Below are 110,795 nucleotides of genomic sequence, written 5' to 3'. Positions count from 1 at the left end.
CCGGATGTACGACTGTGATGTCCTTGCAGCCGGCGGCCTTCTCGCCGGCCGACGGCCCGGTGCCCGTGCCGTACACCGTCAGGCCGAGCCGGCTGTTCGCGGGCACCGTGTTCACCACGGAACGCACCGCCCGCTTGGCGGCGTCCATCTTGGTGCCGCCGGGAGCGGGCGCCGTCATCGAGCCGGAGGCGTCGAGGACCAGCATGATCGGGGCAAGTTCCCCGGGCCCCGCCGCCGACCCCGCTTGCGGCGTGGCGGCGAGCGTTTGCACCGGTGCCACGGTGACCCCGACGAGCACCGCGCCGATCAGCGCGGTGAGCCTGCGTGCGCTCCTCACCTTGCGCGGCAGCCGCTCACCCGTCGCATCTGTGAACGGACTAGGTCCGGTAGTAATATGCAAATTTTACCTCCTGGGACGCCGTCCGCCGTATGCGTGTGCAAAGCTATCGTTTGCAAATGTTAACAGTCAAGGGAGGGGCCGGTGGGCACCGTAGAGGACAACGTCGACCGCAACCGCAAGCTGCAGGCCGAGTGGTACGGCGAACCGCTCGGCGACCGGTTCCGGTGGCTACTCGAACGGCTCGGGATCTCACAGGCGGGCCTTGCCCAGGCGCTGGGTCTTTCGCCCCCGATGCTCTCCCAGCTCATGTCGGGCCGCCGCGCCAAAATCAGCAACCCGGCGGTGCTCAACCGGCTGCAGGCGGTCGAGGAACTCGCCCGCGATCCCGGCTTGAGCACGCTGACCCGCGACGCGATCAGCGAACGGCTGGGCCGGATCCGCGCGGAGTCGACGACGACCTCTTCCGGCATGCACGTGACCACACGGCCGCTCCGGACTGCCGCGGAGGAGCCGGCACGCGCGCTGCAGTCACTGCTGCGGGCCGTCGCCTCCGCCGCCGAGATCGAGGCCGCGGCGTCGCTCCTCGACGCAGGCTTCCCCGACCTCGCCGCAGTGCTCCGCGTGTACGGAAACGGCCGTACGGCGGACGCCCAGGCGCATTTCGCGCGCACGCTCAGCAGACCCTGACCGCCGCGCGGCCGTTTTATAGATTAAGCGTTGACTTATATAAGTAACGCCCAGTAGCTTTGCGTTCTCGACCAGACGCAGAGGAGAATTCCATGATCGACGTCGTCCAGCAGATCAACGCCGTACGGCGGCAGGTCGGCAGCCGCGTGCTCGAGGCGGGCGAGGCGCGCGTCGTCACCATCGGCCAGACCTACGACGCCGCCCTGGACGACGTCTGGGACGCCTGCACCAGCGCCGAGCGCATCCCCCGGTGGTTCCTGCCCATCTCGGGCGACCTGCGCCTGCACGGCCACTACCAGCTCGAGGGCAACGCGGGCGGGACGATCGAGCGTTGCGACCCGCCGAAGAGTTTCGCCGCGACCTGGGAGTACGGCGGCGACGTCAGCTGGATCGAGGTCAGCCTGTCCACCGAGCCCGGCGGCGGAACGCGGTTCCAGCTGGAGCACACCGCCCTGGTCGGGGACGCCGCGAGGTGGTCCGAGTTCGGTCCCGGCGCGGTCGGCATCGGATGGGACATGGGTCTCGCGGGCCTGGCGCTGCACCTGGCGTCCGGAGCCGCCGTGGACCCGGCGGAGAGCGCGGCGTGGAGCACGTCCGACGAGGGCAGGCGGTTCATGTCGCTCAGCAGCCAGGGCTGGTGCGAAGCAGACATCGCGGCCGGCGCGGACCGGGCCGCCGCCCAGGCCGCGGCGGACCGGACCATCGCCGCCTACACCGGCGCCGCCCCGGAGGAGCCGGCCGGGTCCTGACACCCGGCGGGGCGGGCCGGTGGCGGCGTCCGTCGCCCGCTCCCGCCACCGGTCGGGCTCCGGCTATCCCGCGGTGGTCAGCGCGGGTGCCGCCAGTTCGGCCAGGCTCACCTGCGGCCGGGAGCCGAAGTGAGAGATGATCTCCGCGGCCGCGATCGAGCCGAGGTGCGCGCACGTCGGCAGGTCCAGGCCCCGGGTGAGGCCGTACAGGAAGCCCGCCGCGTACGCGTCGCCGGCACCCGTGGTGTCCACCACCGTCTCGACCGTCTCGGCCGGGACGTCGTGGAAGGCGCCGCCGGAGGACACGAGCGAGCCCCGCTCCGACCGGGTGACCGCGACGATCCCGCACCGGCCCCGCACCTGGGCGAGCGCCTCCTCGAGGGTCTCCACCTGGTAGAGGGCCCGGATCTCGTTCTCGTTGGCGAACAGGATGTCGACGTCGTCGTCGACCAGCGCCCGGAACTCGTCGCGGTGCCGCTCGACGCAGAACGTGTCCGACAGGGTGAGCGCCACCTCGCGGCCGGCTCCATGGGCGGCGGCCATGGCGGCCCGGAAGGCGTCCTTGGCGCGCGGCCGGTCCCACAGGTAGCCCTCGAGATAGGTCACCTTGGCCCGCCCGACGAGACGCTCGTCGATGTCCCCGGGCCCCAGCTCGACGCAGGCACCGAGATAGGTGCTCATCGTGCGCTGTCCGTCCGGTGACACCATGACCAGGCAGCGAGCCGTCGCCGGCCCCGCGCTGGTGGGCCGGGTCTCGAACAGCACCCCTGCCGCCCGGATGTCGTGGGCGAAGATCTCACCGAGCACGTCGTCGCGCACCTTGCCGATGTAGGCGACGTCCGCGCCGAACGAGGCCGCGGCGGCCATCGTGTTCGCGCACGAGCCACCCGACATCTCGACGGCCGCGCCGGTGTCGGCGTACAGCGCCGCCGCGCGGTCGGCGTCGATCAGCGTCATGCCGCCCTTGGGCAGGCCGTGGCCGAGGATGAAGTCGTCGTCCGCGTGCGAGAGCACATCGACGATGGCGTTGCCGATTCCCAGGATGTCGAGGTCGGCGATCGTGTCGCCCATGTCGCCCCCAAGGGTGTCGTCCGGCGTGGATCATATCGGCTCCGCCCAAGGGGATTCTGAAGCTCTGAATGGTTGCGGCCGGGTGTTCTATTCCGTATATTCGGCGACGAGTATAGGAATGAGAGGCGACATGGCGAAACGACGGCCGGTGAACAATCCGCTGGCGCTCGCCGTGCTGACTTTCCTGACCCGCAAGCCGATGTACCCCTACGAGATGGCGTCGGTGCTGCGCAGCACCGGCAAGGACCTGACGATCAAGATCAACTGGGGCTCGCTCTACACGGTCATGCAGAACCTCGAGAAGCACGGCTTCATCGAGGAGGCCAGCACCACCCGGCAGGGCGGGCGCCCCGAGCGCACCGCCTACGCGATCACCGACAGCGGCCGTGCGGAGATGCGCGACTGGCTGAGCGAGCTGCTCGGCGAGCCGCGGCAGGAGTACCCGCTGTTCGCCGCCGCGCTGTCGCTGGTGGGCGCGCTTCCGCCCGACGAGGCGATCGAGAGCCTGCGGCGGCGGCTCGCCGCGCTCGACGCCGAGATCGCGGCGCACCGGGCGGACCTGCGCACCTGGCGCCGTCAGGTGCCGCGACTGTTCCTGATCGAGAGCGAGTACCTCGTCGCGATGCGCGGCGCCGAGGCCAGATGGCTGCGCGCACTGCTGAAGGACATCGCGGACGGCTCGATGCCGGAGATCGAGCAGTGGCGCGAGTACCACGAGACCGGCCGGTTTCCCGATGACCTGGTCGCCCTGCTGGAGGAGGGATCGCCCCCGACCGAACACCTGGACTGAACACATGAACGACCCCGGCTCGGTGCGGCAACACCGGCCGGGGCCTGCACCCTCGAATCGATCCCGCGTGAACGGCAATCGGCAAGGTGTGACGCCGCCGAGTGTATCCGCCGTTGGTCGCGGGCCGGTTCGGACACCTCCGAACCCAAGGAGACCGCATGACCAGCGAAACGTCGTACGCCGTGGCGGCGTACGACCTCGTGAAGACCTATCCTCCGGGCACCCGGGCGCTCGACGGCCTCACCGTCGAGGTCCGGCCCGGCGAGGTATTCGGGCTGCTCGGCCCCAACGGCGCCGGCAAGTCCACCGCCATCAAGATCCTGACCACCCTGGCCAAGCCGGACTCCGGCCGTGCCCTGGTCACCGGCCATGACGTGCTGCGGCGGCCGGACCGCGTCCGCCGGGCCATCGGCGTCATCGCGCAGCGTTCCGGCGCCGATCCGCTGGCCACCGGACGGGACAACCTCGTGCTGCAGGGCCGGCTGTACGGGCTCGGCGGTGGCGGGCTCCGGCAGCGGGTCACCGAGCTGCTGGAGCGGTTCGACCTGACCGGCGCGGCGGACCGCGCGGTCCGCACCTACTCCGGCGGGATGCAGCGGCGGCTGGACGTCGCGCTCGGCCTGGTGCACCGGCCGGAGGTGCTGTTCCTGGACGAGCCGACCACCGGGCTCGACCCGGAGGCGCGCGCCGCGCTGTGGCAGGAGATCGGCCGGCTGGTCGGCGAAGGGATGACCATCCTGCTGACCACCCACTATCTGGAGGAGGCGGATCGGCTCGCCGACCGGCTCGCCCTGGTGGACAAGGGGAAGGTCGTCGCCGCCGGCACCCCGGACGAGATGAAGGACCAGTTGCACGGCGACGCCGTGCACGTGGAACTGCACACCGCACCGCCGCCGGACGACCAGCCCGCGGTGCGCGACACGATCAGGAACGTGCCCGGCGTGCAGGAGATCTCCCTGGACGGACGGCGGCTGAGCGCCCGCGCCGACGACGGTGCGGCCGCCGTGCCCGCCGTCCTCGCCGCGCTGGACAAGGCGGGGGTACGGGTCGCGGCGGTCACCGTCGCCCGGCCCTCGCTGGACGACGTGTACCTGCGGCACGTCGGACGCCGATTCGCCGAGGCGGAGGCCGCGGCCGAAGCCACCACCGGAGGTGCTCGATGAAGGCCGCCCTGTCGCAGACCTGGTGGATGACCCACCGCCAGCTCAAAGCGCTCGCCCGCCAGCCCGCGGTCATCGTGATCACTCTGGTGCAGCCGGTGGTCTGGCTGTTCCTGTTCGGCAACCTGTTCCGGCGGGTCATCGAGCTGCCGGGCTTCGGCAGCGGCTCCTACCTGGACTATCTGGTGCCCGGCGTGGTGGTCATGAACGCGGTCTCCGCCAACATGTGGTCCGGCATGGGCGCCATCGAGGAGATCGAGCGCGGCATCACCAACCGCTTCCTCATCACTCCGGTCAGTCGCGGCGCCATCATGAACGCCTCGGTCATCACCGCCGGCGTCAGCACCGCGCTGCAGTCCACGATCATCGTGCTGCTGGGCTGGGCCGGTGGGGCCCACTATCCGGGTGGCTTCGGCGGTGTGGCCGTTCTCGTCGTCACGTCGGTGCTGCTCGGCACGGTCTTCAGCGCGCTGTCCAACGCGATCGGGATGACCCTGCGGCAGCGCGAGACCATCATCGCGCTGAGCATCTTCCTGCTGCTGCCACTGACCTTCCTGTCCTCGGCGTTCATGGCCAAGGGCCTGATGCCCCGGTGGATGCAGCACGTCTCGGCGTTCAACCCGGTCAACTGGTCGCTGGACGCCACCCGCGGCGCGCTGGCGGCCGACCCGGACTGGCGGATCGCGCTGGAGCACGGCGGCTGGCTGCTGGCGCTGGCGGTCATCATGGTGTGGCTGTCCACGCTCACCTTCCGCGGCTACCAGAAATCCGTCTGATCTCCGATCCCGGCGGTGAGCGCGCCCCTCGCCCCCTGCGGGCCGGCCGCGCTCACCGCCGGGCCCTCCGGCCCCCGGTGAACGGCATGGGCCCCTCGGCCCGGCCCGGCCCCGGCCGTGTCCGGCATGGCCGCCAGGGACCGTATCTCGTCGAGGCCGAGGGCTGCGCCGCGTTCGGACTCGGCGGCGAAGCGGTCCTCGCCCAGCGCCTCTCGCACCCGCCCGGTGATCCGGTCGATGTCGCCGCGTTCGGCCGGGCTCGGGGGCACGGAGCTGGACCCGCGCGCCGCGGCCGCCGCGCCGAGGAGCCGGGCGGCGTGGTCGTGACGCCCCGCGACGGCGAGTGCCCCGGCCAGGCCGTCCAGGGCGATGGCCATGGGCCGGGAGGTGTCGAACCTCGCGGTGACCTCGAGGGCCTCGAGATGCAGGGCGGTGGCCGCCGGGGCGTCGCCGCGCAGCTCGGCGATGAAGCCGAGCTCGACGAGGACCATCGGTAGGTACGGTGGCGCGTCCTGGCCGGGCGTACGGTCCAGCACCCGGCGCAGGTGGCCTTCGGCGAGATCGAGGTGGCCGTCCCTGCGGCCGGCGAAGGCGAGGCCGATCGCCGCGAAGATCTGCCCGCCCTGGTGGCCCTGCTCGACGGCCAGCCGCAGCGCCCGGGCGCACCACTCGCCGGCCTCGGCGTGGTCGCCGCGCTGCAACGCGAGCCAGCCGAGCCAGCTCAGCCGCCCGGCGACCTCCGTCCACAGCCCGAGCTCCTCGGCCAGGCGCAGCCCGTCCCGGTGCAGCCGGTCGGCCCGTTCGAGGTCCCCGGTCAGTTCGGCGAGCGCGCCGAGCCAGCCGGTGGCCTCCAGCCGGCCCCAGCGGTCGCCGAGCTCGCCGAACAGCTCCGCGCTCCGCCCCGCGTCGCTTTCGAGGGCGGCCAGGTCGGTCCGGACGTGCGCGAGTTTGGCCCGGCCGGCGAGGGCCGCGGCCGTGCCCCACCGGTCGCCGAGGGTCTCGAAGACCGGGAGCGCGCTGCCGAGCAGCTCCTCCGCGACCGAGAGATCACCCAGGTCGATGCCGGCGTAGGCCAGGAACCACTCGGTCCGGGCCCGCCCGCCCGGGTCGTCCGCGTCCTCGTACAGTTTCAGGACCTCCCGGCGGCGCTCCTCCCGCCCGGCGACCTCACCGAGGAGGAGGCCGGTGCCGGTCGCCCAGCCCAGTGCCCTGGCCCGCAGCGCGCGGACCGGGCCGGTGCCGGGCACGAGGCCCTGGTCCGCACCGGATGTCTCCTCGGTGACGGCCAGCGCCGCCGCCAGGGACCGCCGGGCCTCCTCCAGCCGGCCGCGCAGCACCCAGTACCAGGCCATCCCGTTGACCAGGCGCAATGCCTCCTCCGCGGCTCCGTCCCGGGCCGCCGAGCCGAGCGCGGCGCGCAGGTTGGCGGCCTCGGCGTCGAGCCGCCGCAGCCGGTGCCGCTGGCCGGACCCGTACAGGTGCGGCTCGGCCCGCTCGGCGAGGTCGACGTAGTAGCGCCGATGGCGCCGCCGTACCCGGTCGAGCTCGCCCGCCTCCTGGAGCCGCTCGACGCAGTAGGCCGCCACCGACTCCAGCAGCCGGTACCGAGGCGCGCCGGCGCCTTCCACCATGACCACCAGAGACCGGTCCACCAGCCGAGCCAGCACATCGAGCACGTCCAGCCCGTCCTCCGCGCAGACCGCCTCGGCGGCCTCCAGGGTGCACCCGTCGGCGTGCACGGCCAGCCTGCGCAGCACCAGGCGCTCGGCGCCGCTCAACAGCTCCCAGCTCCAGTCGATCATCGCCATCAGCGTCTGCTGACGCGGCGGGGCGCCCCGGTGGCCGGTGGCCAGCAGCCGGAACCTGTCGTCGAGGCGGTCGACCAGGCCCTGTACGCCCAGGGCGCGAACCCTGGTCGCGGCGAGCTCCAGGGCCAGCGGGATGCCGTCCAGCCGGCGGCACAGCACGGCCACCGCCGGCGCGGTGTCCGCGCCGAGGCGGAACTCCCGGGCGGCGGCGGACGCACGCGCCACGAAGAGCCGCACCGAACCGGTCCGCTCCAGCGACGCGAGGTCGGCCGCCCGGTCCGGTACCTCCAGCGGCGGGACGCTCCACACCACCTCACCCGCCAGGCCGAGCGGTTCCTGGCTGGTCGCCAGCAACCGCAGCCCGGGTACGGCTCGCAGCAGCAGCTCCGCCAGCTCGGCGACCGGCTCGACGACGTGTTCGCAGTTGTCCAGCACCAGCAGCAGGCGCCGGGGACGCAGCGCCTCGATGAGCCCCTGCACGGCGGTCACCGGCTCACCCCGCTCCGCCGGGCCCTGGACGTCCCGGATGTCCAGCACCGCCTTGACCGTCTCGACCAGCCGGGAGACCGCGTCCCGGTCCGCGGGCCGGTCCAGCGCGGCCAGCTCCACCAGCCAGACGCCGTCGGGAAGCGCGGCGGAGCCGTCGGGGCGGGGAGCCGCCAGGGGCCGCACCGTCTCGACCGCCAGCCGGGTCTTGCCGACGCCGCCGGGGCCGGTGAGCGTCACCAGCCGGTCCGTCTCCAGCCGGGCGCGGATCGCGGCGACCGCGTCCTCCCTGCCGATCAGCTCGGTGAGCGGCGCCGGCAGGTTGGTGGCGGGCCGGGGCACCGGTGGGTCCGGCACGGCGGGCGGGTCCAGCGCCGGATCCTGGGTGAGGATCGCCCGCTGGAGCGCGACCAGGTCCGCGCCCGGGTCCAGCCCCAGCTCGTCGGCGAGCAGCGCGCGCAGCTCCTCGTAGCTGTCCAGCGCCTCGCTCTGCCGTCCGGAGCGGTACAGGGCGCGCATGTGCGCGGCGCGCAGCCGCTCCCGCAGCGGATGATCGGCCAGCAGGGCACCGAGCTCACCGGCCAGCAGGGCGTGCTCGCCCAGCTCCAGCCGTAGCTCCGCCCGGTCCTCCTGCACGGTCAGCCGCTGCTCCGCCAGGCGGGCGACGGCGGCCTGGGCGAACGGCTCGTCGGCGAAGTCGGCGAACGCCGGTCCGCGCCACGCCGCCAGCGCGTCGGACAGCAGCGCCGCTCTGGCCCGGGGGTCACGGGTCCGGCTCGCCTCGGCGATCAGGGACCGGAACCCGTCGGCGTCGGTCTCGGCCTTCAGCAGGTATCCCGCCGGCTGATGGACGACCAGTTCGCGGCCGCCCGGCTCCGCGTCCTCCAGGGCCCGGCGCAACTGCGAGACCTTGGCCGACAGCGAGCCGGCGGGGTTGCCGGGCAGGTCGTCGCCCCACAGGTCCTCGATCAGCCGGTCGGGGTGCACCGGCCGCCCCTCGTGCACCAGCAGGTCGGCCAGCAGGGCGCGGACCTTCAGGCCCGGGACCGCGACCGTCTCGCCACCGGTCGTCCACACGGCCAGCGGCCCCAGCACCCCGAAACGCATGCAGGCCACGCTAACGGCACATGCCGCCATTTCCGCCCTCTTACGTCCTCTTACGTCCTCGCCCGCCGGAGCCGTAAGCCGACCGGAAACAAGCCGTAAGGCACCCACGGCACAGTCGGCTCATCGCACGGAGACGAGCGCGAAGGAGGCGACGGGATGCCGGAGAACCGGCTGCGGCTGGCGGTCATCATCGGGAGCACCCGGACCGGCCGGTTCGGGCCCACCGTGGCCAGCTGGTTCGCCGCCAGGGCCCGCAGGCGCGGCGATCTGGACGTCGACCTGATCGACCTGGCCGAGGCGGGGCTGCCGGAGACCCTCACCGACCAGGACGAGCCCGTACCCCCGCAGGTGGCGGCCCTGTCACCGCGGCTGACCGCCGCCGACGCCTTCGCCGTGGTCACCCCCGAGTACAACCGGAGCTTTCCCGCGCCGCTGAAGACCGCCATCGACTGGTACTACGAGGAGTGGCAGGCCAAACCCGTCACCTTCGTCGCGTACGGCCGGGAATCCGGCGGCCTGCACGCGATCGGCCAGCTACGCCAGATCTTCGCCGAAGTGCACGCGGTGGCCATCCGCGATGCCATCAGCCTCCCCCGCTACTGGGAGCTGTTCGCCGCCGACGGCACCTGGCCCAAGGCCACCGCGAGCTGCAACGCCGCCGCCACGACCACGCTGGACCAGCTGTCCTGGTGGGCCGAGGCGCTGCGAGACGCCCGCGCCAAGCGCCCCTACACCACCTGAGCCCGCACACCACGACGCACAGCCCGACACACACCTGGAGGACACCATGAGGAAGATCATCGCTTCGACCTACGCGACGCTCGACGGCTTCATCGACAACCCCCACCTCTGGTCGATGCAGTACTCGAACGAGGAGGCGCAGGCGTACGCCCTGGACCTGCTGCTCGGCACCGACGCCCTCCTGCTGGGGCGGGTCACCTACGAGGGCATGGCGCAGGCCTGGCCCTCCATGGGCGGCAATCCCTACGCCGACCGGGTCAACAGCATCCCCAAGTACGTCGTCTCCTCGACCCTGGAGAAGGCCGAGTGGGACAACTCCACCATCATCCCCGGGGACGACCTGATCACCGAGGTGGCCGCGCTGAAGGAGCAGCCCGGCGGGAACATCATGATCTGGGGCTGCGGGCGGCTGACCGACTCCCTCATGGAGCACGGGCTGCTCGACGAATACCGGATCTGGCTCTGCCCCGTCATCCTCGGCACCGGCGAGCGGCTGTTCCGGGAGGGCACCGAGGCCACCCTCGAGCTCATCGACAACACGACGTTCGACACGGGCGCGGTCGTGCTCACCTACCGGCCGTCGAACGCCGGCGTCAAGGCGGACACCGCCGGCTGAGCGGCGCCGCCGGCCGCGCCGACCGTCCCGGAAGCAAGCACCCGCTCCCGGGACGGTCGGCGCGGTCTTCGCGCACGTCGCGGGGCTGTGAGACGGGCAGTCCAATGCCCGATCCTTGCCCGCTGTTGAACGGCGCTTGTCCCATTTCCGGGTTGGCTGATGTGAGGAAGGTCATTTCCTCGCCTTCGGGAGGGTCATGCTGCAGCGCAAGCGATCGTCGCTCCGGATGCGCATGACGCTTGCGGCGGCCGCCGTCGCGGCATTGGTCTGTGTCGTCATCGGCGTGCTCGTCGTCATCGGCGTGCGCGGCATGGACGCGGAGACGAACAGGCAGAATCTCCTCCAGGCCGCGGACCGTGTGGTGGTCATGGCGCGAGAGGATCGCCTGCCCCGCGTGCTGTCGAGCACGGACGGCACGGTGATCCAGGTCCTGGACACGCACGGAAGGGTGGTCGCCGCGACCCCGCAACTCGCCGGCAAACCGCCGATCGCCTCCTTCCGGCCCGAGGGTGACAATCTGGTCGCGATACGGAAGCTCTGCCCTCCGGCCGGGCTGACGGGCTGCATGACCGTCGTCGCGCACTGGGCCATCCAGCAGGACGGGAAATGGGTGGTCTACGCGTCGAACCCGATGCCGCCCAGATACGGCGGGACCGGTCTGATCCTCACGCTGCTCGGCGTCATCGTACTGATCATCGCGATGACGGGCGCCGGGGCCTACCGGCTGGTCGGCAAGACCCTGGCTCCGGTGGACGCCATCCGGTCCGAGCTGGCCGAGATCACCGCCACCGGCCTGGGCCGGCGGGTTCCGGTGCCCAAGAACCACGACGAGATCAGGCTGCTGGCCGAGACGGCGAACTCCACGCTGGACCGGCTGGAGGCCGCGTACGACCAGTTGCGGCAGTTCACCTCCGACGCCTCCCACGACCTGCGCAGCCCGATCACCGCCATGCGCACCCAGCTGGAAGAGGCGCTCTTGTACCCCGACGACACCGCCTGGCCGCACACCGCCACCACGGTGCTGGACGAGGTGGACCGGCTGCAGGCCCTCGTCACCGACCTGCTGGGCCTGGCCCGGCTGGACGCCGGAGTGCCGCTGACCCGTGCGCCGACCGACGTCGGCGAGCTGATCCGCGCCGAGCTGAACCGTCGGCCCCGCTCGGTTCGGGTGGTCAGGAGGCTGGGCGAGGGCCTGATCGCCGACTGCGACCGGCTGCGGCTGGCCCGGCTGTTCATCAACCTGATGGACAACGCCGAACGCCATGCCCGCACGCAGATCACCGTCATCGTCCGGGCCGGGGACGGCCGGGTGGTGCTGGAGGTGCTCGACGACGGCGAGGGGATCCCGGCCGACCTGCGGGAGGTGGTCTTCCAGCGTTTCACCCGGTTGAAGGCCGCCCGTGAGCGTGACACCGGGGGGACGGGGCTGGGACTGGCGATCGCCCGCCAGATCGCCGAAGCCCACGGCGGCACCCTGACCGTCCAGGACAGCCCGCGCGGGGCGCGGTTCGTGCTGTGCCTGCCGCGGTCCGGGGCTGCCGCGACCGGCTGAGCGGGTACGGCACCGCCCCGGTGCCGCGGGGCGTCAGTGCGGGCCCGGCCCGGCCGGCCGGTCGCCGAGCAGCGCCGCGAGCTGGGCGGCGTTGCGCTGGGCGAAATTCGAATAGCAGTTGTTGTACAGGACGTGGGTCGTCTCGGCGTTCCGGGCGAGGTCCTTGATCCGGCCCGCCCAGTCGCGTACCTCGTCCTCGCCGTAGTAGTAGCCGAACCGCTGGTAGATGTCCTTGCTGGTCCACTTGTCGCTGTGCCCGTGGAGCCGCACGACGGCCAGGTCGGAGGTGGCGGCCAGCACCGGCGGGATCGACGTCGGGTGGCCCTGGGGCATGTCCACGCTGACGTACGGAATGCCGTATCCGGTCAGAAAGTCCAGCGTCTCGGCCCGGTTCTCCTCGGTCATCCAGGTCCGGTTGCGGAACTCCACGCAGATCCGCATCGGCGCGCAGCGCTCCTTGACCTGCAGGAGGTACTCCCGGTTGCGGCCGCCGATCGGGAACCATTGCGGGAACTGGAACAGCAGTGCCCCCAGCTTGCCCGCCTCGTGCAGCGGCGACAGCGACAGCAGGAAGCGCTGCCACACCTGCTCGGTGACCTCCTCGGGCACGTCCTTGAGGTAGAGGTTCTTCTTGTCCGGCACGTGGTCGCGCAGGTCCTGGTAGAGCGCCCCGGGCCGGGTGGGGTGCTGGGTGAGCAGCGAGAAGGCCTTGACGTTGAAGGTGAAGTGCTCGGGCGTACGGTCCCGCCAGTGGCCGACGGTCTGCTCGGCCGGCGGCGCGTAGTACGTCGCGTCCACCTCCACCAGCGGGAACCGTGAAGCGTAGAAGCGCAGGCGTTCCTCCGCCGTCTTCACGTCCGGCGGATACCAGCCCGACGCCAGCAGCGTCTTGTCGGTCCAGGACGCCGTGCCGACCAGGATGTCGCCCATGTCACCGCCCGGAGAGGCTCAGAGTGCGCGGAGGAAGGTGGCGGCCAGCGGGGCGGCCGCGCTTCCGCCAGTGCCGCCGGCCTCGATGATCACGGCGAAGGCGAGGTCACCGCGGTAACCGATGAACCAGGCGTGCGTCGGCGGCTTGGCGCCGCCGCCGAACTCGGCGGTGCCGGTCTTGCCCGCCGTGCCGGCCGGCAGCCCGGCGTCCTTGGCGGTCCCCTTGCTGACCACGGCGGCCATCATGGGCCGCAGCCCCGCGGTCACCGTGGCGTCCAGCGGCCGGCCGGCCGGGCGCGGTCCGCCGGTGACCAGCATCGGCGGCCGCCAGGTGCCGTCCTTGACGGCGGCGGCGACCGCCGCCATGTTCAGCGGGCTGGCCAGCACCCGGCCCTGGCCGAAGGAGGCGGCGGCGAACTCGGCCTCGTCCTTCGGCTGGGGAAAGGCGCCCCGGGCCGCCGGGACGCCCGGCGTGAGCGGCAGGCCGAAGCCGAAGTCGCGGGCGGTCTTGACCAGTTGCGCGGCCTTGAGCCGCCGGGTCGTCTCGGTGGCGAAGACCGTGTTGCACGAGTGCGCGAACGCGGTCAGGAAGTCGAGCGCGCCGAACTCCTCGCCCTCGAAGTTGCGGAACGAACGGCCGCCGATCGTCGCCGTCTTGGTGCAGGTCACACGGTCGGAGGGGCGCAGCCCGGCCGACAGCAGCGCCGCCGAGGTCACCACCTTGAACGTCGATCCCGGCGGGTACCGGCCCAGCAGCGCCCGGCTGAACCCGCCCGGCTGGTTGGCTGCCGCCAGGATCTCACCGGTCGAGGGCCGCAACGCCACCAGCGCGGCGGGCTTCTTCTGCGACGTGATCGCCTTGGCCGCGGCGGACTGCACCTTCGGATCGAGGCTCGTCCGGACCTCGGTGCCGCTCCTGCCCGCGATGCGCCCGATGTCCTGGGCCGGGCCGCCACCGCCCACCAGCCGGATCGCGACACCCGGCACCCCGGCCAGCTGGCGCTCGCGCTCCTGCTGGAGCCCGCCGTGGCCGACCTGGTCGCCCTTCTTGTAGGGCGGGCCGAGCCGCCGCGCGTCGGCGTCGGTGGCCGGGCCGAGCAGACCCGCGAGCTGCTGGACCGAACCCGACACACCGGGGCCGTCGATGCGCGAGCCGTCGGCGGCCAGGATGTGCCCGCGGGCCGGCCATGAGGCGCTGAGCGCCAGCTGCCGGCCGGGGGTGAGACGGGGGTGCACGGCCGCCGGCGTCCACGCCACCCGCCAGCGCCGTCCCTTGTCGGTGAGGGTGAGTTCGCCCTGGTAGGTCCAGGTGCCGCCGCTGCGCAGCGTCAGCCCCGCGGTGAACGGCACCTTGCGCGGGGACCCGGACCGCACCGCCCCCGGCCGGGCCTGGACGGCGGTCACGCCGAGCGCGGTGTTCATCTGGGTGTACGGGGTGGCCAGATCCGCCGGGGCGCCGGCAGACAGCCGCCGCATCGCCGGGAAGTCGTTCTTCTGCCAGGCCGCCAGGAAGTCCGCCGCCGCCTGCCGGGGGCTGCCTTCGGTCCGCAGCACCCAGTACGTACCCGCCCCGGCCAGCACCAGCACGACGGCGGTGGTGACCGCCGCGAGCGTCACGAGCCTGCCTCGTCCCATCGCTCCCCCAACACCCCGCCATTGCGTTCGTTCCGGCCCCACCCTAGGACGCGGAACCGGCGGCGCGTCGAGCCGGTCCGCGGTACGGCCGGGTCCGGGCGGCCCGGAGGTCAGCCGGACAGGGCGAAGTGGGAACGGATCGCCGTGCCGGCGGGGGTGGTGTGAATGCGCAGGAGATCGCAGATGTGGTGGACCAGCAGCAGCCCTCGCCCGCCCCGGGAGCTGAGCCCGGCGGGGCGGCGACCGGCGAGCGGGTCGGTGAGATGGCCGGTGTCGCTGATCTCGCAGATGAGGTGGTCGCTGTCGGCCCAGACGCGCAGGACGCCCGACCCGCCGCCGTGCACGAGGGAGTTGGCCGCCAGTTCGTTGATGGCCACCTCCAGTTCGCCGATCCGGTTCGCGGCCAGGCCGACGCGGGCGGCCTCCTCGGCGGCGAACCGCCTGACCTGTGTCAGGTTCCGGGCGTCGAAGGCCAGCACGGCCACCGCGCCGAAGGCGGGCCGGGCCTGCGGAAGCGGCTGGTTGTAGGCCTGCACGATCTCTTCGGGAGCGTAGGCGTCGCTGACCCGCTCACCGCCGCCGCCGACCAGTACCGGATGGGTGGCGGCCGCGTCGGTGAGCACCACCGGATCGAGCGCCTCGGCGTCGTACGGGCACAGGATGCTGACCGTGCGGCCGACGAAGGCCAGGTTGATCAGGGCCTCGTGCTGCACGCACGCCGGGTACTCCAGCGACGAGCGGCCCGCCCAGATCGGCTCCCCGATGATCCACACTCGCCCGGCGCCGGGGTGCGCGTCGGCGAAGGCGCGCAGCACCCCGGGAATGATGTGTCCCGGGTTGCGGCCGGCGATCTGCATGTCGAGCATGTGCACCCGGTCGGCCTCGGCTCCCAGCGCGCCGCGCAGGAGTTCCAGCCGCCGACCCGGGACGGCCACCGCGACCGGGTCCCCCGCCGCCAGAGCGGCCCGGACGAACGTGAGGGTCCCGGCCAGATACTCCTGCTCACCCCGGTAGAACAGCGCGGGGTGCACAAAGGGGTCGGTGACCTTCAGCTTCACGTTCGTGCCGGTACTCATCCAGATGGCACCTTGGTGAACGACATATCCGGAATATAGCAACCACTGACTCCGAAGACGCCGCCGGAGGTGCTTGACAACTCGGCGGGAGAATAGCTACAACTCTGCTTGGAGGTTTCCTCTTCGGGAGGACAGGTATCAGGAGGCCGTCCCGGCCCCTGGGTCTTCGGAGGTGATACACGATGTTGCTGACGTCGATCGACCCGTTCGTGCAGGAGTTCGAGCGTCAATTCGACCGGCTGACCAGGCAGGCCGCGCAGGGCAACGGAGCGGTCATGCCGATGGACGGGCTGCGCCGCGCCGATGACGTGGTGCTCCGGTTCGACCTGCCCGGCATCGACCCCGACTCGATCGAGGTCACCGTCGACCGCGGCGTGCTCACGGTGACGGCCCGCAGGGAGGACGAGTACGACGACGGCGACCGGGTGTTCGTCCGGGAGCGTGTGATGGGCGCCTTCACCCGCCGGGTCTATCTGTCCGAGCACCTGGACGCCGGGGCGATCGAGGCCGCCTACGACAACGGTGTCCTGGCGGTACGGATCCCGGTCCTGGAGAAGGCCAAGCCCCGCAAGGTCGAGATCCAGCGCAGCACCGGAACCCCCAGAGCGATCAAGAACTGACGTGGCCGACGGCGAGCAGTGGGCCGAGCCGGGGGCGGGCGACGAGGACCGCCCGCCCACCGGCCGGCCGCCGTCGCCGCCGCCGCCGCCCGCGACGGAATCACACGAGGATGGGGGGACGGGCATGGCGCTCTCACCGCTCGACGACGAATTCGCGCCGTTCTACACCGTCGGGCAGGTCGCGTCGATGCTGAAGGTCCAGCAGGCCTTCCTGCGCCGCATCGACGACCAGCAGGTGGTCTCGCCGCACCGGTCCGCCGGAGGGCAGCGCCGCTACTCCCGGCAGGAGATCGGCCGGGTCCGGCAAGTGGTGACCATGATGGGCGAGGGCATGACCCTGCCCGCGATCCGCCGGATCATCGAGCTCGAACACGAGCTCACCCAGATCACCCGGGAACGCGACGAGCTCGCCAGGCGCCTGACCGAACACCGCCGGCAACAGGACGGCGGCTGACGCGACCCGGGCCACCCGGCGTCCGCGCACGATGTGGCACCGCCACCCTCGCCGCCCGCAGTACCCGGTCCGCGCCGGCCTCCCACCGGCCGCGGTCCGGTCACGCATGCCAATACCGACCGACACCCGACCTGCGCTCGGCCGCGCCCCGGCGCTGATCGTCCGCCATATCGAACAACGGCTGCACTCGGCCGACCCGCCCGGCCAGCCGACCATGACACGGAGGTACCAGTGCAGGCTCTGGAGCTCTCGACCGCGGACCGCGACGGCCATGTCATCGTCACCGTCAAAGGCGAGATCAACGTCCTCACCCAGCGGCACCTCGACGTCTACCTCAGCGACGTGTGCCAGACCGGTTCACAGGTCGTCGTCGACCTCTCCGGGCTGACCTTCCTCGACGCCTCCGGGCTGAGCGTGCTGCTGAGGTTCTGGAAGGAGCTCAACCGTGACGGCGGGTCGCTGACCCTGGCCGGGGCGCGGTACGGTTCGGCCCGCATCCTGTGGACCACCGGCCTGGACAAACGGCTTTCGCTGACCACCGACATCGACCAGGCGATCGCCCTGACCGTGCGCCGCTCCGCCGAGTAGCACCGGCCGGCCCGGGCGGATCGATCACGGGGCCGACCCGGAGAGGCCTCAGCCAGAATCCCCATCCGCCGGGGACGCGTGCCCGGCGGCCACGCCGTGCTCCGCGAGTTGCCCGGCAGATAGCCTGCGGAGATGGAACATCGCAGACTGGGTGACTCGGGCGTGGTGGTGTCGGCCTACGCGCTGGGCACGATGACCTTCGGCGGAGTGACCGACGAGGCCGAGTCCCACCGGCAGCTGGACCGGTTCGTCGAGGCCGGCGGGACCCTGGTGGACACCGCCGACGTCTACGTGGGCGGGGAGTCGGAGTCGATCATCGGCCGCTGGCTGGCGGCGCGTCCGGCCGAGGTCACCGACCGGGTGATCCTCGCCTCCAAGGGGCGGTTCCCCACCTCCGACGACGCCAACGGGGTGGGGCTGTCGCGGCGACATCTGGCCCGGGCGCTGGAGGCCTCGCTGCGCCGGCTGGGCGTGGAGACGATCGACCTCTACCAGGTGCACGCCTGGGATCCGCTGACTCCCCTCGAGGAGACGCTGTCGTTCCTGGACGACGCGGTGCACGCCGGCAAGATCGGTTACATCGGGCTGTCCAACTTCACCGGCTGGCAGCTCCAGCGCGCCGTGGACCTGGCGGCCTTCACCGGGCGGACCCGGCCGGTCAGCCTGCAGCCGCAGTACAACCTGCTGAGCCGCGAGCTGGAGTGGGAGATCGTGCCCGCCGCGCAGGCCAACGGGCTGGGTCTGCTCCCCTGGTCACCGCTGGCCGGCGGCCTGCTCACCGGCAAGTACGCGCGTGACGAGCGGCCCGCCTCGCAGACCAGGTTCGGCGACGGGACCATGCCCAGCCAGGCGATGTACGAGGCGCGCAGTGCGCGGCAGCGGACCTGGGACGTCATCGAGGCGGTGACCGAGGTCGCCGACGGCCGTGGCGTGTCACCGGCGCAGGTCGCACTGGCCTGGGTGGCGGCCCGGCCCGGGGTGGCGTCGGTCATCCTCGGCGCCCGCACCCTGGACCAGCTCGAGGGCAACCTGGCCGCCGCCGGTCTCACCCTGAGCACCGAGGAGACCAAGCGGCTGGACACCGCCAGCGATCCCGATCCCGCCGACTACCCGTACGGCACGTTCGGCACCTTCCAGCGCACCCGCCCGGTCGGCGGCGGCCGTCCCAGCCCGCCCGCCCGCTGACGCCGCACCCTTCCGGTACGCCCTCGGCCCAGGTCCCGGGCGCGGGGAGGACGTCGCCATGACGCCCTCCCCGCCGGTGGTCCTCCTGGCGCCCTCTCAGGGCCCGTCTAGGGCTTGAGGACGACCTTGTTGCACTCCTGCTCCTTGTTCTTGAACATCTCGTACGCCCGCGGGGCGTCCTTGAGGGCCATGCGGTGGCTCACCACGAAGCTGGGGTCGATCTCGCCGTCCGTGATCCGCTTCAGCAGCGGCTTCAGGTACCTCTGCACATGGCACTGACCGGTGCGCATGGTCAGCGACCGGTTCATCAGCGACCCCATGGGGAACTTGTCGATCAGGCCGGCGTAGACGCCGATCACCGAGATGGTGCCGCCGTTCTTGCAGGCCATGATGGCCTCCCGGAGGGCGAAGGGCCGGTCGGTCTCCATGCGGGTCGCCTGCTTGGCGCGGTCGTAGGCGTACATGGCCGAGTTGCCGTGATGGGCCTCCATGCCGACCGCGTCGATGCAGCTGTCCGGCCCGCGGCCGGCGGTCATCTCGCGCAGCGCCTCCAGGACGTCGGTCTCCTCGTAGTTGATGGTCTCCGCGCCGGCCTTCTCCGCCGCGCGGCGCAGCCGGTACGGGAAGCGGTCGATCGCGATGACGCGCTCGGCGCCGAGCAGGTAGGCGCTGGCGATGGCGAACTGGCCGACCGGCCCGGCACCCCACACCGCGACGATGTCGCCGCGCTTGATGTCGCACATCTCGGCGCCCATGTAGCCGGTCGGGAAGATGTCGGACAGGAACAGCACCTGCTCGTCCGGCATCCCGTTCTCGATCTTGATGGGCCCGACGTCCGCGAACGGCACCCGGGCGTACTCCGCCTGCCCGCCGGGGAACCCCCCGAGCATGTGCGAGTAGCCGAAGATGCCCGCCGGAGAGTGCCCCATCAGCTTCTCGGCGACCCCGGCGTTCGGGTTGGAGTTCTCGCACACCGAGTACATTTCCTGGACGCACGCGTTGCACTTGCCGCAGGCGATCGGGAACGGCACGACCACCCGGTCGCCGACCTTGAGCTTGGTCACGAGGCCGCCCACCTCCACGACCTCGCCCATGAACTCGTGCCCGAGGATGTCGCCCTTCTTCATCGTCGGGACGTACCCGTCGTACAGGTGCAGGTCCGAGCCGCAGATCGCGGTGGAGGTGACCTTCACGATCGCGTCCTGGCCGTTGAGGATCTCCGGGTCGGGGACGTTCTCGACCTTGACGGTGTTGCGCCCCATCCAGCATGTGGCCTTCATCGCTACCTCCTGCCGGCCGGCTGCGCCGGCCGCTGCCGCACCTGACGCCACGCGCGGGTGCCTTCGGGACTGCCTTCGGAACGGATCACCTCGCCGGTCTCCAGCACCTGCTTGAACCGCCGCAGGTCGTCGCGCACCTGCTGCTCGGGGTGCTCGCCGAAGAGCCTGGCGACCGCCGCGCCCAGCCTGCCGCCGGGCAGCTCGAACTCCATCTGCACGCGTACCTCGGTGCCCCGCCCGCCCGGCGCGTCGCTGAAGCGGACCGAGCCCGAGTTGGCCACGTCCGCCCCTTCCAGCGAGCGCCAGGTGATCAGCTCGTCGGGGATCTCCGCGATGATCTCGGCGTCCCACTCGACGGACCTGCCGATCGGCGACCTCGCGGTCCAGTGCGAGCGCCCGTCCCCCGTCTCCCGCACGGATTCCAGATGGCTCATGAAGCTCGGCAGGTTGTCGAAAAGATGCCAGAACAGGTAGACCTCGGGGCGCGGGCTGCGCACCGTGATCGCCGCCCGCAGGCGCATGGTGCCCTTGGTGATGAGCCTGGTGCCGCGGCGGCGCTCGGCCGCCGTCATCCGGTACGCGGCGTAGAGGTCCAGCGCGGTGATGGCACCGACCGCGGCGGTGACCGCGGCGACGCGCATCCGCCGCCGGCCGCGCCGGGTGCCCATCGCCTGCCCCAGCATGGTCAGGTCCGTGGCATCGCCGGCGACACGCGTCCACACCCACGGTGCGGGGTTGCGGCCGCGCAGCAGCCCGGCGCCCTGGACGATCTCCCGTATCCCCATCATCGGGACCATCGCGCGGCCGGTCGCGGAGTCGTCGATGCCGCTGAGCCGGCTGACGGCACGCGGCGCGGCCAGCTGTGCCAGCCCGAGGCCGAGGCTGCCCCACCCTAAGGCGCGGGCGATCTGTTTCACATTCGGGTCGTACTTGTCGGTCATGATATCCCCAACCGCTCTGATTGCCGTCTTGACCTGCTGTTTCATGCCATCGGGTAACACCTACCCCGTAGTCGGCGGGCCATACGGCAGAGCAGCCGTGCAATCACGGACAGTGACGAATGGGAACGGCGGCTCACGCCGGTCGCGGCCGGACCGTCAGACGAGCGAGGCCCCCAGGCCGGCGACGACGAGGCTCAGCGGAACCAGCGCGGTGACGCCCATGGCGACCATCTGCCCCTGGGTGAGCTGCCTGTCCGGGCGGCCCATGTGATAGATCACCCACGCCCACCCGCTCCCCCTTGCCCGCGCCCTCACCACCGTGATCATGCAGTCAATCGTCCAACGATTGCATGATCACGGTGGTGAGGGGGGGTCGGTCAGGGGCAGGGAGCGGCGTGGTACGGGTGCGGACTGGATGATCGAGGTGGTCGTGCGGCCGAACGGCGTGAAGCGGTCGAGGATCGGCTCCAGTTCCTCGACGGCCCGCAGGTGCATGGTGAAGTAGAAGCAGTCGTCACCGGTCATCCGGTAGCACTCGACGATCTGCGGGATCTCCTCCGCGATCTTGGGGATGCGGGCCAGCTCCCGGATGGCCGGGCGGATCCGGACCATCACGGCGATCGGGAAGCCCAGTGTCCGGGGATCGACCTCGGCGCGGTAGCCGGTGATCACGCCGGTCTCCTCCAGCCGCTGCATCCGCTCGGCCACCGCGGGCGCCGACAGCCCGACCCGCCGGCCCAGCTCGGCGAAGCTCATCCGGGCGTCGAGCTGGAGCTCGATGAGGATCCGACGGTCGATCGCGTCGAGTGCCTTGGGTTCGTAGGCACGCTCCGGACTGAGCTTTCGGTTGGCCATTCCCTCAAACTAGGGGCTGATCGACCATGCTGCCATGCCGTCCGTCAACACCCGGATCATGCTCCCCCCGTGGTCGTACTTCATCGGGAGCGCCGTGTTCCACTACCTCGGTCCCGCGTTCGCCGTACTGCTGTTCGCCCGGGTCCAGCCCCTCGGAGTGGCGGGCCTGCGGATCTGGAGCGCCGCCGTCGTGTTCGCGCTCTGGCGCCGTCCGTGGCGCCGCCTCGCCCGGCTCGACGCGGCCGGGCGCCGCACGATCGTCGTCTGGGGCGCGGTGCTCGCCCTCATGAACGCCTGCTTCTACCTGGCGATCGCACGGCTGCCGCTCGGCACGGTGGCGGCGATCGAGTTCCTGCCCGTCATCGCGCTCGCCGCGTTCGGCGCCCGTACCGGCCGCAACGTCGCGGCGCTCGCGGCGGCGGCCGGCGGCGTGTACGTCCTGGCCGACGTACGGCTCGCCGGAGCGCCGCTGGGCTTCGTCTTCGCGTTCGCCAACGCGGTGCTCTTCGCCGCCTACATCGTGGTCGCCCATCGTGCCGCCCGGAAGCTCGGCGGCGCCGCCATCGACGGCCTGGCCGCCGCGATGCTCGTCGCCTGCTGCTTCGTCATCCCCCTGGGCCTCTGGCAGGCCGCGCCCGCCCTGACCGATCCGGTTGCGCTGGCCGCGGGCATCGGGGTCGGGATCAGCTCCTCGGTGATCCCCTACGTCTGCGACCAGCTCGCCATGGCACGCATGAGCCGATCGACCTACGCCCTGCTGGTGGCCCTGCTGCCGGCGACGGCCACGGTCATCGGCGTCGTCGTGCTCGGGCAGCTTCCCACCGTGACCGAACTCGCGGGCGTCGGCCTGGTCGTGCTCGCGGTCGCCCTCCACCAGGAGACCTCCCGTGGAGCCGAACAACTGGAGACGGCATGAAGTACGTCCGGCTGGGCTCGTCCGGCCTGCGGGTCTCGCGGATCTGCCTGGGCATGATGAGCTACGGCGATCCCGCCTCGCGGGCATGGCATCTGGACCAGGACGCGGCCGAGCCGATCGTGCGGCGGGCCGCGGAGTCCGGGGTGACGTTCTTCGACACCGCCGACATGTACTCCGGCGGGGCGAGCGAGGAGATCACCGGTCGGCTGCTGGCCGGGCTCTTCCCGCGCCGTGACGACTACGTGCTAGCCACCAAGGTCTACTTTCCGGTCGGCCCCGCGCCCACCGACCGCGGCCTGTCGCGCAAGCACATCCTGGCCGGCATCGACGCCTCGCTGCGGCGGCTGGGCACCGACCACGTCGATCTCTACCAGATCCACCGCTGGGACCACGAGACGCCGATCGAGGAGACCATGGGGGCGCTGCACGACGTGGTGCGCGCCGGCAAGGCGCGTTACCTGGGGGCGTCCAGCATGTACGCCTGGCAGTTCGCCAAGGCGCAGCACGTCGCCCGGGCGGCCGGCTGGACCCCGTTCGTGTCGATGCAGAACCACTACAACCTCGTCTACCGGGAGGAGGAGCGGGAGATGATCCCGCTCTGCCTGGATCAGGGGGTGGGGACCATTCCGTGGAGCCCGCTGGCGCGCGGGCTGCTCGCCGGCACCCGGGAGCGGGACGGCCGGCGGCACACGGTCCGGGCCGGCACCGATCCGCTGGCCGACGATCTGTACGGCGAGGCGGACTTCGAGGTCGTCGACGCGGTGCGGGCGGTCGCCGCCGAGCGGGGCCTGCCACCGGCCCGGATCGCGCTGGCGTGGCTGCTCGGCAAGCCCGTGGTGAGCGCGCCGATCGTCGGCGCGACCAGGACGCGCCACCTCGACGACGCCATCGCGGCGGTGGAGGTGACCCTGAGCGAGGAGGAGGTGGCCCGGCTGGAGGCCCCCTACCGGCCGCACCCGGTCCTCGGCCACTCGTGACCGGCCGCCCTCCGGGTGCGGACGCGACGGGTTCAGAGGGCGCGCAGCAGCTTCCGGCTGTTGGCCTTCTTCCAGACCGCGGGGAGGTCGTCGAGGGCGCGGACGCCCGCGCAGCGCTGCACACCGGCCAGTTCGCCGATGACGAAGGCGTCGTCCGGTGCCGTGTCCGGCCGCGAGGCGAGCCCGGCGAGGTGCTGCCGGGCGACGACCCCGTCCTGGTACGCGCCGAGCACCCCCTGGATCCGCTCGGCGCCCTTGGCGAGCCTGCGGGCGGGCCTGCCGAGCACGGCTGTGGCGGCCTCGGCGGTGTAGCGGGCCCGCTTGGCGGCCTTGCGGGTCGCGTGCAGGGCCCCGTCGCGGTTCCGCCCTGCGGGCAGCCGGTCGGCCTCGTCGTGGGCGCGGGCCATCTTGCGCCAGGACCGGGTCACCACCCGGGAGAGCTCCTCGCCCGCGCCGCGATGGGCGCGCTCGGTGACCGGCGGGTCGGCGATGAACGCGTCGAGAGCGTCGAGCAACGCGCGATACCGCGGGGTGAGCAGCGTCTTCCGGAGCCGGTCCCGCGCCGCGCTCTCCTCGCGTGCCAGGCGCGCCACCGGGGCCGGCTCGCGGGGCACCTCCAGCACGTCGGTGAGCTGCCCGGTGTACCGGGCTCGCAGCACCTCGAGGTCGCGGACCTCGCCGAGCGCGTCCGCCAGCCACTTCAGCTCCGTGTCGAGCGGCTCGACCCGGGCCCGGTCCAGCAGCCTGCGGTGGGTGCGCAGGATGCTGCGGATCCGGCGGACCGAGACGCGCATCTTGTGCACCGAGTCGTCGTCGTGGTCGGCGAGGCGCACGAGCGGGTCGTGGGCGAGCAGCTGCTCGGCCTGCCCGGCCAGGTAGGCGGTCATGGCCTCCCCGGCCGTGCCGGTCGCGGCGGGCCGCTCGACGGGGGCGAGCTCGTCGCCGAGCACGACCTCCAGTTTGGCGGCTGCCCGGCTCTTGCGGGCGCCGGAGCCGCGCAGCCGCTTGCCGACGGCCTTCACCACCTCCGGGGGGCCGTCGACCAGCTCCACCTCGATCTCCCGCCAGGTCTTCCAGCCCGAGCCGTCCGGGCGGGGGCCGAGCCGCTGCGCGGTCACGTTGTCGTCGGCCAGCTCGGCCAGGACCGTGCCGTCCGCGGCCAGCAGGGCTCGCTCGGTCCGCCGGGTCTCCAGCTGGGCGATCGGGAGGAGCTCGCGGCCCCGGGTGTAGGCCGCGACGAGGTCGGAGAGCCGCTCGGGCACGGTGTCGGGTCCGGGGAAGAGCGGGGCGTGGACCTCCTGCTTGGCTCCCCTGCCGACCGGCAGCTTGAGATGCCAGCCCGCGTCGTGGCCACCGGTACGCCGGCGCAGGGTGATGCCCCGGGCGGCGAGGCGCAGGTCCTCGGTGTCGTAGTAGCGCGCGACGAGCGTGTGCGTCGTCGGCTCGGCCACCGCGGACAGGCCCGGCACGTCGCGCAGATCGGGGAGCGCGAAACCGACGCCGGTCTCGTACTTCCGCTCGATCTCCAAATGGCTGGCCATCATGATCCTTCCTCTTGAGATTTCCGCTGCTCTCCTGGGCCCTACCCAGGAACACGCCGATCTCGCGGGCATCGAGCGAATGTCTGGGGTATTTCGGCAGTTAAGAGACTTCTAATACGGTTTGCCACGTTTTCTGGCCGGGTAGCCAGCGGAGGTCTGGGGCTTTCGGGGGGAGGCCGGCATGGCGGATGCCTGGGCGAGGCGGGAGGACCGGCGGCTGCTCACCGGCCAGAGCCGGTACGTCGCGGACCTGGTGGTGCCGGGGTGCCTGGACGCCGCGTTCGTCCGGAGCCGGTTCGCGCACGGCCGCCTGCGCGAGGTGGACTGCGCGCCCGCCCGCCAGGTGACCGGTGTCCTCGGCGCGTGGTCGGCCGCCGACCTGCCCGGCCTCCCCTCGGTCCCCATGACGGTCCGCGCGGCCCTGTCCGCGGGGGACGCGGTGTCCGGGCGCGACTGGCCGTCGCTGGCCACCGACCGGGTGCGGTACGCCGGCGAGGCGGTCGCCGTGGTGGTCGGGGAGGACCGCTACCGGGCCGAGGACGGGGCGGCCGAGGTCGGAGTGCGGATCGACCCGCTGCCACCGGTGATCTCGGCCGCCGAGGCGCTGGACGGCTCGGTCACCCTGTTCGACGGCCGGGACAACGTGGCGCTAGAGGGCTCGGCCGGCGCTCCGATCGACGAGGCCGTCTGGCGGCGGGCGGCGGCCGTGGTCGAGGCGCGGTATCGCCAGCAGTTGCTGCTGCCCTCGCCGATGGAATGCCGGGCGTTCCTGGCGATCCCCGAGGCGGACCGGCTGACCGTGTGGTGCTCGCACCAGGCGCCGCACCGGCTGCGGGACGAGCTCGCCGGGGTGCTGGGCCGCCCGGCCGAGGGCGTCCGGGCCGTGGTGCCCGACAGCGGCGGCGCGTTCGGTTCCAAGAGCGCCACCTTCCCCGAGTACATCGCGGTCGCCTTCCTGGCGCTGACGCTCGGCCGCCCGGTCCGGTGGATCGAGGACCGCGCGGAGTCGCTGCTCGCCGCCAGCCGGGGCAGGGGCCAGGACCAGCGGGCCCGGCTGGCCGCGGACGCCGAGGGCCGCCTGCTCGCCTACGAGCTGCGGATCGACGCCGACGTGGGGGCCTATCCGCAGATCGGCGCGGGGCTCCCGATGCAGACCGCCTGGATGGCCACCGGCGCCTACGCCACTCCCCTGGTGCACGCCACCGTCCGCTCGGTGCTCACCACCACCATGCCGACCTACCCCTACCGAGGGGCCGGCCGGCCGGAGGCGACGTTCGCGATCGAGCGGACGATGGACCTGCTGGCCCGCAGGCTGGGCCTGGACCCGGCGGAGCTGCGACGGCGCAACTTCATCGCGCCCGGCCGGTTCCCCTACGACACGCCGACCGGCCGCCGCTACGACAGCGGGCGGTACGAGGAGGCGTTCGACCTGGCCCTGGAGACCTTGGACTACGGCCGGTGGCGGGCCGAGCGGGCCCGGCGGCGGGCCGACCCGGCCGCCGCGCCGCTGGGCATCGGGCTGTCCTGCTACGTGGAGCGCACCGGCGGCGAGCCGGGCGGGCTGCACGAGTTCGGCGGCGTGGAGGCCTGCCCGGACGGCACGGTGGTCGCCCGCAGCGGGGCCTCCTCCAGCGGGCAGAGCCATGCGACGGTCTTCCCCGCGCTGGTGGCCGCGGCCCTCGGCATGGAGGCGTCGCGGGTCCGGCTGGTCGAGGGGGACACCGACGAGGTGCCCGACGGCGTGGGCTCGTTCGCCAGCCGGTCGGCGCAGGTGGGCGGTGCGGCCCTGCGACACGCCGCCGAGACCCTGATCGACCGGGCCCGGGAGCGGGCGGCCCGCCTGTGGGGGCTGCCGGTCGAGGAGGTGGCCTGGTCCGCCGGCGCGCTGCACTCCCGCCAGGACGTGTCGGTGCGCATGAGCCTGGGCGAACTCGTGCGGGCCACCGGCCCGCTGCGGGTGGACGACCGGCTGGAGACCGATCGGGCGTTCCCGTTCGGCAGCCACGCCGCCGTGGTCGAGGTCGACCCGGACCTGGGCACCGTCCGGGTGCTGCGGCTGGTGGCGGTGGACGACTGCGGCGTGCCCCTCGACCCGAGACTGGTCGCCGGGCAGGCCCGGGGGTCGGTCGCGCAGGGCCTCGGCCAGGCGCTCTACGAGGCGGTGCCCTATGACGAGACCGGCGTGCCGGCGCTGCCCAACGGGCTGCTGGACTACCTGCTGCCGACGTTCACCGAGATGCCGCCGCTGGACCTGAGGGAGACCGTCACCCCGACCCCGTGGACCTCGCTGGGCGCCAAGGGCGCCGGGGAATCGGGCTGCATCGGTACCCCGCCGGCCATCGTCAACGCGGTCGCCGACGCCCTGGAGATCACCGATCCCGGACTGCTGCAGATGCCGCTCACGCCGGACGTCGTGTGGCGGGCGGCGCACGGCCGGAAGCACACCCGGGAGACGGAGCACCGGTGAAGCCCGCCGCCTTCGACTACCTCGCGCCCCGTACGGTGCCGGAGGCGGTGGAGGCGCTCGCCGACACCGGCCGGCGGCCGCAGGTGCTCGCGGGCGGGCAGAGCCTGATGCTCGACCTGCACTTCCGGCGCGCACATCCCGGCCTGCTGGTGGACATCAACCGCGTCCGCGACCTCGGCCACCTGGACCTCGACGACGGAGCCCTGCGCGTCGGCGCGCTGGTCCGGCACCGCGTGTTCGAGTCGGCCCAGGTCGCGCCCGGCCCGCTCGGCCGGCTGCTGGCGCTCGCCGTCGTCAACATCGCGCACCCGCCGATTCGCGCCCTGGGGACCATGGCGGGCAGCCTGGGCTACGCGCACCCCGCCGCCGAATGGTGCACCACCGCGCTCACCCTGGACGCCGGCATCGAGCTGCACGGCCCCGGCGGGGTCCGCGTGGTCGCCGCCCGCGACTACTTCCACGGCCCGCACCTGACCGCCCGGCGGCCGGAGGAGCTGATCACCGCCGTCCGGCTCCCGCTGCTCGGCGGCGGCACCGGGGTCGGCTTCGCCGAGCACCGGCGCACCCACGCCAGCTTCGCCCAGATCGCCGTCGTCGCGACGCTGACCGCACCCGGCGGCGTGATCACCGAGGCCCGGATCGGGCTGGCCAACGCCGCCGACCGGCCCATCCGGGCGTACACCGCGGAGCGGTCGCTCATCGGCGCCGAGGCCGACGGGCCCCCGCCGCCCGGCGAGCGGCCGGACGGCGCGCACCCGTACGACCGGGCGGGCCGGATCGCCGCCGAGCGCGACGCCGATCCCCGCCCCCGGCCGTACGCCGGCGTGGACTACCAGCGGCAGGTCGTCGCCGTCCTCGTCGGCCGGGCGCTGCGTCAGGCGGCGGCGGACCGGCGCGCGCACGACGGGCGGGACGGAGCCGGAGGAGACCCACGATGAAGATCACGCTGACCGTGAACGGGCGGGAGTACCCGCTGGACGTGGAGCCCAGGCGTGTCCTCGCCGACGTGCTGCGCGACGACTGCGGCCTGACCGGCACGCACCTGGGCTGCGAGCACGGCGTCTGCGGCGCGTGCACGGTCCTGGTGGACGGTGCGGCCGTCCGGTCCTGCCTCCTGCTGGCCGTGCAGTGCGAGGGACGCCCGGTGCGCACCGTGGAAGGGCTCGCGGACGGCGACGGAGCCCACCCGCTCCAGCGGGCCTTCTCCGCCGAATACGCACTGCAGTGCGGATTCTGCACACCGGGTTTCCTGATGCTCGCCGCCGGCGCGCTGGAGTCCGACCCCGGGATCGCCGACGACCCGGAGCGGCTGCGGGAGCTGCTCACCTCCAACCTGTGCCGGTGCACCGGCTACGAGCCGATCCGCCGCGCGGTGCTGCGCGCCGCCGCGTCCGCTCCGGCGGACGGCGCGGCCGGTGGCCTCCCGCCCCCCTGACCGCCACGGACAACCGGCGGGGGCGAATGACTCACTCGGTTCAGTACTCCCCGGCGGGCCGATCTCATACGGTCTCGGCGTCAGACCACGAAAGGCGCCGATCGAGGGGATCGTGCTCCGATGCTGGAACGTCGTGCCTTCCTCAACGCCGCCGGGCTGCTCGGCGCGGTGGCGGTCGCGCCGGGTCTCCCGCCCGCCTTCGGCGCCGCCGGCCCGGACGCCGCGGCCCAGGCCGTCCGGCAGGCGCTGGCGACGCTGACCCACGACACCTTCTGCGGTCTCGCGGTGTTCGTGGCACCGGGCCCGGACGCCTACTCCCGGGCGCAGGGCACGCCGCGCCGCGAGCCGGGGGCCATCGAGGCCCGGGTACCCGACTTCCTCACCGGCGCCCTCGACCGGTACCTCCCGTTCCCCGACCGGCTCGCCGTGCCCGTCATGCGGGCGCTGTCGCGGGGTGCCGGCTCGCTGGCGCTGCCGGAGGTACGGGGCCGGTCCGCGCCCGCGGCGACCGTGCGGAGCGTGGACCGGGGGCTGCACGGCCTGCTGGCGAACGACGCCACCATCCCGCTGTCCCCGGTGGTGGCGCTGCTGCTCAATCTGGAAGCCGTACGGGTCGACCCGGCATCCGCCCGGGGCCCGTTCGTCTCACCGTTCGCCCGGCTGACCCACGCCCGCAAAGCGCGGGTGTTCCAGTTGCTGGAGGGCCCCGACGCCACGCTGGTCGAGCTGTTCGACCGGGAGCTGCCCGAGCCGCTGCGCCGATCGGTGTCGGGCCTGCTGAAATTCCTGGGAGGCGCGCTGCTGGAGCTGACCGCGCTCGGCTCCTACTCGGAGTGGGCCGTCTTCGATCCGGCGGCCAAGCGCCTGCGCGGCCGCCCGGTCGGCTGGCAGGTCTCCGGCTACCGGCCGTCCGCCGACGGCTGGGACGAACACCGTGGTTACTACCAGGGCCGCAGAGAGGCGACCGGCTGATGCGCGATGTGATCGTGGTCGGAGCGGGCGCGGGCGGCCCCGTGGTGGCCAAGGAGCTGGCCGCCCGCGGGCTGGACGTCCTCATGCTGGAGGCCGGCGCGCACTACACCGACCCGCGCGGCTCGTGGACCCACTTCGAGAACGACGCCAATGATCCGCTCACCGGTTTCCTGCGGTTCGGGCCCGCCGACCGCCGGAAGCCCGCGTGGCTGCGTGAGGAGCCGCAGAACTCCTTCATCCTCCAGGTCGCCGGGGTGGGCGGCACGACCCAGCACTACTTCGGCAACTCCCCGCGCGCCCACCGCGGGCTGTTCGCGGGGTACCAGGGCGCTGATCGGGGTGCCTACGACACCGCGCACGCGTTCCCGTTCCGGTACGAGGAGCTGGTCCCCTACTACGAGTGGGTGGAGGCGACACTGCCGGTGCAGACCGCCGCGATGGGCACCAAGGAGGCCGTGTTCTTCCGGGGCGCCGAGAAGCTCGGCATCCCCGTGCAGACCACCAAGGACACCGCGGGCGCCTCGTACCGCCCCCAGGAGAACGCCATCCTGCAACCGGGCGGCACCGCGGGGCGGACCACCGATCCGGCGCGGCTCGTCCATCCCCAGGCGACCGGCTGCACCTACTGCGGCTTCTGCCTGCAGGGTTGCATGGAGCCGATCCGGGCGCCGCGCAACCGGTTCGCCAAGCGCTCCACCGACAACAGCTACGTCCCGATGGCACTCACCGCCGCCGCCTGGGCACCGCACGGCCGCAACATCACCTTGATCCCCGACGCGTTTGCGGTGCGGGTGCACAGCGAACGCCGCGGCGGCGAGACCGTCGCCACCGGCGTCACCTGGCGGGTGGGGGCCACCGGGGAGCACCACCGGGAGGACGCCAAGGTGGTCGTGCTCGCGGGCGGTGCCGTCGAGACGCCACGGCTCTGGCTGAACAGCCGGCTGCCCGACCCCAACGGCTGGGTCGGCCGCGGCTACACCGACCACTTCCTCGACTGCGTCACCGGGCTGTTCGACGAGGACACCGGCTCGTCGCGGGGCCCGAGCTCGGCCGCACGCTGCGACTTCCCGGGACGCGGCGCGCTGGAAGGGCTCGGGATGCCCCCGGCCATCCAGGCGTTCAGCATGGTCCTGTCCGGCAGCGGGGTGCGCGGCCACTACACCAACGGGCGCGGCATGACCGGCCCGTGGGACGGCCCCGCCGGCCGGGTGCTGGGCCCCGAGCTCAAGGACGCCCTGCTGAACGGGGTCGACCGGCTGCTGAACGTCCTCATCCTCACCGGGGACGACGTGCAGCGCCGCAACCGGGTGCTGCTGTCGGTGTTCCCGCCCGACGAGCACGGCGCGGTGCCCAAGGTGGTGCTCGACGGCCGTACGCGCACCCGGCGCACGGCCGCCAACCGGGAGTTCCTCGTCCGCAAGGCCACCGAGCTGGTGCGCGGGGCCGGTGCCCGCAAGGTCTATCGCTTCGACTGGGCGCCGCTCATGCTGCACGTCCACTCCTCGATGCGGATGGGCCACTCCGCCGACGACTCGGTGCTCGACGGCGAGGGCGAGAGCCGCTGGGTACGGCGCCTGTACGTCGCCGACAACTCCGCGCTCGCCAACTCCCTCGGCGGCCCCAACCCGACCCTCACCACGCAGGCCCTGGCCACCCGTACCGCCGAAAAGATCTTCAGCAGGCACTTCCACGGGCGGCCCTGGGTGCGCGGCGAGTCACCCGTGGTCTCCACCGACCGGCGCGTCTCCCAGGCCCTCTGACCGGCGGCCTGCCGGGCCGGGGCGGGCCCCCGGCCCGGCCGCCCCGTGCCTCCAGACCGGCCTCCGTGCCGACGGCCTCCTGGAGGGGAGGTTCCGTCATCGGGAGATCCGCCGCACGGCCGGGATCGCCGCCGCCAACGACGCCACGGCCTCCTCGGTCCACGGGCCGGTGCTGAGCACGACCACGTGATCGATGCCCAGCCCGGCCAGCGCGGCGCATCGCGTCACGAAATCGTCCGGTGACTCGCCGGACGCCAGGCGGGTGCTGATCGTCTTGTCGATGTCGGCGTACGCCCGGCCGGTCTCCTCGCAGTGCCGGGCGAGCACCGCGAGCTTGCGCGTGACGGTCCGGCCGCCGTCGGGGACGTCGAACAGGTTGCACGCGTCGGCGTACCTCGCCACCAGGCGCAACGTCTTCCGCTCACCCGTGCCTCCGATCAGGATCGGCGGGTGCGGGCGCTGGAGGGACTGCGGGCTGTTGATCGGGTGGTCCAACCGGTGGTGCCTCCCCTCGAAGGGGGTGCCGTCACCCGCCCACATCCGGGTGGCGATGCGCAGGGTCTCCTCCAGCCGCTCGAACCGCTCGGCGACGGCCGGCAGCGGCAGCCCCATCGCCCGGGCCTCGCCCTGGTGATATCCGGCCCCGACGCCCAGCCAGGCGCGGCCGCCCGACAGCACGTCCAACGTGGTCACCGCCTTGACCAGCAGGGCGGGCGGCCGGTAGGTCACACCGGTCACCATGGTGCCGAGGCGGGCCCGGTCGGTGTGGGCGGCGAGGAAGCCCAGCGTGGTGTAGGCCTCCAGCATCGCCGCCTCGGGCGTGCTCGCCGGGTCGGCCTGGAGCAGATGGTCCGCCACCCACACGGTGTCCACGCCGGCCTCGTCGGCCAGGCGGGCTGTCCGGGCGAGCTCGGCGCGGAGCCCGGAGCCCGCGCCGGGCTCCGGATAGGCGGTGATGCTGAGACTGACGCGCATGGCCGGGTGTCCTCAGGAGACCGGGGGACCGGCGACCGGGCTGAGGTGCAGTCCGGCCAGCAGCCAGCGTTCACCCTCGCGTACGGCGATGTGCGTGACGCGGAACCGGCCGTCGCTCTGCTGCCCCTGGTAGGCGGCCTCCTGGGTGTGGCGCCCGACGGCGACGGCGGCGCTGCCGTAGTCGCGCACCTGGACCTCGTCCCAGACCAGGGAGCGGGTGACGAACGCGCCGGTACGGTACCGGTCGAGCCACTGCTGCTTGTCCAGCACGAACCCGACCGGGCCGACCAGGGTGAAGTCGCCGGTCGTCATCGCCTCCAGCGCCGCGACGTCCGCGCGCACCTCGGCGTCCGCCCAGCGGCGGCCGAGCTCGCGGACCTGCTCCTCGGTGGTGCTGCCCATCGTCCTGTCCTCCTGTGTCTCTCGCCGACCTTTCCCAGAACGTTAGTCTTCTAACGGTGAGATATCAAATGCTTAGACAGCAGAAGTCTGCGGTATGCTCCAGCCGTGCCCCGCCCCTCTGGTCCGCCCGGTCCACCCATCGGCGTGATCCTCGCCCGTACCGCCAAGACCGTCAGCCGGGCCTTCGACGACACGCTGGCCGCCGCCGGCGGGTCCCTGCCGATCTGGCTGATCCTGATCTCGCTCAAGACGCAGGAGCTCGGCAACCAGCGCGAGCTGGCCAGGGCGGTCGGCATCCAGGGCGCGACGCTCACCCATCACCTCAACGCGATGGAGACCGACGGCCTCATCACCCGCCGGCGCGATCCCGCCAACCGCCGGGTCCACCAGGTGGAGCTCACCGAAGCGGGCGAGACGCTGTTCGGCCGGCTGGCCACCGCGGCCATCGACCACGACCGGCGGCTACGGGCCGGCCTCGGCGACGACGAGATCGCCACGCTGGCCCGGCTGCTCGACCGCATGCGGCACAACATCACCGGCGACGAGCCGGAACCGGGCCGGCCGTTGCCACGCCCGAAGGCATAGGGAGCGGCCCGTCCGGGAGACGGGCTCGCCGTCAGCCCACCGGGACGCCGTGGCGGTCGACGGCGCAGTGCCGGCGCCAGGAGTACGGGACGCGGCCGGGGCGGAAGACCCCACTGTCCAGCAGCGCCTTGAGGACCGACCGGCAGGCCTGGTGGCGCAGCTCGACCCGCTCGGCACTGCGGCGGGCGGCGAGCCAGGTCTTCCAGGCGGGCAGCCCGATGGTCGGGTAGACCCAGGGGTGCACCATCATGTCGAACATGAAGGCGATCGCCCCCGGCACGATCCACCGGAGGGCGAACCGGTCGGTCCAGCCGGCCGCACGGTAGTGCTCGGCCACGGTGGTGCGCGCGTAGGCGAGGTGCCGGGCCTCCTCCTGCCGGTGGTAGAGGCTGATCCGCCGCAGGTAGTCATCGGCGTCCGGATGCTCGGACACCAGCTTCTGCAGCAGGTCGGGGACCTCCTCGCCGCCGAGCACCAGGGCGTCCAGGGTGGCGGGACGGCGCATGACCAGCGGCATCATCCGGCCACGGATCCGGCGGGACAGCCGGCTGTCGATCGGATTGCGCTGTCGCGGCGCCAGCTGGGCCACCACCCGCGCGAACAGCCGCGAGTGCCGGGTCTCCTCGCCGATCTCGTGCAGCGCGTAGGTGAACCGCGGATCGGTCACATCGGGCGAGACCGCGAGGCGGAAGGCGAACCCGGCCATGAGCACGGCCTCGAAGGTGATGCCGATCCGCATCATCGAGGCGAGCTCCTCGCGGGCGAGCCTGCTCTTCTGCGCGTCGGTCAGCTCGAGGCCCAGACCGGCGACCGACAGCAGGTCGTCGGGGATGATCTGCGGCGCGGTGAACTCGCCGAGGACCTCGGCGTCGGGCTCGATGACCCGGCGCACGGAGGCGGTGTTCAGCCGGTCGACGCGTTCGGTGCGCAGCTCGCGGCTCGCGCGGAGGTCTTCCCTGGTGGCCATCACGGCACCTCTTCCTCGGGGGGGACGGTCCGGCTCTCGGGGTCGGTGCGCACGGAGCCGATGAGATGGTCGATCACGGCGCCCCACTCGCCCTGGCCGGGGCGGGGCAGGTCCAGCGTGTTCATGATCAGCGAGCCGAGCACGACGGTCATGCAGAAGTGCGCGAGCTCGGCGGCCCGCAGGTCGTCCCGGGCCAGTCCCTCGTGCTGCGCCTGCCCCACCGCGGCCTCCAGCGCGGCCACGCGGTGCCGGACCCCGGCTGTGATCATTTTTGCCACCTGAGGATCGCGCCGGGCGGCGGTGAACGCCTCGAGCAGCATCACCCCGTGCTCCCCGGTCCGGGAGGGGAGCCTGCGCGCCAAGTCGCCGAACACCGAGATCGCGGTGTCGGAGGAGCCGGCCGAGAACAGGTCGTCCAGCTCACTGGGGACGTGTGCGGCGATCGCGTGGCCGAGCAGCTCGGCCTTGGTCTGGTAGCGGGAGTAGATGGCACCGGTGGACAGCCCCGCCCGCCGGGCGATCTCGCTGGTCCGGGCGCCCTCGTAGCCACGCTCGACGAACACCTCGGCCGCGGCCGCCAGCAGCCGTTCCTGTACCGCTTCGGCGGTCACACCCGCGATCCTGCCCATGGCTAAAAAAATACCAGGTCGTCTTTTAATGGTCCAGCCCCTCAGCACCCTGCCGTGGGCGGGGACGCGGACGGTGGCCGGGAGACCGCGGTCGCCGGGTCAGCCGGTACGGAAGGGCGCCCAGCCGGTGATCGCGAATCCGTCGCCGTCCCGCCGGACCGCGGTGGCACCGTGCCCGCCGAAGTGCGCGGGGACGACCAGGGCACCGGTGTCGGCGGCCTGGCCGAGCACCCGCCGCCGGGAGGCGCGGGCCGTCACGGGATCCTCGCAGAAGCGGCTGTTGTCATGCGGTTCGAGGATCTGCACCGGGCTGTGCACCAGGTCGCCGACGAAGACGGCCCGGTCGTCGCCGGACCGGAGCCACAGCACGGCCGAGCCGGGGGTGTGCCCGGGCGCCGGTTCCAGCGTCAGGTCACCGTCGATCCGGTACGAGTCCCGCCACAGTAGGGCCTGCCCCCGCTCGACGATCGGCGCGATGCTGTCGTCGAACACGAGGTGGCCGCCCTCCCTGCGCAGCCGGTCGGCGTCGGTGACGGGCGCCGGGCGCCTGCCCGCGTTGGCGGGGTGGAAGTGGTCGTAGTCCGCGTGCGGGATCAGGTAGGTGGCGTTCGGGAAGGTCGGCACCCATCGGTCCCCGGCCCGCGTGGTGTTCCACCCGACGTGGTCGTAGTGGATGTGGGTGTTCACCACCAGGTCCACGTCGGCGGGCCGGACCCCCGCTCGCGCCAGATCGTCGAGGAACGGCGTGTGGAGGTTGGTGAACCGCGGGACCTGCGGACGGTACCGGTCGTTGCCCACGCCGGTATCGATCACGATCGTCCTGCCCCCGCCGCGGAGCACCCACGACTGGACGTGGCAGAGGCAGGCGTCGTCGTCGGGGCGCCAGAAGTCCGGCACCAGCAGGGAGCGGTTGTCGCGCCAGATCTCCGGCCGGCCGGCCGGGATGATCTCGCGGGCCGTTCCGATCGGCCCGGCCCATTCCACGACGCGGGTGACGCTGACGTCGCCCAGTTCGATCGTGTCCGAGTCCGGCGGCGCAGGCATGTCGTCCCCCTGTGCCCTTACTGCACTCCGATGACAGCCAGGAATTCCAGTTGCTCGACCGCCGGGCTACCGGGAGGTGCCCTGAAGACGAGCAGCATCTGGCTCCGCTCCTCGCTGAGCAGGATCTCGCAGTCGACCTCGATGATCCCCAGGGTGGGGTGGACGATCTTCTTGCGGTCGTGGCGGCGTACCGCGACCTCGTGCTGTTCCCACACCTCGCGGAACTCCCGGCTCTCCTTCAGGAGCGCCGTGACCAGGGCGGCGGCCTCGGGATCGCCGGGGCGCCTGGCTACGGCGGCGCGCAGGTCCGCGACCTGTACCTGGGTGTGGTGGGGGTGATCGGCCTCCGGGTAGAGCGCCCGGGCGGCCTCGTCGGTGAACCACCGGTAGATGACGCTGCGGCTCAGCCCCCTGTAGCCGGTCTGGTCGCCCACCAGAGCGACGGCCATGGCGTTCTGCGCCAGCACCTCCCCGAGGTCGGTCATGACCTGGGCGGGCGTGTCGGTCAACCGGTCCAGCAGGTAGAGCAGGCCCGGGCGCACATGCCCCCCGTCCGTATGGCTCGGCGGCGGGGTGTGCCCGGCCAGGTAGAAGATGTGGTCGCGCTCGTCGCGGGTCAGCCGCAACGCCCGGGCCAGCGAGGCGAGCACCTGCTTGGAGGGCTGCGGGCCGCGGGCCTGCTCCAGCCGCCCGTAGTAGTCGGCCGACATCCCGGCGAGCTGGGCGACCTCCTCGCGGCGCAACCCCGGCGTACGGCGCCGGGTGCCCGCGGGCAGACTCATATATCCCGGAGTCAGCGACTCCCGGCGACGGCGCAGGAAGTCCCCGAGTTCAGCGCGGTTCATATCTCCAGCATGGACCCTGACCTGGCCCTTATCCAGGGAACGACGGTCCCTGGCTGAGCTCTTCAAATTGCTTCGGAGGGCTGCTGATACTGGTTTCAGGCGTCCCCGGGTGGACGCGACGGCCTGGAGGATCTCGTCCCCGGCTCAGATCCCGTACACCACATTCTGGAGCATTGATGCACTACCGCACCCTTGGCACCACCGGCCCCACCGTCTCCGCCGTCGGCCTGGGCACCATGGGCATGTCCGATCTTTACGGGCCCGCGGACGAGGCCGAGGGCATCGCCACGATCCACACCGCGCTGGACGCCGGCGTCACGCTCCTGGACACCGGCGACTTCTACGGCTCCGGGGACAACGAGATGCTCATCCGCCGGGCGCTGCGCGGACGGGATCGCGACGAGGTCGTGCTGTCAGTGAAGTTCGGGGGGATGCGCGACCCGGGAGGTGGCTGGGGTCCCATGGACGGCCGCCCGGCGGCGGTACGCAACTTCCTGGCCTACACGCTGCGGCGGCTCGGCACCGACCACGTCGACATCTACCGGCCCGCCCGGCTCGACCCGGCCGTCCCGGTGGAGGAGACGGTCGGGGCCATCGCCGAGATGGTCCAGGCCGGTCACGTCCGCCACATCGGGCTGTCGGAGGTCGGCGCCGACACCATCCGCCGCGCCGCCGCGGTGCACCCCATCTCCGACGTGCAGATCGAGTACTCACTGCTGTCCCGTGGCATCGAGGACCGGATCCTGCCGACGGTCCGCGAGCTCGGCATCGGCATCACCGCCTACGGCGTGCTGTCACGGGGACTGCTGTCGGGCCACTGGAGCAGCCGGACCGCGCTCTCCCCGGACGACTTCCGCAACCACGTCCCGCGGTTCCAGGGCGACAACCTCCAGGCCAACCTCCGGGTCGTCGACGCGCTGAGCGAGGTGGCCGAGGACAAGGGCATCGAGGTGTCCCAGGCCGCGATCGCCTGGGTCCTGTCAAGGGGCGAGGACGTCGTGCCGCTGGTCGGTTGCCGGCGCGTCCACCAGATGACCTCGGCGCTCGCGGCCGCCGACCTCGACCTGACCGCCACGGAGCTCGCGGCCATCGAGCGGGCCGTACCCGCCGGGGCCGCCGCGGGCAACCGGTACGCCGACGTCCAGATGGCCATGCTGGACAGCGAGAAGTAGGGCCGGTCATGCGGCGGCGGCATCCGCCTCCGAGCTTGATGCCGCCGCCGCGGTCCCTGAGACCGTCTGCCAGTGAGGTGACCGTCAGCACCTCTGGCCACGGTTGATGCAGCTCACAGCCCGGTTCATCAGACCGGCCGGCATGACGTTCTCGAAGTCGGCGTGATCGGTGACCGGGTTGTGCAACTGCTCCGGGAAGGAGTCGACCGCGAAGAGCTGACCCTGGTCGATCTGCGCCTGGCTCCTCTGCAGGTTGCGGTAGGTCAGGGTCATGTGCAGCTGCGGCACCGCCTTGGTACCGGTCGGGCACGCACCGCTGGCCGCTTCGGGGAACACGATGTGCGTACGGTGGTTGGCACTGTCGATGTTCGTCCCGTCCCAGCAGCTGGGGAAGTCCAGGATCCGCATCACGCTGCTGCCGGCGGGGCACAGGGGGTACTTGTTGGTGGTCACCCTGTTGGTGAAGCCCGTGCAGCTCCAGGCCGCCTTGGCGTTGAGCCCTCCGTTGGTGCCGGCCTTGGCGTCCCCGGTGATGATCCGCAGGAACCTCGGCATCGCCGTCACCTTGCTCGTCGCGTTGCCCCGGAACTGCAGGGTCGCGGTGGCCGGTCGCTGGATGGCGCCGATGTTGAGATCGGTCGCGCTCTGGTCGGCCTGCGCGGCGTCGGCCGCACTGCGCGAACGCACCACGGGCCAGTAGTAGGTCGACTTGTCACCGCTGCGGCAGGTGGTGCCGGCGGCCGCCAGACTCTCGTCGGTGGAGAACCCGTCCGTCGAGAGATTGCCCACGTAGTCGTGCGTGTGGTGGGCGCCGTTGCTGACCCCGGGCGCGACGATGAAGTTGTCGGGGTTCTGATGCTTGTTCCCGTTGGTGCCACAGCGCGACACGAACGAGCCCCTCGAACCGGCCGCTCCGGCGGGTGGCTGCGCGGCGACCGGCGGCACCTGGTTGATGTCGACGAAGTCCACGGAGGTCGGCCCCAGCAGCGCCTGCCCGCCACCGGGAGCCCCGGTCGCACCGGGACTGGCCGTGGCCGTCACGCCCGCACTGGGATCGGCGCTCGGGTCCGCGCTGGGGTCGGCGGACGGGTCCGCGCCGGCACCGGGGTCGGCCGCACCGGCGAGCGTGCACGTCGCGAGCGCGTCGAGACCGGCGGGCCGCTGCGCCGTACGCCCGATGGCCGTGGCGATGCGGTTGATGGTGGCGGTCCGCTTGTCCTTCAGCGGGCCGAGGATCGCGTTCTGGACGAAGCCGGCGCCACCCTCACCCGCCGAGCTCGCCAGCCGCCGGTTCGCCTCGGAGATCTGCTGGTCGAGCAGCGCGAGGTTCCGGTCGACCTCCGCCTGCGCGGACGCCGGAACCGCCGGGAGCTGATCCGCCACCGACGGGCAGTTGACCGTCTGGGCCGCGACACGGCCGGACGCGCCCGCCGCCGTCGGCTGTCCGTACGCCGGCAGACCGGCCAGGACCAGCCCGATTCCCGCGGCCAGGGCGATGGCGCCCGACACCTGCCTTGGTCGTGGTTTGCCCCTGGTGCGTTGCATAGCCACACTCCCTCCGGTGTTTCAGGTGAGTCGCCAGTGACAGCAGCCACGGTGACTGGCACTAGGTACGCAGCGGGCACCGGGTGGGGTTCAGCTCGCCGGCAGATCCGGCTCCGCCCGCCATCGCGGGCACGTGGCTGACGGCCTCAGATGGTGAAGCCGCCGTCGACGTTGATCGTCGCCCCGGTGACGTACCGGCCGTCGTCCGCGGAGAGGTACGAGACCGCCGCCGCGATGTCGGCCGGGGCGCCGTAGCGGCCAAGCGCGGTGAAGCCCCTGATGGTGCCGGCGTGCGGGCCGTCCGCCGGGTTGGCGTCGGTGTCGGTCGGCCCCGGATTGATCAGGTTGACGGTGATCCCGCGCGGGCCCAGCTCACGTCCGAGGCCCTTGGTCAGCCCGATGAGAGCGGTCTTGCTCATCGCGTACAGGGCGAAGCCGGGGAACACCGCGCGCTCGGCCATGTTGCTGCCGATGTTGATGATCCGGCCGCCGTCGGGCATGTGCCGGACCGCGGCCTTGGCCGCGATGAATGGCGCGCGCACGTTGACGGCGACGGTGCGGTCGAACTCCTCCTGACCGAGCTACTCCAGAGGTCCCACCAGGTAGACCGCGGCGTTGTTGACCAGGATGTCCAGCCGCCCGAACTCGGTGACGGCCCGGTCCACCGCGGCGATCACCGCGTCGGGGTCGGCGTTGTCCGCCGGTACGGCCAGCGCCCGCCGGCCGGCGGCCTTGATCTGATCGACCACGGCGGCGGCCCGGCCGGTGTTCTGCTGATAGGTCAGCACCACGTCGGCGCCGTCCTCTGCCAGTCGCAGGGCGACGGCCGCTCCGATGCCCCGGCTGCCACCCGTCACCAGCGCTACTTTTCCATCAAGGTCTCTGTTCATGATCCGAAGCTTGGCCGACCGGGCGGCCCCTGTCTGGCGGCAATCGGACGCCTGAATCTGTCCCTGGGCCTGCCTACCGTGTCGGCACAGCGGCACCACCACGGCGGCTGCCGTTGTGACACGCCGGTTCGGAGAGGACATCGCATGACCCAGGTAATCCTGCACGTCACCATGTCGCTGGACGGTTTCATGGCCGGGCCGGGCATCAGCGCCGAGCACCCCATGGGCGAGGGCGGTCTCCGGCTGCACGAGTGGGTGTTCAACGGCTCGGACAACGAGGCCGACGCCGGGGTGACGCGCGAGCTGCTCGCCACCACGGGCGCGGTCGTGCTGGGCAGGCGGACGTTCGACGTGGGCGTGGGAGTGTGGGAGGACACCCCGTTTCCGGTGCCGTGCTTCGTGCTCACCCACGAGGTCCGCGACGAGCTGGTCATGAAGAGCGGCACCTTCACCTTCGTCACCGGGGGCGTCGACGACGCGCTGAAGCGGGCCCGGGCGGCGGCGGGCGAGCAGAAGATCAACCTCATGGGCGCCGACGTCGCCCAGCAGTTCCTGCGGGCCGGGCTGCTCGACGAGATCCACCTCCAGCTCGCACCGGTGATGCTGGGCACCGGCCGCCGGCTCTTCGAGCATCTGGGCACCGAGCACATCGAGCTGGAACGCACCAGGGTGACCGAGTCGCCGTACGTCACGCACCTGCGGTTCCGCGTGGTGAAGTAGCGCGGCGCCCGCGACCGCGCGGCTCATCACGGCGGCACCGTCCCGCCACCCGCCGGGACGTTTCTAGAGCGGCCGGGGCAGTGCTGTCCGCGAATTGCTTTGCCCTGACCACCGATACGCGGCCTTGCATCGCCGACCGGCAGAGCGCATCGGCAGACCACTGACCGGCAAGCCGCTGGTCAGCAGGCCGCGCGGGGGTGGTCAGGGCAAAGCAAAAGCAGAACGGCAAGCCGCTGGTCGCCAGGCCGCGCGGGGGTGGTCAGGGCAAAGCAAAAGCAGAACGGCAAGCCGCTGGTCGCCAGGCCGCGCGGGGGTGGTCAGGGCAAAGCAAAACGAGAACGTCTCCCCCTCCCCGAGTCGGATACGAGGGCATCCCTGGCGTACTTTGCCGTGGCCTGCTCACCCTGCTCACCTGCTCACCCTGCTACGCCGCTGAAGACGGCCGGCACTTCCGCCCCGACATCGGGCACTGCACCGCCTGCGCTCACCCAGGACGAGCCGGCCGTACTCCTGGACACCATCAGGTTCGGAGCCCTGGACCGCTGATCGCAACACCCCGATTCGACCGGACCACGGCCGGGGAGAACGGCGGGTGGGGGGATCAGATGGCACGTGAGGTGAGATTCCAGCGGATCTACGAACCGTCCTCGCCGGAGGACGGGACGCGGGTGCTGGTGGACCGGGTGTGGCCGCGCGGCATGTCCAAGGAGTCCGCGCACGTGGACCGGTGGGAGAAGGACGTCGCCCCCTCGACGGAGCTGCGCCAGTGGTACGGGCACCAGGCTGAGAGGTTCGAGGAGTTCCGGCGCCGCTACGGAGCCGAGCTGGCCGAGCCCGAGCGTGGGACGGCACTGCGACGCCTGCGCGAGCTCGCCGAGCAGGGACCGGTCACACTGCTCACCGCCACGAAGGATCTCGAGCACAGCCAGGCGGCCGTGCTGGCACACCTGCTGAACGAAGACCGGTGAGCCCCATGGGCTGGCGCCTCGTCTCCGGGTCGTTCCGCCGCCGTGGCCGGGTGCCCGGCGCGGCCTCATGGACCGGACGGTCCCGGACTCAGGCCATGATGTTGTTCGGTCCCCGGCGAGGGGACGAGCCGGATCCACAGGAAGGAATGCCTGATGTCGAATCAGCGCTTCGCCCGGGCGCTGGAGTCGATGCGCAGTCGCGATCCTCAGGTCAGCGAAGACGGGTTCGACTTCCTGCGCGAACACGCCGACTCCTTCGTCGGCGAGCTGATCGCGGAGTTCGAGCGGGAGCAGGACGACCAGGGCCTGCGCTGCCTGCTTCTCGAACTCCTCGCCGAAGCCCGGTCACCGCGTGCCCTGACCGTGCTGGCGGGCCAGCTCGAAAGCGTTGACGAGTCGCTGCAGCTCTGGGCGGTCAGGGGCCTGGAGATGCTCGACACCCGTGAGGCACAGCAGGAGCTGCAGCGGGCGCGCGCCAACGGCTGGATCGCCTGACGCGCTCTCCGGTCCGGTCAGCGGCCGCTCTCGTTGATCGTCTGGGTGGCCTCGTCGATGATGTCGCGCATCGCGCGCTCCGCGGACCCCTCCACTGACGCGGTGCCCACTCGCCGGTGGCGGGCCGGAAACGCAACGCCGTTCACCCGGATGAACCGATCCGTCCCGGCGTTTCCGCGACTCGGTCCACAGTTTGTCCCTCCTTGCCTGTTCACTGCCTTGACCTCGAACGATGCGCCTCTAGGGTGATCGTCTGGTGGACGGAGGGGCACGGTGAGGCTGCGGTACGACTGGTCCGTGCGGACGCGGATGACACTGCTGTCCAGTGCGGTGATCGGGTTGTTGAGCCTTGCCTTCTGCGGGATCGTCCTGATGGGACTGCGCGAGCACAGCATGCGGGACAGGGCCGACGAGGTCCTGCTGGCGGATCTGCGCGTGGTCCGGCTCATCGCGCGCAACGAGCTTCCGCGTGTGATCAATGACCGGTCCGTCTCGGTCGTCCAGGTCGTGAACGCGCGGGGGCGGATCGTGGCGGCCAACGAGGCGGCGCTCGGCAAACCGCGGATCGCCTACTTCGTCCCACCCGCCGAAGGGACACGAGCCGACCGGGTGAGCTGCTCGGTACCCGGCTTCCCCCACCGTTGCATGATCATCGTGGCCGTCCGGATCTCCATCGCCAGAGGTGAGTGGATCGTCTACGGCGCCGACCCCGTGGTCCCCTGGTACGTCAACGGCTCACTGCTGACCACGCTCGTGGCCGGATCGGTGTTGCTGATCATCGCCACCGCGTTCGGCACCTACCGTGCCGTGCGCAACGCCCTGGCCCCCGTCGAGGACGTCGTGGGCGAACTCACCGAGATCACCGCGAGCGATCTCGGCCGCCGGGTGCCCGTGTCGGTGCACGACGACGAGATGCGCGGGCTGGCAGTGACCGTCAACCAGACCCTCGACCGGCTGGAGACCGCGGTCGAACGGCAACGGCGCTTCGCCTCCGACGCCTCGCACGACCTGCGCAGCCCGATCACGGCCATGCGCCTGCAGGTGGAGGAGGCCCAGCTCCACCCGGACGAGACCGACTGGACCAAGACCGCCGAGGCCCTCGCCGTCAGCCTCGACCGGCTCGAAGCGATCGTCACCGACCTGCTCGCCCTCGCCCGCCTCGAGTCGGGCACCAAGTGCGCCAGGGAGCCCATCGACCTCGGCGAACTGGTCGGCACCGAACTCGCGGTCCGCACCGACCGCATCCCGGTCACCGCCGGCCTCCAGCCCGGAGTGATGATCAACGGCGACCGGCTCCAGCTGATCCGGCTGCTCACCAACCTCCTCGACAACGCCGAACGCCACGCCGTCTCCGCGGTGACGGTCCGGGTCCGCGGGGACGCCGGCGAGGCCGTACTCGAAGTGTGCGACGACGGCTCCGGCATCCCACCCGACCAGTGGGAAAGAGTCTTCGAACGCTTCACCCGCCTCGACACCGCACGCAGCAAGGACGCCGGCGGCACCGGGCTCGGCCTGCCGATCGCCAGGGAGATCGCGGAACAGCACGGTGGCACCCTGACCATCGAGGACTCCGACCAGGGCGCCCGCTTCGTCCTGAGAATCCCGGTCCACGACTCATCACAGGCGCAGGCACGCTGAGATGGGCGTGGACCGGGAGTCAGTCCGGCCAGGGCGCCACGGAACCGCCGTCACTTGCTGGGCTGCGGAGTGCTGCACTTGATCTTGGGGTTGAGGCCGACGTAGTTGAGGGGACCCGCGACAATGGTCACGAGGATGGTGCTCGCCTTGGCGCAGTTGTCCACAGATCCGCTGTAGTAGTGCCGCTGGCCCGCGGCGATGGCGCCAATGACCAGCCACAGTATGAGGATTACCGATCCGATGCGCATATCAATACACCCGCACTTTCTTCATCTCGGACATACAGCTCGCCAGAGACGAGCAACTCGATAAGGCTCATTCCTCACAGTCGGCATCCGTTTTCGGAGGCCGGGGGAAACAAGCCCGTCCAAGTCATCGCGGTGTCTACCCAACATATCGGGCAATACTCGGACTAGAACGGACAAGATTTGCACGCCCAGCCCGGCGCACCCGTTGATCCGGCGGGCGGTGAGCCCGGCCCGGAAGCCGGGAAGGAGAGCCGGATGAACGTGCTGGTCGTCGATGCCGGCTCCGCGAGCCTGCACCTGAGGGTCGTGGCCGATGACGGCGCGGTGCGCGCCGGGCGGGATCTCGAGGACCCCGGCGCGCAGGACACCGTGCGGGCGCTGCGTGAGCTGGCCGCGGGCGACCTCGGGATCGACGCGGTCGGCCATCGGATCGTGCACGGCGGCCCCGGCCTGAGCGCACCGACACTGGTGGACGACGAGGTCCGCGCCCGGCTGGACCAGGTCGCCCAGCTCGCGCCGCTGCACGTGCCGCCCGCCCTGGCCGCGCTCGACGAGGCCCGCAGCGTGCTGGCGGACGTGCCGCACATCGCCTGCTTCGACACGGCCTTTCACACCGGGCTCCCGGAGGCCGCCTCCGTCTACGCCCTGCCCGCCGAGTGGCGGGAGCGGTACGGCATCCGCCGCTACGGCTTCCATGGGCTGTCGTACGCGTGGACGCTGGCCCGGACCGCGGAGCTGCTGGGCCGTCCCGCGGACCGGCTCCAGGTCGTGCTCACCCACCTCGGCGGCGGTTGCTCGGCGACCGCCGTGCGGGAGGGGCGCAGCGTGGACACGACCATGGGGTTCACCCCGCTGGAGGGGCTGGTGATGAGCCGCCGCAGCGGCACCGTCGACCCCGGGCTGCTGCTGTGGCTGGCCACCGAGCACGGCCTGAGCGCCACGGAGATGACCGAGGTGCTGAACCGGCGGTCCGGCCTCACCGGGCTCTCCGGGACCTCGGGCGACACCCGCGAGCTGGTGAGGAGCCGGGCGGCGGGCGACGCCGCCGCCGCGCTCGCGCTGGCGGTCTTCACCCACCGGGCACGGAGCGCGATCGCGGCCATGGCCGCCTCGCTCGACCGCGTCGACGCGCTCGTCTTCACCGGTGAGATCGGCGAGGACCAGCCGGAGGTCCGGGAGGAGATCTGCGCCGGCCTCGGGGTGCTCGGCATCCGTGGCGGGCTGGGATCGGCCGGCGTCCTGTCCGAGGACACCATCGTGAGCGCCCCGGGCGCCGCTGTCGCCGTGCTCGTCGTCCCGACCGGAGAGATCCAGCAGATCGTCATCGAGGTGCGCTCGGCCCTGCGGGGCTGACCAGGCCCGCAGGGTCGCGGGCCGCGGGCGAAACGCCCGGCCCGGGGCAGATCTCTGCCCTGTCATGCAGATTCTTGCCCTGCCATAAAGGCTTGCCCGAGAACAGCCGCCGTTACATGATCACATTATGCGGGCTTTTGGTGAGCACCGGAACGACGACACTCATTGAGGTAGAAATGTTGCGGCATATGATGACGTCAAAGATCCACCGGGCGACCGTCACGCAGGCCGATCTGCATTATGTCGGATCACTCACTCTGGACGAGGATCTGCTCGACGCGGCGGGCCTTTTGCCCGGGGAGCGGATCGACGTCGTGGACATCGACAATGGCGCCCGGCTGACCACCTACCTCATCGCCGGCCCGCGCGGCTCCGGCGTGCTCGGCATCAACGGCGCGGCCGCCCGCCTGATCAGCCCCGGCGACCTGGTGATCATCATCGCGTACGGCCTGGTCACCGAGGAGGAGGCGCACGCCCTCCAGCCGCGGGTCGTCTTCGTGGACGGCGCCAACCGGATCATCCACACCGGCAGCGACCCCGCCGAGAGCCTCCTGGGCACCGGTACCGAGCGCGGCGACCTGGTGGCCGTGGGCCGCTGACCAGCCGGCCGGCCGGACGCCCCCGAGCCGGACACCACAGAGCCGGACGTCACCAGAATGGATATTCACGTGACCACTCGTTCTTGGTTCGGGCCCTATGTCCGCCCGCAGGCCCGCATATCCGTTGACGCCATTCATGACCTGATGCACCGGGAACTGGCCGACTGCGGGGTACGGCTGGATTTCCCGGTGCTCCCCCAGCATCCGTTCGTCATTCCCGAGACCTCCTATCGCGAGCTGTTCCGCGCCGGGCACGGCCTGCTCCGTCTGCTGCGCAGGGCGGTGCTGCGCTCGGGCACCACACGGCGGTCGCGGATGGCGGCGCTGGGCGCCGGCGACTCGGCCTACCCGATCTTCGCCGATGACGACTTCGAGGAGCGTTTCTGCGCCCTGATGGCCCGGCCGGACGTGGTGATCGGACCGGACGGCCCCAAGTTCGTCGAGTTCAACGTCTCCGGCACGTTCGGCGGCCCCACCGAGAGCCAGGTGTTCACCAGCGTCTGGCACCAGGTGTACGGACCGCGGGAGGAGGCCGGGTTCTGGGGCTTCGACTCCTTCAGGGCCAGGGCGGACGCGCTGCTGGCGGCCCGGCGGGAGCTGGGCGCCGAGCCCACCCTCGCCGTGGTGGGGTCACGGCGCGACATTCCCGGGGCCGGCTCGGACCGGTACTTCGACCTCGAGGTGCGCTACCTGCGCCGCCGGGGGCTGACGGCGGACTTCTTCGAGCCCGAGGACCTCCTCGACGGCCTCGGGCTGCCCGGCCGGCTGCGGTACGCCCTGGGGCTGCGCTACTTCAACGTGGTCGACTGGCAGAACCACGGCATCGACCTCGCTCCCGTGCGCACGGCGGTACGGGCCGGCTGGCGGCTGCTGCCGTCCCAGACCAGCGGGATGCTCGCCAACAAGAAGGTGCTCGCGTGGGTGTCCGAGGGCCGGCCGTGGATGACGGAGACCGAGCGCGACCTGGCGGACCGGTACCTTCCCTGGACCCGTGAGGTGCGGGACACCAAGACCACCTGGCGCGGCCGGGTCCGGGCGCTGCCCGAGCTGCTGCTGGCGCATCCGGAGAACTTCGTCCTCAAGAAGTCCATCGGCATGATGGGGCTGGAGGTCCTGCTCGGGCCCGACACCGGGGAACGCCGGTGGGCGGACGCGGTGGAGGACGCGCTGGCGTCCGGAGACTGGATCGTCCAGGAGTACATCACGCCGGTCCGTGTCCCGATGGTGCTGAGCGACGGTTCCGAGGCGGGCACCCGCACCGAGATGGTCGCTCCCGTGCTCAGCCCGTGCCTGTTCGGCACCGGCTCGGGCGGTTGCCTGACCAGGTTCTTCCCCGACGGAAGCCGGGGTGTGGTCAGTGTCTACGGCTTCGGGGCGATGGAGAACGTCGCCGTGGCGGGGACCGGCCGATGAGCGGCGGATCGCTGGTGGTGATCGGCAGCGGATCGCTGGCCCGCGCGCTGTGCCACTCGATCGCCGTCCTGGTGCGCGACCCGGTGCGGGTCACGGTGGTCGCGCGCTCGGAGCCGCGGTCGCGGGAGCTGTGCTACACCGCCGAGACCCGGGCACGGCTCGGCGGCGGCCGGGCGGGGTTCCGCGCGGTGCCGAACGCGCTGACCGACGAGGACGACCTCGCCGCCGCCCTCACCGCCGCGGAGCCCTCGCTGGTGGTGTGCTGCGCGTCCCGGCAGTCGCCGTGGGAGGGGCAAGCAGCGCCGTCCGCGTGGACGGCGCTGCTCGACGCGGCGGGAATCGCCATGGCCCTGCCGCTCCACACCGACCTGGCCTGGCTCGCGGGCCGGGCCCTCGCCCGGCTGCCGTACCGGCCCACCCTGGTCAACGCCTGCTATCCGGACGCGGTGAACCCGCTGCTGCGGGCACTGGGCGTGCCGGTCGCCACCGGGGTCGGCAACGTGGGCCTGCTGGCCGCCTCGCTGCAGCGGGAGCTGGACCTGCCCGACCAGAGCGACCTGCGGGTGCTCGGCCACCACCTTCACCTGCACGCCTGCGCGGACGCGGCGGACGAGGCACAGGCGTGGCTGGGCGGACGGCCGCTGGCCGGGGTGGGCGACCTGCTCGCCGACCAGCGCGCCGCCGCCCGGCCCGAGCTCAACGCCGTCACCGGGCATGCGGCGGCCCTGCTGGTCCGGGCCCTGCTGAGCGGCGCGGACCTGCGGACCAGTCTCCCGGGCCCGCTCGGCCTCCCCGGCGGATACCCGGTACGGGTGCGGCACGGCGGCGTCGAACTGGACCTGCCGGCCGGGCTGGACCGCGAGCGGGCGATCGCCCGCAACCAGCGGTGGGCCCGGCGGGAGGGCGTCGAGGTCGACGGCGGGACGGTCGCGTTCGCGGCGCCGGTCCGCGACGTGCTCGCCCCCCATCTCGGCCGGTGGGCCGGCGGCTTCACGGCCGGGGAGACCGCCGGGGTCGTGGGCCGGCTGCTGCGGCTGCGCGACGAACTACGCCGGCACCCCGCACCGGCCGGGCATACGGCCGTACCCGTGGCCGTGCCCGTGGCGAGACCGGCGGTCCGGCCGGCGGCCGGCCCGGCAGTGAGAACGCAGTGAGAGAGGACCCCCCATGGACGCCCACCGATCAGCGACGACGCTCGTACCCGAACAGAGACGGCACCCGGTGACCCTGCTCTCGAGCCGGTCCCGTAGCGCCACCGATCCCGGCTGGCTGCACGAGCGCACCCTGCGGCTCGCCGAAGCGGTGCTGACTCACCGGAGCGCGCTGCTGGACATCCTCACCGAGACGGCCACCCGGACCGCCGCGGAGGACGAGATCAACCGCTCGGTGCGCGCCCTCGCCGGCGCCGCCTGGGAGGTCGCGCGCAACGGGCCGCCGCGGACCGGGCGGCTGGCGGTGTTCCTGCCGTCCAACAACGTGCTCTACTCCTACGTCCTGTTCGGGCTCATCCCCTCGCTCTACTGCGACGAGATCGTCATCCGGCCGTCGGCACGCACCCGCGCCACGGCCTTCGCCGTGCACGCCCTGCTCGCCACGACCTGCGGGCCGCGGGTGATGGAACGGGTGCGGCTGGTCGAGGAGTCCCAGCGGACCTTCCAGGCCACCTGCGCCGACGCCGACGCGGTGGTCTTCACCGGGCAGTACGACAACGGGCTCGAGGTGATGGGGAAGATCGGGGACCGGCCGCTGTTCCTGCTCTTCGGCTCCGGCCCCAACCCGATGATCGTCGGACCGCAGGCGGCGGCGGAGCGGACCACCCGGGCCATGCTGACCTCGCGCCTGTACAACTCCGGCCAGGACTGCCTCTGCTCCGATCTGATCTTCGTGCACCGCAGTCACCTCGACGCCGTGGTCGACGATCTGAAGATCGCGCTCAGCGCCGTGCGCACCGCCGGCCGGCGCTCGCCGGGGGCCGTCGTCGCGCCGCTGGTCTACGCCGACGCGGCCGAGCAGGCGGAGAAGTACATCTCCGACCACGCCGAGCAGGTGGTCTTCGGCGGGCACGCCGACGCGCGGACCCTCCGGGTGGACCCGACGATCGTCCTGCACGACCGGTCCCAGCAGCTGCACCCGCCGGAGTTCTTCTCCCCGATCTTCTGCCTCGCCCCGTACGAGGACCCCTCCGAGATCGAGAGCTGGGCCTTCTCCCCGTACGAGCTGTCGCGCGGGATGTACGCGTCGGTCTTCGGCGAGCAGCGCATCGACTCGCGGCGGCTGGGCACCGCGCGGGTGCTGCGGGAGCTGACCACCTTCGACCACGAGGACGGCAACAGGCCCTTCGGCGGCTACGGTCCGCAGGCCGGTGCCGTCCGCGGCCCCGACGGCAGGCTGCAGGCCCGCCCGCTCCTGCTCTCCGCCGAGCTGGCCACCCGGGGCTCGCGATGAGCGTGCTCACCGAGGAGCGCACGGCGGTGGTGCACGGCGAGCCCGCGATCTGCGCCCCCTCCAGCGCGTGCCCCACGCTGGTCACCGGCGTCCGCTGGTTCCCGGCCCGGTCCGCCAAGCCGGAGGACGTGGTCTGCGAGCTGCTGCGCGCGATCGGGGCGGACCTCCCCGAGCCGGTGCGCAACTCGGCACCCGTGCTGCTGGTCGCCTCCCGGCTGAGCGAACGGAAGGTGGGCACCTTCGTCGCCCAGTGCCGCGACACCGCGCGCCGGCCACGGCCGCTGGCGTCGGTGCGGATGGAGACCTCGCTGACCCTGCAGCGGTTCGCCGACCGCACCGGCTGGTCCGGGGCGGCGTACGCCCTGGTGACGCCGGGCGGGGACGCGAGCGGCTCGGCGCTGAAGTGGGCGACGGCGGGCATCACGGCCGGCCGGTTCCCGGCGGCGTACCTCTGCGAGGTGGTGCCCTCCCCGGGCGCCGAGGACGAGGCGCTGGCGTTCGGCTACACGGTGCGCGCCAGCGACCTGGCGGGCCGGGAGTTCTTCCATGACTGACGCCTGGGCGGCCGTCGCGGCCACGCTGGCCGACGCCGGATGCGAGCTGGTGGTCGGCGTGCCCGCCGACGAACCGGGCCTGCTCGACGCCGCCGGACCGGTGCCGGGGCTGCGGGCGGTGACCGTGCGCGACCAGCGCATCGGGGCGTGCCTGGCCACCGGTCACACCATGGTGTCGGGCCGGCCGGCCGTGCTCGCGCTGACGTCCGGCCCGCCGTTCCCCAACGCGCTGGCGGGCCTGGCCGAGGCCGCCTCGCTGTGCGTGCCCCTCGTCGTGGTCACCACCCGGATCCCGGCCGCCGGGCTGGGCCGCGGCGGTTTCCAGGAGACCGACCAGCGCTCCATGGCCGCCTCGCTGGCCAAGTGGCACCACGTCGTGGAGTCCGCGCAGCAGCTCACCTGGGCGATCCGCCGCGCGGTGCATCTGGCGGTCAACGGGCGTCCCGGCGTGACCATCGTCGAGGTGACCGACGAGGTGGCGCAGGCGGGCAGCCCCGTCCCCGCCCCCTCCCGCGACCCGGTCGTCCGGCGGCGCGCCGCGGCCGACCCCGGGGAGGTGCGGCGGGCAGCCGCCGTGCTGCGCACCGCGGAGCGGCCGCTCATGATCGTCGGTGGCGGGGTACGGATCTCCGAGGCCGGTGGCGAGGCGCTCCGGGTCGCCGAGGCGCTCGGCTCACCCGTCATGACGACCGCGGCGGGACGCGGGACCGTACCCGAGTCGCATCCGCTGGCCACCGGGCTCATCGGGCTGTACGCGACGCCACCGCTGGACCGGCTGCCGGCCGAGGCCGACGTGGTCCTGGCGATCGGCACCCGGCTGGAGGAGACGGCCAGGATGGGCTGGCCGGAGTCGGAGCACGTGCGGCTCGTCCACATCGACGCCGACCCGCACGTCTTCGGCCAGGTCCTGGAGCCGGAGGCGGCGGTGCTCGGCGACCCCGCCCTGGTGCTCGCCGAGCTGGCGGAGGCGCTGCGGAGCGGGCCGCCGCAACCGCCCCGGACGGCCTGGCGGGCGCGGATCGCCGAGCTCGACGAGCAGGTGCGCGCCGAGCAGCGCGGCGCCGACCCCGGCTCCTCCGCAGCCCGGACCGCCCTGATGATGGTGGCCGAGGTCTTCGGGGAGCGGGCCACCTACGTGCACGAGAACGGCCTGCACGACATCTGGTCCTACCACTACCCGCTGCTCCCGGTGGGGCCCGGCACCCGCGTCGTCGTGCCCGGTGAGCAGACCATGCTCGGCTTCGGCCTGCCCGCCGCGGTGGGCGCCGCCATCGCGCTGCCCGGCGACCCGGCCGTGCTGCTGTGCGGCGACGGCGCTTTCGCCATGAACCTGCCCGCCCTGGTGACCGCCGCCGAGGCCCGGGTGGGGCTGGTCATCCTCGCCTTCGACAACTCCGGCTACGGCTGGCCCCGCCACCTGCGGGCACTCGCCGACGAGCCCGACGAGGTCACCCGGTTCGCGGTGCAGTTCCCGGTGGACGACGTGGTCCGGGCCCTCGGCGGGACGGTCGGCGAGGCGGGACCGGGCTCGGACCTGCGGGCGATCCTGCGCACCGCCCGCGCGAGCGCCGCGGCGGGGACGGTCGCGCTCGTCCGGGTCCAGGTCGGCGACGACGACATCCCGCCGGGAATCGCCAGGGTCATGGCGGGTCACGATGCCTAGACAGAGCCTGCTCATGGCACGGCTGGTGGTGGACGGGACCCAGGTGCCGGGCGGCACGCTGACCCGGCACCTGGACGACGTCACCGCCGCTCTGGAGGAGTGCGGCGTCGGCCCCGGCACGGCGGTGTGCACGACCGCGCGGACCGGGGTGCCGCTGGTGGTCACCATGATGGCCGCCGACCGGCTGGGAGCGGTCGCCGTCCTGGGCGAGGGCCCGCCCGGCTCCGCCGGCGTCCCGCGCTCGGTGCGGGCGAAGGTCGGCGCGGACGCCCGGGGGGTGCCCGTCGTCGAGCCCGTCGCCGCCTTCGCCGGCCTGCCACCCGACCCCGCCCTTCCGCCCGAGGGCGGCGCCGTGTTCTGGACCTCCGGCAGCGGCGGCACGCCGAAGGCGGTCCTGCTGTCCCGGACGGCACTGGACTACCAGGCCGAGGCGAGCTGGGAGCGGTTCGAGGCCACCGCCGACGACCACTGGCTGGTGCCCCTCCCCCTCGCCCACGCCTACGGCTTCAGCATCCTGCACATGTGGCGGCGGTTCGGACCGGCCCTGCACGTGCTGTCGACGCTGCGTCCCGCCGCGGTGGCCGACCGGCTCATCGACCCCCGGATCACGCTGCTCGACGGCGTTCCCGGGCTGTACGGCCTCCTGCTGCGGCTCGCCGAGCGCGACCCCGTGCTGCGGACCCGGCTGGCGGGGCTGCGGCTGCGCGGCTGCGGCGGGGACGTCCTGCCCGGCGAGCTCGCCGGGAGGTTCGCGGCCGTCGTCGGGCAGCCCATCCACGACGGTTACGGGCTGACCGAGGCGGGCCCCAACGTGGCGGTCTCCGGGCCGGGCACCTACCGGCCGGGCACGGTCGGGACCGCCCTGCGGGGCACCGAGCTGCGCACCGATCCGGCGACCGGTGAGGTGCTGGTGCGGGGGCCGGGGCTGATGACCGGCTACCTCGGCGACCCGGAGTCCACCGCGAGCATCCTGCCCGCCGACGGCTGGCTGCGCACCGGCGACCGCGGCGAACTGCTGCCCGGCGGCTTCCTGCGGATCACCGGCCGGCTGAAGGACGTCATCATCGTCCAGGGCGAGACCTTCGCGCCCAGCACCGTCGAGGACGTGCTGTACGGCGTGGCCGGGGTCGCCGAGGCCGCCGCGGTCGGGGTGCCGCACGGCAGCCCCCGCGGCGACCTCGTGATGGCCTACGTCGTGCCCCAGGACCGGGGCACCGGCCGGCTCACCGGCGGGATCACCGATCGGGCCGCCCGAGACGGCCTGGCCGCCGCCCTGGAGGCCCGGTGCCGGGCCTGCCTGCCGCCCGTGCTGCGGCCACGGCGGATCGAACTCGTCCCCGAGCTCCCCACCCTCTCCTCCGGCAAACTCGACCGGGCCGCACTGCGGTACCGGGGACAGGAGCGACATGTCTGACGCCCTGGTCATCTCCGGGCTCGGCCTCACGAGCGCGTACGGCATCGGCAGGCGGGCCTTCTGGCACGGGCTGGTGCGCGGTGAGCGCGGGCTGGGCCCGCTGACGGACGCGGGCCGTCCCGAGGCGGTCGGCGGGCAGGTCGCCCTTCCCCCCGGTGACGGCCGGCGCCGGACCCGGCTGCTGACGGCCGCGTTGGACGAGGCGCTCGGCAACGGCCCGCCGCCCGCGCGGACGCTGCTCGTGCTCGTCGGCCAGGCCCCGCGGGTGCCGACCGCCTACGACGAGGACCAGGACGACGACGAGGACGCCCTGGAACTCACGGCGTCCTGGCCGCCCCCGGGCCGCACGGCGGTCGAGTTCGACGAGGTGGTCTTCCTCTCCCAGGCCTGCGCCTCGGTGCTGTTCGGGCTGGGCTACGCGCGGGACTGGGTGCTCGGCGGCCTGGGCGACGCCGCGGTGGTCGCGGGCGCGTTCACCCTGAACCGGTACGAGTACCTCGGCATGTCCGTCGTCGGGGCCCTCAGCCCCGGCGGCGCCCGCCCGTTCGACTCCGGCCGGGACGGCACCAGCCTCGGCGAGGGCAGCGCCGCCGTCCTGGTCGAGCGCGAACCCGAGGTACGCGCCCGGGGCGGCAGGCCGCTGGCCCGCGTCGCCGGGCTCGACTGCCGGGTCGGCGGCAACAGCCGGACCGCCTCCGACGCCGCGGTGGTCTCGCGCTGCATGTCCACGGCGCTGCACGAGGCCGGTCTCGACCGCGTCGACTACGTGCACGCCCACGCGACCGGCACCCCGCAGGGCGACCTGGCGGAGACCACCGCCATCGACGGCCTGGGGGCCTGCCTGGGCTGGCACGGCGTCCCGGTCGGCTCCCACAAGGGGGCGATCGGGCATCTGATGCAGGTCTCCGCGGGGGCGGGCATCGCCGCCGGGATCGGCACCCTCGGCACCGGAATCGCCCCCGGCACCCCCGGGCTGACCACGCCCGTCGAGACCACCGACGCGATCCGGATCATCCGGGCGGCGGAGCCCGTCCCCCGCCCGGGCGCGGTCCTGATCAACAGCTTCGGCTTCGCCGGCAACAACGCCGCCGCGGTACTGACGGCCGCGCACCAGTGATCGGAAAGAGGAACCCATGCAGAACGCACTGTCGCACTACTACGACGGCGTACTCGCGGCCGTCGGTGAGCTGCGCGAGGCCGGTCGCGCCCGTCCCCCCGCGTGGTTCCAGCCGGCCTGGGACCTGCCCGCGCGCTCCGCGGGGCTGGACGACTTCTTCTCCGCCGCACGGCTGTCCGGAGGCTCCCTCGGGGAGTACCACGGCCATCCGCTGTGGTTCCTCGACCTGACGCAGAACCCCAGGACCCGGACCACCAAGACCTTCGGCTCGCTGGTCATCGTCGCCCGGGCGCTGGCGCACATCGCGGCCACCGGGGAGCCGGTCCTGCTGCTCACCCCGTCCGCCGCCAACAAGGCGGTGGCGCTACGGGACGCCGTGCTGCGCGCCTACGAGACCGGCATGGCCTCCCCCGAGACCCTCCGGGTGGCGGTGGTGGTGCCGTCCTCGTCGCTGCCCAAGCTCTGGGACTCCCCGCTGCTCCGCGACCCGTACCTCAGCGCCGCCAACCCCATCGGGGTCTTCGGCGGGCCGCAACGCGAGGACGTGAAGAAGCTGACGACCGCCACCGTCGGCGTGGTCTCCGACGAGCTCCGCGAGTCCACCGGATTCCGGGTGTGGTACACCCTCGACCCGGACAACTACATGGTCGCGGACGTGGTGCGCGCGTTCTACGAGGACGAGCGGCTGACCCCCGGGCCCCGGGGCCGCTGGCACGCTCACGCGGTCTCCAGCGCTTACGGCTTCCTGGGACACGACTTCGGCGCCAGGATCCTCGCCCGCAACCGGCCGGCGTCCGCGGCGCACTACCTGCTGGTCCAGCATCTGGAGACCCCGGACCTGGTGGTGGACGTACGCTCCGGGGCCGCGCTCCCCCGCTACGACCTCGACCCGGCCACCGGCCTGCTCCGCCAGCCGGAGCCGGCCGACCCGCACTTCCCCGCGGTCTGCTACTCGGCGGGCGAGCGGCTGGAGCGCACCTTCTACACCCGGCGTCCGCCCACCACCGAACGGGTCCGGGAGCTGGTCGGGCGGCAGGGCGGAGACGGCATCGTGGTGTCCCTGCACGAGTGCCTCGTCCGCTACCAGGAGGTCCGCCGGCTGCTCGCCCGCGCGGGCATGGACCGGCTCCCGGAGGATCCGCGCAAGCTGCGGGAGTGGGCCATGGTGATGGCGACGGTGGGCGCGCTGACCGCGATCGACAGGGGCCTGATCCCGGCGGGCGAGGAGATCCTGCTGCACGGCTCGGGCGCCTACTCCGAGGGGGAGTTCGAAACCCCCGACCGCGGCCTGCTGCGGCCGGTGGAGACCGCCGAGGACGTCGCCGCCATGGTGCGCGACGCGGCCAAGGCCTGAGGCCGGCCGGTCCCGTCCCTCCCGCCCACGGGCCTCCCAGAAAGGACGCACCCGTGACCCCCAGTCTCGCCCGGCGGCTGCGCATGCGGGCCGGCTACACGTGGCGCAACAGCGCCCATCCGCTGATCATCCGGTTCCGCGCCCGATGGGACCTGCGGGGCGCCGCCTCCCATCCGGCGGTCGTGTCACACCTGGGCGGGGTGTCGATCGGCTACGCGGGGCTGCCCGAGGGCCTGTCGCACACCCTGGAGTTCACCGAACTGCGGCGTGAGGGCACCGGCGGCGGCCCCGCCCTCCGTACCTCCCACCCGCTGCGGGCGGGCGACCTCGGCAGGCCCGAGCGCCTGCCGGCCGCGGACGTCACCATCGTCGGCACCAGCGCCGCACGGGCCCGGCGGCTGCCGACCGCCGCCGCGCTGGTGCTGCCGATGAAGGTGCATCTGGTCGTGGACCTCGGCAGGGACCGGGCGGCGCCGCACCAGCGCGTCTCCAAGCGCGAACGCTGGCAGTTCTCCCGCAACCAGCGCACGCGCCACTGGGTCTGGCGGACCGAGACCGACCCCTCGGCCTTCGGCCTGTTCTACGACCGCATGTACCGGCCGACCATGCACCTGCGCCACGGCTCCCGGGAGCGGACCGAGGCCAGGGACATCGCCTACGAATGCCTGTTCCGGACGGGACGGCTGTTCCTGCTGTCGGAGGGGTCCCGCCGGATCGCCGGGGCGCTGTGCCACTGGAACCCCTCGTCCGCGACCCTCACCCTGCGCCTGCTCGGGGTCCTCGACGGAGCGGACGAGCACTACGACAGCGGCGCCTTCAAGGCCGTCTACCACTTCCTCATCCGCTGGGCCGCCGACAACGGCGTGCGCCGGGTCGACTTCCAGGGCACCGAACCGTTCCTCAGCAAGGGCACCTTCCAGTGGAAACGCCGATTCGGCTCCAAGGTCGTGCTGCCGCCCAACCATTTCGGCGGCAAGCGCCTGTGGCTCCAGGTGCGCCGTGACACACCCGCGGTGCGCGACTTCCTGGTCGCCAACCCGGTCCTCGCCGAGACACCGGACGGCCTGCTGGAGGCCGTCTACTTCTCCGACGCGTGCCGCCCGCCCCGGCTGGACCTCTCGGCGAAGGCGCCGGGGGTGCACCGCACCCGCCGGATCGACCTGGACGAGTTCCTCGCCCATCTCCCGCACGAGGCCCCGCTCCCGCACGAAGCCCCGCTCCCGCACGAAGCCCCGCTGCCGCACGAGAGGAGCCGCCCGGATGGGCGCGCCACGAGCCGCCTCGGATAGCCCGCGCACGGCCCCCGGCCGGGTGACGGGCGGCACCCCCGCGCGACGCCGGCCCGGTTCGCCGCTGCGCGTGCTGGCACTGTCGCTGTTCGTCCTGCGGTTCGGCTCGACCATGACCGCAGTCGGCCTGCCGCTCATGGTCGTGCACCGCTACGGGGCCGGGTTCGACGCGGGGCTCACCCTCGCCCTGGAACTCCTGCCGAACGTCCTCTTCGGCGCGGTCATCGGTGACGTCATCGACCGGACGGACCCACGCCGCCTGGCGATCCTCGGCCCGTTGCTGAGCGCGCCCGTCGTGGCGCTGATCCCGGCGACGACGGAGCTCTGGCAGATCCAGGCACTGGGGCTGCTGGCCGGCGTCGGCTATCTGGTCGGGCTGCCCGCCCGGATGGCGCTCCGCTCCCAGGTGATCCCCCCGGGCGCCGAGACGGCCGGGAACGGGCTGCTCGTCGCGTCCCAGCGGCTGCCCATGCTGCTCGGCCCCACCGCCGCCGCGGTGCTGATCCCGTTCGGGTACACCGCGCTCTTCCTCACCGACGCCGCCACGGCCGTGCTGGCCGCGGCGATCCTGTTCGCCCTGCCACCACGCCCCCGGCCGCCGCACTCCCGCCCGCCGCACTCCCACCCGGCGTGCACCGGGCCGCCGCGTGCCCCGGGGGCCCGGGCAGCCCGGTGGGCCGTTCGTGCCCGGGCGGCCGCCCGATCGGCGCTGCGCCGCCTCTTCACCGAGAGCATCCCCGGGCTCGCCCGGATGGTCGCCGCGGACCGCGCGCTGGCCGCGCTGACGGCCACCGCCTTCACGTACATGTTCGGGTACGGCATGACCCGGCTGTTCCTCGCCACCTACGCGATCTCCCGGTTCCCCCATCACGCGGGCTTCTTCGGGCTGCTCGGCGCGGCGATGGGGGCAGGCGCCGTGCTCGGCTCGCTCACCGCCGCGCGGTTCGCCCGGTTCTCCCAGGGACACCTTTACGTGGCGGTCAACCTGCTGGAGAGCGGCTGCTGGCTCTGCCTCGTCCTGCTGCACGACCCGGCCGCCGCCCTGGCCGCGGTCGCCCTGGCCGGGGTGTGCGAGTCCATCGGCACCGTCGTGTTCTACGCCGAGGCGCAGACCCGGCTGCCGGCGAACTCCGAGGGCCGCTTCTTCGCCATGCTCATCCCGCTGTCGGACTCCTTCTTCGTCCTCGGCACCGTCACCACCGGCGTGGTGGTCACGAACGGCGTCGTACCCGCGGCCTGGATCATCGCCGCCACCATGGCCGTTCCCGTCCTCGCGCTCTGCCCGCTGTTCCTGCGCCGGCGGCTGTGGCCCGGCCGGGAACCCACCACGTCCGGCCGAAGGGAGAGCGAAGAATGATCGCGGAGCCGTACGGCCTGCAGCGCGACATGCTGATGTTCGCCACTCGCGACCAGCGGGGAGATCCGCGCACCCAGCGCTACGCGAACGTCTGGGAGGTCCTGCGCGTCCGCGGGCCGCTGGACGTCGGCCGCCTGCTGGCCGCGGCCGAGGCCACCGCCCAGGACATGGACACGCTGGGGGGCAGGTTCCGGCATCGCGACGGCGCGGACGGTTTCGCCTTCGACCCGGAGCGCCGCAGGATCAGCCACGCCTTCCTGCGGCTCACCGGCACCGACGGGGATCTGGCCGGCTCAGGGGCCGCCGAGACGCTCCGCCGCGCCGCCCACCAGCTTCGCGACCTCCAGCGGGATCCGCCCGTGCACGTGCTGGTGGCCGAGCTCGGCGAGCAGGATCACCTGCTGCTGCTGGTCATGGACCATTCGGTGTCGGACGGCCGGACCCTCGTGCTGTTCCTGCGCCGGCTCGCCAGGCACTACCGGCGGAGGTCCGCCGAACGGCCGTTCCCCGGCTTCTGGGACTTCACCCGGTCGATCGCCGAGGCGCGCCCGGAGCGTACGGCGGCGCGGGAGTTCTGGTCGGGGGCGCTCTACCGGGCGGCGGACGACCGCGCACGGCCCTCCTTCCCCGGCGGGCGCTGGAAGCCGAAGGGCACCCGGGACCTGACCGCGGTCAGGCTCGACGAGTGGCCCCGGGAGGAGTCGGCCGGCCTCGACCGGCTCGCGAACGCGTACCGGGTCCGGCCGCACCTGCTGATCCTGTCCGCGCTGTCGCTGGTCGTCTCGGCGTGGGGCGATCGCTTCGTGCCCATCAACTACATGCGCAACGGCCGGGGCCGCCGCGAGTGGACCAGCGTCCCGGGTCCGCTCGCCGAACACGCGGTGACCGTCCCGGACCCCTCCGAGTCCTGTGATGATGATCGGGGGATCGCCGACCGGCTGTGCTCCTGGGCGCACGAGAACTCCTCGAGCCCCCCGCACTTCGGCCTGTCGCAGCGAGAACTGGAGACCCTGTCGAGCGAGGAGAACCGGCTGGTGCTGTTCAACTTCCTGCCGTCGATCGCGCCGATGTCCCTGGACCGCGGGCCGGAGGCGGGAGACGGCGCCGTCGCCACCCCCGACCCGCAGGTCAAGGACCTCATCGAGGCGTACGACACGACGAGCAGGTTCGGCGTGCGGGTCCAGCTCCTGCACGATCCCCGGCAACGGCTCCAGTTCGCGGTGCACAGCGACCCGGAGATCCTCCCCCGGCCGGAGGCCCTCGGCCGGTCGGTACGCCGCGTACTGCGGTGGGCGGTCACCGAACCGGCCCTGTCGCCCGCCACGGCCGTCAAGCTCGTCCGCCAGGACTGGTCGCGGCCATGAACTCCCTCACCTACGCGCACCTGGTGGCGCCGTCCGGCGGGCCGGCACGACCGCAGGGCACCGGCACGGCGTACGGGACGTGCGGGGAGCTCGTCCAGGGTGTGCTGGACGGCCGGGACTTCCTCATCACCTTCCCCATCGACCTGCGGGTGCGGGCCACCGCGTCCCCCTCGGCCCTGCAGGGCGTCGCGGTCTGGCCACCGCACAAGGTCAAGGCGCGGCGGGCCGCGGAGCGGTTGCTCCGCCGCCTCCGGTACCCGTCCCGGCTGGGCGTCCGGGTGGACATCGCCTCGCCGCTTCCCGAGGGGAAGGGCATGGCGAGCAGCTCGGCCGACATCGTGGCCACCTGCCGGGCGCTGGCCGACCTCCTCGGCACCGGCGTCTCCGACACCGAGCTGGGCGCCATCGCCTGTGCGATCGAACCCAGCGACGCCGCCATGTACGAACGGCCCGTCGTGTTCGACTTCATGACCGGGGACCTGCTGCACGACCCCGGCCGCCGGTTCCCGGTGCTGGCGGTCACCGTGGACGCCGGCGGTGCGGTGGAGACCACCACCTTCCGGCGGCTGCCGTACACGGCCGGGGAGCGCCGGATCCTGCGCGGTGCCCACGATCTCGCCGTGCAGGGCCTGGAGACCGGAGACCTCCAGGCCGTCGGCACCGCCGCCACGGCCAGCGCCCGGGTCAACCAGCGGCGGCACGCGAAGCCGCATCTGGACGAGCTCCTCGACATCTGCGCCGACCACGGCGGCAGCGGTGTCGCGGTCGCGCACAGCGGCACCCTCGCGACCATGCTGTTCGACGACCGGCTGATCGACCAGGCCCGGAACGCCGCCCTCGACGCCGCCATCCGCCTCCCCACGGCAACGGTCGCCATCCTCAACGGCCTCTGACCCCCTGGCCGCCCCTCCCCACTCGCCGTGATCATGCATCAAATCGTCGATTGATTGCATGATCACGGCGAGGGAGTGGTGATGAGGCGGCCGTCCTCCTCGCGCACGCGGGTGCCGAACTCGGCACAGGCCGCGCTGAGGCGGTCCCGGATCCAGGCCCGTTCGGGGGCCTCCGCCAGCCGGGTGTGGCAGCGGTCCAGGGCCAGCGGCACCGCCGCCACCTCCGACGGGCCGTGCTCGTCCAGGGTGACCAGGAACATCACTCCCAGGTCGTTGCGCAGGAAGAAGTCCACCACGTAGTCGTCGATCAGATCGCCGAGGTCGTACAGGACCGGCCCCGCCACCCCGTGGAACACGTGCGCGGAATGCCCGGCGACCAGCGTCGCCCCGGCGCCCACGAGCCCGCGGGCCGCCTCGCGTACGTAGGGCAGCGGCTCGGCGATCATGTTGGGGCCCCAGTGCGGGGTGACGAGCACGACGTCGGCCTCCGCGCGGTACCGGCCGATCTGGTCCAGCAGCCAGGCCGGCACCCCGGAACGCAGGTCGGCGTAGGCGACTCCGGGCCGGTCCGGAGCCGCCGCGAAGTCCCCGGGATGATCGGTGACGCCCAGCACGGCCACCCGTACCCCCCGGGCCTCCAGCACCACGGGGGTACGGGCCAGCTCCTCGTCCGGGCCCGCGCCCACCGCGAGGATCCCGGCGCGGGCGAGGTGGTCGCGGGTGTCGGCGAGCGCGTCCGGGCCGAAGTCCAGCGCGTGGTTGTTGGCCAGCGTGACGCAGTCCGTGCCGAGCGCGGCCAGGGCCTCCACCGCCACCGGAGGCGCCCGGAAATGGAACCTCTTCCCGGGCGTGGCCCACGGCTCGCCCCGGGTCGAGACACAGCACTCGAGGTTGAGCACGGTCAGGTCGGCCGTCGTGAAGAGGTCGCGCAGCCCCTCGGAGAACAGATCTGCCGGTGGCACCATGGCGAGCCGGTCACCGACGCCACGCCCGAGCATCGTGTCGCCCGCCAACGCCAGTGTGATGGACATCGCCCCTCGCCGTTTCAGCCCTTGTTCAGCCCTCGTCAGTCCGGCCCGGTCAGTTCAGGTGGCGCAGGAACCAGTCCCGGGCCTGTCCGGCCACGTTCTCCAGGGCGCCCGGCTCCCCGAACAGGTGGGTGGCTCCGGGCACCACGGTCAGCCCGTTCTCACAGCGCAGTTGCCGTTGAGCCTGGTGGTTGAGGTCGAGCACCTGCGGGTCGTCACCGCCCACGATCAGCAGTGTCGGGGCCCGTACGCCGCTCAGCCGGTGACCGGCCAGATCCGGGCGGCCGCCGCGCGAGACGACGGCTGCGACGCCGGCGCCGGGCTCGGCCGCCGCCCACAGCGCCGCCGCCGCGCCGGTGCTCGCCCCGAAGTATCCGATCCGGGCGTCGGCGGTCTCCGGCAGGTCACGCAGCCACCGGGTGGCGGCGGTGAGCCTGGTGGCCAGCAACGGGATGTCGAAGACGTTGGCCCGGTCGGCCTCCTCGACGGGGGTCAGCAGGTCGAACAGCAGCGTGCCCAGGCCGGCCTCGTTGAGCGCCTCCGCCACATAGCGGTTCCGGGGGCTGTGCCGGGAGCTGCCGCTGCCGTGCACGAACACCACGATGCCCTGGGCCTTCTCCGGCACGGTGAGGTGCCCGGCGAGCTCCACCGTCCCCCCGTCGACGGACACCTCCTCGTCGCGCGCCGGCAGACCGGCAGGCGCCGTGTCCCCTTCCCACCGGGACAACGGCTCGGGCGGCGGCCCGGGCACGCGCTCGGGATGCGGTCGCGGGGCCTGGGCCAGCAGCGCGACGACGGCCTCGTCCGGTACCTGGGCGAAGTTCTCGTACCACTCGCCCACGGCGTAGAACATGCCCGGCTCCTCCAGGCAGATCACCTCGTCGGCGTCGCCGCGCAGGCTCTCGATCACCTCGGAGTCCCCGACGGGCACGGCCAGCACGACCCGCTTCGCGCCCTGGGCGCGGGCCACCCGGCACGCGGCCCGTGCCGTCGATCCGGTGGCGACCCCGTCGTCGACGATGAGGGCCGTACGGCCGGCCAGCGGGACCCGGGGACGCCCCCTGCGGAACCGCCGGTCGCGGTCCCGGAGCTCCGCCTGCTCCCGCGCCTGCACCACGGCCAGGTCGTCGGCGCTGATACGGCCCCTGCGCACGATGTCGTCGTTGACGATGCGTACCCCGCCCTCACCGAGGGCGCCCATGGCCAGCTCCGGCTGGCGGGGCACGCCCAGCTTGCGGACGACGATCACGTCGAGCGGGGCGCCCAGGGCCCGGGCGATCTCGTAGGCCACGGGCACGCCGCCTCGCGGCAGCCCCAGCACGACGAGGTCCTCAGCCCGTAGCCCGCCCAGCCGCTCCGCCAGGCGCCTTCCGGCGTCCACCCGGTCGATGAACATCGCCGCCGCCTCCCTCCAGCGGAGAGGTCCGTGGGGACAAACCCACCTATATTCGACACTACCCAAGACGGCGGTCCTGGTCGCCCGCCGCGTCGGCCGCCCTGTCGGCCCCCGGGCCGGGGGACTAGAGGGGGCCGAACAGCCAGTTGCCCGCGGCCTCGGGATCGTCACCGGTGTAGAACTCCCGGGCCGCCTCCACGAGCTCGTCCACCGTGAGCGTCTGGGACCCGTCGCGGTCCAGCCGCTCGAAGGCGGCGTCGGCGTCCTCGGCGCTGGTGCCGAACGCCTGCTGCATCGCCCGGAAGCCGCCCGGGCCGATAGAGCCGTCCCCATCGGTGTCGCACAGGGCGGCGACCGCCTGCGCCGCGGGCCGGAAGACCTGCTCGAACCGGTCTCCGTCGATGAACGCCGCCGTCATGCCCGCGTGGAACTCCGCCGCCGAGATCTTCCCGCCGGAGCCGGTCTCCTGCACCAGGGCGTTCCAGAAGGCGTCCAGGTGATCGAGGACCCGCCGGCCCTTGGTGGTGGTGGGCGGCTCGCCGAGCCCCACCAGCAGCCGGGACCCCAGGCAGAGAACGTCGTCGCGCTCGATGCGCCCGTCACCGTCGACGTCGAGTTGTGCGAAGGCCCGTTCCAGCTTGCGATCGAGTACCCGCATCGCCATGGCAACCCCCGAGGTGACCCACTGTGATGGAATGCAGTCATTCGACTGCACAGCGTGACTTTACTAGGGTCCCGGCGGCTCCGGAGGAGCGCTTGGCGAACTGGGGCGCACCGGCCCCCCGGACGGCCGGCCGAGCCCCGGGGCACGGCCGCCCCGCGCCCGGTCAGGTGGTGGATGACGAGCGGGCCGCCCGCGCGGACCTGGCGATCATCACTTCGCCCGGACGTTTCGGGCGCTGCCTACGGGTACTGATGGATCTGGCGTTGACCGGTCGGCACCCCAGTTCGACCGCGCCGGTAGAAAGACGTGGTCGCCGTGAACATGCGGAGCGCGAATCGTACGGTTCAGGAAGCCGGGAGTGAGGCCGCCACCAGCCGCTGGATGCAGTGGCTGGCCCGCGCCGGACTGGTGGCCAGAGGCGTCAACTACGTGCTGATCGGCATTCTGGCGGTGCAGATCGGGCTGGGCGGCGGCGGCAAGGAGGCCGACCGCGTCGGCGCGCTGCACGAGGTCGCCAAGCACTCGGGCGGCACCTTCGTGCTGTGGCTGCTGGTGGTGGGCTTCGGAGGGCTGTCGCTCTGGCGGCTCGCGGAGGCGGCCTACGGCCAGGCCGACCCGGACGGGCACAAGGCGACCAAGCGGCTGGCGTCCCTGGCCCGCGGCGTCTTCTACGCCTTCGTCTGCGTCAGCATCATCGGCTTCCTGCTGAGCATCGGCGGCCAGAGCTCCAGCGACAAGCAGTCGAAGGACTTCAGCGCACGCCTCATGGACTACACCGGGGGCCGGTGGCTCGTGCTGCTGGTCGGGCTGGTCATCGCGGGTGCCGCCGTCGCCATCGTCGTGGGCGCGATCCGCAAGAAGTTCCGCAAGCACCTGAAGCTCGGGGAGATGAGCGCGCACACCCGCAAGGTGGTCGAGACCATGGGCGCCGTCGGGTACGCCGCGCGCGGCATCGTCTTCGGCGTGGTCGGGGTCTTCCTGGCCATCGCCGCCATCAACTTCGACCCCAAGGACAGCCAGGGCATCGACGGAGCGCTGCGCAAGCTCGCCGAGACGCCGCTCGGCCCCTGGCTGCTGATCGCCGTGGCCGTCGGCCTGGTGATCTTCGGGGTCTACTCCTGCTGTGAGGCGCGCTGGCGCCGGGTGCAGCCCGGGCAGAGCACCCAGAACGCCTGAGGTCCATCGGCGCATGACATGACGATGACGGACAAGACGGCCGGGGAGTGGCTGCTCACCCGGCAGGAGCGCGGAAACCCCGCGACCCGCCTGAACGACCGGCACGACGGCGAGGCGGCGTGGTCGACCGGCAACAGCGTCCGGCCGCTGGTGCACGGCGCCGCGTACTTCACCGAGCTGCTGGCCGCCGTACGCGGGCTGCGGGCGGGCGACCTGCTGATGTTCACCGACTGGCGCGGTGACCCGGACGAACTGCTGGCCGACGGGGTCGACGTCGCGGAGGCCCTGTGCCACGCGGCACGGGACGGCGTGATCGTCAAGGGCCTGGTGTGGCGGTCGCATCTGGACAAGCTGCAGTTCAGCCAGGCGGAGAACCGGCATCTGGGTGAGGATCTCGAGGCGGCGGGCGGGGAGTGCCTGCTGGACATGCGGGTACGGCCCGGCGGCTCGCATCACCAGAAGTTCGTCGTGCTGCGTCACATCGGGCGCCCGGAGCTGGACGTGGCCTACGTCGGCGGGATCGACCTGTGCCACAGCCGGCGCGACGACGCCGATCACAAGGGGGATCCGCAGGCTCAGCCGATCTCCAAGATCTACGGGAGCCGGCCCCCGTGGCACGACGCCCAGGTGGAGATCCGCGGCCCCGCGGTCGGCGACGTGGAGGCCGTCTTCCGCGAGCGCTGGGAGGACCCCGCCCCGCTGACCCGCAACCCGATGCACCGGCTGCGCGCGCTCCTGCAGCGGGAGGACACCGTCCCCGACCCGTTGCCGCCGCAGCCGCCCGACCCGCCGCCCTGCGGCCCGCACACCGTGCAGTTGCTGCGCACCTACCCGCGGCGGCGGCGCGGGTACGCCTTCGCCCCGGACGGTGAGCGCAGCATCGCCCGCAGTTATCACAAGGTGCTCCGCCGGGCCAGGAGCCTGATCTACCTCGAGGACCAGTACCTCTGGTCCCCGCAGGTGGCGGCGCCGTTCGCGGAGGCGCTGGACGCCGACCCCGGGCTGCACATGATCGCCGTCATCCCCGGCTTCCCCGACCAGGACGGACGCCTGTCGCTGCCCCCCAACCTGGTCGGGCACGGCCTGGCACTGGATCTCCTCCGGCGCGGCGGCGGCGACCGGGTCGCCGTCTACGGCCTGGAGAACCACGAGGGCACCGCCGTCTACGTGCACGCCAAGGTCTGTGTGATCGACGACACCTGGGCGTGCGTGGGCTCGGACAACTTCAACCTCCGCTCCTGGACCCACGACTCCGAGCTGAGCTGTGCCGTCCTCGACGAGACGCCCGACCCGCGGGAGCCGCGCTTTCCCGGTGAGCCGGGCCGGCCCGCCCGGGTCTACGCCCGCGACCTGCGGCTGAGTCTCAACCGCGAGCACCTGGACCGGCCCGGCGGTGACGACGCCGACCTCTGCGATCCGCGGGCGCTCTTCCGGGCCTACGCCGAGTCGGCCGCCGCCCTGGACGCCTGGCACGGCTCCGGTCGGCAGGGGCCCCGCCCGCCCGGGCGGCTGCGCGCCTTCCGGCAACCGGACCTCTCGCGGTGGACCAGGGCCTGGGCCACGCCGGTGTACCGGGGCTTCTACGACCCCGACGGGCGGCCACGCGCACTACGGCGGGCCGGCACCTTCTGATCCGGCCCGCCCTGAGCCGGCCCGCCGGTCCAGGTGTTCTCACATGCTGTGGAGGACCGAGTGCAGCATCTCGACGGTGGCGTCGGGGGTGGCCTGGACCGCCAGCCGGTTCATGACCGCCATGTAATGGTCGAGGTCCTCGCGTTTGTCGAGGTACAGGGCGCTGGTGAGCTGTTCGAGATAGACGATGTCGGGGAGGTCGGGCTGTGAGAACCGCAGGATGGTGAACGGCGCGCCGATGGCCGGATGACCGTCACCGTGGAACGGCACCATCTGCAGGGTGACGTTGCGGAGCCGGGTCAGCTCGAGCAGGTGCAGCAGTTGCTCCCGCATGACCTGCCGGCCGCCGAGCGGGCGCCGCACGGCGGCCTCGTCCATCACCACCCACAACTGCGGAGCGTCGGCGCGCATGAGCAACTGCTGCCGCGTCATTCGCAGATCGACCTTTCGGTCGATCTCATCGGCGGCCGCGGCGGGGTAGTTCACGCCGAACAGGGCGCGCGCGTAGTCCTGCGTCTGCAGAAGACCGGGGACGGAATGGGCCTCGTAGACGCGGATCAACGAGGCGGCCTGCTCCAGTCCGACATAGGCCTCGAACCACTCCGGAACGGCGTCCCCGTAATGGTGCCACCAGCCGGGTGCGTTGGCCTGGCGGATCAATGCCAGCAGGGTCGACCGTTCCCGCTCGTCATCGAGGCCGTAGAGCGTGCACAGGTCGGCGACGTCACGCTCCTTGAAGCCCACCCGGCCGAGCTCCAACCGGCTGATCTTGGACGCCGACCCGCGGATCGCGTGCCCCGCGGCCTCTCGCGTCACGCCGCTGGCCTCCCGCAGCCGCCGCAGCTGGGCACCCAGCAGGATGCGCACGACCGTCGGCCCGCCCGCAGGCTGGTCGAACAGGTCGCGGATGGGCCCTGGGGCGTCCGGCTGGGAAGTGAACATACTCATCGCCATGTCAGAGGGAACAGGACAGCGAACAGAGTGCACCTTAGGGGATGCGAACACTGCACCATGGCCGACCCCCGTTCTGTTAAGACTTGAAACAAGACTGCCGGACGAGTTGTCAGCTCGCCCACTAATTTCCCGGATTCCGTTTGACCTCTCGAAAAAACGGGCGCATCCCAGGTCACCCATCGAATCCCCCAAAATCGGGTAACGGTCGTCCCAATGGGAAATACTTCTCCCATGGCTACCATCCGTACAGCGAACGCCCACTGGGAAGGCCCCCTGATCGGCGGGCACGGCGAGGTCTCACTCGACTCTTCGAAGATCGGGACCTTCGCGGTGGACTGGCCGTCGAGGGCCGAGAAGGCCAACGGCAAGACCAGTCCCGAAGAGCTCATCGCGGCGGCGCACTCCACCTGCTACTCCATGGCCCTCTCGCACGGCCTCGCCCAGGCCGGCACGCCGCCCGAGACGGTCGACACCAGAGCCGAGGTGACCTTCCAGCCCGGTGAGGGCATCACCGGGATCCGGCTCACCGTCCGCGCCACGGTGCCGGGCCTGTCCGCGGAGGACTTCGAGCACGCGGCGCAGGAGGCCAAGGCCAACTGCCCCGTGAGCAAGGCGCTGGCGGGCACACAGATCACTCTCGACGCGGCCCTGGCCTGAGGGCGGAGAGCCCGCCGGGCGGGCTCTCCGCCGGTCGGTGGATCGGCATGGCGTCCGATCAACGAGAATTCAGGAATGACGAATCCCAGGGAGACCCGTACACCGCTGTCGGGCCGGACCTCTTGGGCGTGGAATCTGCGGACCCCCCTGCGTGACTTCCTGCGCACCGAGACCGGCGGGGCCGCGATCCTGCTGTCCGCGACCCTGGCCGCCCTGCTCTGGGCGAACATCGACGCGTCGTCGTACGAGTCCGTATGGCGGACCGAGCTGTCGATTGACATCGGCGGAGCGGGGGTCTCCCAGGACCTGCGCCAGTGGGTGAACGCCGGGCTGATGACGTTCTTCTTCTTCGTGGTCGGCCTCGAGGCGCGCCGCGAGTTCGACATGGGAGAACTGCGCGACCGGCGGCGGCTCGCGCTCCCGCTGGTGGCCGGCGTCGGCGGGATGCTCGTGCCCATCGCGCTCTACCTGGCGCTGAACGCGGGCCGTCCCTCCGCGCACGGCTGGGGTGCGGCCATGTCTACGGACACGGCGTTCGCACTGGGCATGCTGGCACTGGTCGGCTCGCGTCTGCCCGCCCGCCTGCGCACCTATCTGCTCACCGTCACCGTCGTGGACGATCTCGTCGCGCTCGTGGTCATCGCGGTCTTCTACAGCGAGCACGTGGAGCCGGCCGCGCTCATGATCGGGATCGCCATCTTCGGCGCGACCCTCGTCGTGCGCGCGTCCGGCGTCCGGCAGGGGCTGGTCTACGTCCTGCTCGGCGGCGCGGTGTGGGTGGCGCTGCTCAAGTCCGGCATCGAACCCGTCGTCGTCGGCCTGGCCATGGGCCTGCTGACCTATGCGTCCCCGGCGGCCCGCGGCGACCTCGAACGCGCCTCGGATCTCTTCCGGCTCTTCCGCGAGCAGCCGACACCGGAGCTCGCCCGGTCGGCCAGCCTCGGACTCGCCTCGGCGATCTCCCCCAACGAGCGGTTGCAGCAGCTCTACCATCCCTGGACGAGCTACGTGATCGTGCCGATCTTCGCGCTCGCGAACGCCGGGATCACCATCAGCGCCGACTTCCTGGCCCGCGCGTTCACCTCGCCGATCACCCTGGGCATCCTGGTCGCCTACCTGCTCGGCAAGCCGATCGGCATCATCGGTTCGTCCTGGCTGGTCACCATGTTGACCAGGGGGCGGGTCCGGCCTCCGGTCGGCTGGGCGGCGGTCGCCGGGGCGGGCACCATCGCCGGCATCGGCTTCACCGTCTCGCTGCTGATCGCGACCCTGGCCTTCACCGGCACCCGGCTCGAGGAGGCCAAGCTCGGCATCCTCACCTCGGCCCTCTGCGCGTCCCTGCTGACCTGGGTGGTCTTCCGGGTGACGGCCATGCTGCCGAAAAGGGCGCGGGTCCGGGCCCTGCTGGGCACCGCCGAGAGCATCGTCGACCTCGCCGCGCCGGTCGACCCGGACCGCGACCACATGCGCGGGCCCGACGACGCCCCGGTGACGATGGTCGAGTACGGGGACTTCGAGTGCCCCTTCTGCGGCCAGGCGGAGCCGGTCGTCCGCGAACTGCTCACCGACTTCGGAGGGGACGTCCGCTACGTCTGGCGGCATCTCCCGCTCAACGACGTGCACCCCAACGCGCAGCTCGCCGCCGAGGCGGCGGAGGCGGCGGCCGAGCAGGGCGCCTTCTGGGAGATGCACGACCTGCTGCTCGATCGGCAGGACGCCCTGAAGGTCTCCGATCTGGTTCGCTACGCCGCCGAACTCGGCCTCGACGCCGACCGGTTCCGCCACGACCTGCGGACCCACAGGGGGACCGACCGGATCGCGGAGGACGTCGACTCCGCCGACCTGAGCGGGGTCTCGGGCACACCGACCTTCTTCATCAACGGCCGGCGGCACCACGGCGCGTACGACATCATCAGCCTCTCCACCGCCGTGCGGGCCGCCCACGCACGCGAGGTCCTCAGGTCCTAGTCGCCCGTGCCCGGGTCAGGCCGCCGCGACGGCGCGTGCGGGCAGCCCGTGCGGCCGCGCCTGTGCCAGCACCGTCCCGGCACCGGTGCCGAGCCGTACGGTCAGCTGGAAGCGGTGCTGCTCGCCGACCCGGTTCGGCTCGAAGGCGACGTGCGCGAAGCGCGCCCGGGGCGTGGCCGACGCGGCGAGCCGGTCCAGCTCGCCCTCGACCCGCGCCCACTCCGCGGCGGGGACGTACTGGCGCATGACCGAGTGCCACACCACGGTGAGCGTGCCGGGCTCGGGCCGGAGGCCCGCGAGGAAGTCGCCGGCGCCGGCGGTGACGACCTGGGCCGGCACCTGCGCGGCCAGCCGGAGCGCGCCGTCGAGCCGCGCGACCCGGTCGGTCTGGTCCGGCCAGACATAGGCCCGCAGGGCCAGCTCACCGGCGGGCGACAGCGGATCGATGGGCGTCAGGTCGCAGCCGCGCCGTTCGGTGACCGTCAGGGCGGGATGCCGGGCCGCGGCCCGCACCAGCCATGGCGGCGGAGCGCCGCGCCAGGCGTCCGCCAGCACGACCGGTGAGTCGACCGGACCCCAGGAGATCCCCTCACTGACGCAGCGGAAGCGGTCGGCGCGCAGGTTGAGCCCGGCACTGGCACCGAGCTCGAAGAGCCGGATGGGCAGTGGCCCGGGCCCCAGGGCGGCCAGCAGCCCGGCGATCAGCAGGTTGGCCCGGCCGACCTCGTTGGTCTGCGGCGGGCGCGTCATCCAGTCCCGGATCCAGGCCGTCTCGGCGGCGACGGTGGTCCGGAACGCGGCCCAGCAGGCCTCCGGCCGGTCCGCGTCGAAGACCCCGCCCGCGCTCGGGTAGTGCGCGGCCAGGTCGGGGGCACGGCCGGTGAGGACCGCCGCGTGCACCCCGCCGAGCAGCCGCAGCGCGATGGCGTCCGGCCCGGGGGCGTCCTCGTACCCGGCCACCGCGTCCGCGCAGGGCCCGCCGTCGCGCACGTCGTGCGCCGCCCTGCCGAGCAGGAACGCGTACAGCGGTGAGCCGAGCTCAGCGCAGGCCTTCGCCTGATATTCGATCATGGCGGCGGTGCGTTCGACGGACATCGAAGCCTCCCCGTCCATCGTCCCACCACGGCGGGGCCGGGACTCACCGGGATGAGCGACAATCGACCTCATGTGGTTCGGCATCCTCGGCGCGATGGAGGTGCGGCACACCGACGGAGGCCTGGTGTCCGTCGGCGGGCCGCGGGTGCGCTCGTTGCTGGCCCTGCTGCTGCTGAACGCGGGCCGGATGGTCACCGCGGAGACGCTGATCGACGGTCTCTACGGTGAGCGCCCGCCGGAGGGCGCCGCCAACGCCCTCCAGTCCCAGGTGTCCCGGCTCCGCCGGGGGCTGCGGGACGCGGCCGGAGGCGGCGACCTGGTCGAGCTGGCGCCCGCGGGCTACCGGCTGGCGATCGACCCCCATGACGTCGACGTGCACCGCTTCGAGCGGCTCGCCGAGGAGGGGCGGCACGCGCTCGCCGCCGGCGATCACGTCCAGGCCGCCGGGCTGCTGCGCGAGGCACTGGCCCTGTGGCGAGGGCCGGCGCTGGCCGACGTGGCGGACGCCCCGTTCGCCGAGACGCAGGCGGTCCGGCTCGAGGAGCTCCGGCTGGCCGCCATCGAGGACCGCGTGGAGGCCGAGCTCGCGCTGGGCGAGCACCGGGCCCGCGCGCTGGTGGCGGAGCTCCAGGGCCTGACCGCCGCCCATCCGCTCCGCGAACGGCTCCGGGCCCAGCTCATGCTGGCGCTGTACGCGAGCGGACGGCAGGCCGAGGCGCTCGCGGTCTACCAGGACGCGAAGCGGATGCTCGCCGACGAGCTCGGCGCCGACCCGTCCCCGGAGCTGTCCGCCGCGCATCTGGCCGTGCTGCGGGCCGAACCGACGCCGCTGCCCGCCCCGCCCGCCAGGACGCCGGCTCCGCGGTGGTCCGGGCCGCCCGCCCAGCTCACCAGCTTCGTGGGCCGGGAGGATGAGCTGGCGCGGATCGGCAAACAGCTGGCCACCTCGCGCCTGGTCACGCTGCTCGGCCCGGGCGGGGCGGGCAAGACCAGGCTGGCGATCGAGGCGAGCGCCGGGGCCGACGCGGAGGTCTGCTTCGTGGACCTGGCGCCGGTGACCGACGGCGCCGAGGTGCCGCAGGCCATGCTCGCCGCCCTCGGCCTCCGCGAGGGCGGGTTGCTCCCGTCTGCGCCCGGCCCGCCGCCCGATCCCACCGACCGGCTGGTCGCCGCGCTCACCGACCGGCGGGCGCTGGTCATCCTCGACAACTGCGAGCACGTGGTCGCGGACGCCGCCCGGCTCGCCCACCGGCTGCTCGGCGCCTGCCCCGAGCTGCGCGTCCTGGCCACCAGCCGGGAGGCGCTCGGCATCACCGGCGAGTCGCTGCACCCGGTCCCGCCGCTGGCGCTGCCCGCGCCGGGCACCGCGCCGCTGGAGGCGCTCGGCTACCCGGCGGTCCGGCTGTTCGCGGACCGGGCCGCCGCCGTGCGCCCGGACTTCCAGGTGGACACCGGCAACGCCGAGACCGTCCTGCGCATCTGCGCCGCCCTCGACGGGCAGCCGCTGGCGATCGAGCTCGCCGCGGCCCGGTTGCGCTCGCTGACCGTCGCGGACGTCGCCGCCCGGCTGGACGACCGTTTCCGGCTGCTGTCGCGCGGCGACCGGACCAAGGCGCCCCGGCACCAGACGCTGCGCGCCGTGGTGGAGTGGAGCTGGGACCTGCTGGACGAACCCGAGAAGGTGCTGGCCAGACGGCTGACCGTCTTCAGCGGAGGCGCACTTCCGGAGGCGGTGCGGCGGGTGTGCGGGCTGCCCGACGACGAGGTCGATGACCTGCTCGCCGACCTCACGGACAAGTCGCTGGTCGAGTGCGCGAACGGGCGGTACCGCATGCTGGACACCATCAGGGTGTTCTGCGCCGAACGGCTGGCCGAGGCCGGCGAGGAGGAGCGGCTGCGCGAGGCGCACCTGGCCTATTTCCAGGAGCTGGCCCGGACCGCGGAACCCCACCTGCTCCGCGCGGAGCAGCTGGAATGGCTGGACCGGCTGGCCGCCGAGCACGCCGACCTCAACACCGCGCTGCGCCGGGCCGTGCGCGCCGACCCGGTCTCGGCCCTCCGGCTGCTGGCCTGGCTGTCGACGTACTGGTGGCTGCGCGGGCTGCGCAGCGAGGGAACCGCACCGGCCCTCGAGCTGCTGGAGGTGTTCGGCACCGAGCCGCCCCCCGGGCTGGCACAGGAGTACGTCTTCTGCGTGGTGAGCGCGATGACCTCCGGGCAGGACCTCCCCCTCCCGCTGGAGCGGGCCAAATCGATCATGACGGCGCTGGACGCGCCGCCCGCGCAGCCGTTCCTCCTGCTGATGTGGGCGCTGGCCGTGGGGCCCAACGGCGCCGAGGAGCCGGACGTCGCCCACTTGAAGCGGCAGTTCGCCGTGGAGCCCTGGTCCGACGCGCTGTTCAAGATCGGTCTGGGCATGGGACGGCTGTTCGACGGTGAGCTCGCCGAGGCCGAGCGCGAGTTCGACGCGGGGCTGGCGGGCTTCCGGAGGCTGGGAGACCGCTGGGGCATGATGCAGGTGCTCGACGAGCTGGCCAAACTCGCCGACTGGCGGGGAGACCGGGAGAGCTCGCTGGCCCTGCTGGCCGAGGCCGTGACCCTGGCCGAGCAGCTCGGCTCCCTGGAGGATCTGGCGGAGCTGCTGCACCGCCGCGCCGACGCCCTGGTGCGCTACGGCGACCTCGATGCCGCCCGCGCCGACTACGAACGCGCCGCGGACCTGGCCCGGCGGGCGGGCAGGCCGGGCAGCCTGTCCGGCGCGCATCGCGGTCTGGGGGAGATCGCCCGGCTCCGCGGCGACCTGGCCGAGGCACGCCGGCTGTACGAGCTCGCGCTCACCCAGTCCGCCACGGGCCTGTTCGACGGCGGGGAACGGCAGGGGCGCATCCTGATCGCACTCGGACGCATCGCCGAGACCGAGGGCGACGTCGACGAGGCGCGCTCCCGGCATCGGCAGGCGCTCGACCTGGCCCTGGACATCCAGTACATGCCGGTGATCGCGGCCGCGTCGGAGGCCATGGCGGGCGCCGCCCTGCTCGCCGGCGACGGCGAGCGGGCCGCACTGCTGCTCGGCGTGGGCAGGGCGCTGCGCGGCTCGTCCGTCCCCGGAGACCCCGACGTCGCCCGGATCACCGAACGCTCCCGCGCACAGCTCGGGGACACGGCGTACGCCTCGGCCTTCGAGCGGGGCGCGACCATGCCCAGGGACGAGGCACTGGCCTTCCTCCGCGGCTGACCGCCCCGCAAAGACCGCCCCATGCGCGGCGGACCGCCCCACAAAGGGGGAGGGCGGGCACCACTGTGGCGGGATGTGCCGGGCGATCACCGGCCCGAGCCTGGGAGGCATGGAACTCCCCCCTCGCAGGCCCCGTCCCGGCCCGCGGCGCCCGCCGGCCGCCGCGGTGCCCACCGGACTGCCCGCCCGAACACCCACCTCAATGCCCGCCCGAATGCCCGCCAGGGTACTGGCCGGGCTGCTGACCGCGGTGCTGGCCGGAACACTCGCCGGATGCGGGTCCGGCGGCGGCCACGCCCCGAGCCCGAGCCCGGCCGGTACTCCGAACACGCAGCAGGTGGCCGCGCTCTACCGCCGGCTCGCCCAGTGCATACGTCAGCACGGCGTACCGAACCTGCCGGACCCGGTGCAGAACCCGACCACCGGCGAGTGGGAGCTGCCGCCGGGCACCGCCGAGCCGGGCCGGGCAGCGATGGAGGCCTGCCGGTCCCTCGCGGAGCAGATCCCCCAGGGCAACGGCAAACGGGCCAGGTCCGCCGCCGACATGGCGCAACTGCGCAAGTTCGCCCAGTGCATGCGCGACCACGGCGTGCCCGACTGGCCGGACCCGAACAGCGAGGGGGCGTTCTCGATGCCGCCCCGGCTGGAGCGCCTCGGCAAGCGCGGCGTGATGGCGCAGCTGGAGGCCTGCAAGCAGTACAACGTCGGGCGCGGCGTCACGACGACCAATGGATAGGCGGCCGGGCGGCCGGCCCGGCCGGGCGCGCACCGTCACGGCGGCCGGCCTGCTGGTCCTGCTGGCGGCCGGCGGGGCCGCCTGGGCGGCATGGGACACCACCGGACGGTCCCGCCCGGCGTCCGCGACCACGACGGGCACGACGACCGGCACCGCCCGGGTGGTCCGCACCGACGTCGCGCAACGGCAGCAGGTCGCGGGCACGCTGGGCCACGCCGGTGCCTACAACGTGATCGCCGGTGGCGGCGAGGGCGTCGTGACCCGGCTGCCACCGCTGGGCACGATCGTGCGCCGGGGCCGGCCCGCCTACGAGGTCGACGGCCGTCCGGTGCCCCTGCTGTACGGCGCCCGGCCGGTATGGCGCTCGTTCGTGCTCGGCATGACCGACGGCACGGACGTCCGCCAGCTCGAACGCAACCTGACCGCCCTCGGGTACGGGGGCGGCCTGACCGCCGACCGGCATTTCTCGTTCTCGACCTACCTGGCGGTCCGGCGCTGGCAGAAGGACGCGCACCTGCCCGTCACCGGAGGGATACCCCTCGGTCAGATCGTCTTCGTGCCCGGCCCGATCCGGGTCTCCGCACAGGACGTCAAGGTGGGCATGCCGCTGCGCGCCGGCCTGCAGGTGGAGCACGGGACGCGGGACATGCCCGCCGTCACGGTGCAGCTCGATCCCGCGCTCAGCCCTGCCGTGCACGAGGGCGACGCCGTGGTGGTCACCATGCCGGACGGGCGCGCCAAGGACGGCAGGATCAGTGACGTGGGCGCGGTCGCCGTGACCCCGCCGCCCGCCGACGGCGGTGGCGGCGGGCCGGTGCAGTCGCTGGTGCCCGTCACCATCGAACTGCCGGGCGCGGGGCGCACCCTCGACCAGGCGCAGGTGCAGGTCTCGATCGTCTCCGGCGCGCACCGGGGTGTGCTCGCCGTGCCGATCGTCGCCCTGCTGGCCCGCCCGGGCGGTGCGTACGAGGTCGTCACGGTGTCCGGGGGCGTACGGCGTCCCGTCCCCATCCAGCCGGGCCTGTTCGACCAGCAGGCGGGACTGGTCGAGGTGACCGGGGCCGGGCTGGCCGAGGGCCAGTACGTGGAGGTGCCCGATGCCGCTTCTTGAGCTGCAGGACGTGCGCAAGTCCTATCCGGGCGAACCCCCGGTGGAGTCGCTGCGCGGCGTGAGCCTGAGCGTGGCGCACGGCGAGATGATCGCGGTGCGCGGCCCCTCCGGGTCGGGCAAGTCCACGCTGCTCCATCTGATGGCGGCGCTGGACCGGCCGACGGAGGGACGGGTACGGCTCGACGGCCAGGCCGTCGAGGGGCTGTCGGACCGCCGGCTCGCCGGGCTCCGCGCGCACCGGATCGGGGTGGTCTTCCAGCAGTTCTCGCTGATGGACAGCCTCACCGCGGTGCAGAACGTGGCGGAGGGGCTGCTGTACCGCGGCGTGCCGAGGGCCGAGCGCGGCCGGGCGGCCGAGGCGGCGCTCACCCGGGTCGGGCTGTCGCACCGGCTGCGGCACCGCGCCGGGAAGCTGTCGGGCGGCGAACGGCAACGGGTGGCCATCGCCCGCGCCGTCGTGGGCCGGCCGGCGATCGTGTTCGCCGACGAGCCCACCGGCAACCTGGACTCGGTGACCGGCGCGGAGATCCTCGCCCTGCTGCGCGAGCTCAACGACGAGGGGACGACGCTGGTGATCGTCACGCACGAGGAGGCGGTGGCCGGGGCGTGCCGCCGGCGGATCCTGCTGCGCGACGGCCGGGTGGTCTCGTGAAGAGCACGCTGCGCGCCGCCGACCTGCTGCCGGTCGGGACGCTGGGGCTGCGGTCACGGCGGACACGGGCCGTGCTGTCGGCACTGGGCATCGCGCTCGGCATCGGCGCCATCGTGGGGGTGCTGGGGGTCACCCGGTCGAGCCAGTCACAGCTGCTGGCGCAGATCGACCGGCTGGGCACCAACCTGCTGACCGTGACCGTCGGCCACGATCTCAGCGGCCGGGAGGGCCGGCTCCCGCCCGAGGCCCCGAGCATGATCGGGCGGGTGGACGGCGTCGACCATGTCGCCCCGACCGCCCAGCTCACCGGCCACCAGGTCTACCGGAGCGATCTCATCCCGGCCGGGCAGACCGGCGGGCTGGCCGTCCGGGCCTGTGACACCACCCTGCCCGCGACCCTGGACGGGACGATGCGGCAGGGCCGGTTCCTGAACGCGGCGACGGTCCGGTACCCGGTGACCGTGCTCGGCGCCGAGGCCGCGCACGCGATGGGCATCTCCCGGATCGATCCCGGCAGCCGGGTGCGGCTCGGTGGCCACTGGTTCACGGTGGCCGGGGTGCTGAACCCGCTGCCGCTGGCCCCCGAGATCGACCGGTCCGCACTGGTGGGGTTCCCGGTGGCCGGGCGGCTGCTCGGTTACGACGGCCATCCGAGCCGGATCTACGTCCGGGCCGCCCAGCACCGGGTGGAGAACGTGGCCGCGCTGCTCACCGGCACGGCCAACCCGGCCGAGCCGCAGGGCGGCGCGACCGTGAACCGGCCGTCGGACGCCCTCACCGCCCGTATCGCGGTGGCCGAGTCGTACACCACGTTGTTCTCGGTGCTGGGCGCCATCGCCGTGCTCATCGGCGCGATCGGCATCGCCAACGTCATGGTGATCTCCGTCCTGGAGCGGCGGGCCGAGATCGGGCTGCGCCGGGCACTGGGCGCGGCGCGGGTGCACGTGGCGGTGCAGTTCTTCACCGAGTCGCTGGTGCTGTCGGCGCTCGGCGGGATCGCGGGCGTCCTGTTCGGGATCTCGGTGACCGCGGCGATGGCCTACCTGCGCGGCTGGGCGGTCCTGGTCCCCGGCATCGCCGTCTGGGGCGGCCTGGGCATTGCCATGCTGGCGGGCACGGTGGCCGGGCTGTACCCCGCGCTACGCGCGTCCCGGCTCTCCCCCACCGACGCCCTCCGCACGACCTGACGCCGTACGACCTGCCCCCCCGTCCCGGCCCGCGGCACCACCCCCTCCCCTCCGTGACCATGATCACGGAAGGGAGGGGGGTGGCGAGGGGCCGTCCGAGAGGGCCTCGTCGAGCGGTACGAGGCCCTGCTGGAGGCCGAAGATGGCCGCCTGGGTACGGTCCTGGAGGCGCAGCTTGGCCAGCACGTTCGACACGTGGGACTTCACCGTCTCCTCGCTCAGCGACAGGGCCCGGGCGATCTCCCGGTTGGCCCGGCCCCGCGACAGCAGCGACAGCACCTGCCGTTCCCGGGGGGTCAGCACCCGCAGCGGTTCCTCCGAGCCGCCGCCGCGCACCTGCCTGACCAGCAGCGCCGCGATCTTCGGCTCCAGGACGCTGCCGCCCCGGGCCGCGGCTCGCACCGCCTCCACGACCCGGTCGACCGCGGTGGTCTTGGGGAGGTAGGAGAGCGCACCCGCCCGTACCGCCTCGATCACCCGGGCGTCCTCCTGGAAGGAGGTCAGCACGACGACCGCGGGCAGCGGGCCGTCGGCGCACAGGGCTTCGAGCACTCCGAGCCCGTCCAGCCCCGGCATCACCATGTCGAGCAGGACGACGTCGGGGCGGAGCGCCCGGATCGCGGTCAGGGCCCGCCGCCCGTCGGCGCAGTCCCCGACGACCTCGATGTCCGGCTCCTGGTCGAGCACGAAGCGCAGTCCCTGCCGTACGACCTCGTGGTCGTCCACGATGACCACCCTGATCACGATGCCCCCTCCGGCAACCGCACGCGCACGACGGTCCCCTCCCCCGGAGCGCTCGTCACCTCCAGTGCGCCGCCCAGCTCGGCCGCGCGCTCGCGCATCAGGTCCAGGCCCATGCCGTGCCGCTCGCCCGCCCGGGCCACGTCGAATCCGCGGCCGTCATCGCTGATCTCCAGCCGTACCCGGCCGTCGCCGCCGGCCAGCGTCACCCGGATCTTCTCCGGGACGCCGTGCCGGACGGCGTTGCCGAGTGACTCCTGGACGATCCGCAGCACGGCCGATTCGGCGGCCGGTTCCAGCCGTACGTCCGCCAGCTCCGGCTCCACCCGGATTCCCAGCCGCTCCTCGTACGCCCCGCACAGCTCGGCGATCGCGGGGACGAGCCCCAGGTCGTCGAGGACCACCGGGCGGAGCTCCAGCAGCAGCGCCTGCATCTCCCGCATGGCGCGGGCCGCCGTGCGCTCCATGGTCTGCGCCTCGGGCCGCAGCCCGGACCCTTCCGGCAGTGCCTTGCGCATCCCCCCGGCCAGCAGGCTCAGCGAGAACAGGTCCTGCGAGATGGAGTCGTGCAGCTCCCGGGCGATGCGCGCCCGCTCGGTGCGCCTGCCGTCCGCGTCGGCCCGGCCGCGTTCGGCGTGCAGCGTCTCCGACAGCCGCTCGGCCATCCGGTTGAACCCGTCCTCGAGCCGGCCGATCTCGTCGGCTCCGGAGACCTGGACCCGGGGTCGCAGATCCCCGTCGGCCATCGTGGTGGTGACCTGCGCCAGCCGGCGTACCCGCCGGATCAGCCGCCGGGTGGTCAGCAGCCCGAACAGCGCCCCCACCGGCACGATGATGCCGAGCACCGCCACCCCCGCGGCCACCACCGGGCCCGTGGGAGTGTCCCGGGGAGCTCCACTGATCTTCGGTGGGGCCAGGACGAACACCACGCCGATCACCCGTGCGGTTCCCTTGTCCTTCAGGCCGAAAGGATCGATCTTGCCGTTCGGGCTGACCGGTTCTCCCCCTGAGTCCAGCGAGTACGGTGCCTGCAAGGGGTACGCCGCCCAGGCCATCTCCCGGCCGGCCAGCCGGGTGACGCCCGAGCCGGACATCGCCAGCATGAGCTGAGCGGGCAGCCGGGACCCCTGCGGGTAGGCCCGCGGGGACGTCGAGCTCAGCACCGACCCGTCCGGAGCGACGATCACCTTCGACCCGTGCCCGCCATCGTCGTTCCACGGGACCGCGATGGCCTGGGGAGGACCCTCGGGCCGCGGTCCGGTAGCGCCGATCACGCCGATCCCCTGCCGGGCCACCAGCTCCCGGAGACCCGTCTCGCTCAGCCCGGGATGGGCGGTCATCACCTCCAGCGTCACCTTGGTCAGGCTCTTGGCGTCGTAGCCGGCCTGCGACTGGACCCGGTACGTCGGATCGATCTCCGCGAACAGCGGCCCGAGGACCACGATCATGATCACTTCGACCACCACGACCGCCGCCGCGGTGACCAGGACGTACGACACCGCCATCCTGGTCCGGAGGCCGTACCTCGCACGCGCCATGTTCTCCCGCCCGGTTCCTCCTGCCCCGGGCCCGCCCTCCCGCCCGGGGGACCGGTGCCGCCTGCGGACCCATGCCGCCCAGAGACTCCAGGCCAGCGTAAACATTTCGGACATAACCGTCGTCCCCCCGGAGAGGGAACCGGTCTCGCTCTCCCGTGCCGGTCGCCGTCCTCCCGGGCACGGATCGTTACCGCGTCCGGGTCGTGGCAGACTCCTGACCATGACCTTTATCGCCGCAAGTGATCGTTATGACGGTTCGCCCTATCGCCGCAGCGGACGCAGTGGGCTCAAGCTGCCCGCCGTCTCCTTGGGCCTGTGGCACAACTTCGGGGACGACCGGCCACTGGACGTTCAGCGGGCGATCCTGCGTCGTGCGTTCGACCTCGGCATCACGCACTTCGATCTTGCCAACAACTACGGGCCGCCCTACGGATCAGCTGAGATCAACTTCGGCAGGCTGTTCCGAGAGGACTTCAGGCCGTATCGCGACGAGCTCGTCATCTCGACCAAGGCGGGCTACGACATGTGGCCCGGCCCGTACGGCGAGTGGGGATCGCGCAAGTCCGTGCTGGCCAGCCTCGACCAGTCGCTGGGCCGGATGGGCCTGGACCATGTCGACATCTTCTACAGCCATCGCTTCGACCCCGAGACGCCGCTGGAGGAGACGATGGGCGCGCTCGACCACGCCGTACGGTCGGGCAAGGCGGTGTACGCGGGCATCTCGTCCTACTCGGCGGAGCGCACCGCCGAGGCCGCCGCGATCCTGCGTGATCTGGGGACCCCGCTGCTCATCCACCAGCCGTCGTACTCCATGTTGAACCGCTGGATCGAGGGTGGCCTGCTGGACACCCTGGAGCAGGAGGGCGTGGGCTGCATCGCCTTCTCTCCCCTGGCGCAGGGGATGCTGACCGACAAGTACCTGAACGGCGTGCCCGCGGGCTCGCGGGCCAGCCAGGGCAAGTCCCTCTCCCCCGATCTGCTGACCGACGAGACGCTCAAGCACATCCGGGCCCTCAACGACATGGCGGCGGCCCGGGGCCAGTCGCTGGCGCAGATGGCCCTGGCGTGGGCGCTGCGCGATCAGCGGGTCACCTCGGTGCTCATCGGGGCCAGCAGCGTCGAGCAGTTGGAGGACAGCGTCGCCTGTCTGGGCCGGCTGGAGTTCACCGCCGAGGAACTCGCCGCGATAGACCGCGACGCGGTCGAGGCGGGCATCAACATCTGGGCGGCTTCCAGCAGCGAGTGACCGGCCCCGGCGGCGGGAGCGTTCTCCCCGGGCGGTGACCGCCGCGACGGTCGCGTGAACCCCTCCTGACCCCGCCCGGCCTCGGCCTCCCCGCTGAGGGGGGTGGACGAGGCCGGTCACGGTCGGTGCCGAGGCAGGTCAGCCCGCGCAACCCAGGATGGAGTTGAGCGGCTGGCAGTTGTCAGGACTGTTCTTGGTCACGCTGGAGCGGCTGAGCGTCACGCCGCCCACCGCCGCGTTGAAGATCCCGCCGCCCGCGGTGTTGTTGCCGACGGCCTGGTTGAGTGCGACCACGCTCCGGTCGAGTGAGGTCGTGCCGAGGTTGTAGAGCCCGCCGCCGAGATTGGCCGCGGAGTTGCCGGAAATGCTGCTTTGAATGACTCGCGTCGTGTGGCCGGCCGTGGTGTATATGCCGCCACCGTTGCGAGTCGCGACATTTCCGGTGAGACGGCTCTCCAAAAGCGTCAGTGTTCCGTCGTTGTAGATTCCGCCGCCGTCTCCCCCGGGCCCCTGGTTGGAGTTGGCGGCGAGGTGAGTGCGGACGAGCACCGCGACACCTGTGTTGTGCAGGCCGCCGCCGTTGTTCGCCGTCGCGGTGTTACCACTGAGCGTGACGAAGTTCAGCACCAGGGTGCCCGCGTTTCGGATACCACCGCCGACACTGGTGGTGGTGCCTCCGTTCAGGATGAAGATCCCGTCCACCCGGAGCGTGCCGGTGGCGGCAACGTCCAGGACGCGGAGGTTCGGGACGATCGGGTTGCGTTTGATGCTTGTGGACGGCCCACCGACCAAGGTCACCTTGCCCGTGATCTGCGGCAGTGCGGCGTTGAGGAGGTAGACACAGGACCCGGCGAGCCGGAGTGTGGCGGGGACCGTGTTGGCCGCGGTGATCGCGTTGGCCAACGCCGTCGTGTTGCAGGGCACGTTGGTGATCCGCGCGTGGCTCCCCGCGGACTGTGCCTGTGCCGCCGGTGGCGCCGCTGCCGTCAGCGCCGCTACCGCGAGCATGCCGGCACCTATTCCACCAGCCGTTCTAGCGAATGAAGTCATCGGTCTCCCTCGAACAGATTTCGGCAATCGTCGTTCCGGTGACGGATTGTCCTTTTGCCGCGTCGTCGACGTCGTCAACGCCGTCGACTAGAGGGAAACATTGCGGAGGCTCCGGGGACGGGATAGGCGTTCGCCTGCCCATGAATCTTTGATCGATGTTTACGAGGCCTTGCTTTCGCCGCGGGCCCTTCCCTGAAATGCCAGGATTTCGCGACTTATTGCGCGAAGCGCAGCACGGCAAGCTCGCCGAAGAACGCCCGTAGGCCGGATCAGGGGGCTCAGGGTGGCGAGGGGTCCGTGCGGGCTCATGAGCGAGACCGTGGCGCCACCGGCGTCACGGCACGCGACAGGACAGGGCTAGGCGACCATGTTCGGATCGTCGCCGGAGTGCTCGCGGCGGTAGATGCGGCTCGCCTCCCGGATGACGTGTCCCCGGTCGATGTACGTCGGCGGCGCGTCCGTCCAGCCGACGGTGTCGGACATGATGTGGATCGCGGCTCCGACCGGCACCGCCAGGACGATGATCACCCCACAAATGATCATGATGGTCCAGGCGTGCATGATCAGCGAGATGCCGCCCACCAGGAACGCCGCGATCACTGTGCCGACCAGCACCCACGACGACGTCCTGCCGTGCGGATGGCCCTGACCGGACACCGGCCGCGGCAGGTTCTCGTCGGTGGGGCGGGCGACCACGGGGGCCGCCGGGGCCGCCGGGTTCTTCCGAGCGGGCAGAAAGCCCATGGCCCGTCACTTCCTTCGCTGCCCGGGCTCTCCCGTGCCGCCGGCTGCGGCCTCCGAGGCGCGCGGACGTGCCGTAGGGATGTGCTGACTCCAGGTATACCTTCCCAGCTCAGACCATACTAAAAGGGACCTTACCGGCGGGCACCCGCCGAGAGGAGGTCCTCGCATTCGGCCGGTGACCACTCGCCGAGCAAGCCGGAGACGTCCACTCCCACGCTCTGCAGATGCAGGACGGCCGAGCGGGCCCTCTCCTCCATCGACGGCTCGGGCTCCCGCGGCCCCCACCGCGCGACGGCCAGCCTCGCCACCCAGAACACCAACGACGACACCAGCAGCACGATCACGAACAGCACCGAGGAGGCGATCAGGTCGTCGGCGGGAGCGTCGTTCATCCGGCCCTCCAGTCGTCCTGTCCGGCGGGGCGTCCACCGGGCTGCGGGACATAGACCCTGACCCGCTCCCCCAGATCGGTCAGGTCCGCGAGCTCCGCCAGCGACGGCGACCGGATCGGCCCGAGCAGGGCATCGTGCTCCAGGGCCTCGGTCACCGAGTCGCGCATCGCGGACAGCCCGGTGAGCAACCGGCCGTGTGTGCGCACGAGCTCGTCGACCCGCGTCGCCACCTCCCGGTCGAGTGCGGCGGAGACCCTCTCCTCCAGCTCGACCGAGCGTTTGCGCGCGTCGGCCATCAACCGGTCGGCCACCTCCCGGGCGCTCAGCAAGGTCTGCTCGGCCTGCCGCCGCGCCTCCGCCACCCGGGCGTCGGCCTCCTCCTGCGCCAGCCGCAGCACCCACGAAACCTGGCCCGGAGCCGACTCCGGCACCGTCCATCCGGGTTCACCGGGTCGCTGGAGACCGGGGCACAGTTCGCTGAGCTCCCTGCGCACCTCGGCAACGAACTCGTCCACCTGGCGCCGGGAGTATCCGAGCACCCGGACCCCGAACTCCGGGTCTCGGCCCGGCTCGTCATGATCGGCCATAGCGTCCGACGTTAACGACTCGTCCCACCCTCAAGCCCACGACACGTGCCGACCGGGAAACCTTGACCTCTTCCTTGCCGCACGCGCCCGGCAGGACTCGGGCGCGGGGCACCCGGCAGGACTCGGGCGCAGGGGGAACGTTCCAGTCAGCTCGCGAGGCTCCGGGCCACCGCGTCGAGCGCCCAGCCCATGCGCGCCACGTAGGCCTCGGGGTGGTCGCCCGCCTCCTGGGCGACGTACGCGATGCAGGCGGCGCATCCGGCGGCCAGCGAGTCGTCGATCGCCGCGCGGATCTGACCGGGCGTGGGGTGGTCGGACTCCTGCAGCGGCGTCGTGAACAGTACCTGGGCCAGCTCTGGCACGCTCAGATCGTTCGACATCAGCTGTCTCCCTCTCGGACAGGGCCCGGCCTTCGCGGGTGCTCCGCGCCCTACCCCTGCACAATCTCTCGCGGAAGGTCGTACCGCCATCCGGGTCATCCCCGGCTTTCACCCGGACCACCCCCCGGAAAACCCTGAAGATCCCGTGCAGTGACGCTCACGGCCCCGTAGACGCTCTTCACTACAAGGAGCTTTCCGTCATCGAACTTCTGCCGTCGAAGCGCCGACCAGTGAGGGCCGAACATGTCCTACATCATCAGCCCGGAGGGCCTGGCGCCGGCGCAGATTTCGGGCGAAGCGTGTGCGTCGTGTGGCAAGGGCTGGCCCCTCCCGAGTGTGTTCATCGGGCGGCTGCCGGACGGCGAGAGCATACGGTGCTGCCCTGAGTGCGCCCAGAGCGTGGCGCTCTACCGGTCCGAAGCGGCGCCGGCGTCCTAGACTACGGCGGTGTGCCGCCCCCCGAGCAGCCGACCGGTGTCCCGCACCGGCGCAGACGGTTCCTGGCCGCCGCGGCGGCCGTCGTCCTCGTCGCCGCCGGCGTCACGGCCTGGGCGACGGGCGGTCTCGACTCCAGCCGGGGGCCCGCCGCCGTACGGCCCGGCCGCGACGTCGACCAGCACCTGTTCCGCACCCGGCTGCTCCGGGCCCGCACGGCGTGGCTCCAGGAGTCGAAGTACACCGAGCGCCGCCATGTCCTGCTGGTGACCGCCTCCGTCACCAACCTCTCCCGGGAGACCGCGCTGCTGCGCGGCCCGGCGACCGACCACAACTTCCCGCACAGTCTCTTCCTGCGCTGGCCTGGTACGGGCCCGCGCCCGATCTTCTCCCGGGCCAGGGCGTACAAGGGCGAGACGTCGACCTGGATGCTGCACCCGCGACTGCCCGGCTTCGTGGTCCTGGAGTACGTCCTCCCGGCGGGGGCGGTCACGCCGCCCCAGGTCACCATCGACCTCGCGGAGTTCGAGTACACCGAGGCGGGCATCCTCGACCCGCGCGGCTACTGGGAGTTCAAGGCCGCCGGCTTCCGCACCGTCAAGGTCCGCGATCCGAAGAACGGCAGGCTCCGCACCACCACCAAGATCGACCCGGAGCTCGCCGCCAGGGTGACCCTGCCGGTGGAGGTGGCGTCGTGAACCCGTGGGCCGGGCTGATCGGCAGGCTGCGGAGCAGGCCCGCGACGTGGGTGGTCACCGTGCTGCTCGCGGCCGCCGCGGTGGCGCTGCAGGCCACCCGGTGGGACTACGCGCAGGCGTACGGTCCCTTCGCCGACGACGGGACGGTCGGCCACCGGGTCGTCACCCCGCGGTTCGCGATCACCGTCGACCAGGTGCGCACGGCCCGCTCGGTGGCGGAGGGCCCGAAGCGGACCGTGACGGCCACCGGCGTCTTCCTCATCGTGACCGCCACGGCGGAGACCACCCACCCCGGCCCCGCCCAGCTCGCCACCGTCATGCTCCGTACCCACCTGGGCGACTACTGGTCCACCGACGTCTTCGCCGGGAGCCTGCTGGGCGGCCCGACCACCCGGACCCTCGACTTCGTGACCCTGCAGCCGGGAATGCCGCGGCACGGCGCGTACGTCTTCGACGTCCCGCCCGGCGCGCTGCCCGGTGCGCGGCTGGTCGTCTCCGACCGGTCCACCGACGTGGCGAACTTCGGTTTCTACCGCCGCGACCCGGTGCGCTTCAGCGCCGAGGCGCACGTCGACCTCGGTCTCGACCGGCGGCGCGCGAAGTCGCTCACCGACACGGCCGGCGAGCGGCTGCCGATCCCGGGGGTGTCGTGAGACGGATCCTGACCGTGTCGGCGATGGCGGTGGCCTGCGTCGCCGTGGTCGCCACCGCCGTGTACCTTCCGCTGCGCACGGAGTGGGAGGAGTACCGCAAGGCGGTGCCCGCGGAGCAGGTGCGAACGGCGCGTCCCGGGCAGCCGGTGGAGTTCGGCCGGATCCGCTGGACGCTGCGCTCGTACGGCGCCGCGGCGATGAAGCCCGGAGACCTGCCGCCCAGCGGCATCGACCCGCCGCTCCGTCCCGGAGAGGTGCTCGTCACCGCCACGCTGGAGGCGACCTCGCTCGCCACCGCCAAGGAGGTGCCGGAGCTCGACGTGGGGTACGAGCTGCGGGATCGTGCCGGGAACCGCTGGCGGGCCGACCTGTGGCACTCCCTGATCCTGGCCGGCCAGACCAACCGGATCACGGTCATGGGGACGGTACCCGGCTGGGCCGCACACGACTTCCATCTCGTGCTGCGCCGCAAGCCCCGCGATTTCACCCCGCCGGTAGGGGGTCCGATGCTGGTGTTCGGGCGCTGATCACCAGGTCGAACATCGCCGCCAGCAGGGCCAGCCGGAGCACCTCCGCGAGCAGCCCGTGCCCGAACTCCAGCGGCACGAGCGCGACGTTCCAGAACTGCACCGTGTGCGCGGGGCCGATGAGCGCCGCCGCCGTACGCTGCGCGGCGTCCATCCCGATCCCGATCGCGACGTAGCAGAGGCAGAACAGGGCGGCCGCCGGGCCACCAGCGGCGAACGCCAGCCGGCCCGCGTGCAGCAACGGGACGTACTTGTCCCGGAAGCCACGGCCGACCTCCCGGCCGGCTCGGTCGGCCGGCCGGTCCGCGCCGCCCACGCCGGAGAACCGCTCGTGCAGCGCTTCCAGCCGGGTGCCCGTCACCACGTCACGGCCGCGCAGTTCGACGCCGTACACCACCGCCGTCATCGCGAACCAGATGATCGGCAGTACGAGCGCGTCCTTGACGGGCGGGACGAGGGAACCGGCGAACGCCAGGCCGGGCACCTCCGCCAGGTCCTGCCAGAGGTTCCGGTCACCGATCCAGGAGCCGATGGACGCGGCCACGACCCCGATCGAGAGGACGCCGTAGAGGGTGAAGTTCACCTCGAAGAACGCCACCAGCGACGCCGACACCCGGCCGGGCGACCGCCAGTGCCACCGCTCACAGACCATCCGCAGCGACCAGGCGACGATCATGATCGCGAGCGCCAGCGTCAGCGGGATGCCGATGAACACGCTGCCGGCCTCGAGCGCGTTGCCCTGGTCGCCCAGTCGCTGCGCGTCGAACCGGAGCGCGTCGTGCGCGTCCGCCTGGAACAGGTTCCAGGCCAGGTAGACGATGACGAAGGGCAGCAGGCTGCGGAAGACCGCCGCCCGGTACGACTCCTCCCGGAGCGGCTGCTCGAGGGGCGCCCGCCGGAGCCCGCGGGCGAGGGTCAGCAGCATGCCGATCGTGACGGCGAGCGAGACGAGCACGACCAGGCTGAGCAGCAGCAGAGCCAGCACGCGCCGCTCCGCCGGGAACCGGCCGTGCCCGACATGGGAGATGGCCAGCAGCAGGAGGTGGCGGATGATCCGCCCCGCGCCGTACCAGATCGTCAGCGGCACGAGAAAGCGGATCGCCAAGCGCAGCGCGTCCAGTGGCAGCCTCACCGGCCCGATGCTAGCCCCCCTCCACCCGCCCGCCCCACCCCCCGTGATCACGCAATCGTTGGACGATTGATTGCATGATCACGGAGGGTGCGGGGCGAACGGGCAGGGTGGGTCAGGGGAGGAGGGTGTCGAGGAAGGTGTTGCTGAAGACGCGGTTCGGGTCGTAGCGGTTGAGCGTGGCCCGGGCGGTGTCGAAGTTGTCGTTCGACGGCTGCCCCGCGTTCATGGTGTTCCTGATGGTGGAGGTCAGGACGGTCGTGTCCGTCCACGCTCCGCTGTCGGTGACCGCCCACGCCTTGGACCACTCCGGCCGTACGGTGGCGTACGAGCCGGTGTAGTTGGCCCAGATCCACTGCTCCATCTGAGCGTAGAACCGGCTGACCTTCGGGGTCACCGGGATGGTGCCCATGTCCAGCCAGACGCAGACGTCCCACTCGGGGTGGTCGGGCCGGGGCCGCACGGAGGACAGCTGCGGGGTCACCGCCCCGGGGATCCCGTCGACCTCGCCGGGCTTGTCGAGCCCGGTGACCCGGATCTCGATCGGCCCGTTCATGGGGTAGTCGCCGTTGGCGCGGAAGGCGTTGATGGTGGCGACGTACTTGTTGTAGAACTCGCTGACGACGCGCTGGATGTTGGCCCGCGAGGTCACCACCGCGTACCCGGCCTCGACGATGCGCAGGGTGGTCGGCTGGACGTAGAGCAGTGTGTTCTTCGACCAGCCCCAGATGTCCCAGGTGCCGGTGGTGATGAGACCGGAGCCGACGATCGCCATCTCGCCGTTCTCGAAGGTGGGAGTGCCGGACACGTTGCCGGCGACGACCTGGCTGAGGAAGTCCGACGTCGCCTGGTCGATGAAGTTGGCGAAGGTGTAGTTGTAGGGGCCGTTGACCTGCCGCGACAGCAGCGGCTTGCTGGGCTTGACGTACCACTGCTTGATCCACGGCACGGTGGTGAACGGGAACCAGATGACCTCGATCCGGCCGCATCCGTTCAGCAGGCCGGCGAAGGAGTTCGACCCCGCGGAGGCCGGTGCGGCGAAGACGTCGGTGACCTGGATGTCGTACCGGCTCGTGCAGCGCAGCCGCTGGTTGGCGCCGACCTGCAGGGTGACCTCGGTGATGAAGGCCCGGCCCAGGTGGGACAGGAACGGCTTGATGTCGGGATCGGTCCGCTGGAAGGTCTTCAGGACGTACTTGTTCTGTGCCGGGTCCCACACGACGGCGGTCAGCGAGCGGATGAGGTTGCTCAGCGAGCCGTAGCTCATCCCGCCCGGCCGGCTCTCACCGGCGGCCGGGATCGCGGAGCCGTGCGCGTTGACGGCGAGCACCCCGCCGAGGGTGAGGTTGCCGGGCGCCGGGGTGGCGGCGAGGCCGAGCCCGGCCGCCTCCAGCGTGACCAGCAGGCTGTCCATCGTGATGCCCGCCTGCGCGGTCACCGTCTTCGGTGACCCGCTCGAGTCGATGGTCGAGGCGGTCAGGTGCTGAGTGGTGTCGACGAGGAGGAACTTGTCCATGTTGGCGCCGCTGGGCACCAGGAAGGGGGACCAGCCGTGCCCCTTGCCCTTGGGACGGACCCGGTAGCCGTTGGCGTTCGCCCAGTTGACGACGGTCACGACCTCGGCCGGGTTCTGCGGCGCACAGGTCCAGGCGGCCTCGATCGTGATCTCCTCGGACCAGTTCTGGTAGGCCTGCTGGTAGAGCGGGATGCCGCTGGGGAAGCCCGGCGGGGTCGGGAGGGTGACCGCCGCGTCGGCGGCGGAGATCCGGAAGGCGGGGACCCAGCCGACGGCCGCGCCCAGAGCACCCGCTCCGGCGGCGGCGAGCAGGCCGCGACGGGAAAGGTCGCGCCCGGTCGTGGATTGCGGCGTTTCCAAGTTGTACGTTTCGGAGTCGTGCGAAGAGGAGTGCATTACCCGGTTCCCTGCTTTCGTACAGCTGACAGGATCCGGGGTGGCTCGCGCCTGATGCCGCCCAGGACAAAGCACTAGATGGAGACGGGCGCGGGATCACTAAGCCGCGCACTTCGGAACGGTCCCGTTTGCAACCGGGACCACTGGGGGGAAGCGTCGACACCTGAGCCGGTTATATGACCGCACCACACTTTGGTCAAGCACTTGCTTGGTGATTTCACGCTCTGGGACGTTCGGCCACTCTGCGTACATGAGTCTGGGTATGGTCTTCCTGGCACGTGAGGACTTCCGTGCCGTTCGCATTCATGCGTGCCGAGGAGAGCCCGGATGATTAGCCCGTTTGTACGCCGGCTTCGGCTGGCCCACGAACTGCGTGTTCTTCGAGAAGATGCCGGGCTCACCCACGAGCAGCTGGCAAAAGCAATCAGAGAATCCCGGGCGAAGATTTCGCGGCTCGAAAATGGGCATATCCCGCCCGACCAGAACGACATCATCAAGCTTCTCGACGCGCTCAGCGTGGACGGCGACAAGTGGGCACAGATCCTCACGATTGCACAGGAGGCGGCGGCGAAGGGCTGGTGGGAGTCGAACATCAAGACCATGGGCGAGCGCCAAGCCCTGTACGCGAACCTGGAGGCCGGCGCGGTCACCATCAGGGAGTACCAGCAGACCTTTCTGCCAGGGCTCCTGCAGATTCCCGATTTCGTGCAATTCCGAACAGAGGCCGACTCCGCCATCCAGCCTCTCAGCATCACCCCTGAGGGAGTGGCGAAAGGCCGGACCGGACGGCAGCGGATGATGCGCAGGCCAGGAGGGCCGACGTTGGAGGTTCTCATCGACGAGCTCGCGATCCGCCGCTTGTCCGCCCCGCCTGCGGTCATCAGAGCGCAGCTCCGCCATCTGGTGACCACCGCCACCGCGGAGCCGCGGATCACCGTGCGCGTGCTGCCGGTGGAGGCTTTGATCGCGGGCCACACGGTGCCACGATGCTCATTCTCGCTCTATACCTATGCCGATCCCGAAGACCCTCAGGTCGTCGCCATCGACACCGTCACATCCGACCTCGTGCTGACCGAGGAAGAGGAGGTCAACCCCTACATTGCGCTGTACGGCCGGTTGCAAGAAGCCTCCTTGCCGGCGGCCGACAGCCTTCGGCTCATCACCGAGACAGCCGATCGGCTGCCCGATCAGAAATCTGACCAGGAACAGGAAACCTGATGAACAGCGACATATTCTCGAATTGGCGCAGATCCAGCCGTAGCAGCGGGACGGGCAACTGCGTGGAAGTGGCCGTCGCCGAGTGCGCCGGCTCCGGCCACGGCTTCGAGGCGGTGACCGGCGCGGAGCGGCTGGTCGGCGTCCGCGATTCGAAGAACCCTGACGGCGCCGTGCTCGACTTCACCTCCGGCGCGTGGCGGGCGTTCCTCGCCGATGCCAGGGGCAGCAGCTTCGACCTGCGCTGACCCGGCGCGTCCCACAACCACGGAGGCCGGAGCCGACCCGGAGAGGGTACGGCTCCGGCCTTTGCGCGCCCGCACAAGGCTGTGACGGCGAGGTCACGCAAAGTGCTTGCGAGGGTCGCGTGACGGATGAATACTGTGAGCCATCGAGAATTCTGCACTGTACAGAAGATCGGTCTGATCACCGGGCCGTGGCCGCCCGACTCGCCCGGGCGAGAGTCGAACGCCCGCTCCGCGTGATCCCTGGGGATCGGCGATCTTCACGACGGCGATGCGCTGCACAGGCCACCGCCCTCAACCCCGAGGAGCGGGCCGATGCCCGATCACGAACGGATCGCCAGAGGCTTGATGGAGCGCTTTCCCGGCTGGATCACCTGGCATGGCGGCACCACGGCCCGCTGGTGGGCGTTGCCGCCGGTCCGTTTAGCGGCCGCCGGCCTGCTGAACGCCCTCACGCCCGACGAACTCGCCGTGCAGATCGCGCTGACCGACCCCAGCCAACCCGCTCCGCAGATCCCGGTGGGGATGAACACCGAACAGCGCATGGCCTTCCGCCTCGACGAGGAGCCGCAGCCGGTACGCCTGGCACGCCGCATCACCCGGGACGTGCTCGCCGCATGGGGATCGCCGCACGATCTCGACACCGTCCTGCTCGTCGTGGCGGAGCTGACGACCAACGCGGTCGCGCACGGGGAGCCGCCGATCACCCTGGCTCTGGCGACGGTCGCGCACGACGGCCGGCCGGCGCTGCTGGTCGATCTGGACGACGCCTGCCCGGCCACGCCCGAGAAGCGCGAGCCCGGTGAGGACGGCGGCTTCGGCATGCGCGTCGTCGAGCAGCTGGCCGACATGAGCGTGTACCCGCGTTCCGACGGCAAGACCGTGCGGGCCCTGATCCCCGCGCCGGAGGCCGCCATGGGAGGGGCTGCGCGCGGCGCGGCACCGGCCGGCGCGCACCGATCCGGAAACTCCTCATCCCCGGCGTGACCGTGCAGCGGGTGTCGACGCCACCCGTGACGCCGACTGCACGGTCACGGTGGGGATGAGGGGGTCCCGCTATCGTCCACCTGCATCCGGCGGCACACCCCGATGCCGGATGCAGGTGGTACGCCGTCGCCTCGATGCGGCGGGTCTCCGGATCAGCCGGCCGTCGGGGGACTGTAGACACCGAAGTGGTTGCCCGAGGGGTCGAGCAGATCGGCGAAGATCAGGCCGTTCGACCCGGTGGTGGGCGGCACGAGCACCTTGCCGCCGAGCCGCTCGGTCTGGGCGACCACGGCCGCGACGTCCTCCACGACCACCAGGAAGATCGCGTGGTTCTGGGCGGCGTCGGTGTGCGCGATGCCGCCGTCCGGCCCGTCGGCTCCCGGGTAGCCGACCAGGTCGTACTTGCCGCCGCCGTTCGGGTCCGGGGTGAAGGTCCAGCCGAACAGATCGCCGTAGAACCGCTTGACGCCTTCGGGGTCGTCGCTGCCGACCTGGAACCAGCTCACCGTGTTGTACGCGGGTGCCGTCATGACCGCCTCCTGGGATGTCTCGTGTCGTGCTCCGTACGGATTCACGATCTCCCGGGGTGGCGACAACCCCCTGTCGGTGTTTCGGTGCGGACTCGGGCGGCTTCAGAGCGCGGGAACGCGGGTGACGAGAGCGGGGATGTCCTGCGCGCAGTCCTCGAAGGGCCGCACCGGCGCGGGCAGGTCCGTCACCGTGGCCTCCTTGATGCGGTCGAGCCGGAAGGCCCGGGCGGCCTGGCGGAGCCGGCACCAGCCGAGGAGATACCAGCCATGGGACCCGCAGAGGAGGGCGGCCGGCTCCACGTCGCGCTCGGTCCAGGACTCGAGCCGGTCCTGGTAGACGATCCGCAGCACCCGCCGGGCGGTGATGGCGCGCTCGACCTCGGCGGGGAACGGCGGCACGACCTCCTCCGGCGGTGCGATCAGCCGCACCCGGTCGGCGAGCGCGCGGGCGGCGGCCGCGTCACGGTCCGGCATCACCGCCACGATCTTGGCCATCGCGCTCTGGCTGGCCCGCGCGAACGGCGTGTCGGCCGCCCGGCTGAGCGCGATCGCCATCGCGACGGCCTCCTGCGGCGTGAAGTTGAGCGGCGGCAGCGACATGGTCTTGTCCAGGGCGTAACCGCCCCGGCGCCCCACGTCGGCGTAGATGGGCACGCCCGCCTGCTGCAGGGCGCCGATGTCGCGCTCGATGGTGCGGATGCTGACCTCGTGGCGCTCGGCCAGCTCACGGGCGCTGCGCCGGCGCGGCGAGATGGCCCGCAGCTCCTCCACGAGGGCGTACAGCCGGTCGGTGCGGTTCACGACGCCTCCGGCGGGTCAGCCGAGCTCGCCGAGGAAGCCGAGCAGCGCGGCGCTGACCTCTCGCGGGCGCTCCTGCTGGGTCCAGTGACCGCAGCCCTCCAGCCAGAGCGGCTCGCGGAGATTCGGCACGAGGTCGCCGAGGCTCGCGACCATCTCCCGGGCTCCGGGGGCGGTGGCGACGACGTCGCGGTCACCGGCGATGTAGAGGGCCGGCGGTGTGATGGGCGCCCGGTGCCAGGCGGCGGTGAGCTCCCAGTTGCGATCCCAGTTGCGGTACCAGTTGAGCGGCCCGGTGAAGCCGCTCGGCTCGTACTCCGCCACGAAGGTCTCGATGTCCTCGTCGGTCAGCCAGTCCGGCAGCGTGGCCGGGTCGGGGCAGATGTCGAGGAACCCGCCGCCCTCCGGGACGATCGGCGTGAAGCCCGGGCCGTCGCCGGACGCGGCGTAGAGCATGCGGCGGAACGTGCTGCGCGGATCCAGCGACAGCTCGGCGTCGGCGACCCCGGGCTGCTGGAAGTAGACGATGTAGAAACCGTCGCCGTAGACCTCGCGCATCAGCGAGATCGGCGGCCGGGAGCCGCGGGGCCGGTGCGGGACGCTGAGCCCGGCCACCGCCCGGACCCGGTCGGGGCGGAGCATCGCGGTGTGCCAGGCGACCGGCCCGCCCCAGTCGTGCCCGACCACTACGGCCTGCCGCTCTCCCAGCGCGTCGATGAGCCCGACCACGTCCCCGACGAGATGCAGGATGGTGTAGTCCTCGATCCGGTCCGGGCGGTCGGTGTCGCAGTAGCCCCGCTGGTCCGGAGCGACCACGTGGTATCCGGCGTCTGCCAGCGCGTGGAGCTGATGGCGCCAGGAGTACCACGACTCGGGAAAGCCGTGCAGCAGCAGCACCAGCGGCCCGGAGCCCGCCTCGGCGATGTGCATCCGGATGCCGTTGGTCTGGACGAACCGATGGGAGATCTCCGCCATCCCCCGACGCTAGCCCCCGCAGGTGACATTTCAGCGAGCGGCCGGGGTCATGTCGGGGACGGTACTCCCCCACGGGCAGCCGCGGCGGCGTCCTCGGCGGCGGCGTCCCGAGCGGCGTCCCGGGTGCCGGGATCCGCGGCGGCGAGGGCCTTCGCGGTGACCGGGACCCGCCGCTCACCGCCGGGCCGGCGGTCGAGCAGGGAGAACAGGTGCTCCCACCGGTCGAGCACCGGCTCGGGGTCGAATCGGCGCACCGAGACGCGAGCGTGCCCGCCCAGCTCGCGGCGGAGCCCCTCGTCCCCGATCAGCCGGTCGAGCGCCGTCGCGAATCCGACCGTGTCGCCGGGCCAGACGAGCAGCCCGTCGTGCCCGTCGGTGAGCAGCTCGCGTACGCCGGGCGCGCAGTCGAAGGCCACCGTGGGCAGGCCGTAGGCCATCGCCTCCAGGACCGACATCGGGAAGCCCTCCGCGCGGGAGGGCAAGGCGAAGATCGAGCTGCCGGCCAGCGCGGTCTCGATGTCGCCGGTGGTGCCGTGGAACTCGACCGTGCCCGAGATCTCCCAGGAGCGGGCGAGCCGGCGGAGCCGGGCCTCGTGCGGCCCGGAGCCGTACACCCGCAGCCGCCAGCCGGGGTGGCGGGGTGACACCCGCGCCCATGCCTCCAGGGCGAGGTCCACGCCCTTCTCGTGCGACAGCCGGCCCACGCAGGTGACGACGGGCTCCTCCAGCGTCGGATACCGGCCGGGTGAGACGTGCAGCGGGTTCGGCATGTCACCGGCGTTGGACATGCCCGCGCGCGCCCACGCGTCGGCGTCCTCCGGGGTGAGCGCCAGCATCCGGTCCGCCGCGGCGAAGTGCTCCCGTACCCGCGCGTACCGCGAGGACCGCCGGGTCGCCCGGTACGACTCGTGGCTCATCCCGACGACCTTCAGCCCGGTGGTGTCGGCCGCACGGACCCACTCCATCGCCCATACCTGGGCGGCGATCACCACCCCGCCGGGCCGGGCCGCACGGAACAACTCCGTCAGGCGGGCCGCTCCCTGCCGCAGCGCGGCCGTACGCCACAGGTCCCGGGACCGGGCCGGCAGGTTCAGCCGGTCCAATGCCGACCGGGGACGCCATTTCATGACCGGGGCCCGCCACTGCCGGTGCAGGACCACCCGGTCGTAGCCGGGATCGCGACCGTGGTCGTGGCGGTCGAGCGCGCAGGTGATGCCGATGAGGGTGACGTGGTGGCCGCGGCCGGTGAGCAGCCCGGCCAGGTGGTGTGCCCAGCGCTGCAGGCCGCCCATCTCCTCGATGTTGTTGCAGACGATGAAAACGTCCCGCGAGTCAGCCACGGCGTCCCCCACCCGTGCGGAGTCGGTCCCGGTACAGCCGGTCGTCGAAGAACCGGTCGACGACCGCCCGCGCGGCGGTGCCCCGGTCGTACTCGCCGAATCGCCGGACGAAGCACCTGCGGCTCTCGGCGTACCTCTCCCGCACCGACTCCAGGTCCGCCAGCTCCGCCAGCAGCTCCGCCTCGGTGCCGACGATCGGCCCCGGAGCGTGCCGGGCCAGGGGGAAGTACGAGCCCCGGACGTGGGACACCTCCTCGTCGTCGGGCGTGTAGAACACCATCGGCCGGTCGAGCAGGGCGTAGTCGAACATGATCGACGAATAGTCGGTGACCAGCGCGTCCGAGATCAGCATGAGGGCGGTGAGGTCGGAGACCTGCCCGGCGCCCCGCACCGCGTGCCGGATGCCGGGCGGAAGGGCCACCGTGCAGAGATAGTGCGGCCGGACGAGCAGGACCAGCGAGCCGCCGAGCTCCTCCGCGAACCGGGTGAGATCGAAGGGCGGCTTCAGATCCCGGATGGGCTCCCCGTCCGGGTCGGTGCGGTAGGTCGGCGCGTACAGCACGATCTTGCGGCCGTCGTCGTCCAGCCCGAGGTCCCGGCGGAGGGCCTCCAGCTCGACGGCGTCTCCGCCGGTCAGGAGGGCGTCGTTGCGCGGATAGCCGACCGGCAGCAGCTCCGCCTTCACCCCGAGCCCCTTCACCAGGGTGTCGACGTCGTACTCCGAGCGCACCAGGAAGCAGTCGAACCGCGCCACCTTCCGCCGGAGCCGGTCCTGCTCGGCCTGGACGTCGCTCTTGAGCCGGGGATGGTCCAGGCCCATCCGCTTGTACGCCGATCCGTGCCAGGTCTGCAGGTACGTGGTCGCCCGTCGCTTGCGCAGCCCCTCCGGAAACCCCTGGTTGTCCACCCAGAACTCGGCCCGGGCCAGAGCGAGGTAGTAGGCCCAGGAACCGCGCCGGACCAGCTCGGCGTCCTTGGGGAAGCCCCGCCGCGTCGAGGCGTACGACCAGGTGACGTCCAGCCGTGCCCCGGACCGGCGCAGCTCCTCGTAGATGTAGCGGGGATTGTCGGAGTACTGCTTGCCCAGGTGGCTCTCGAAGACGGCGGTGCCCGCCCGGACCGGCAGCCGGGTCAGCAGCCGGTTGTAGATCGCGACCTTGGTCTTCCGGCTGGTGATCAGCCGCTGGATCGCCCGCTCCAGCTCACGGATCCGCGACCACAGCCGGCGCCCGGCGGAGGTGGCGGCGGCCCGCCGCACCGCCGTCCCGGCCGTCCGGGTCCACCGGCTGCGCCCGTCGAGGACGAACGCCAGGTGCCCCCACTCGGTGATGTAGGAACGCAGGTGGTCTCCGGCGAGCCGGGTCAGGCGAGGGCGCACCGGCAGCGCCACCCCGCTGAAGGCGTCGTCGTCACGGGCCGGCCGGGTGACCACCTTCTCCCCGTCCACGGTCAGCGACAGCCGGGTGTCCCAGACCGGATCGACGAACCCGAACGGGCGCACCCGGCCGAGCGGATCGAACGTCGCCCGCCAGTACAAACGCTCTCCGGCATGGGCCATCTCGGCCGGGATCTTGAAGGCCCGGCGGCGCCTGCGCCGGTCGTAGAACTCCAGGACCCCGCTCAGCTCGGCGTCGTCGGGGATGCGCCCGAGCGGGTTGGCCACGTGGCCGGCCAGCAGCGCGCCCTTGCCGCGCAGCTCCACCATGGTCAGCATGTTGCCGGGGCGGAGCCCGCCCAGCGGCAGCCGGTGGATGCCGAGATCGGTGACGTCGAGGATGCGCCGCCCCTCCTCGGCGTCGAGGTGCCGGGCGCCCCAGTAGACCCGGCCGTCCCGCTCGACCAGGTCGGCCCGCAGCTCCGGCGTACCGGTCCGGCCGTACTCCGCGGCGGCCAGCGCCCCGGCGTAGTCGTGCTCCCTGACCATGTAGGCGGCGATCGCCGGGATCGGCTGGGCCCGCTCGAACACCTGCGGGTCCAGTTCGGCGACGTAGGCGCTCGCCAGCTCCAGGAACCGCTGCCGGTGTTCCCGGTCGCGGGCGCGCAGCTCACGCAGGTAGAGGAGGAGGTCGTGGTTGAGGAACTTGGCGCCCTTGGCCAGTTCCAGCTCCCGGGTGCCGCGTTCGCGGAAGAGCGCGTCGATCCGCCGGTGCACCTCCAGGCGGTCGGCGAAGTTGGCCAGCTCGGCCCGCCGGTTGGAGATGGACGGCGACGGTGCCTTCTCCTGGACGTACCAGGTGTAGACCCGGTGCGGGATCAGGGCGACCCGGCGTGCGGCCAGGTACGCCTCGGCGGTGAACAGCAGGTCCTCGTAGTGCAGCCGCTCGGCGAACCGTAACCCGTGGTCGGCGAGGAAGTCGCGCCGGTAGCACTTGTTGGTGGCCAGGGTGTCGTAGAGCAGGTCGGGATTGTCCAGTACGGAGTCGTAGACCGCCCGCCGCTCGTAGAGCCGTGGATACCACGGGCTCTCCCGGGGGCTCCGCCGATCGAGGTAGACCCGCGAGCAGAGTCCCGACACCAGGTCGGCGGCGGTCTCCTCGGCCGTGGCGACCAGGTTGAGGCACGCGTGCCGGTCGAGGACGTCGTCGCTGTCGAGGAACATCACGTGCGTGCCGCGGGCATGCTCGATTCCCGCGTTGCGCGGGCCGCCGCAGCCGCCGGAGTTCTCGGCGAGGTGGACCGACCGGACCCGGTCGGCATGGTCGCGGGCGAGCGCGTCGGCCACCCGGCCGGTGGCGTCGGTGCTGGCATCGTCCACGATGACGATCTCGACGTCGCCGAGCGACTGGGCCAGTACGGATCCGACCGCGCGGGGCAGCCGCTCCGCGTCGTTGTAGGCGATGACCACGACGCTGGCATCCGGGCGCCCCGGCATAGTGATGTCCCTTTCGTAGCCCCCTGTTCAGGTATTTCTTCCCGGCGAGCACCATGCACGGCCCGGAAAGGGATCAAAGACAGTTAAGGCTTAACATTCGGCCAGATCTCACGGTCTTTGGCCTTACCGGACCGCGACTCGCGCGGACTAAAGGGACTAAAAGGGAACTATCTCGCTCTACTCGCGGGCCCTTACCCTGCTCGCCCTTACATGCGGACGGGCTGGGGCTCTTCCGCCGGCGTACGGTCGGCGCGGTTGCGGCGTACCGCCCAGACCGCGACGGCGACCGTCACGCTGAGGGCCACCCCGACGGCGACGCCCTTGCCGACCATCGCGACGGTCTGCCGGAAGGCCTCTCCCGCGAAGTAACCACCGAGAGTGAAGCCGAGCCCCCACAGCAGGTTGCCCAGCGCGTTGAAGAACAGGAACCGGCCGTACGGCATCCGTACGCTGCCGGCCAGCGCGGGCATCAGGGCCCGCATCAGCGGGAGGAATCGCCCCGCGAAGACCGCGAACGAGCCGCGCTCGCTGATCAGCCGCTGCCCGCGGCAGATGTGCTTGCGGTAGGGCCTGCACGCCCGGGCGGTGACGAGCCGGGACCCGGATCTGCGCCCGATCTCGTAACCGGCGGTGTCGCCGGCCATCGCGGCCACCACCACGACCAGCAGTAACGGCACCAGCGGGACCTTGCCCTGCCCGGCCAGCGCCCCCGCGATGATGATCGTGGTCTTGCCGGGGCAGAAGAAGCCGACGATGATCGCGGCCTCGAAGAAGACCACCGGTGCCACGATCGCATAGACCACAGGACCACTCAGCCCGAGCAGTGCCCCGATGATCCCGTCCACCATACGTGTGTCCGCCCCCCGTCGCTTGTGCCCCCGGGATGTTATCCCCTCTTCCGGTACCTAGGACATGATCGTGGCCTGAGCATAGTGACTAAGAGTGACAGTCTTTGTCGACCATTAAGATTCGTCCGCTTTTCGGCCATTTATGACCGGTAGGGTTCCCCCGGTCTTTGACGAATCCCCGCTGTTCCCGGGGAAAGTCCGCCCGGCCGGACGGCGCACCGGCTCCGTCCCACTGCCGGTCCGGGGCGCCGACCGGCCCGGACGGGCCCGCCGCGCACCGACTGACGGGTGCCGGTACGGCAGGATGCTGTCATGCCTCTGGAAGCACCCATGACCGATCTCACCGACCTCGTCGACGCCCTGCTCCCGCGGGCCGGAGCCCTCGCCCTGCGCTGGTTCCGCGCCGACCCCGCCGAGCTGGGCATGGCCGACAAGGGCGGCGCGAAGGGGTTCGACCCGGTCACCGAGGCCGACCGGGCCGTGGAGGAGTTCCTCCGGACCGAGCTGGGCGGCCGGTTCCCCGGCGACCGCATCCTCGGTGAGGAGCAGGGCGTCACCGGCCCGCCCGAGGCCGGCCGGTGCTGGGTCATCGACCCCATCGACGGCACCAAGGCCTTCGTCACCGGGGTGCCGGCCTGGGGCATCCTGCTCGGGCTGGTGGTGGACGGCCGACCGGTGGCCGGCTGGATGCACCAGCCCTACCTCGGCGAGACGTTCATGGCCGCGGACGGAGTGGGCAGGTTCACCGGCCGGTCGGGGCGGCGCCCGCTGCGGGCCGCGGGCACGACCGACCTGGCCGAGGCGGTCCTCTACTGCACCCATCCGAGCATGTTCACGACCCCGGAAGAGCTGGCGGCCTTCGAGCGGGTGGCCGCGGCGGTCCGTCTGCAGCGGTACGGCGGCGACTGCTACGCCTACTGCCTGCTGGCGCTCGGCCAGATCGACCTGGTCGTCGAGGCGGGCCTGCAGCCGTACGACATCATCCCGCTGATCCCCATCATCGAGGCCGCCGGCGGGATCGTCACCGGCCGGGCCGGCCGGCCGCCCCTCGACGGCGGCTTCGTCGTCGCGGCGGCCACCGCGCAACTGCACGCCCAGGCACTGGCCCTGGTCAATCGGAGCTGAACGCGCACCCGGCGGCCGGGTCGGCGAGGGCCGGTCGGTCAGTGGCCGAACAACTGCGTCATGGCGGCCTCGCAGGCCATCCGGCGGGCGGCGTCCCGGCCGAACCGGCGCCGGCATTCGGCCCGCACCCATCCGGACGGCATGTGCGCGGTCGCCGGCCGGGGATGGGAGTGGGAATGAGGGCGGGGGCGAGGCCGGGGATGGTGATGGTGGTGGGCCTGGTGCCCTGGGCGGACCGGCGGCGCGTGCCCGGTGCCCGCTGCCGGCGGCCGCTCCGGCCCCCCGCGCACCTGGGCCACCGGGTGCCCGTGCGGCCGCGTGGCCCCATCCGTCCCGGTCCCGGTCGTCCCGGCGCCGGTGGCGCCTGTCCCGGTCGTCCCTGTCCCGGTCGCCGTCCCGGTCTCCCCGGTACCGGCCGTACCGGTGCCGGTCGCACCGGCGCCGGGTGTGACGGGGAGCGCCGTTCCGGCCTCCGCGGACGGTAACACCACCCGGCCGGCGCCCTCGCCGGAGGGCTGCACGGCGACGGTGGACGACATCGCCGCGACCACCTGCCAGACGAGCAGGACTCCCATGGTCAGCGCGGCGCACCCGCCGAGCACGGCCCGCGGCCCCGGGCGCCGTGCCGCCGCCCGGTGGCGGGGCCGGGGCGGGAGGGGCGAGCTGACCAGGTGGCTCGACGGCGGGGGGCCGAAATCAGACGGGCTCACATCAGCACAGCCTAGGGCAATCGAGTAACGGAGAGAATACGTTCCGTTACCCTTCTCGTGAAGGTGCCGTGCGCGCGCCCGCGGGTCCGGTCAGCGGCGGGGCCGGATCACACCCATCAGCGGGGTGTCCTGGTCGTTGTCCTGCGTGGGCTCGTCGTCCCACGGGATGATCGGAAGCCTCTCGGTACGCGGGGCGTCCGCGTCCTGATCCGTCGCCTCGTCCGGGCCATCGAGCTCCAGCGTCCCGCTCGCCGGAGACTCGCTCGGCCGGGCCTCGGGCGCCGGAGCCTCGATCCGCGGCGCGGGGGGCCTCTCCTCCACCGGGCGGATCACCGGGAGCCGCTGGGTGAGCTGACCGCTCGAGGCGATCACTCCCTGGGAGAGCAAGGTGTTCTGGTGACGGAGGGCACCGTTCTCGCGGAGCAGGTCGTCGGCGTCCGCCCGCAGTCGTGCCAGTCTCCGCGCCATCCGCCATCGCACGGCCACCCCGCCGACGAGTGCGCCCGCGACGAACGCGGCGATCGCCGGCATCCACATCGCCGTCGCGGACACGATCACCAGGGCGGTGACGATCATGATCACGCGGATGTTGTCCTCAGCCCAGTCCAAGGCGTTGTTGACGCGCTTGGGGATCTTCACTCGGCTTCCTCCTCGATTGCTGGGGTGGTGACCTCTGGGTGGTGGTCGCGGAAGGCCCTGACGTGACAACAACGACGCGGACGTCACCGGGTGTTCCGGAAACGACTGAGTATCACATCACCCGGCGGGATCGTCGGCGCAGGTCGGCGGCGATATGCGGGCAAAGGGCCTGATAGCGTGCAGGTCGCGCGCGATCAAGCGAAGTCCGGTCCGAGTCCGGCGCTGTCCCGCAACTGTCACGCCCCGTGAGCGTACGCCTCGGGGATGAGCCAGGTCGCCTTCTCGCGCGCAGACGACATCGACCCTCGTGGGAAGGGCGATCCGATCACGGGTCTCCGCTTCCCAGCGACCATGCCCTCGACCGGGAGGCTCTCCTTGAGACCCGCACGTCCCCTCTACGCGGCCATGGTGCTGGGTGCTCTGCTGCTGACCGGCTGCGGCCGGACCGGCGACACTCCGGCCACGACCTCGCACAGCACTCCCGGGAGCGCCCCGGTGACCGTCCAGGCCGCCAACGGCCCGGTGACCATCCCGGCGAAGCCCGGCCGGATCGTCGCGCTCTCCCCGACCGCGACCGAGATCCTGTTCGCCGTCGGCGCGGGCTCGCAGGTCGTCGCCGTCGACGACCAGTCCGACCATCCGGCCCAGGCGCCCCGGACGAAGCTGTCCGGGTTCAAGCCGAGCGCCGAGGCGGTGATCGGCTACCGGCCCGACCTCGTCGTGCTGTCCAACGACACCGACGGCATCGTGGCCGCCCTGGGGAAGGTGAAGATCCCCGTACTGCTGGAACCCTCGGCCGTGAAGCTCGACGACACCTACGACCAGATCACCGATCTCGGTGCCGCCACCGGCCACGTCGCCGAGGCCGCCACGCTCAGCGCCGGCATGCGCCGGCAGATCGACCAGACGGTGCGCGCCACCCGGGCCGCCGCGCCCGCCGGCGGGAGCCTCACCTATTACCACGAGCTGACCAACGACCTGTTCACGGCGACGTCGAAGACCTTCATCGGCCAGGTCTACGGGCTGTTCGGCCTGCGCAACGTCGCCGACGCGGCCGACAAGGCGGGCACCGGCTATCCCAAACTGTCCCGGGAGGCCCTCATCACCTCCGATCCCTCGCTGATCTTCCTGGCCGACACGGTGTGCTGCGGGCAGACCCCGAAGACCGTCGCCGGGCGCCCCGGCTGGCAGTCCCTGTCCGCGGTGAAGCGCGGCCGGGTCGTCGCGCTGGACGACGACATCGCCTCCCGGTGGGGTCCGCGCCTGGTCGACCTCGTCAAGGCGATCGGCGCCGCGGTCCAGCAGGCCGCGTGACCAAGACCCGGCTGCGGCCCGGCATGCTCGCCGTGGCGCTCGCGGCACTGGCGGCGGCGTTGCTGACCGGGCTGCTGACCGGGGCGGCCGGTCTGCCCCCCGGCGGGGTCGTCCGCGCGCTGCTGGACCGGCTGCCGCTCGTCCATCTCGACTCCGGGCTCAGCCCGGTCGAGCAGAATGTGCTGTTCCAACTCCGGCTGCCCCGGGTCCTGCTGGGTGCCCTGGTGGGCGGTCTGCTGGCCCTGGCCGGAGCCGGTTACCAGGGGGTGTTCCGCAACCCGCTGGCCGACCCGTACCTGCTCGGCGCGGGCGCCGGCGCCGGGCTCGGCGCCACCCTGGTGATCGTGTACGCGCCGGTGGATCCCACGGTGGCGGTGCCGCTGGCGGCGTTCGCGGGTGCCCTCGGCGGGGTGGCGATGGCGTACGCGCTCGGTCACACCAGCGGGCGGGCCGGTGGCTCCGCGACCCTGGTGCTCGCCGGGGTCGCGGTGGCGTCCTTCCTCACCGCGGTGCAGACCTTCGTGCAGCAGGCCAAGGTGGAGGAGCTGCAGCGGATCTACGCATGGATCCTGGGCGGGCTGGCCGCCGCGGACTGGCACACCCTCATGATGGTCGCGCCGTACTCCCTGGTGTCGGCCGTCGTGCTGCTGGCGCACGGACGGCTGCTCGACGTGCTCAGCGTCGGTGACGACGAGGCCGCCGCGCTGGGGCTGAGCGCCACCCGGGTGCGTCTGATCGTGCTCGCCGCGGCCTCGCTCGCCACCGCGTCCGCGGTGGCGGTCAGCGGGCTCATCGGCTTCGTCGGCGTGGTCGTCCCGCATGTCGTGCGGCGGCTGGCCGGCGGGTCCTACCGGGTGGTCCTGCCGTTCTCGCTGCTGGGCGGCGCGGTGTTCCTGGTGCTGGCCGACGTGGCGGCCCGGACGGCGCTGGCGCCCGCGGAGCTGCCGCTCGGCGTGGTGACGGCGTTCGTCGGAGCCCCGTTCTTCATCGGGGTGCTGCGAGCGACCCGGCGGGTCGGGACATGAGCGGATCATGACGGTACGAGTGCGGGACCTGGACGTCACCAGGGGCGGCCGGCAGGTGCTGTCGGGGGTGTCGCTGGACGTGCCGAGCGGATCGTGGCTGGCCGTCATCGGTCCCAACGGGGCGGGGAAGTCCACGCTGCTCCAGGCCGTCGCCGGGCTGCTGCCCCGCTCCGGCGAGGTGCTCCTCGGGGACGCCCCGGCGGACGCGCTGCGGGCGAGGCGACGGGCTCGGCTGGTCGCCTACGCGCCGCAGAACCCGGTGCTGCCGGAGGACATGACCGTCTTCGACTACGTCCTGCTGGGCCGTTCCCCGTACATTCCGTACCTCGGCCGCGAGAGCGTCCAGGACCGGACGATCAGCACCGAAGTGCTGGAGCGGCTCGACCTGACCGCACTGGCGGCCCGGGCGCTGGGGCACCTGTCCGGTGGCGAACGCCAGCGCGTGGTGCTGGCCCGCGCGCTCGCCCAGCGCACGCCGGTGCTGCTGCTCGACGAGCCGACCACCGCGCTGGACCTCGGCCACCAGCAGCAGGTGCTGGAACTTCTGGACCGGCTGCGGCTGGCCGACGGCCTGACCGTGGTGACCACGCTGCACGACCTGTCGCTGGCGGGACAGTACGCCGACCGCCTGCTGCTGCTCTCCGGCGGCCGGGTCGCGGCGCACGGCCCGGCCGCGTCCGTGCTGACCGAGGAGATGGTCGCCGAGCACTTCGGGGCCCACGTGCGCGTGACCCCCGGGCCCGACGGCCGGCCCCGGCTGTCCCTGGTACGGCCGTGACCGTGGAACTGGCCTGGCGCTCGGAGGAGGGCGTACGGCTGGCGGCGGCGATCTGGCGGCCGGGACCGGGCCACCGGATGATCTCCTCCGCGCTGGTCGGCGGCGGCATCGGCCCGGCCTCCTGGGTGCTGAACGCCCAGGTCCCCGGCGGCTACGCCCGGCTCGACCCGGTCGCCCATCTCCAGGAGCTGGCCGCGCTGTTCGGGCTGTCCGGTCCCGGGGTGGGCATGCTCACCGCGGCCTCGGTGGACCGCTTGGTGACCGCGTCGGACGAGGGGGTCACGGCGACCGCCACCGTGGGGCTGCGGGTGCCGACCTGGGCGGCCGCCCCTCCTGACGCGGTCGACCCGGAGCTCGCCCCCCTACGGGTGGGCACCGTCAACATCCTCGTCTCGGTGCCGGTGGCGCTCAGCGACGCGGCGCTGGTCAACGCGGTCGTCACCGCCACGGAGGCCAAGACCCAGGCGATACTCGAGGCCGGTTATCCCGGTACCGGCACGGCCAGCGACGCCGTCTGCGTCGCCGCCCCGGACTCCGGCCCCGCCGAGCCCTTCGCGGGACCGCGCTCGGCGTGGGGCGCCCGCATCGCCCGAGCCGTGCACTCCGCCGTCCTGGCGGGCGCCCGCGACTACACCGCCTGGCTCGCCCGCACCCGTACGGTTCCTTCCGGCCCCGCGGGTTCCGGCCCCGCCGCGGGTTCCGGCCTGCCGCATCAGGGCGGATAGGGTCGGGATATGGCCGATATGCGATACCGCCCGCTGGGTGACTCCGGTCTCGTCGTCTCCGTCGTCGGCCTCGGCTGCAACAACCTCGGCCGGCCCGGCACGCGTACCGAGAGCGTGGAGGGCGGGCAGGCCGTCGTCGACGCGGCGCTCGACGCCGGAGTCACGCTCTTCGACGTGGCGGACATCTACGGCGGCAGTCCCGGCCTGTCCGAGGAGATCCTCGGCCGCTGCCTGTCCGGCCACCGCGACGACGTGGTCCTCGCCACGAAGTTCGGCATGGACATGCGCGGGGCGAACGGTCCCGACTTCGGAGCCCGCGGCTCCCGGCGGTACATCCGGCGGGCCGTCGAGGCGTCCCTGCGACGCCTGCGCACCGACCACATCGACCTGTACCAGTACCACCAGCCGGACGGCGTGACGCCGATCGAGGAGACCCTGGCCGCCCTCGACGAGCTGGTACGGGAGGGCAAGGTCCGTTACCTCGGCTCCTCCAACTTCGCCGGCTGGCAGGTCGTGGAGGCGGACTACGTCGCGCGGGCCGGTGGCGGCGCACGGTTCATCAGCGCGCAGAACTACTACAACCTGCTGCACCGGGGCCCCGAAGCCGAACTCGTCCCGGCCTGCGAGGCGTACGGCGTCGGCATCCTGCCGTTCTTCCCGCTGGAGAACGGCCTGCTCACGGGGAAGTTCCGACGCGACGAGGCCCCGCGGGCCGGCACCAGGATCGGCGACGCCAAGCGCGATCTGCACATGTCCGCCGACTGGGACACCATCGAGGCGATCCGCGACTTCGCCACGCAGCATGACGTGTCGATGCTGGACGTGTCGATCGGCGGTCTGGCCGCCCAGCCCGCCGTGACCTCGGTTATCGCCGGAGCCACCTCCCCGGACCAGATCCGCGCCAACGTCCAGGCGGGCAACTGGGAACCCGGCGCCGACGCCCTGGAGGCGCTCGCCAAGATCACCACCTGACGAGACGGCCGTCTTCCCGCAGGGCGTGCGGTCAGGCTCGGCGAACGCCCGGTCGGGGTTCGGCCTACTGTGGTCCTACCGTGCCGGAGCGGAATTCGTGTCGCGTCCCGGTCGGACGACGGCGGTCAGTCGAACAGGTCGGCTACGCAAGTCGCCACCACGGCACGATCGAGCCAGAGGTCGAGCTGCTTCGCGTCAGAGCAGCCGGTGATCCGGTCACGGGCGTCGTCGGGAACCTCGATCTTCCGGGCGGCCAGCACCCGCAGCACCGCGTGAGCCTCACCCTCCGCGCGACCTTTCTCCAGGCCCTTTTCCTCGCCACGGCCGAAGTGCTCACGCGCGAAGGGGCTGTAGACCGGCCAATCCGTCTTGGACATGATCTCCTCCAGAAGCCGCCGGGTCGCTCGTCCGGACATGCTGTAAGCGTACTCAAGGAACTTCGGAGCGTCACCATCTTTGAAGCTCTGCGCCCCTTCCACGAACGCCTCGGCGACCGGCCGGTGGTCGTCACCATGCACCATGACCGACATCGCAGCCAGCTCCGGATGCACCCTAACCTCCTCCGGCTCGGTGATCACCGGCACCCGGCCAGGGCCTAGCACGACCGTTTGCAGCACATAGCCCGGCAGCGTGGTGGGGAACGGCTCGGCGTAGTAGGCCGCCACCTCCTCGTCCGGGCAGATGCACAGCACCGTGACGCGACATTTCACCATCAGCCACAACTGGGCGGCGTACCGCGCCAGCTGCCTGCGCTTGCTCGCGGTCTTCTCCCGCTGGACCTCGACGATGACGCCGTGCACCGGCCGCTGTGGGGGCCCGACCGTGATGACGGTGTCGGGTTGGAAGTCCGTGGACGGCCGGTCGTTGAAGTCGTTGCTCTCCACCCGCACCAATGCGTCCACGGGCACGTCAACGCCCAGCAGGTCATGGAGAATCTCCACGATCGCCGCGGGCCGGTCGCGGAACATCCTGTTGAGGGCGTCATGGTAAGGGGTCGGCATGACACGTAAAGTTATCGCATGTTCACGCCATGTGACGACATCAGCGCCTGGCGGGAGAAGAAGCCGGAGAGGGACAGGGTCAGGGGCGCCTGAGCCGGGCGGCGAACGCGCCGAAGGCGGCGTGTTCGAAGATCCGGGCGGGGCGGACCCAAAGGTTCACACCACGCCATCCGGCCGGGACCCGAGGGTTCACATCACGTCGTCCCAGCGGCCCTCCGAGCCCATGGCCCACGAGCTGGCGGAGCTCCGGCAGAGGTTCAACCGGCCCTCGGCGAGTGGCTGGGGGATCCTCTTCGATCCTTTCCACGGATCCTGGATCGCCGTACGCGGAAGGCATCAGACCGTACGGGCCCGAACCGCCACAGAGCTGGGCGACCGGCTCGCCAGTCTGCGGGTCTCCAGCCTGCGGATCCTTCACCGGCCCGCGGCGGCCCAGGCCGGGACGCACGGCCCGGCGACGTCGCCGCAGATGCCCCCGCGACCGGGCCGGGTGAGGTTTTCGCGTTGCTTTGCCGTGACCACCGATACGCGGCCTCAGTCACCCGCACGCCAGACCACCCAGCGGCCGCGCCGAAGTGGTCAGAGCAAAGCAACCCCACAACACCACCGGCCGCCCGCTCCGCCAACCACCAGTACACAACCCCGCTCACCTGGGCGCCAGGGGGCTGCACAGCGGCCGCGCCGAAGTGGTCACGGCAAAGCAATCCGACAACACCACCGACCACCCGGACGCCAGACCACCCAAAGGCCGCGCGGACGAGCCGGTCAGGACGAGGGGGCCGACGCCTCCTCGCGGCGGCGTTCGTAGTCGCGCAGCACGGCCTTGCGGGCCTTGCCGGAGAGCCGGTCGATGTAGAGCCGCCCCTCCAGGTGGTCGGTCTCGTGCTGCAGGCACCGCGCCAGCAGCCCGGACCCCTGCACGGTGATCGGTGCGCCGGTGACGTCGAATCCGTGGCAGACGACGTGGTCGGGGCGGGCCACCGAGGCGCGCGGGCCCGGCACGGACAGGCAGCCCTCCTGCTCGTCGTCCAGCCGTCGGTCTCCCACGGCCGGCAGTTCGAGCGTCGGGTTCACCACGACTCCCTTGCGGCGCTGGTCGCTGTCGTCGGGGCAGTCGTAGACGAAGATGCGCAGGTCGACGCCGATCTGATTGGCGGCCAGGCCCACGCCCTCGGCGGCGTACATGCTGGCGAACATGTCCTCGGCCAGCTGTGCCAGTTCGTCGTCGAAGTGCTCGACCGGACGCAGCACCCGGTGCAGCACCGGATCACCGACCAGGGTTATCGGCCGTACACGCCCCGTCATGACCGCACCTCACTCTTCCGTCCCACCGGTTACCGCACCAAGTGTGCAGCATCGCTCGCGCTGACTCGAATTCGATTCACTCGCGGCTCGTGACTGTCGGTACGTCCGGGTAACGTCCACGGAATGGGTCGCTCCGCATGGTGGTTGTTCGTCGCCGGTTCGCTGCTGTGGGGTCTCCCCTACCTCTTCATCAAGATCGCTGTGGACGAGTTCTCGCCCTGGGCGGTCGTCTGGCTGCGCTGCCTGATCGCGGCGTTGGTGCTGCTTCCGCTGGCCCTGCGCAGCCGGGTGGTCGGCCAGTTGCGCGGGCGCCTGCGCCCGCTGCTGCTGCTCGCGCTGCTGGAGGTCACCGCGCCCTTCACCCTCATCTCCGCCGGAGAGCAGCACATCTCCTCCTCGCTCGGCGGGCTGCTCA

The 110,795-nt window shown here is 72.3% G+C and carries 105 protein-coding genes and 1 pseudogene (2 of these 106 cut by a window edge); 62 read left to right on the top strand and 44 right to left on the bottom strand.

What is annotated here, in order from left to right:
- Positions 1–337, bottom strand: partial view of a vWA domain-containing protein gene (locus tag ACRYCC_RS04485; protein ID WP_433808973.1) — the beginning only. It extends 1,658 nt beyond the left edge of the window; 337 of the gene's 1,995 nt are visible here — the first part of the coding sequence; the start codon lies at positions 335–337; its stop codon lies off the left edge, out of view.
- 144 nt (positions 338–481) lie between these two features.
- Here ACRYCC_RS04485 and ACRYCC_RS04480 point away from each other — a divergent pair, with 144 nt between their 5' ends.
- Positions 482–1,027, top strand: a complete 546-nt coding sequence (locus ACRYCC_RS04480; RefSeq protein WP_433808971.1) for a helix-turn-helix domain-containing protein — start codon at positions 482–484, stop codon at positions 1,025–1,027.
- Between the two features lie 92 nt (positions 1,028–1,119).
- Positions 1,120–1,776, top strand: coding sequence for an SRPBCC family protein (locus ACRYCC_RS04475; RefSeq protein ID WP_433808969.1), 657 nt, complete (start codon positions 1,120–1,122; stop codon positions 1,774–1,776).
- A gap of 63 nt (positions 1,777–1,839) precedes the next feature.
- On the opposite strand, the gene ACRYCC_RS04470 is transcribed toward ACRYCC_RS04475, so the two are convergent.
- A complete protein-coding gene (locus ACRYCC_RS04470; RefSeq protein WP_433808967.1) occupies positions 1,840–2,847 on the bottom strand; it encodes an adenosine kinase in 1,008 nt (335 codons plus the stop codon).
- 130 nt (positions 2,848–2,977) lie between these two features.
- On the opposite strand from ACRYCC_RS04470, the gene ACRYCC_RS04465 reads away from it, so the two are divergent.
- From ACRYCC_RS04465 to ACRYCC_RS04455, 3 genes are all read left to right on the top strand, one after another.
- Positions 2,978–3,637 (top strand): PadR family transcriptional regulator, encoded by a 660-nt coding sequence (locus ACRYCC_RS04465; protein ID WP_433808965.1) that lies wholly within the window; start codon positions 2,978–2,980, stop codon positions 3,635–3,637.
- A 158-nt stretch (positions 3,638–3,795) separates the two neighbouring features.
- Positions 3,796–4,800, top strand: coding sequence for an ATP-binding cassette domain-containing protein (locus tag ACRYCC_RS04460; protein WP_433808963.1), 1,005 nt, complete (start codon positions 3,796–3,798; stop codon positions 4,798–4,800).
- Positions 4,797–5,573 (top strand): ABC transporter permease, encoded by a 777-nt coding sequence (locus ACRYCC_RS04455; RefSeq protein ID WP_433808961.1) that lies wholly within the window; start codon positions 4,797–4,799, stop codon positions 5,571–5,573. The genes ACRYCC_RS04460 and ACRYCC_RS04455 overlap by 4 nt, the downstream gene beginning before the upstream one ends.
- On the opposite strand, the gene ACRYCC_RS04450 is transcribed toward ACRYCC_RS04455, so the two are convergent.
- Positions 5,555–8,974: an AfsR/SARP family transcriptional regulator gene (locus ACRYCC_RS04450; RefSeq protein ID WP_433808959.1), complete on the bottom strand. Its 3,420-nt coding sequence runs from the start codon at positions 8,972–8,974 to the stop codon at positions 5,555–5,557. The genes ACRYCC_RS04455 and ACRYCC_RS04450 overlap by 19 nt on opposite strands.
- 156 nt (positions 8,975–9,130) lie before the next feature.
- On the opposite strand from ACRYCC_RS04450, the gene ACRYCC_RS04445 reads away from it, so the two are divergent.
- From ACRYCC_RS04445 to ACRYCC_RS04435, 3 genes are all read left to right on the top strand, one after another.
- The gene (locus ACRYCC_RS04445; protein WP_433808957.1) at positions 9,131–9,715 is read left to right on the top strand and encodes an NADPH-dependent FMN reductase; all 585 of its coding nucleotides are present in this window, start codon (positions 9,131–9,133) and stop codon (positions 9,713–9,715) included.
- Between the two features lie 46 nt (positions 9,716–9,761).
- Positions 9,762–10,331: a dihydrofolate reductase family protein gene (locus tag ACRYCC_RS04440; RefSeq protein WP_433808955.1), complete on the top strand. Its 570-nt coding sequence runs from the start codon at positions 9,762–9,764 to the stop codon at positions 10,329–10,331.
- 226 nt (positions 10,332–10,557) lie between these two features.
- Positions 10,558–11,883, top strand: coding sequence for a sensor histidine kinase (locus ACRYCC_RS04435; RefSeq protein WP_433808953.1), 1,326 nt, complete (start codon positions 10,558–10,560; stop codon positions 11,881–11,883).
- 33 nt (positions 11,884–11,916) lie between these two features.
- Here ACRYCC_RS04435 and ACRYCC_RS04430 read toward each other — a convergent pair whose 3' ends face one another.
- The 3 genes from ACRYCC_RS04430 to ACRYCC_RS04420 form a co-directional block, all read right to left on the bottom strand.
- Positions 11,917–12,813 (bottom strand): DUF72 domain-containing protein, encoded by an 897-nt coding sequence (locus ACRYCC_RS04430; RefSeq protein ID WP_433808951.1) that lies wholly within the window; start codon positions 12,811–12,813, stop codon positions 11,917–11,919.
- An 18-nt stretch (positions 12,814–12,831) separates the two neighbouring features.
- Positions 12,832–14,448 (bottom strand): penicillin-binding transpeptidase domain-containing protein, encoded by a 1,617-nt coding sequence (locus tag ACRYCC_RS04425; protein ID WP_433808949.1) that lies wholly within the window; start codon positions 14,446–14,448, stop codon positions 12,832–12,834.
- A 110-nt stretch (positions 14,449–14,558) separates the two neighbouring features.
- Entirely contained in the window at positions 14,559–15,524 is a 966-nt protein-coding gene (locus ACRYCC_RS04420) for an anti-sigma factor RsbA family regulatory protein (protein ID WP_433808947.1), read from the bottom strand.
- A 182-nt stretch (positions 15,525–15,706) separates the two neighbouring features.
- Here ACRYCC_RS04420 and ACRYCC_RS04415 point away from each other — a divergent pair, with 182 nt between their 5' ends.
- The 4 genes from ACRYCC_RS04415 to ACRYCC_RS04400 all read left to right on the top strand — a co-directional run bounded on the left by ACRYCC_RS04415 (position 15,707) and on the right by ACRYCC_RS04400 (position 18,371).
- Positions 15,707–16,144 (top strand): Hsp20/alpha crystallin family protein, encoded by a 438-nt coding sequence (locus ACRYCC_RS04415; protein WP_433808945.1) that lies wholly within the window; start codon positions 15,707–15,709, stop codon positions 16,142–16,144.
- Between the two features lies 1 nt (position 16,145).
- A complete protein-coding gene (locus tag ACRYCC_RS04410) occupies positions 16,146–16,598 on the top strand; it encodes a MerR family transcriptional regulator (protein ID WP_433808943.1) in 453 nt (150 codons plus the stop codon).
- A 231-nt stretch (positions 16,599–16,829) separates the two neighbouring features.
- Positions 16,830–17,186, top strand: coding sequence for an STAS domain-containing protein (locus ACRYCC_RS04405; protein WP_433808941.1), 357 nt, complete (start codon positions 16,830–16,832; stop codon positions 17,184–17,186).
- A gap of 132 nt (positions 17,187–17,318) precedes the next feature.
- Positions 17,319–18,371 carry an aldo/keto reductase gene (locus ACRYCC_RS04400; protein ID WP_433808939.1) on the top strand — a complete coding sequence of 351 codons (1,053 nt, stop codon included), beginning with the start codon at positions 17,319–17,321 and terminating at the stop codon, positions 18,369–18,371.
- A gap of 107 nt (positions 18,372–18,478) precedes the next feature.
- Here ACRYCC_RS04400 and ACRYCC_RS04395 read toward each other — a convergent pair whose 3' ends face one another.
- From ACRYCC_RS04395 to ACRYCC_RS04380, 4 genes are all read right to left on the bottom strand, one after another.
- Positions 18,479–19,651 (bottom strand): zinc-dependent alcohol dehydrogenase, encoded by a 1,173-nt coding sequence (locus ACRYCC_RS04395; protein ID WP_433808936.1) that lies wholly within the window; start codon positions 19,649–19,651, stop codon positions 18,479–18,481.
- A gap of 2 nt (positions 19,652–19,653) precedes the next feature.
- On the bottom strand, positions 19,654–20,592 hold the full coding sequence (locus ACRYCC_RS04390) for an SRPBCC family protein (RefSeq protein WP_433808934.1): 939 nt from the start codon (positions 20,590–20,592) through the stop codon (positions 19,654–19,656).
- 156 nt (positions 20,593–20,748) lie between these two features.
- Positions 20,749–20,919, bottom strand: coding sequence for a hypothetical protein (locus tag ACRYCC_RS04385; RefSeq protein ID WP_433808932.1), 171 nt, complete (start codon positions 20,917–20,919; stop codon positions 20,749–20,751).
- A gap of 27 nt (positions 20,920–20,946) precedes the next feature.
- Complete coding sequence (locus ACRYCC_RS04380; protein WP_433808930.1) at positions 20,947–21,447, bottom strand: Lrp/AsnC family transcriptional regulator; 501 nt, start codon at positions 21,445–21,447, stop codon at positions 20,947–20,949.
- A gap of 34 nt (positions 21,448–21,481) precedes the next feature.
- Between ACRYCC_RS04380 and ACRYCC_RS04375 the strand changes: the two genes are divergently transcribed.
- Positions 21,482–22,363, top strand: coding sequence for an EamA family transporter (locus tag ACRYCC_RS04375; protein WP_433808928.1), 882 nt, complete (start codon positions 21,482–21,484; stop codon positions 22,361–22,363).
- Complete coding sequence (locus tag ACRYCC_RS04370; protein WP_433808926.1) at positions 22,360–23,340, top strand: aldo/keto reductase; 981 nt, start codon at positions 22,360–22,362, stop codon at positions 23,338–23,340. Before ACRYCC_RS04375 ends, ACRYCC_RS04370 begins: the two co-directional genes overlap by 4 nt.
- Before the next feature lie 32 nt (positions 23,341–23,372).
- Here ACRYCC_RS04370 and ACRYCC_RS04365 read toward each other — a convergent pair whose 3' ends face one another.
- On the bottom strand, positions 23,373–24,884 hold the full coding sequence (locus ACRYCC_RS04365) for a CYTH and CHAD domain-containing protein (protein ID WP_433808924.1): 1,512 nt from the start codon (positions 24,882–24,884) through the stop codon (positions 23,373–23,375).
- 178 nt (positions 24,885–25,062) lie between these two features.
- Between ACRYCC_RS04365 and ACRYCC_RS04360 the strand changes: the two genes are divergently transcribed.
- The 5 genes from ACRYCC_RS04360 (at position 25,063) to ACRYCC_RS04340 (ending at position 31,515) form a co-directional block, all read left to right on the top strand.
- On the top strand, positions 25,063–27,348 hold the full coding sequence (locus tag ACRYCC_RS04360) for a xanthine dehydrogenase family protein molybdopterin-binding subunit (RefSeq protein WP_433808922.1): 2,286 nt from the start codon (positions 25,063–25,065) through the stop codon (positions 27,346–27,348).
- Positions 27,345–28,286, top strand: a complete 942-nt coding sequence (locus ACRYCC_RS04355; protein ID WP_433808920.1) for an FAD binding domain-containing protein — start codon at positions 27,345–27,347, stop codon at positions 28,284–28,286. The genes ACRYCC_RS04360 and ACRYCC_RS04355 overlap by 4 nt, the downstream gene beginning before the upstream one ends.
- The gene (locus tag ACRYCC_RS04350) at positions 28,283–28,783 is read left to right on the top strand and encodes a (2Fe-2S)-binding protein (protein WP_433808918.1); all 501 of its coding nucleotides are present in this window, start codon (positions 28,283–28,285) and stop codon (positions 28,781–28,783) included. The genes ACRYCC_RS04355 and ACRYCC_RS04350 overlap by 4 nt, the downstream gene beginning before the upstream one ends.
- 120 nt (positions 28,784–28,903) lie before the next feature.
- The gene (locus ACRYCC_RS04345) at positions 28,904–29,755 is read left to right on the top strand and encodes a hypothetical protein (RefSeq protein WP_433808916.1); all 852 of its coding nucleotides are present in this window, start codon (positions 28,904–28,906) and stop codon (positions 29,753–29,755) included.
- Positions 29,755–31,515 (top strand): GMC family oxidoreductase N-terminal domain-containing protein, encoded by a 1,761-nt coding sequence (locus tag ACRYCC_RS04340; protein ID WP_433808914.1) that lies wholly within the window; start codon positions 29,755–29,757, stop codon positions 31,513–31,515. The genes ACRYCC_RS04345 and ACRYCC_RS04340 overlap by 1 nt, the downstream gene beginning before the upstream one ends.
- 96 nt (positions 31,516–31,611) lie before the next feature.
- Here the strand turns inward: ACRYCC_RS04340 and ACRYCC_RS04335 are convergent, their stop codons facing one another.
- Positions 31,612–32,490 (bottom strand): LLM class F420-dependent oxidoreductase, encoded by an 879-nt coding sequence (locus ACRYCC_RS04335; RefSeq protein WP_433808912.1) that lies wholly within the window; start codon positions 32,488–32,490, stop codon positions 31,612–31,614.
- Positions 32,491–32,502: 12 nt separating this feature from the next.
- Positions 32,503–32,892: a nuclear transport factor 2 family protein gene (locus ACRYCC_RS04330; RefSeq protein WP_433808910.1), complete on the bottom strand. Its 390-nt coding sequence runs from the start codon at positions 32,890–32,892 to the stop codon at positions 32,503–32,505.
- A 105-nt stretch (positions 32,893–32,997) separates the two neighbouring features.
- Between ACRYCC_RS04330 and ACRYCC_RS04325 the strand changes: the two genes are divergently transcribed.
- Positions 32,998–33,477, top strand: coding sequence for a MarR family winged helix-turn-helix transcriptional regulator (locus ACRYCC_RS04325; RefSeq protein WP_433808908.1), 480 nt, complete (start codon positions 32,998–33,000; stop codon positions 33,475–33,477).
- A 31-nt stretch (positions 33,478–33,508) separates the two neighbouring features.
- On the opposite strand, the gene ACRYCC_RS04320 is transcribed toward ACRYCC_RS04325, so the two are convergent.
- The 4 genes from ACRYCC_RS04320 to ACRYCC_RS04305 all read right to left on the bottom strand — a co-directional run bounded on the left by ACRYCC_RS04320 (position 33,509) and on the right by ACRYCC_RS04305 (position 36,962).
- The gene (locus ACRYCC_RS04320; RefSeq protein WP_433808906.1) at positions 33,509–34,444 is read right to left on the bottom strand and encodes a diiron oxygenase; all 936 of its coding nucleotides are present in this window, start codon (positions 34,442–34,444) and stop codon (positions 33,509–33,511) included.
- A complete protein-coding gene (locus tag ACRYCC_RS04315) occupies positions 34,444–35,073 on the bottom strand; it encodes a TetR/AcrR family transcriptional regulator (RefSeq protein WP_433808904.1) in 630 nt (209 codons plus the stop codon). The genes ACRYCC_RS04320 and ACRYCC_RS04315 overlap by 1 nt, the downstream gene beginning before the upstream one ends.
- A 99-nt stretch (positions 35,074–35,172) precedes the next feature.
- Positions 35,173–36,117: an MBL fold metallo-hydrolase gene (locus tag ACRYCC_RS04310; RefSeq protein WP_433808902.1), complete on the bottom strand. Its 945-nt coding sequence runs from the start codon at positions 36,115–36,117 to the stop codon at positions 35,173–35,175.
- A gap of 17 nt (positions 36,118–36,134) precedes the next feature.
- Positions 36,135–36,962, bottom strand: coding sequence for a helix-turn-helix transcriptional regulator (locus ACRYCC_RS04305; protein ID WP_433808900.1), 828 nt, complete (start codon positions 36,960–36,962; stop codon positions 36,135–36,137).
- A 176-nt stretch (positions 36,963–37,138) separates the two neighbouring features.
- Between ACRYCC_RS04305 and ACRYCC_RS04300 the strand changes: the two genes are divergently transcribed.
- Positions 37,139–38,134 carry an aldo/keto reductase gene (locus ACRYCC_RS04300; RefSeq protein WP_433808899.1) on the top strand — a complete coding sequence of 332 codons (996 nt, stop codon included), beginning with the start codon at positions 37,139–37,141 and terminating at the stop codon, positions 38,132–38,134.
- Between the two features lie 84 nt (positions 38,135–38,218).
- Here ACRYCC_RS04300 and ACRYCC_RS04295 read toward each other — a convergent pair whose 3' ends face one another.
- Both ACRYCC_RS04295 and ACRYCC_RS04290 read right to left on the bottom strand, forming a co-directional pair.
- Positions 38,219–39,679 carry a DUF1996 domain-containing protein gene (locus ACRYCC_RS04295; RefSeq protein ID WP_433808898.1) on the bottom strand — a complete coding sequence of 487 codons (1,461 nt, stop codon included), beginning with the start codon at positions 39,677–39,679 and terminating at the stop codon, positions 38,219–38,221.
- Positions 39,680–39,825: 146 nt separating this feature from the next.
- Positions 39,826–40,569: pseudogene (locus tag ACRYCC_RS04290) on the bottom strand (SDR family NAD(P)-dependent oxidoreductase).
- Between the two features lie 144 nt (positions 40,570–40,713).
- On the opposite strand from ACRYCC_RS04290, the gene ACRYCC_RS04285 reads away from it, so the two are divergent.
- The 4 genes from ACRYCC_RS04285 (at position 40,714) to ACRYCC_RS04270 (ending at position 44,390) form a co-directional block, all read left to right on the top strand.
- Positions 40,714–41,289, top strand: a complete 576-nt coding sequence (locus tag ACRYCC_RS04285; protein ID WP_433808896.1) for a dihydrofolate reductase family protein — start codon at positions 40,714–40,716, stop codon at positions 41,287–41,289.
- 605 nt (positions 41,290–41,894) lie between these two features.
- On the top strand, positions 41,895–42,257 hold the full coding sequence (locus tag ACRYCC_RS04280) for a DUF488 domain-containing protein (protein ID WP_433808894.1): 363 nt from the start codon (positions 41,895–41,897) through the stop codon (positions 42,255–42,257).
- A 153-nt stretch (positions 42,258–42,410) separates the two neighbouring features.
- A complete protein-coding gene (locus ACRYCC_RS04275; RefSeq protein ID WP_433808892.1) occupies positions 42,411–42,752 on the top strand; it encodes a hypothetical protein in 342 nt (113 codons plus the stop codon).
- A gap of 273 nt (positions 42,753–43,025) precedes the next feature.
- The gene (locus tag ACRYCC_RS04270; RefSeq protein WP_433808890.1) at positions 43,026–44,390 is read left to right on the top strand and encodes a sensor histidine kinase; all 1,365 of its coding nucleotides are present in this window, start codon (positions 43,026–43,028) and stop codon (positions 44,388–44,390) included.
- Positions 44,391–44,440: 50 nt separating this feature from the next.
- On the opposite strand, the gene ACRYCC_RS04265 is transcribed toward ACRYCC_RS04270, so the two are convergent.
- Complete coding sequence (locus tag ACRYCC_RS04265) at positions 44,441–44,638, bottom strand: hypothetical protein (protein WP_433808888.1); 198 nt, start codon at positions 44,636–44,638, stop codon at positions 44,441–44,443.
- A 255-nt stretch (positions 44,639–44,893) separates the two neighbouring features.
- Between ACRYCC_RS04265 and ACRYCC_RS04260 the strand changes: the two genes are divergently transcribed.
- The 14 genes from ACRYCC_RS04260 (at position 44,894) to ACRYCC_RS04195 (ending at position 61,453) form a co-directional block, all read left to right on the top strand.
- Positions 44,894–45,991 carry an acetate/propionate family kinase gene (locus tag ACRYCC_RS04260; RefSeq protein ID WP_433808886.1) on the top strand — a complete coding sequence of 366 codons (1,098 nt, stop codon included), beginning with the start codon at positions 44,894–44,896 and terminating at the stop codon, positions 45,989–45,991.
- A 176-nt stretch (positions 45,992–46,167) separates the two neighbouring features.
- Positions 46,168–46,590 carry an aspartate 1-decarboxylase gene (gene panD, locus ACRYCC_RS04255; RefSeq protein WP_433809914.1) on the top strand — a complete coding sequence of 141 codons (423 nt, stop codon included), beginning with the start codon at positions 46,168–46,170 and terminating at the stop codon, positions 46,588–46,590.
- A gap of 69 nt (positions 46,591–46,659) precedes the next feature.
- Positions 46,660–48,003, top strand: coding sequence for a hypothetical protein (locus tag ACRYCC_RS04250; protein ID WP_433808884.1), 1,344 nt, complete (start codon positions 46,660–46,662; stop codon positions 48,001–48,003).
- Positions 48,000–49,157 carry a hypothetical protein gene (locus ACRYCC_RS04245; protein ID WP_433808882.1) on the top strand — a complete coding sequence of 386 codons (1,158 nt, stop codon included), beginning with the start codon at positions 48,000–48,002 and terminating at the stop codon, positions 49,155–49,157. The genes ACRYCC_RS04250 and ACRYCC_RS04245 overlap by 4 nt, the downstream gene beginning before the upstream one ends.
- A gap of 13 nt (positions 49,158–49,170) precedes the next feature.
- Positions 49,171–50,448, top strand: a complete 1,278-nt coding sequence (locus tag ACRYCC_RS04240) for an aldehyde dehydrogenase family protein (RefSeq protein WP_433808880.1) — start codon at positions 49,171–49,173, stop codon at positions 50,446–50,448.
- A complete protein-coding gene (locus ACRYCC_RS04235) occupies positions 50,445–51,002 on the top strand; it encodes a hypothetical protein (protein ID WP_433808878.1) in 558 nt (185 codons plus the stop codon). Before ACRYCC_RS04240 ends, ACRYCC_RS04235 begins: the two co-directional genes overlap by 4 nt.
- Positions 50,995–52,665 carry a thiamine pyrophosphate-binding protein gene (locus ACRYCC_RS04230; RefSeq protein ID WP_433808876.1) on the top strand — a complete coding sequence of 557 codons (1,671 nt, stop codon included), beginning with the start codon at positions 50,995–50,997 and terminating at the stop codon, positions 52,663–52,665. The genes ACRYCC_RS04235 and ACRYCC_RS04230 overlap by 8 nt, the downstream gene beginning before the upstream one ends.
- A complete protein-coding gene (locus ACRYCC_RS04225; RefSeq protein ID WP_433808874.1) occupies positions 52,658–54,079 on the top strand; it encodes a class I adenylate-forming enzyme family protein in 1,422 nt (473 codons plus the stop codon). Before ACRYCC_RS04230 ends, ACRYCC_RS04225 begins: the two co-directional genes overlap by 8 nt.
- Positions 54,072–55,196 (top strand): beta-ketoacyl synthase N-terminal-like domain-containing protein, encoded by a 1,125-nt coding sequence (locus tag ACRYCC_RS04220; RefSeq protein ID WP_433808872.1) that lies wholly within the window; start codon positions 54,072–54,074, stop codon positions 55,194–55,196. The genes ACRYCC_RS04225 and ACRYCC_RS04220 overlap by 8 nt, the downstream gene beginning before the upstream one ends.
- A gap of 16 nt (positions 55,197–55,212) precedes the next feature.
- The gene (locus tag ACRYCC_RS04215) at positions 55,213–56,550 is read left to right on the top strand and encodes a DUF6002 family protein (protein WP_433808870.1); all 1,338 of its coding nucleotides are present in this window, start codon (positions 55,213–55,215) and stop codon (positions 56,548–56,550) included.
- 53 nt (positions 56,551–56,603) lie between these two features.
- A complete protein-coding gene (locus tag ACRYCC_RS04210; protein ID WP_433808868.1) occupies positions 56,604–57,839 on the top strand; it encodes a hypothetical protein in 1,236 nt (411 codons plus the stop codon).
- The gene (locus ACRYCC_RS04205; protein WP_433808866.1) at positions 57,811–59,196 is read left to right on the top strand and encodes an MFS transporter; all 1,386 of its coding nucleotides are present in this window, start codon (positions 57,811–57,813) and stop codon (positions 59,194–59,196) included. The genes ACRYCC_RS04210 and ACRYCC_RS04205 overlap by 29 nt, the downstream gene beginning before the upstream one ends.
- Entirely contained in the window at positions 59,193–60,560 is a 1,368-nt protein-coding gene (locus ACRYCC_RS04200; RefSeq protein WP_433808864.1) for a condensation domain-containing protein, read from the top strand. The genes ACRYCC_RS04205 and ACRYCC_RS04200 overlap by 4 nt, the downstream gene beginning before the upstream one ends.
- Positions 60,557–61,453, top strand: coding sequence for a GHMP family kinase ATP-binding protein (locus ACRYCC_RS04195; protein ID WP_433808862.1), 897 nt, complete (start codon positions 60,557–60,559; stop codon positions 61,451–61,453). Before ACRYCC_RS04200 ends, ACRYCC_RS04195 begins: the two co-directional genes overlap by 4 nt.
- 62 nt (positions 61,454–61,515) lie before the next feature.
- On the opposite strand, the gene ACRYCC_RS04190 is transcribed toward ACRYCC_RS04195, so the two are convergent.
- The 3 genes from ACRYCC_RS04190 to ACRYCC_RS04180 all read right to left on the bottom strand — a co-directional run bounded on the left by ACRYCC_RS04190 (position 61,516) and on the right by ACRYCC_RS04180 (position 64,541).
- Entirely contained in the window at positions 61,516–62,484 is a 969-nt protein-coding gene (locus tag ACRYCC_RS04190; RefSeq protein WP_433808860.1) for a CapA family protein, read from the bottom strand.
- A gap of 49 nt (positions 62,485–62,533) precedes the next feature.
- Positions 62,534–63,877, bottom strand: a complete 1,344-nt coding sequence (locus tag ACRYCC_RS04185) for a phosphoribosyltransferase family protein (protein WP_433808858.1) — start codon at positions 63,875–63,877, stop codon at positions 62,534–62,536.
- 124 nt (positions 63,878–64,001) lie between these two features.
- A complete protein-coding gene (locus ACRYCC_RS04180; RefSeq protein ID WP_433808856.1) occupies positions 64,002–64,541 on the bottom strand; it encodes an EF-hand domain-containing protein in 540 nt (179 codons plus the stop codon).
- 321 nt (positions 64,542–64,862) lie between these two features.
- Between ACRYCC_RS04180 and ACRYCC_RS04175 the strand changes: the two genes are divergently transcribed.
- Together ACRYCC_RS04175 and ACRYCC_RS04170 are read left to right on the top strand one after the other, a co-directional pair.
- The gene (locus tag ACRYCC_RS04175; protein ID WP_433808854.1) at positions 64,863–65,717 is read left to right on the top strand and encodes a DUF1206 domain-containing protein; all 855 of its coding nucleotides are present in this window, start codon (positions 64,863–64,865) and stop codon (positions 65,715–65,717) included.
- A gap of 24 nt (positions 65,718–65,741) precedes the next feature.
- Positions 65,742–67,349: a phospholipase D family protein gene (locus ACRYCC_RS04170; RefSeq protein WP_433808852.1), complete on the top strand. Its 1,608-nt coding sequence runs from the start codon at positions 65,742–65,744 to the stop codon at positions 67,347–67,349.
- 39 nt (positions 67,350–67,388) lie between these two features.
- Here ACRYCC_RS04170 and ACRYCC_RS04165 read toward each other — a convergent pair whose 3' ends face one another.
- On the bottom strand, positions 67,389–68,291 hold the full coding sequence (locus ACRYCC_RS04165) for a Sco1979 family transcriptional regulator (RefSeq protein ID WP_433809913.1): 903 nt from the start codon (positions 68,289–68,291) through the stop codon (positions 67,389–67,391).
- A gap of 243 nt (positions 68,292–68,534) precedes the next feature.
- On the opposite strand from ACRYCC_RS04165, the gene ACRYCC_RS04160 reads away from it, so the two are divergent.
- Positions 68,535–68,960 carry an OsmC family protein gene (locus ACRYCC_RS04160; RefSeq protein WP_433808850.1) on the top strand — a complete coding sequence of 142 codons (426 nt, stop codon included), beginning with the start codon at positions 68,535–68,537 and terminating at the stop codon, positions 68,958–68,960.
- A 75-nt stretch (positions 68,961–69,035) separates the two neighbouring features.
- Positions 69,036–70,928, top strand: coding sequence for a Na+/H+ antiporter NhaA (gene nhaA, locus ACRYCC_RS04155; RefSeq protein WP_433808848.1), 1,893 nt, complete (start codon positions 69,036–69,038; stop codon positions 70,926–70,928).
- A gap of 15 nt (positions 70,929–70,943) precedes the next feature.
- Here the strand turns inward: nhaA and ACRYCC_RS04150 are convergent, their stop codons facing one another.
- On the bottom strand, positions 70,944–72,023 hold the full coding sequence (locus tag ACRYCC_RS04150; RefSeq protein WP_433808846.1) for a DUF2332 domain-containing protein: 1,080 nt from the start codon (positions 72,021–72,023) through the stop codon (positions 70,944–70,946).
- Between the two features lie 70 nt (positions 72,024–72,093).
- Between ACRYCC_RS04150 and ACRYCC_RS04145 the strand changes: the two genes are divergently transcribed.
- The 5 genes from ACRYCC_RS04145 to ACRYCC_RS04125 all read left to right on the top strand — a co-directional run bounded on the left by ACRYCC_RS04145 (position 72,094) and on the right by ACRYCC_RS04125 (position 78,944).
- Positions 72,094–75,258 (top strand): AfsR/SARP family transcriptional regulator, encoded by a 3,165-nt coding sequence (locus tag ACRYCC_RS04145; RefSeq protein WP_433808844.1) that lies wholly within the window; start codon positions 72,094–72,096, stop codon positions 75,256–75,258.
- Between the two features lie 214 nt (positions 75,259–75,472).
- Positions 75,473–75,994: a hypothetical protein gene (locus ACRYCC_RS04140; RefSeq protein ID WP_433808842.1), complete on the top strand. Its 522-nt coding sequence runs from the start codon at positions 75,473–75,475 to the stop codon at positions 75,992–75,994.
- Positions 75,987–77,105, top strand: coding sequence for a peptidoglycan-binding protein (locus ACRYCC_RS04135; RefSeq protein ID WP_433808840.1), 1,119 nt, complete (start codon positions 75,987–75,989; stop codon positions 77,103–77,105). The genes ACRYCC_RS04140 and ACRYCC_RS04135 overlap by 8 nt, the downstream gene beginning before the upstream one ends.
- Positions 77,092–77,757, top strand: coding sequence for an ABC transporter ATP-binding protein (locus ACRYCC_RS04130; protein ID WP_433808838.1), 666 nt, complete (start codon positions 77,092–77,094; stop codon positions 77,755–77,757). Before ACRYCC_RS04135 ends, ACRYCC_RS04130 begins: the two co-directional genes overlap by 14 nt.
- Positions 77,754–78,944 carry an ABC transporter permease gene (locus ACRYCC_RS04125; RefSeq protein ID WP_433808836.1) on the top strand — a complete coding sequence of 397 codons (1,191 nt, stop codon included), beginning with the start codon at positions 77,754–77,756 and terminating at the stop codon, positions 78,942–78,944. The genes ACRYCC_RS04130 and ACRYCC_RS04125 overlap by 4 nt, the downstream gene beginning before the upstream one ends.
- Positions 78,945–79,007: 63 nt before the next feature.
- Here the strand turns inward: ACRYCC_RS04125 and ACRYCC_RS04120 are convergent, their stop codons facing one another.
- Positions 79,008–79,688, bottom strand: coding sequence for a response regulator (locus ACRYCC_RS04120; RefSeq protein ID WP_433808834.1), 681 nt, complete (start codon positions 79,686–79,688; stop codon positions 79,008–79,010).
- A complete protein-coding gene (locus tag ACRYCC_RS04115) occupies positions 79,685–81,223 on the bottom strand; it encodes a HAMP domain-containing sensor histidine kinase (RefSeq protein WP_433808832.1) in 1,539 nt (512 codons plus the stop codon). Before ACRYCC_RS04115 ends, ACRYCC_RS04120 begins: the two co-directional genes overlap by 4 nt.
- Positions 81,224–81,443: 220 nt before the next feature.
- On the opposite strand from ACRYCC_RS04115, the gene mgrA reads away from it, so the two are divergent.
- Complete coding sequence (mgrA, locus tag ACRYCC_RS04110; RefSeq protein WP_433808830.1) at positions 81,444–82,469, top strand: L-glyceraldehyde 3-phosphate reductase; 1,026 nt, start codon at positions 81,444–81,446, stop codon at positions 82,467–82,469.
- A gap of 138 nt (positions 82,470–82,607) precedes the next feature.
- Here mgrA and ACRYCC_RS04105 read toward each other — a convergent pair whose 3' ends face one another.
- The 5 genes from ACRYCC_RS04105 to ACRYCC_RS04085 all read right to left on the bottom strand — a co-directional run bounded on the left by ACRYCC_RS04105 (position 82,608) and on the right by ACRYCC_RS04085 (position 85,622).
- On the bottom strand, positions 82,608–83,477 hold the full coding sequence (locus ACRYCC_RS04105; protein WP_433808828.1) for a hypothetical protein: 870 nt from the start codon (positions 83,475–83,477) through the stop codon (positions 82,608–82,610).
- Between the two features lie 399 nt (positions 83,478–83,876).
- A complete protein-coding gene (locus ACRYCC_RS04100) occupies positions 83,877–84,263 on the bottom strand; it encodes a hypothetical protein (RefSeq protein ID WP_433808826.1) in 387 nt (128 codons plus the stop codon).
- A 131-nt stretch (positions 84,264–84,394) separates the two neighbouring features.
- Positions 84,395–84,655, bottom strand: coding sequence for a hypothetical protein (locus tag ACRYCC_RS04095; RefSeq protein ID WP_433808824.1), 261 nt, complete (start codon positions 84,653–84,655; stop codon positions 84,395–84,397).
- Positions 84,652–85,242: a DivIVA domain-containing protein gene (locus ACRYCC_RS04090; RefSeq protein ID WP_433808822.1), complete on the bottom strand. Its 591-nt coding sequence runs from the start codon at positions 85,240–85,242 to the stop codon at positions 84,652–84,654. The genes ACRYCC_RS04095 and ACRYCC_RS04090 overlap by 4 nt, the downstream gene beginning before the upstream one ends.
- Before the next feature lie 146 nt (positions 85,243–85,388).
- A complete protein-coding gene (locus ACRYCC_RS04085) occupies positions 85,389–85,622 on the bottom strand; it encodes a hypothetical protein (protein WP_433808820.1) in 234 nt (77 codons plus the stop codon).
- Positions 85,623–86,071: 449 nt separating this feature from the next.
- Here ACRYCC_RS04085 and ACRYCC_RS04080 point away from each other — a divergent pair, with 449 nt between their 5' ends.
- The 3 genes from ACRYCC_RS04080 to ACRYCC_RS04070 are packed head-to-tail and all read left to right on the top strand — an operon-like array spanning position 86,072 to position 87,935.
- Entirely contained in the window at positions 86,072–86,755 is a 684-nt protein-coding gene (locus ACRYCC_RS04080; RefSeq protein WP_433808818.1) for a hypothetical protein, read from the top strand.
- Entirely contained in the window at positions 86,752–87,408 is a 657-nt protein-coding gene (locus tag ACRYCC_RS04075) for a DUF4352 domain-containing protein (RefSeq protein ID WP_433808816.1), read from the top strand. The genes ACRYCC_RS04080 and ACRYCC_RS04075 overlap by 4 nt, the downstream gene beginning before the upstream one ends.
- Positions 87,405–87,935 carry a hypothetical protein gene (locus ACRYCC_RS04070; RefSeq protein WP_433808814.1) on the top strand — a complete coding sequence of 177 codons (531 nt, stop codon included), beginning with the start codon at positions 87,405–87,407 and terminating at the stop codon, positions 87,933–87,935. Before ACRYCC_RS04075 ends, ACRYCC_RS04070 begins: the two co-directional genes overlap by 4 nt.
- Here the strand turns inward: ACRYCC_RS04070 and ACRYCC_RS04065 are convergent.
- Together ACRYCC_RS04065 and ACRYCC_RS04060 are read right to left on the bottom strand one after the other, a co-directional pair.
- Positions 87,892–89,067, bottom strand: a complete 1,176-nt coding sequence (locus tag ACRYCC_RS04065) for a hypothetical protein (protein WP_433808812.1) — start codon at positions 89,065–89,067, stop codon at positions 87,892–87,894. The genes ACRYCC_RS04070 and ACRYCC_RS04065 overlap by 44 nt on opposite strands.
- A gap of 112 nt (positions 89,068–89,179) precedes the next feature.
- Positions 89,180–90,976: a cholesterol oxidase substrate-binding domain-containing protein gene (locus tag ACRYCC_RS04060; protein WP_433808810.1), complete on the bottom strand. Its 1,797-nt coding sequence runs from the start codon at positions 90,974–90,976 to the stop codon at positions 89,180–89,182.
- A gap of 327 nt (positions 90,977–91,303) precedes the next feature.
- On the opposite strand from ACRYCC_RS04060, the gene ACRYCC_RS04055 reads away from it, so the two are divergent.
- The 3 genes from ACRYCC_RS04055 (at position 91,304) to ACRYCC_RS04045 (ending at position 93,423) form a co-directional block, all read left to right on the top strand.
- Positions 91,304–92,194 (top strand): helix-turn-helix domain-containing protein, encoded by an 891-nt coding sequence (locus ACRYCC_RS04055; protein WP_433808808.1) that lies wholly within the window; start codon positions 91,304–91,306, stop codon positions 92,192–92,194.
- On the top strand, positions 92,194–92,439 hold the full coding sequence (locus ACRYCC_RS04050) for a DUF397 domain-containing protein (RefSeq protein WP_433808806.1): 246 nt from the start codon (positions 92,194–92,196) through the stop codon (positions 92,437–92,439). The genes ACRYCC_RS04055 and ACRYCC_RS04050 overlap by 1 nt, the downstream gene beginning before the upstream one ends.
- A gap of 312 nt (positions 92,440–92,751) precedes the next feature.
- On the top strand, positions 92,752–93,423 hold the full coding sequence (locus ACRYCC_RS04045) for an ATP-binding protein (protein ID WP_433808804.1): 672 nt from the start codon (positions 92,752–92,754) through the stop codon (positions 93,421–93,423).
- A gap of 152 nt (positions 93,424–93,575) precedes the next feature.
- Here ACRYCC_RS04045 and ACRYCC_RS04040 read toward each other — a convergent pair whose 3' ends face one another.
- From ACRYCC_RS04040 to ACRYCC_RS04015, 6 genes are all read right to left on the bottom strand, one after another.
- Complete coding sequence (locus tag ACRYCC_RS04040) at positions 93,576–93,953, bottom strand: VOC family protein (RefSeq protein ID WP_433808802.1); 378 nt, start codon at positions 93,951–93,953, stop codon at positions 93,576–93,578.
- Positions 93,954–94,055: 102 nt separating this feature from the next.
- Positions 94,056–94,754 (bottom strand): helix-turn-helix transcriptional regulator, encoded by a 699-nt coding sequence (locus tag ACRYCC_RS04035; RefSeq protein WP_433808800.1) that lies wholly within the window; start codon positions 94,752–94,754, stop codon positions 94,056–94,058.
- Between the two features lie 15 nt (positions 94,755–94,769).
- Positions 94,770–95,726: an alpha/beta fold hydrolase gene (locus ACRYCC_RS04030; protein ID WP_433808798.1), complete on the bottom strand. Its 957-nt coding sequence runs from the start codon at positions 95,724–95,726 to the stop codon at positions 94,770–94,772.
- Positions 95,727–95,773: 47 nt separating this feature from the next.
- Positions 95,774–97,066 (bottom strand): glycosyltransferase, encoded by a 1,293-nt coding sequence (locus ACRYCC_RS04025; protein ID WP_433808796.1) that lies wholly within the window; start codon positions 97,064–97,066, stop codon positions 95,774–95,776.
- Complete coding sequence (locus ACRYCC_RS04020; protein WP_433808794.1) at positions 97,059–99,938, bottom strand: bifunctional glycosyltransferase/CDP-glycerol:glycerophosphate glycerophosphotransferase; 2,880 nt, start codon at positions 99,936–99,938, stop codon at positions 97,059–97,061. The genes ACRYCC_RS04025 and ACRYCC_RS04020 overlap by 8 nt, the downstream gene beginning before the upstream one ends.
- 206 nt (positions 99,939–100,144) lie before the next feature.
- A complete protein-coding gene (locus tag ACRYCC_RS04015) occupies positions 100,145–100,786 on the bottom strand; it encodes a DedA family protein (protein WP_433808792.1) in 642 nt (213 codons plus the stop codon).
- Between the two features lie 312 nt (positions 100,787–101,098).
- Between ACRYCC_RS04015 and ACRYCC_RS04010 the strand changes: the two genes are divergently transcribed.
- Entirely contained in the window at positions 101,099–101,911 is an 813-nt protein-coding gene (locus ACRYCC_RS04010; protein ID WP_433808790.1) for an inositol monophosphatase family protein, read from the top strand.
- Between the two features lie 38 nt (positions 101,912–101,949).
- On the opposite strand, the gene ACRYCC_RS04005 is transcribed toward ACRYCC_RS04010, so the two are convergent.
- Positions 101,950–102,621, bottom strand: coding sequence for a hypothetical protein (locus ACRYCC_RS04005; RefSeq protein WP_433808788.1), 672 nt, complete (start codon positions 102,619–102,621; stop codon positions 101,950–101,952).
- A 90-nt stretch (positions 102,622–102,711) separates the two neighbouring features.
- On the bottom strand, positions 102,712–103,260 hold the full coding sequence (locus ACRYCC_RS04000; protein WP_433808786.1) for a hypothetical protein: 549 nt from the start codon (positions 103,258–103,260) through the stop codon (positions 102,712–102,714).
- Between the two features lie 375 nt (positions 103,261–103,635).
- Here ACRYCC_RS04000 and ACRYCC_RS03995 point away from each other — a divergent pair, with 375 nt between their 5' ends.
- The 5 genes from ACRYCC_RS03995 to ACRYCC_RS03975 are packed head-to-tail and all read left to right on the top strand — an operon-like array spanning position 103,636 to position 108,074.
- Entirely contained in the window at positions 103,636–104,574 is a 939-nt protein-coding gene (locus ACRYCC_RS03995) for an ABC transporter substrate-binding protein (RefSeq protein WP_433808784.1), read from the top strand.
- Between the two features lie 23 nt (positions 104,575–104,597).
- Positions 104,598–105,599 (top strand): FecCD family ABC transporter permease, encoded by a 1,002-nt coding sequence (locus ACRYCC_RS03990; RefSeq protein ID WP_433809912.1) that lies wholly within the window; start codon positions 104,598–104,600, stop codon positions 105,597–105,599.
- Between the two features lie 7 nt (positions 105,600–105,606).
- Complete coding sequence (locus ACRYCC_RS03985) at positions 105,607–106,377, top strand: ABC transporter ATP-binding protein (protein WP_433808782.1); 771 nt, start codon at positions 105,607–105,609, stop codon at positions 106,375–106,377.
- 2 nt (positions 106,378–106,379) lie between these two features.
- Positions 106,380–107,102 carry an adenosylcobinamide amidohydrolase gene (locus ACRYCC_RS03980; RefSeq protein ID WP_433809911.1) on the top strand — a complete coding sequence of 241 codons (723 nt, stop codon included), beginning with the start codon at positions 106,380–106,382 and terminating at the stop codon, positions 107,100–107,102.
- Positions 107,103–107,111: 9 nt separating this feature from the next.
- On the top strand, positions 107,112–108,074 hold the full coding sequence (locus ACRYCC_RS03975) for an aldo/keto reductase (RefSeq protein WP_433808780.1): 963 nt from the start codon (positions 107,112–107,114) through the stop codon (positions 108,072–108,074).
- Between the two features lie 125 nt (positions 108,075–108,199).
- On the opposite strand, the gene ACRYCC_RS03970 is transcribed toward ACRYCC_RS03975, so the two are convergent.
- Entirely contained in the window at positions 108,200–109,075 is an 876-nt protein-coding gene (locus ACRYCC_RS03970) for an RpnC/YadD family protein (RefSeq protein WP_433808778.1), read from the bottom strand.
- 765 nt (positions 109,076–109,840) lie between these two features.
- A complete protein-coding gene (def, locus tag ACRYCC_RS03965) occupies positions 109,841–110,380 on the bottom strand; it encodes a peptide deformylase (RefSeq protein ID WP_433808776.1) in 540 nt (179 codons plus the stop codon).
- A 123-nt stretch (positions 110,381–110,503) separates the two neighbouring features.
- On the opposite strand from def, the gene ACRYCC_RS03960 reads away from it, so the two are divergent.
- Positions 110,504–110,795: the beginning of a DMT family transporter gene (locus tag ACRYCC_RS03960; protein ID WP_433808774.1), read on the top strand. It continues 662 nt past the right edge of the window; 292 of the gene's 954 nt are visible here — the first part of the coding sequence; its start codon is at positions 110,504–110,506; its stop codon lies off the right edge, out of view.

The organism is Actinomadura scrupuli (genome assembly GCF_050971785.1).
GTDB classification, from domain to species: Bacteria; Actinomycetota; Actinomycetes; order Streptosporangiales; family Streptosporangiaceae; genus Actinomadura_E; species Actinomadura_E scrupuli.
The sequence above is the reverse complement of the archived record's forward strand: the minus strand, read 5'-3'. Positions and strand labels throughout refer to the sequence as shown.

What these genes read in the sequence shown, in the direction of transcription:
- ACRYCC_RS04360 (WP_433808922.1), top strand. Translation starts at nt 25,063, where the DNA reads ATGGCGGATGCCTGGGCGAGGCGGGAGGACCGGCGGCTGCTCACCGGC.
- ACRYCC_RS04230 (WP_433808876.1), top strand. Translation starts at nt 50,995, where the DNA reads ATGACTGACGCCTGGGCGGCCGTCGCGGCCACGCTGGCCGACGCCGGA.
- ACRYCC_RS04150 (WP_433808846.1), bottom strand. Translation starts at nt 72,023, where the DNA reads ATGTCCGTCGAACGCACCGCCGCCATGATCGAATATCAGGCGAAGGCC.
- ACRYCC_RS04455 (WP_433808961.1), top strand. Translation starts at nt 4,797, where the DNA reads ATGAAGGCCGCCCTGTCGCAGACCTGGTGGATGACCCACCGCCAGCTC.
- ACRYCC_RS04235 (WP_433808878.1), top strand. Translation starts at nt 50,445, where the DNA reads ATGAGCGTGCTCACCGAGGAGCGCACGGCGGTGGTGCACGGCGAGCCC.
- panD (WP_433809914.1), top strand. Translation starts at nt 46,168, where the DNA reads ATGTTGCGGCATATGATGACGTCAAAGATCCACCGGGCGACCGTCACG.
- ACRYCC_RS04395 (WP_433808936.1), bottom strand. Translation starts at nt 19,651, where the DNA reads ATGAAGGCCACATGCTGGATGGGGCGCAACACCGTCAAGGTCGAGAAC.
- ACRYCC_RS04415 (WP_433808945.1), top strand. Translation starts at nt 15,707, where the DNA reads ATGTTGCTGACGTCGATCGACCCGTTCGTGCAGGAGTTCGAGCGTCAA.
- ACRYCC_RS04295 (WP_433808898.1), bottom strand. Translation starts at nt 39,679, where the DNA reads ATGCAACGCACCAGGGGCAAACCACGACCAAGGCAGGTGTCGGGCGCC.
- ACRYCC_RS04115 (WP_433808832.1), bottom strand. Translation starts at nt 81,223, where the DNA reads ATGGCGCGTGCGAGGTACGGCCTCCGGACCAGGATGGCGGTGTCGTAC.
- ACRYCC_RS04135 (WP_433808840.1), top strand. Translation starts at nt 75,987, where the DNA reads ATGGATAGGCGGCCGGGCGGCCGGCCCGGCCGGGCGCGCACCGTCACG.
- ACRYCC_RS04460 (WP_433808963.1), top strand. Translation starts at nt 3,796, where the DNA reads ATGACCAGCGAAACGTCGTACGCCGTGGCGGCGTACGACCTCGTGAAG.
- ACRYCC_RS04475 (WP_433808969.1), top strand. Translation starts at nt 1,120, where the DNA reads ATGATCGACGTCGTCCAGCAGATCAACGCCGTACGGCGGCAGGTCGGC.
- ACRYCC_RS04045 (WP_433808804.1), top strand. Translation starts at nt 92,752, where the DNA reads ATGCCCGATCACGAACGGATCGCCAGAGGCTTGATGGAGCGCTTTCCC.
- ACRYCC_RS04015 (WP_433808792.1), bottom strand. Translation starts at nt 100,786, where the DNA reads ATGGTGGACGGGATCATCGGGGCACTGCTCGGGCTGAGTGGTCCTGTG.
- ACRYCC_RS04060 (WP_433808810.1), bottom strand. Translation starts at nt 90,976, where the DNA reads ATGCACTCCTCTTCGCACGACTCCGAAACGTACAACTTGGAAACGCCG.
- ACRYCC_RS04340 (WP_433808914.1), top strand. Translation starts at nt 29,755, where the DNA reads ATGCGCGATGTGATCGTGGTCGGAGCGGGCGCGGGCGGCCCCGTGGTG.
- ACRYCC_RS04205 (WP_433808866.1), top strand. Translation starts at nt 57,811, where the DNA reads ATGGGCGCGCCACGAGCCGCCTCGGATAGCCCGCGCACGGCCCCCGGC.
- ACRYCC_RS04425 (WP_433808949.1), bottom strand. Translation starts at nt 14,448, where the DNA reads ATGGGACGAGGCAGGCTCGTGACGCTCGCGGCGGTCACCACCGCCGTC.
- ACRYCC_RS04225 (WP_433808874.1), top strand. Translation starts at nt 52,658, where the DNA reads ATGCCTAGACAGAGCCTGCTCATGGCACGGCTGGTGGTGGACGGGACC.
- ACRYCC_RS04310 (WP_433808902.1), bottom strand. Translation starts at nt 36,117, where the DNA reads ATGCCTGCGCCGCCGGACTCGGACACGATCGAACTGGGCGACGTCAGC.
- ACRYCC_RS04030 (WP_433808798.1), bottom strand. Translation starts at nt 95,726, where the DNA reads ATGGCGGAGATCTCCCATCGGTTCGTCCAGACCAACGGCATCCGGATG.
- ACRYCC_RS04380 (WP_433808930.1), bottom strand. Translation starts at nt 21,447, where the DNA reads ATGGCCAACCGAAAGCTCAGTCCGGAGCGTGCCTACGAACCCAAGGCA.
- ACRYCC_RS04145 (WP_433808844.1), top strand. Translation starts at nt 72,094, where the DNA reads ATGTGGTTCGGCATCCTCGGCGCGATGGAGGTGCGGCACACCGACGGA.
- ACRYCC_RS04275 (WP_433808892.1), top strand. Translation starts at nt 42,411, where the DNA reads ATGTCGAATCAGCGCTTCGCCCGGGCGCTGGAGTCGATGCGCAGTCGC.
- ACRYCC_RS04050 (WP_433808806.1), top strand. Translation starts at nt 92,194, where the DNA reads ATGAACAGCGACATATTCTCGAATTGGCGCAGATCCAGCCGTAGCAGC.
- ACRYCC_RS04445 (WP_433808957.1), top strand. Translation starts at nt 9,131, where the DNA reads ATGCCGGAGAACCGGCTGCGGCTGGCGGTCATCATCGGGAGCACCCGG.
- ACRYCC_RS04105 (WP_433808828.1), bottom strand. Translation starts at nt 83,477, where the DNA reads ATGCTCGCGGTAGCGGCGCTGACGGCAGCGGCGCCACCGGCGGCACAG.
- ACRYCC_RS04335 (WP_433808912.1), bottom strand. Translation starts at nt 32,490, where the DNA reads ATGCGCGTCAGTCTCAGCATCACCGCCTATCCGGAGCCCGGCGCGGGC.
- ACRYCC_RS04215 (WP_433808870.1), top strand. Translation starts at nt 55,213, where the DNA reads ATGCAGAACGCACTGTCGCACTACTACGACGGCGTACTCGCGGCCGTC.
- ACRYCC_RS04170 (WP_433808852.1), top strand. Translation starts at nt 65,742, where the DNA reads ATGACGGACAAGACGGCCGGGGAGTGGCTGCTCACCCGGCAGGAGCGC.
- ACRYCC_RS04220 (WP_433808872.1), top strand. Translation starts at nt 54,072, where the DNA reads ATGTCTGACGCCCTGGTCATCTCCGGGCTCGGCCTCACGAGCGCGTAC.
- ACRYCC_RS04330 (WP_433808910.1), bottom strand. Translation starts at nt 32,892, where the DNA reads ATGGGCAGCACCACCGAGGAGCAGGTCCGCGAGCTCGGCCGCCGCTGG.
- ACRYCC_RS04130 (WP_433808838.1), top strand. Translation starts at nt 77,092, where the DNA reads ATGCCGCTTCTTGAGCTGCAGGACGTGCGCAAGTCCTATCCGGGCGAA.
- ACRYCC_RS04365 (WP_433808924.1), bottom strand. Translation starts at nt 24,884, where the DNA reads ATGATGGCCAGCCATTTGGAGATCGAGCGGAAGTACGAGACCGGCGTC.
- ACRYCC_RS04020 (WP_433808794.1), bottom strand. Translation starts at nt 99,938, where the DNA reads ATGCCGGGGCGCCCGGATGCCAGCGTCGTGGTCATCGCCTACAACGAC.
- ACRYCC_RS04435 (WP_433808953.1), top strand. Translation starts at nt 10,558, where the DNA reads ATGCGCATGACGCTTGCGGCGGCCGCCGTCGCGGCATTGGTCTGTGTC.
- ACRYCC_RS04280 (WP_433808894.1), top strand. Translation starts at nt 41,895, where the DNA reads ATGGCACGTGAGGTGAGATTCCAGCGGATCTACGAACCGTCCTCGCCG.
- ACRYCC_RS04465 (WP_433808965.1), top strand. Translation starts at nt 2,978, where the DNA reads ATGGCGAAACGACGGCCGGTGAACAATCCGCTGGCGCTCGCCGTGCTG.
- nhaA (WP_433808848.1), top strand. Translation starts at nt 69,036, where the DNA reads ATGACGAATCCCAGGGAGACCCGTACACCGCTGTCGGGCCGGACCTCT.
- ACRYCC_RS04300 (WP_433808899.1), top strand. Translation starts at nt 37,139, where the DNA reads ATGCACTACCGCACCCTTGGCACCACCGGCCCCACCGTCTCCGCCGTC.
- ACRYCC_RS03975 (WP_433808780.1), top strand. Translation starts at nt 107,112, where the DNA reads ATGGCCGATATGCGATACCGCCCGCTGGGTGACTCCGGTCTCGTCGTC.
- ACRYCC_RS04245 (WP_433808882.1), top strand. Translation starts at nt 48,000, where the DNA reads ATGAGCGGCGGATCGCTGGTGGTGATCGGCAGCGGATCGCTGGCCCGC.
- ACRYCC_RS03970 (WP_433808778.1), bottom strand. Translation starts at nt 109,075, where the DNA reads ATGCCGACCCCTTACCATGACGCCCTCAACAGGATGTTCCGCGACCGG.
- ACRYCC_RS03990 (WP_433809912.1), top strand. Translation starts at nt 104,598, where the DNA reads ATGCTCGCCGTGGCGCTCGCGGCACTGGCGGCGGCGTTGCTGACCGGG.
- ACRYCC_RS04195 (WP_433808862.1), top strand. Translation starts at nt 60,557, where the DNA reads ATGAACTCCCTCACCTACGCGCACCTGGTGGCGCCGTCCGGCGGGCCG.
- ACRYCC_RS04320 (WP_433808906.1), bottom strand. Translation starts at nt 34,444, where the DNA reads ATGGCCACCAGGGAAGACCTCCGCGCGAGCCGCGAGCTGCGCACCGAA.
- ACRYCC_RS04370 (WP_433808926.1), top strand. Translation starts at nt 22,360, where the DNA reads ATGAAGTACGTCCGGCTGGGCTCGTCCGGCCTGCGGGTCTCGCGGATC.
- ACRYCC_RS04185 (WP_433808858.1), bottom strand. Translation starts at nt 63,877, where the DNA reads ATGTTCATCGACCGGGTGGACGCCGGAAGGCGCCTGGCGGAGCGGCTG.
- ACRYCC_RS04385 (WP_433808932.1), bottom strand. Translation starts at nt 20,919, where the DNA reads ATGATCACGGTGGTGAGGGCGCGGGCAAGGGGGAGCGGGTGGGCGTGG.
- ACRYCC_RS04285 (WP_433808896.1), top strand. Translation starts at nt 40,714, where the DNA reads ATGACCCAGGTAATCCTGCACGTCACCATGTCGCTGGACGGTTTCATG.
- ACRYCC_RS04090 (WP_433808822.1), bottom strand. Translation starts at nt 85,242, where the DNA reads ATGGCCGATCATGACGAGCCGGGCCGAGACCCGGAGTTCGGGGTCCGG.
- ACRYCC_RS04040 (WP_433808802.1), bottom strand. Translation starts at nt 93,953, where the DNA reads ATGACGGCACCCGCGTACAACACGGTGAGCTGGTTCCAGGTCGGCAGC.
- ACRYCC_RS04430 (WP_433808951.1), bottom strand. Translation starts at nt 12,813, where the DNA reads ATGGGCGACATCCTGGTCGGCACGGCGTCCTGGACCGACAAGACGCTG.
- mgrA (WP_433808830.1), top strand. Translation starts at nt 81,444, where the DNA reads ATGACCTTTATCGCCGCAAGTGATCGTTATGACGGTTCGCCCTATCGC.
- ACRYCC_RS04390 (WP_433808934.1), bottom strand. Translation starts at nt 20,592, where the DNA reads ATGACCGACAAGTACGACCCGAATGTGAAACAGATCGCCCGCGCCTTA.
- ACRYCC_RS04100 (WP_433808826.1), bottom strand. Translation starts at nt 84,263, where the DNA reads ATGGGCTTTCTGCCCGCTCGGAAGAACCCGGCGGCCCCGGCGGCCCCC.
- ACRYCC_RS04470 (WP_433808967.1), bottom strand. Translation starts at nt 2,847, where the DNA reads ATGGGCGACACGATCGCCGACCTCGACATCCTGGGAATCGGCAACGCC.
- ACRYCC_RS04140 (WP_433808842.1), top strand. Translation starts at nt 75,473, where the DNA reads ATGCCCGCCAGGGTACTGGCCGGGCTGCTGACCGCGGTGCTGGCCGGA.
- ACRYCC_RS04160 (WP_433808850.1), top strand. Translation starts at nt 68,535, where the DNA reads ATGGCTACCATCCGTACAGCGAACGCCCACTGGGAAGGCCCCCTGATC.
- ACRYCC_RS04055 (WP_433808808.1), top strand. Translation starts at nt 91,304, where the DNA reads ATGATTAGCCCGTTTGTACGCCGGCTTCGGCTGGCCCACGAACTGCGT.
- ACRYCC_RS04265 (WP_433808888.1), bottom strand. Translation starts at nt 44,638, where the DNA reads ATGCGCATCGGATCGGTAATCCTCATACTGTGGCTGGTCATTGGCGCC.
- ACRYCC_RS04190 (WP_433808860.1), bottom strand. Translation starts at nt 62,484, where the DNA reads ATGTCCATCACACTGGCGTTGGCGGGCGACACGATGCTCGGGCGTGGC.
- ACRYCC_RS04240 (WP_433808880.1), top strand. Translation starts at nt 49,171, where the DNA reads ATGGACGCCCACCGATCAGCGACGACGCTCGTACCCGAACAGAGACGG.
- ACRYCC_RS04350 (WP_433808918.1), top strand. Translation starts at nt 28,283, where the DNA reads ATGAAGATCACGCTGACCGTGAACGGGCGGGAGTACCCGCTGGACGTG.
- ACRYCC_RS04440 (WP_433808955.1), top strand. Translation starts at nt 9,762, where the DNA reads ATGAGGAAGATCATCGCTTCGACCTACGCGACGCTCGACGGCTTCATC.
- ACRYCC_RS04175 (WP_433808854.1), top strand. Translation starts at nt 64,863, where the DNA reads ATGCGGAGCGCGAATCGTACGGTTCAGGAAGCCGGGAGTGAGGCCGCC.
- ACRYCC_RS04200 (WP_433808864.1), top strand. Translation starts at nt 59,193, where the DNA reads ATGATCGCGGAGCCGTACGGCCTGCAGCGCGACATGCTGATGTTCGCC.
- ACRYCC_RS04085 (WP_433808820.1), bottom strand. Translation starts at nt 85,622, where the DNA reads ATGTCGAACGATCTGAGCGTGCCAGAGCTGGCCCAGGTACTGTTCACG.
- ACRYCC_RS03985 (WP_433808782.1), top strand. Translation starts at nt 105,607, where the DNA reads ATGACGGTACGAGTGCGGGACCTGGACGTCACCAGGGGCGGCCGGCAG.
- ACRYCC_RS04305 (WP_433808900.1), bottom strand. Translation starts at nt 36,962, where the DNA reads ATGAACCGCGCTGAACTCGGGGACTTCCTGCGCCGTCGCCGGGAGTCG.
- ACRYCC_RS04345 (WP_433808916.1), top strand. Translation starts at nt 28,904, where the DNA reads ATGCTGGAACGTCGTGCCTTCCTCAACGCCGCCGGGCTGCTCGGCGCG.
- ACRYCC_RS04400 (WP_433808939.1), top strand. Translation starts at nt 17,319, where the DNA reads ATGGAACATCGCAGACTGGGTGACTCGGGCGTGGTGGTGTCGGCCTAC.
- ACRYCC_RS04165 (WP_433809913.1), bottom strand. Translation starts at nt 68,291, where the DNA reads ATGTTCACTTCCCAGCCGGACGCCCCAGGGCCCATCCGCGACCTGTTC.
- ACRYCC_RS04375 (WP_433808928.1), top strand. Translation starts at nt 21,482, where the DNA reads ATGCCGTCCGTCAACACCCGGATCATGCTCCCCCCGTGGTCGTACTTC.
- ACRYCC_RS04180 (WP_433808856.1), bottom strand. Translation starts at nt 64,541, where the DNA reads ATGGCGATGCGGGTACTCGATCGCAAGCTGGAACGGGCCTTCGCACAA.
- ACRYCC_RS04010 (WP_433808790.1), top strand. Translation starts at nt 101,099, where the DNA reads ATGCCTCTGGAAGCACCCATGACCGATCTCACCGACCTCGTCGACGCC.
- def (WP_433808776.1), bottom strand. Translation starts at nt 110,380, where the DNA reads ATGACGGGGCGTGTACGGCCGATAACCCTGGTCGGTGATCCGGTGCTG.
- ACRYCC_RS04420 (WP_433808947.1), bottom strand. Translation starts at nt 15,524, where the DNA reads ATGAGTACCGGCACGAACGTGAAGCTGAAGGTCACCGACCCCTTTGTG.
- ACRYCC_RS04095 (WP_433808824.1), bottom strand. Translation starts at nt 84,655, where the DNA reads ATGAACGACGCTCCCGCCGACGACCTGATCGCCTCCTCGGTGCTGTTC.
- ACRYCC_RS04315 (WP_433808904.1), bottom strand. Translation starts at nt 35,073, where the DNA reads ATGGGCAGGATCGCGGGTGTGACCGCCGAAGCGGTACAGGAACGGCTG.
- ACRYCC_RS04450 (WP_433808959.1), bottom strand. Translation starts at nt 8,974, where the DNA reads ATGCGTTTCGGGGTGCTGGGGCCGCTGGCCGTGTGGACGACCGGTGGC.
- ACRYCC_RS04260 (WP_433808886.1), top strand. Translation starts at nt 44,894, where the DNA reads ATGAACGTGCTGGTCGTCGATGCCGGCTCCGCGAGCCTGCACCTGAGG.